Source organism: Pseudomonas danubii (assembly GCF_042980055.1).
In the GTDB taxonomy this organism is placed as follows: domain Bacteria; phylum Pseudomonadota; class Gammaproteobacteria; order Pseudomonadales; family Pseudomonadaceae; genus Aquipseudomonas; species Aquipseudomonas danubii.
In genome coordinates this window covers 826,771-937,337 of record NZ_CP116502.1, presented here as the reverse complement: position 1 = coordinate 937,337, position 110,567 = coordinate 826,771, and the positions used below count along the sequence as shown (strand labels likewise).

The following is a 110,567-nucleotide window of genomic DNA, read 5'->3' as shown; positions in this document are numbered from 1 at the left end:
GCGGCTGTTCACCAGCTTGGTGTCCTGGCCTTCGCCCATGGCGGTGAACGCCGAGGTGATCTCGAAGGTGCGGGTGTTGATCAGGCTGAAGTCCGCCACCAGGGTCAGGCCCAGTACCGCCGAGTAGCTGTTGGTATTGGCCAGCTCGTTGATGTCCTGGGTGAAGTCGATGTCCGACACCGTGCCGAACAGCACGTAGTCGGCACCCTTGAAGTTGCCCGCCTTGATGCGCTTGATGATGTCGTAGACGTTGGTCTTGGACGCGTCGGTGTGGGGCGAACCCTGCACCAGCTGGAACATCCCGGACTTGAGAATGCCGCCCTTGATATCACCGGTGAACTTGCGCAGTTCGCCTTCTTCGATGTAGCTGGTGCTGGCTTCCAGTTCGTTGTAGCTGGCCGAACCGCTGGAGCTGTAGTAGCCCTCGCGGTAGTTCTGCTGGGCCGAAACCACGTGAATGTATTCCTGCACACGTTCCTGGTAGGCCAGGTCCATGACTGCAACTTTCGGGGCCGCCTGGGCGCTGAACGCACAGGCCAGGGCCAGGATGCCAATCCATGCACGCATTGTTTAGCGCTCCGTGGTCTTGCGGATCTCTTTCTCGTCCATCCACTCGGCCAGACCGCTCTCGACGTCGATCAGTTGCAGGCTGAATTTGTAGAAGACGTCCTTGTAGTCGCTGCTGCGCTTGACGATGGAGCTAATGGAGCCTTCAAGACGGTATTTGGCGGCGACCATGTTGCCAGTCTTGGCCACGGTGGATTTCTTGTACAGGCCGCTCTGGTTCTGCAGCTTGAGCTGGTCGACCTGGCTCTGCATGGCGGTGTTGTCGCTGGCGAAGCGGGCGGTGCCGGACTTCATCAGCTGGGTCTTGATCGAGGTGGTGATCTCGCGGGTGTCGATGTACTCGCTGGTCTTGTTCTTCACATCGTAGACCTGCACCACCGGGCGACCCTGGAGGATGCCGGACTGGGCCAGGGAGCGGGTCATGGATTCGGCGATCATCTGCAGGTCGGTGGAACCGAACTCGTTGGTCACCAGTTCCACGGCCTTGCTGTCGCCGTAGCTGATGTTCTTGCCGCCCAGGACCGGGGAGTTATTGGCGCAGCCGCTGGCCAGCAGGGCGACCACGGCGAGGAAGGAAAAGCGTGCAAACATGGAAGTGCTCTCTTGATCGGGTTCAGGAACGGCTTATTGGGTTTTGACTTCCAGGCGGAAGTCAGTGGCCTTGGGCACCGGCGCGATGGCCGGCAAGAAGGTGGCCTGGGCCGCGTACAGGTTGAAGACTTTCCAGCTTTCTTCATCGGCAACCGGGAAACCGTCGTCACCCAGCCAGACAAAGCGGTAGTACATGGTCATGTTGGTGTGGCTGGTGTTGTTCAGTGCCACCTTGACCGTCAGGAAGCCGTTTTCACGGGCGACCCGCATCGCGCCGATGGCGATGTTGTTGAACTTGTTCATCACCACCACCTTGCTCGCGGCGCTGCCGGGAGCAGGAGGTGGCGGGGTGGCGCAACCGGCCAGAAGGGCCAGTGCGGCAACAGCGAGGAGTTTCAGGCGCATGGAGGGCTCCGCTTAAGGACGTTGGTTGCTGGCCATGTTCTGGCCGGCGTTGTTCGGGATGACATGAGCGGCCAGGCCGCTGCTGAACACCTGGTTGCCCACCACGCGCAGGGCGATCACCTGATAGCGCTGATCAACCTTGACCTGCACTTGAGTGCCGCCCTGGGCGTTAGGCAGGCTGAGGCTGTGCTCGCCCTGCTTGAGACGCAGGCGGGCGACCTGGGTGTTGTCCGGCAGGGTGCGCCAGGTGCGGGTATCGGCCCCTTCGGTCACCGCCGAAGCCAGGCCCACGGCCAGGCCGGCCAGGGGGTTGACCTCGTTGAGGTTCTTTTGCGCCACGCCACGGGTCACTGCACGCACGGTGGTGCGCAGGATGATCCCCGGCATGTCGTCACGCAGGGCGCGGCGGGACATGGCGGTGGTGCTGTTGAGCAAGGTCAGGTTCTGCTGCTGACCATCGATGCCGATCTGGGTGAAGGTCTGGGTCGAGGTATCGGCCTTGATCACCGGGAACGACAGTGGGGTGATGACCAGGTTGCCGTTGATCGGCAGCGGCAGGGGAATGCGCACCGAGTCCCGGGCCGGGGCCAGGCCGCTTTGCACCACGATCAGCACGTCGCTCTCATCGGCCGCCAGGGCCGCTACCACGGGAGCCTTGACCGGAGCCTTGGCTGCCGTCTTGCGTTTGGACTTGGCCGAGGATTTGCCCGTGGCTTCGACTTTCACCGGTTCCACGGGGGCGTCCAGGTTCAGCAGGGCCTGTTCCAGCAAGGGCGTGTTGGGACGCAGTTCCGCAGCCTTGCGGTAGCCGGGAGCCGCCAGGTCCTTCTCGCCCAGGGCTTCATAGACGAAGCCGGCCAGGTAGTGGCTGAACGCACTCTGGTAGCTGTTCTTCAGGTTGACCACATCGGGAGCATCGAGGGCTTCCACGGGATAGCCCTTGAGGTCCTTGTACTCGGTTTTAACCCCTTGCTTCTCGGCTTCGTCCTCGCGCTTGAGGTATTCCTTGTCCCGCAGTTCGGCGATCACCGCTTCGCGTTCGTGGGTCTTCTTGATCGCCATGCGGGCGCCGTCGAAGTCGTTGCTGGCCAGCAGGTTCATGGCCATCTGGGTCGTCAGCATGACCTTTTCGTAGTCATAGCCTTCGTAGCGACGGACTTTGTCGTTGACCAGGAAACTGCCGAACTGGGCCAGGTACTTGTCGGTGTCGAGCTTGACCGAGTCTTCCCAGTTGCCCACGACCTGATCGGCATGGCCCCAGGCGGCCTGGCTGCCATTGAGGTCGCCCTTGGCCCGCAGCAACTCGCCCTTTTCGAAGTAATAGAGCAGGTCCTTGTCTTCACCCTTGTTGTTTTTTTCCAGCAGGGTCAGGGCGGCATCGAGGTTGCCGGCGCGCAGTTGCTGGTTGGTTTCCTGAAGCTCGTTGTCGTAGCTGCGAAAGGCCGAACAGCCTGCGAGCAGGGTGACTGCGCCGAGCGCAATCGAGGTGAGGACGCGGGATGCCATGGGTACTTCTTCTTCCCTGAATGAGACAGCCTGGCGTGCGGGTCGGGCTGGACGAACCCATTGGCAGGAACTGCGGCTACGCTGCCAATTCCTCATAAAAAGAGGAGCTTAAATGCCGTCTCGCTATAAAGAGGGCGCGGCATTATAAACGTGGATTCTGGCGCTGTAATGGCTTTTTAACTTCAATTTGATTGGTGTTTGCCACTATGTGAGCGGCTGCTCATTGGTGGTCGAACCAGGCCGCCAGCGGGTTCTTTTCCAGGGTCGCGGGGGCGATGACGAACAGCTGATCGCCCACGCGCCGCAGGCTGATGACCTGGTAGCGCTGGTCCAGCTTGAAGCGCAGCTCGCCGGTCTTGCCCAGGGTCAGTCGGTGTTGGCCTTTTTTCAGGCGCAGGCGGGTCACCTGGGTGGTGTCGGACAGGCGCTGGTCGGCGCAAGTGTTGCAACAGGCGGATAAGCCTTGAGTGAAACTCATTGGGAGTGAACAATATGTTACTTCGTATTTCCATTTGAGATTCGTTCATGACTGGCCCTTCCCGTTTACTGGCATTGCTGGTGCTGCCGCTGCTCGCGCTCTGCAGCTTCAACCTGCTGGCCGATACCGTCGATGGCGCGCCCAAGGCCCTGCATCTGCTGGATTACATTGGCGCCGATTACCCGCCCACGGTTGAAGCCGGCAAGGTCATCGACGAGTCCGAATACCGCGAGCAGGTGGAGTTTCTCGGGGTCCTGCAGGGGCTGATCGCCGACCTGCCGGCCAAGCCGGAGAAAGCCGAGCTGGAGCAGGGTGTCGCCAGCCTGCGCAAAGCGGTGGACGATCGCGTCGAGGGCAGCCAAGTGGCACGGCTGGCGCGGCAGATGGGGGCCAAGCTGGCGGTGGCCTATGAGGTCAGCCAGGCGCCGGTCATCACCCCGGACCCTGCTCGCGGTGCGCCGCTGTATGCCCAGCATTGCTCGGTCTGCCATGGGGAGAAAGGCGCAGGCGATGGTCCGGCAGGTGTGGGCATGACCCCGCCGCCGGCCAATCTGCGGGATGCCGAGCGCCTTGATCGCCTGAGCTTGTACGCGGTCTACAACACCCTGGGGCTGGGGGTCGAAGGCACCGACATGCCGGCCTTCGCCGATCAGTTGGATGACCGGCAGCGCTGGGACCTGGCCACCTACATCGCCGGGTTCAGCGCCGATCCTGCGGCGGCCAAGGGCGAGCAGAGCTTCAATCTGGCCGACCTGGCCCGGCAGACGCCTGCTGAAGTGCTGGCTGCTCAGGGGCCGCAGGCAGCGGCCACTTTCCGTGCCCAGCGGGCCCAGCCGCCTCAGGTCAAGCGTGGCCCGGCGCAGTTGCTGGACTACACCGCTTCGACCCTGGACAAGAGTCTCGCGGCCTATCGCAACGGCGAGCATGAGCAAGCCTACGATCTTTCGGTAGCGGCTTACCTGGAAGGTTTCGAACTGGTGGAAAGCTCCCTGGACAACGTCGATGCCACGGTGCGCAAGGACACGGAGAAGGCCCTGATGGCCTACCGGCAGTCGTTGCAGGACGGATTGCCGGTGGCCCAGGCCGAACAGCGCCTGGACGCCGCCAAGGCCAAGCTCAAGGCGTCCGCCGAGTTGTTGGGTGGCGACAGCCTGAGCTGGTCCCTGAGTTTTATCTCCGGTTTGCTGATCCTCCTGCGCGAAGGCCTGGAAGCCATTCTGGTGCTGGCGGCGATCCTTGCGTTCCTGCGTAATACCGGCCAGCAATCGGCGGTGCGCAGTGTCAACGTCGGCTGGGGCCTGGCGCTGTTGGCCGGCCTGGCCACCTGGGCCCTGGCGGCTTATGTGATCGACGTCAGCGGTTCCCAGCGGGAGCTGCTGGAGGGTGCCACGGCGTTGTTCGCCAGTGTCATGGTGCTGTGGCTCGGGGTATGGATGCACGATCGTCGGCATGCGGCGGCCTGGCAGGATTACATCAAGAGCAGCCTGGTGGGCGGCGGCGGGCGTTTCGGTTTTGCCGTGCTGGCGTTCTTCTCGGTGTACCGCGAGCTGTTCGAGGTGATCCTGTTCTACGAGACCCTGTGGCTGCAGGCAGGCCCAGCCGGGCATAACGCGGTCATGGCTGGTGGTGCCACCGCTCTGGTGTTGCTGGTGGGCCTGGCGTGGGTGATCCTGCGGGGCTCGGCCAAGCTGCCTCTGGCGCTGTTCTTCGGCATCAACGCGGCGCTGCTGTGTGCCTTGTCGGTGGTATTTGCCGGGCACGGGGTCAAGGCCTTGCAGGAAGCGGGCATCTTCGGCACCCGGCCAGTAGCCTTCTTCGATTTCGACTGGCTGGGCATTCATGCCGATGCCTACTCGCTGGGGGCTCAGGCTGTGGCGATCCTGGCGATCGTGGTGCTGTACAGTCGCAGCCGCATGAGTGAGAAGCAGCGACTGCGCGCGTCTTGAGTCGACAGCGTCGCTGATCGCGGGCGAGCCCGCTCCTGCGGGGGCTGGCTTGCCCGTTTTGCATTTTGTGAGGAGAACATCAATGCGTGTCTGGATCGATGCCGACGCTTGCCCCAAGGCGGCCAAGGATCAGGTGGTGCGCTTTGCCTTGAAGCGCCAGTTCGAGGTGGTGCTGGTGGCCGGGCAAGCGCAGATCAAGCCGGCTTTCGCCTGCGTCAAACTGATTGTGGTGCCCAGTGGCCCGGATGCTGCCGACGATTATCTGGTGGAGCATGCCGTGCCCGGTGAGCTGGTGATCTGCAGTGATGTGCCCTTGGCCGACCGCTTGGTGAAAAAGGGTGTGTCGGCCCTGGACCCGCGTGGCAAGGAGTTCGATGCGCAGAACATGGGGGAGCGCCTGGCGGTGCGTAATCTGTTCACCGATCTGCGGGAGCAGGGGCAGGTCAGTGGCGGACAGGCGCCTTATGGCGAGCGGGAGAAGCAGGCCTTCGCCAATGCTCTGGACCGGATTCTGACCCGGCTGGCGCGTCAGGCCTGAAGGAGGAACCAGCGGCTCCTCCCGAAACGAGGTGTCAGGGAGTCACTGCTCGCCTTCGTGGGTCAGTTCCAGCACCCGGTCTACCAGCTTGTTGATCCCGGAGGCGGCTTCGCTGATGGATTGCGCCAGCATATAGGCCGGGGTGCTCACCAGTTTGCGCGCTTTGTCTTCGACGATGTCGCCTACTGCGCATTCGGTGTGGCTGGCGCCCATTTTGCCCAGGGCCGCTGCGGTATCGGCATCGTTGCCGATGGTGCAGGTCACGCCAGGACCATAGATCTTCGCCGCCAGGGCCGGAGCGATGCACATCAGGCCCACCGGTTTGCCCGCTTCGGCAAAGGCTTCGGCCAGAGCCAGGACGTCCGCCTGGACTGTGCAGGCCGCGCCTTCGGTGGCAAAGCTGGAGAGGTTCTTGGCTGCCCCGAAACCGCCGGGCACGATCAGCGCGTCGAAGTCTTCGACATTGGCCTCGCGCAAGTCCTTGACCTGGCCACGAGCAATGCGCGCCGATTCCACCAGCACGTTGCGGGTCTCGGGCATGGCTTCGCCGGTCAGATGGTTGAGCACATGCATCTGCGGGATGTTCGGGGCAAAGCACTGCACCTGGGCGCCGCGCTGGTCGAGGCGCAGCAGGGTCATCACGCTTTCGTGGATCTCGGCACCGTCGAACACGCCGCAACCGGAAAGGATCACTGCAACTTTTTTGCTCATGGTTTTTCTCCTGGTTCAGGGTGCTGACAGCATGCCAATGACCGGCGAGTTACTCCACTGATGTCGTCGAAGCCTTGGCCTTGGCCTGTTCGGCGGCTTGTTCGGCATCATAGATCTGCTTGGCCAGACGGGCGTTCTTGAAGCGTCGGCGCAGCCACAGGCCGAAACCCAGTACCAGCAACGCGCCCAGCACCCACAGCTCGTACTTCTTGATGCTGCCGAGCATGCCTTCCATGACCGCGCCGAAATGGTAGGCGGCCTGGGCCAGGGCCACGGCCCAGACGGCCGCGCCGATGCCGTTGAGCAGCAGGTAGCGGCCCGGCGGATAGCCTGACAGACCAATGGCCACTGGCATCACGGTGCGCAGGCCATAGACGAAGCGGAAGCTCAGCACCCAGATATCCGGATGCTTGCGGATATGCTCCAGCGCCCGATCGCCCATCATTTGCCAGCGCGGTTTGCGCGCCAGCAACTTGCGGCCATGCTTGCGCCCCAGGAAGTACCACAGCTGGTCACCGGCGTAGCTGCCGAAGAAGGCAACCACCATCACCAGGTTGATATCCATGTATCCGCGGAACGCTAGAAACCCGGCTAGAACCAGAATGGTTTCGCCTTCGAAAAACGTACCGAGAAAGAGGGCGAAATAGCCGAAATCCTGAAGAAATTGTTGGAGCATTGTCTGGATGCTGGCGAAATGAACGCGCAGCCTACCCCTTCGACGACGTTGGGGAAAGTATCGAAATGTGTCTCGACGTGAACAATTGGGCCAATGACAATGAGTGTTGCTGTCGGTCAACAGCTTGAGCACAACTGTCATCTGTTCGTCATAATGCCCGCTTATAACTGTCACGCTCGCCCGCCAGCGCGGGCCCTGGAGTCCGCCGTGAGCTTTACCCCTGCCAGCCGCCTGTTCCCTGCCACTCGTCTGCGGCGTAACCGCCGTGATGATTTCTCGCGCCGTCTGGTGCGCGAAAACCGGCTGAGCGTGGACGACCTGATCCTGCCGGTGTTTGTGCTCGACGGTGAGAATCGCCGTGAGGCGGTGGCTTCGATGCCGGGCGTGGAGCGCTTGACCATCGACCTGTTGCTGGAAGAGGCGGCGCATTGGGTCGAGCTGGGGATTCCGGCCCTGGCGCTGTTCCCGGTGACGCCGGCCGGGCTCAAGTCCCTGGATGCGGCCGAGGCCTGGAACCCTGAAGGGATTGCCCAGCGTGCCACCCGCGCCTTGCGCGAGCGCTTCCCGGCGCTGGGCGTCATCACCGATGTGGCCCTGGACCCGTTCACCACCCATGGCCAGGACGGCATCCTCGACGAACAAGGTTATGTACAGAACGACATCACCGTCGATGCCCTGGTGCGTCAGGCCCTGTCCCACGCCGAGGCCGGCGCCCAGGTGGTGGCGCCGTCGGACATGATGGACGGGCGGGTCCAGGCGATCCGCGAAGCCCTGGAGCTGGCGGGGCACGTCAACGTGCGGATCATGGCCTACTCGGCCAAGTACGCCAGCGCCTATTACGGCCCCTTCCGCGATGCGGTGGGTTCGGCGCTGAACCTGGGCAAGGCCGACAAGGCCTCGTACCAGATGGACCCGGCCAATGGTGACGAAGCCCTGCATGAAGTGGCGGCGGACCTGGCGGAAGGGGCGGACATGGTCATGGTCAAGCCGGGCATGCCGTACCTGGATATCCTTTTTCGGGTCAAGGATGAATTCAAGGTGCCGACCTTTGTCTATCAGGTCAGCGGCGAATACGCCATGCACATGGCGGCGATCCAGAATGGCTGGTTGGGTGAAGGGGTTATTCTTGAATCCCTGACCGCTTTTAAACGTGCAGGTGCTGATGGCATCCTGACTTACTTTGCCGTTCGTGCTGCTCAATTGTTACGAGAGCAAAAATAGCCCTCCCAGGAACACGCGATGAATACTGAAGGACTCTCAGAAGTTGCCGTAAAAGACGCTCAGCCGGTGGTCGAGCCAGTGGTTGAAACCTCGCCGGAGCTCGAGCCCGTGCCCGTAGTGGCCGAGGTGCAACCGACGCCGGCCATTGTCATCCCCAACCTGGATGACAGCAGCCTGTACATTCACCGCGAACTCTCGCAACTGCAGTTCAATATCCGCGTGCTGGAACAGGCGCTGGACGAATCCTACCCGCTGCTGGAACGCCTGAAGTTCCTGCTGATCTTCTCCAGCAACCTGGACGAGTTCTTCGAGATCCGTGTCGCGGGCCTGAAGAAGCAGATCACCTTTGCCCGGGAACAGGCCGGTGCCGACGGCCTGCAACCGCACCAGGCCCTGGCCCGCATCAGCGAGCTGGTGCATGGTCATGTCGATCGCCAGTACGCGATCCTCAACGACATTCTGCTGCCGGAACTGGAGAAGCATCAGATTCGCTTCATCCGTCGCCGTCACTGGACCACCAAGCTCAAGACCTGGGTCCGGCGCTTCTTCCGCGACGAGATCGCGCCAATCATCACCCCCATCGGCCTCGACCCGACGCACCCGTTCCCGCTGCTGGTGAACAAGAGTCTGAACTTCATCGTCGAGCTGGAAGGCATCGATGCCTTCGGCCGCGATTCGGGCCTTGCGATCATTCCGGCGCCGCGTCTGTTGCCGCGCATCATCAAGGTTCCGGAAGAAGTCGGCGGCCCTGGCGACAACTATGTGTTCCTTTCGTCGATGATCCACGCCCACGCCGATGACCTGTTCCAGGGCATGAAGGTCAAAGGCTGCTATCAATTCCGCCTGACCCGTAACGCCGACCTGGCGGTGGACACCGAGGACGTCGAAGACCTGGCCCGCGCTCTGCGCGGCGAGTTGTTCTCCCGTCGCTACGGTGACGCGGTGCGTCTGGAAGTGGCCGACACTTGCCCGAAACATCTGTCGGACTACCTGCTCAAGCAGTTCAACCTGCACGAGACCGAGCTCTATCAGGTCAACGGTCCGGTGAACCTGACGCGGCTGTTCAGCATCACCGGCCTGGACAGTCATCCGGAGCTGCAATACACCCCGTTCACCCCGCAGATCCCCAAGCTGCTGCAGAACAGCGAGAACATCTTCAGCGTCATCAGCAAACAGGACATCCTGCTGCTGCACCCGTTTGAGTCCTTCACCCCGGTGGTCGACCTGCTGCGCCAGGCCGCCAAGGACCCGCATGTGCTGGCGGTGCGCCAGACCCTGTACCGCAGTGGCGCCAACTCGGAGATCGTCGACGCCCTGGTGGACGCGGCGCGCAACGGCAAGGAAGTCACCGCGGTGATCGAACTTCGCGCGCGGTTTGACGAAGAGTCCAACCTGCAGATGGCCAGCCGCCTGCAAGCGGCCGGCGCGGTGGTGATCTACGGCGTGGTGGGCTTCAAGACCCACGCCAAGATGATGCTGATCCTGCGTCGCGAGGCCGGCGAGATCGTGCGCTATGCGCATTTGGGCACCGGTAACTACCACGCGGCCAACGCCCGCCTGTACACCGACTACAGCCTGCTGACCTCCGACGATGCCTTGTGCGAAGACGTCGGCAAACTGTTCAGTCAGCTGATCGGCATGGGCAAGACCCTGCGTATGAAGAAACTGCTGCATGCACCGTTCACCCTGAAAAAGGGCATGCTCGACATGATCGCCCGGGAGACCCAGTTCGCCCTGGACGGCAAGCCGGCGCACATCATCGCCAAGTTCAACTCGCTGACCGATCCGAAAATCATCCGCGCGCTGTACAAGGCCAGTCAGTCCGGCGTGCGCATCGATCTGGTGGTGCGCGGCATGTGCTGCCTGCGTCCGGGGATTGCCGGGGTGTCGCACAACATCCATGTGCGCTCCATCATCGGCCGCTTCCTGGAGCACACTCGGGTGTTCTACTTCCTCAACGGCGGCGAGGAGCAGATGTTCCTTTCCAGTGCCGACTGGATGGAGCGCAACCTCGACAAGCGGGTCGAGACTTGCTTCCCGGTGGAAGGCAAGAAGCTGATCCTGCGGGTCAAGAAAGAGCTGGAGAGTTATCTCACCGACAACACCCACAGCTGGAGCCTGCAGTCTGACGGTCGTTACATCCGCAACACGCCGACCGGCAACCAGAACCCGCGCAGTGCCCAGGCGACCTTGCTGGAGCGTCTTGGCAGCCCGGTGTTGCCGGTGCGCTAAGCGCCTCAAGCGTCATAGCTAATAAAAAGGCCAGCCCGATCATCGGGCTGGCCTTTTTATTGTGGTTTGCAAGAGGCTGTAGGAGCTGGCTTGCCAGCGAAGGCGTCCCCGAGAGCGATGCAAGGTTTCGCGGCCTCTTCGCCGGCAAGCCGGCTCCTACAGGTCCGTGGCAGGTCAGCGAACGTTGAGTACGATGCCGACCCGGGTCAGCCATTCGGCTTCCAGGGCGAAGTCGGCCTGGGTCAGCTGGTTTTCATCCAGCCAGTTTTCCGGGAACTCCACATCCAGATGGTCGCCTTCGGCGCTCAGGCTCACCTGAGGCATCTGCTGGGTGCCACGGATGTGGTGGAACAGGATGGCAAAGCGCAGCAGTACGCACAGGCGGATCAGCTTGATGCCGTCATCGCCGAACTCGGCGAATTTCTCCTTGGGAATGTTGCGGCGGTGGCCGCGCACCAGCAGCGCCAGCATCTGCTGGTCTTCTCGGGAGAAGCCGGCCAGGTCCGAGTGCTCGATCAGGTAGGCGCCATGCTTGTGGTAGTGGTAGTGAGCGATATCCAGCCCCACTTCGTGGACCTTGGCGGCCCAGCCCAGCAGCTCGCGCCAGACACCGTCCTCCAGGTCCCAGTCCGCCGCCACCTGGTCGAAGGCGCGCAGGGCCTTGCCTTCGACTCGCGAGGCTTGCTCCAGATCCACGTGGTAGCGCTCCATCAGCGAGCTGAGGGTACGTTCACGGACGTCTTCGTGATGATGGCGGCCCAGCAGGTCGTAGAGCACGCCTTCACGCAGGGCGCCTTCGCAGTGGTCCATGCGCTGCAGTTCCAGGGCGTCGAAGATGGCTTCGAGAATCGCCAGGCCCGCCGGGAAGATCGCCCGCCGATCGGGCTTGATGCCTTCGAAGTCGATCTTTTCGGCATCCCCCAGCTTGAACAGCTTGCGCTTGAGCCAGGCCAGGCCTTCGGCGTTGACCTCGCCACTGCCCTGGCCGCCGGCCTTGAGGGCCAGGCCAATGGCGCGGATGGTTCCGGAAGAGCCGATGGCTTCGTCCCAGGTCAGGCGATGCAGGGCATGTTCGATGCTCATGATCTCCAGCCGCGCGGCGGTGTAGGCCTGGGCGTAGCGGGCCGGGGTGATCTTGCCATCGCGGAAATAGCGCTGGGTGAAGCTGACACAGCCCATCTGCAGGCTTTCCCGCAGCAGGGGCTCGAAGCGCTGACCGATGATGAACTCGGTACTGCCGCCACCGATGTCGGCCACCAGGCGCTTGCCCGGGGTATCGGCGAGGGTGTGGGACACCCCAAGGTAGATCAGTCGGGCCTCTTCACGGCCGGAGATGACCTCCACCGGGTGGCCGAGGATCTCCTCGGCGCGGCGAATGAACTCGCCACGGTTGCGGGCTTCACGCAGGGCGTTGGTGCCGACGATGCGTACGGTGCCCGGCGGCATGCCGTTGATCAGTTGGGCGAAGCGCTTGAGGCAGTCGAGCCCGCGCTGCATGGATTCTTCGTTGAGCTGGCGTTCTTCGTTGATTCCGGCGGCCAGTTGAACCTTTTCACCGAGCCGCTCGAGAATGCGGATTTCACCGTTCCGGGCCTTGGCCACGACCATGTGAAAGCTGTTGGAGCCCAGATCGATCGCGGCGATCAGGGACAGATTCTTGGCTTGGGATTGGGGCATGGTTGGGGGTCTCGGTCGATAACCTCGCCATCCTGCCACGATCAACGGCTCGCGCCAACGCGCAGTGTCCAATGCGTTGATTCAACGCATAAAACCCTTGGCAGGCTGTGCTGTCGCAGTGCGCCGGCCAGCCGGCTCCTACGACACTGGAGCCTCAAGCCTGCTCGGTGCTGCCAATGAAGTTCGCCAGCTCGGCGGTCTGCGGATGAGCGAACAGCTGCTTGGGATCTCCCACTTCATGCACCTTGCCCTGGTGCATGAACACCAGCTTGTCGCCCACTTCCCGGGCAAAGCGCATCTCATGGGTGACCATGATCAGGGTCATGCCGTCCCGGGCCAGCTGGCGCACCACGCTGAGCACTTCATTGACCAGTTCCGGGTCCAGGGCCGAGGTGATCTCATCGCACAACAGCACCTTGGGCGACATCGCCAGGGCTCTGGCAATGGCGACCCGTTGCTGCTGGCCGCCGGACAGTCGATCCGGAAACGCATCGAACTTCTCCGCCAGGCCAACCCGGGCCAGCATCTGCCGCGCCAGTTCGGCAGCCCGGGCCTTGGGCACCTTCTGCACCACTTGCGGGGCCAGCATCACGTTCTCGCCCACGGTCAGGTGAGGGAACAGGTTGAACTGCTGGAACACCATGCCGACCTTCTGTCGCAGGCTGCGCAGATCGGCGCGGGCGGCGTCCAGGTACTCGCCGTCGACCTCGATCACCCCGTCGTTGATCGACTCCAGGCCGTTGAGGGTGCGCAGCAGGGTGCTCTTGCCCGAGCCACTGCGACCGATGATTGCCACTACCTGGCCCTCCTCGATGCTCAGGTCGATGCCTTTGAGCACATGGTGCTCGCCGTAATATTTATGCAGGGCGGAGATTCTAAGCAGAGGCATGCAGTTTCCTTTCCAGGTAGCGCGCGCTGAGGGACAGGGGGTAGCAGAGCAGGAAGTAACCGAGGGCCACCAGGCCGTAGACCATGAAGGGTTCGAAGGTGGCATTGGCCAACATGCCGCCGGTCTTGGTCAGCTCGGTGAAACCGATGATCGAGGTCACCGCGGTGCCTTTGACCACTTGCACCGAAAAACCCACGGTGGGCGCCACGGCGATACGCAGCGCTTGCGGCAGGATCACGTAGCGCAGCTGTTCATAGGGATTGAGCGCCAGGCTCGACGAGGCTTCCCACTGCCCGTGGGGGATCGACTCGACGCAACCGCGCCAGATCTCCGCCAGGTAGGCGCTGGTGAACAGGGTCAGGGCGATAGCGGCCGCCAGCCAGGGCGAGATATCCACACCCAGCAAGGCAATACCGAAGAACACCAGGAACAACTGCATCAACAGCGGTGTGCCCTGGAACAGTTCTATATAGGTGCGGGCGAAGGCGCGGGCAAAGGTCTTGTCGGAGATCCTCAGGGTCATGACCAGCAGGCCGATCAGGCCGCCACCGACAAAGGCCACCAGGGACAGCAACAGGGTCCACTGCAGGCCGCTGAGCAGGTTGCGCAGGATGTCCCAGAAGGTGAAGTCGCTCATCGGCCGTTCCTCAGGATGTAGCGTTGGCCGAACCAGTTCAGTAATTGGCGGATCAGCAGGGCCATACACAGGTAGATCAGGGTGGTCAGGGCGTAGGTTTCAAAAGCGCGGAAGTTGCGCGACTGGATGAAGTTGGCGGCGAAGCTCAGCTCCTCGGTGGCGATCTGCGAGCACACCGCCGAGCCCAGCATGACGATGATGATCTGGCTGCACAGGGCCGGCCAGACCTTGCCCAGGGCCGGCAGCAGCACCACGTGCCGAAAGGCTTCGAAGCGGCTCATGGCCAGGGCTGCGGCGGCTTCCAGCTGGCCCTTGGGAATGGCCTGGATACCGGCGCGGATGATTTCCGTGGAGTAGGCGCCGAGGTTGATCACCATCGCCAGCACCGCCGCCTGCCACTCGGAGATCTGCAGGCCCAGGGATGGCAGGCCGAAGAAGATGAAAAACAACTGCACCAGGAACGGCGTGTTGCGGATCAGCTCGACGTAGACGCCGAAGATCGCCGCCAGGGGCTGGATCTTCCAGGCCCGTACCAGGGCTCCGGCTATCCCCAGGCTGACCCCCAGCAGGGTGCCTATGGCGGTCAACTCCAGGGTGAACAGGGCGCCGCGTAGCAGCAGGCCGGTATTGTCCAGCACCGGCAGGAAGTCGAACTGATAAGCCATGCTCAAGCTCCGGGGCGCCGATCAGAGGTCAGCCGACAGCGGCTCTTTGAGCCACAACTGGGAATTCTTCTCCAGGGCGCCGTCAGCCTTGGCGGCACTGAGGATCTGGTTGACCTTGTCCAGCAACTCCGGCTGGTTTTTGTTGACGCCGACGTAGACTGGGGAGTCCTTGAGCTTGATCTTCATCGCCGGGATGCGTTTCGGGTTGCGCTGGCTGATGGCGACCATCACCACGTTACCGCTGGCGATCAGGTCGACCTGGCCGGCGAGGTAGGCGGCGATGGTGGAGTTGTTGTCCTCGAAACGCTTGATGGTCGCGCCTTGTGGGGCCACGGCGCTCAGCTCGATGTCCTCGATGGCGCCTCGGGTGACGCTGATGGTCTTGCCCTTGAGGTCGTCAAGGCCGGCGATGGCCGCCTCGGGCGGGCCGAAGACTGCGAGGTAGAAGGGTGCGTATGCCTTGGAGAAGTCGATGACCTTTTCCCGTTCCGGGTTCTTGCCGAGGCTGGAGATCACCAGATCCACCTTGCCGGTGGTGAGGAACGGAATGCGGTTGGTGCTGTTGACTGGGGTCAGCTCCAGCTTGACCTTGAGCTGCTCGGCCAGCAGGCGCGCGGTGTCGATGTCCAGGCCACGGGGCTGCATGTCCGGGCCTACCGAGCCGAAGGGCGGGAAGTCCTGAGGCACGGCGACCTTGAGGGTGCCGCGGGCCACCACGTCGTCCAGGGCATTGGCCTGGGCTGGGGCCTGGGCCAGCAGCAGGCTGGCAAACAGGGCAGAGAGCAGGGCGCTACAGCGTTTGGTCATGGCGAATCTCCGCAAATCGTGGGAAGTGGTTTCTGTGTGGCGACAGAGCACAGGCCATGCCAACACGCGGAAAAGGCCCTGGAAATAGGGGTTTTACTGGCTTTGGTCGGTCTTACTGGTCTGAACAGTTGTGTGTTTTTTCGCACTCGGATCGGGCATGGGGTCGTACCCTCGAACCCCCTTGGGGCACGACTTGCCGGGCTCGGCGAATAGCTTTACAAGGGAGCTTTTCCTGCACCGGCCAGCCTCAAGCCCATGAATTCGATTACCCGTGCCGTACCCGAAGTGGCGCTGCAAGCCATTCGCCAGTTGATCAGCGAGCAGGGCTTCGGCCCCGGTGATGCGCTGCCTTCGCAGCGGGATCTGGCGCTGCAGTTGGGGGTCAGTCGGGCGTCGCTGCGTGAGGCGCTGTCATCCTTGAGCGCGCTGGGGGTGATCAGTGTGCAGCCGGGCAAGGGGGTGTTCGTCCAGGCTCCCGAGGCAGCGGCAGCCGGTGCCGGCTTGAGTTGGCCGTTCGCCGCTCAGGCTTCGCCTGTGGATATCTTTCAGTTGCGCTATGCCCTGGAGGGGTTTGCCGCGGGGTTGGCGGCGGTGACCCTGACCGCCGATGAGCTGGATGCCCTGGAAGACAATGTCGAGGCCATGCGTCGCCAATTGCGGGTCGGGGATTTCGAGGCAGCGGCGCGGCTGGATTTCGAGTTCCACCAGAAGATCCTCCTGGCCAGTGGCAACCAGGCGATGTTGAGCATCCTCAGCACCAGCGCCGAGATCTTCCTGGAAAGTCAGAAACTACCGTTCATCCGACCCGAGCGGGCCATGGAGACTTGGCAGGAGCACCGCAAGATCCTCCGCGCCCTGGCCCGGCACGCTTCGGGGGCGGCACAAAAGGCCATGCAGGAGCATGTGCGCAATGCCGCTCTGCGCACTGGAATCGCCTTTGTCACCCCCACATCTTCGTGAGCTGAGCTATACCCAAACTCATGGGGCACCATAGTTAGAGTTAATCATCTCCGGCTTCCTGAACGCGGGAAGGGCGGATATGATGGGCCACGTTTTTTTGCTTACAACCTGGAGAATTCCATGAGCAGCGATCTTATCAAACACGTCAGCGATGCCAGCTTCGAGGCCGACGTACTCAGAGCCGAAGGCGCTGTACTGGTCGACTACTGGGCTGAGTGGTGCGGCCCATGCAAAATGATCGCTCCGGTTCTGGACGAAATTGCTGAAACCTACAAGGGCAAACTGACCGTTGCCAAGCTGAACATCGACGAAAACTCGGAAACCCCGGCCAAGCATGGCGTGCGTGGTATCCCGACCCTGATGCTGTTCAAGAACGGCAACGTCGAAGCCACCAAGGTCGGCGCACTGTCCAAGTCGCAGTTGGCAGCGTTCCTCGACGCTAACATCTAAGCGTCGATTTTCAGTGCCCTGGAAAAGCCCCGCAAAACGCGGGGCTTTTTCGTAATTGAGGGCTAGACGCTCCGAAACTCAGGTGTTACATTCGGCCCCGCATTGGTTTCTCCAGTGCCCCCTGCAAGCCGTCGCCGACGCTCTCCTTTTCGAATAAGTACGCGATCCTGTCGCCTTCTCTGCGGCGCGGCCTCATTAAGCCAAAAGCTTAATTTCCCCCCTCTATAAATGATTACGTCATTCCTATATGAATCTGACTGAACTCAAGCAAAAGCCGATTACCGAACTGCTCGAATTGGCCGAACAGATGGGCATAGAAAATATGGCCCGTTCGCGCAAGCAGGACGTGATTTTCTCCCTGCTGAAAAAGCACGCGAAAAGCGGTGAGGAAATCTCCGGTGATGGCGTGCTGGAGATCCTCCAGGACGGCTTCGGCTTCCTCCGCTCCTCCGACGCCTCCTACCTGGCCGGCCCGGACGATATCTACGTCTCGCCAAGCCAGATCCGTCGCTTCAACTTGCGCACCGGTGACACCATCGTTGGCAAGATCCGCCCTCCGAAGGAAGGCGAGCGGTACTTCGCGCTGCTCAAGGTCGATACCATCAACTACGACCGTCCCGAGAACGCCAAGAACAAGATTCTGTTCGAGAACCTGACGCCGCTGTTCCCGACCGTGCGCATGAAGATGGAAGCCGGTAACGGTTCCACCGAAGACTTGACCGGTCGTGTCATCGACCTGTGCGCTCCGATCGGTAAAGGCCAGCGTGGTCTGATCGTTGCTCCGCCAAAGGCGGGCAAGACCATCATGCTGCAGAACATTGCTGCGAACATCACCCGCAACAACCCTGAAGTTCATCTGATCGTGTTGCTGATCGACGAGCGTCCGGAAGAAGTGACCGAGATGCAGCGCACTGTGCGCGGCGAAGTGGTTGCCTCCACCTTCGACGAGCCGCCAACCCGTCACGTGCAAGTGGCCGAGATGGTGATCGAGAAGGCCAAGCGCCTGGTCGAACACAAGAAGGATGTTGTGATCCTGCTGGACTCCATCACCCGTCTGGCCCGTGCCTACAACACCGTGATCCCGAGCTCCGGCAAGGTCCTGACCGGTGGTGTGGATGCCCACGCCCTGGAGAAACCGAAGCGTTTCTTCGGCGCCGCGCGGAACATCGAAGAAGGCGGCTCGTTGACCATCATCGCCACCGCGCTGGTTGAAACCGGCTCGAAGATGGACGAAGTGATCTACGAAGAGTTCAAGGGTACCGGCAACATGGAACTGCCCCTGGATCGCAAGATCGCTGAAAAGCGCGTCTTCCCGGCGATCAACATCAACCGCTCCGGCACCCGCCGTGAAGAGTTGCTGACGGCCGACGACGAGCTGCAGCGCATGTGGATCCTGCGCAAGCTTCTGCATCCTATGGATGAAGTCGCTGCCATCGAGTTCCTGGTCGACAAGCTGAAACAGACCAAGACCAACGATGAGTTCTTCCTGTCGATGAAGCGCAAGTAAATCGATCAGGCCAGCAAGAGCCGGGGAAACCCGGCTTTTTGCTATCTGACATTCTCTATTCTGAACCTGTGGGTTCGGCGCTAAACTGCCTGCCCCGAATGCCACGGCGAAAACGAGGCTCACGCATGCAGTATCGCGACTTGCGCGACTTTATCAGCGGCCTGGAACAGCGCTCCGAACTCAAGCGCATCCAGGTTCCGGTGTCCCCAGTGCTGGAAATGACCGAGGTCTGCGATCGCACCTTGCGTGCCAAAGGCCCGGCCCTGTTGTTTGAAAACCCCACCGGTTATGACATCCCCGTGCTCGGCAACCTGTTCGGCACGCCCGAGCGCGTGGCCCTGGGCATGGGCGCCGAAGCCGTTAGCGAGCTGCGCGAGATCGGCAAGCTGCTGGCCTTCCTCAAGGAGCCGGAGCCGCCCAAGGGCTTGAAGGATGCCTGGTCCAAGCTGCCGATCTTCCGCAAGATCATTTCCATGGCGCCCAAGGTGGTCAAGGATGCGGTCTGCCAGGAAGTGGTGATCGAAGGCGACGACGTCGACCTCGGCATGCTGCCGGTGCAGACCTGCTGGCCAGGCGACGTCGGTCCGCTCATCACTTGGGGCCTGACGGTGACCAAGGGGCCGAACAAGGACCGGCAGAACCTGGGCATCTATCGTCAGCAGGTAATCGGCCGCAACAAGGTGATCATGCGCTGGTTGAGCCATCGTGGCGGCGCCCTGGATTACCGCGAGTGGTGCGAGAAGCACCCGGGCCAGCCGTTCCCGGTGTCCGTGGCCCTGGGCGCGGACCCGGCAACTATCTTGGGCGCCGTGACCCCGGTGCCGGACAGCCTCTCCGAATATGCCTTCGCCGGCCTGCTGCGGGGCAACCGCACCGAACTGGTGAAGTGCCGTGGCAACGACCTGCAAGTCCCGGCCACCGCCGAAATCATCCTTGAAGGGGTGATCCATCCCGGCGAGATGGCCGACGAAGGCCCGTACGGCGACCACACTGGCTACTACAACGAAGTCGACAGCTTCCCGGTGTTCACCGTGGAGCGCATCACCCATCGCATCAAGCCGATCTATCACAGCACCTACACCGGCCGGCCGCCGGATGAGCCAGCGATTCTCGGCGTGGCGCTGAACGAAGTCTTCGTGCCGATCCTGCAGAAGCAGTTCCCGGAAATCACCGACTTCTACCTGCCGCCAGAAGGCTGCTCGTACCGCATGGCGGTGGTGACCATGAAGAAGCAGTACCCGGGCCACGCCAAGCGGGTAATGCTGGGTGTCTGGTCGTTTTTGCGACAGTTCATGTACACCAAGTTCGTTATCGTCACCGACGACGATATCAATGCCCGGGACTGGAACGACGTGATCTGGGCCATCACCACGCGCATGGACCCCAAGCGCGACACGGTGATGATCGACAACACCCCGATCGACTACCTCGACTTCGCCTCGCCGGTGTCCGGCCTGGGCTCGAAGATGGGGCTCGATGCCACCCACAAGTGGCCCGGAGAAACCACCCGAGAGTGGGGCCGGGTCATCGTCAAGGATGAGGCGGTCACCCGCCGGATCGATGCCATCTGGAATCAGTTAGGAATAGATTGATGCGTGTAACCTTGCAGCCCTCCGGAGCGGTGCTTGAGACGCTGCCCGGCGAGCGGATTCTCGATGCGGCGCGGCGCTTGGGCTATGAATGCCCGCAGAGCTGCCGCAATGGCAACTGTCACGTGTGCGCGGCCCTGCTGGTGGAGGGCAGTGTGCAGCAAGCCGGCGATGTGCGTGATCATGGTGAGTTCTACACTTGCATTGCAGAGCCGCTGGAAGACTGCATTGTGCTGTGGGATGGCGTCCTTGCGCTGGGAGAGTTGCCGGTGCGCAGCTTGTCGTGTCAGCTCACTGAGTGCCTTGAGGTCGGCGGCGATGTCTGGCGGGTCAGGCTGCGGGCGCCGGCCGGCAAGCCACCCCGCTATCATGCGGGCCAGTACCTGATGCTGGAGCGGGATAACGGCGAGAAGTCGGCCTTCTCCCTGGCTTCAGCGCCCCATTGCGGACGTGATCTGGAGCTGCATGTGCTGGTGCGCGAAAACAGTGCGCAGAGCTTGATGGAGCAGTTGCAGCGCAACCGCATGGCTCGGGTCGAATTGCCTTTTGGCGACACTCACCTGGCCGAGTTGCCGCAGGGCCCGCTGGTGCTGATCGCTGCCGGTACCGGTATGGCGCAGATGCACAGCCTGATCGAGCACTGCCGGGCCAAAGGCTTCAAGTATCCGGTGCACCTGTATTGGGGCGTACGCCGGCCGGAAGATTTCTATCAGTTGGAACACTGGGATGAGTGGCAGCAACTGCCCAATCTCTATCTGCACAAGGTGGTCAGCGACCTGTGCGGTTGGGAGGGGCGCTGCGGCATGCTGCATGAGGCGGTTTGCGAGGACATCACCGACCTGTCGTCGGTGCATGTCTACGCCAGTGGCTCGCCAGCCATGATCTACGCCACCCTGGACGCTCTGGTGAATGCCGGGATGGATGCCCATCAGATGCGTGCGGACGTATTCGCCTACGCCCCGCGGCCCTGACTGCATCGGGTCCGTGCCCTTCGTTATAACTCTGTATATAGCCCATCGGTATTTATCTAATTAAATAAATGCCGGTAGGTTATATATAAGCCTTCAACTTGAGTGCTGCTCTAGTGGCACTTAACTTGCCTTGAAACTTATGTGTCTTGTAGTTACTGCCAAGCGTTCTATTAAGTAACTTCTTTTACGCGGGGAGCCGAACGCTATTCGCCATGACAGCCCTTGAATCCAGTTATCTGAATCTGGCTTACCCTCCGCGGCTCGATCTGGGGCCGCAGCTGACCCACGAACAACTTCTCAGCTCCATGCAGTCCACCATGGCCCGGCACAAGGGCGGCCCGGTCTGGCTGTTCGCCTACGGTTCATTGATCTGGCGCCCGGAGTGTTCGGCGGTCGAGCGCATGCGTGGCCGGGTGCATGGTTATCATCGCGGTCTGTACCTGTGGTCCCACGAGCATCGCGGCACGCCTGAACTGCCGGGGCTGGTGTTTGGCCTGGATCGTGGCGGTTCCTGCAGCGGCTTCGCCTACCGGCTGCCGGAGGAGCATCTGGATGCCTCGTTGTATGCCCTGTGGCAGCGTGAAATGCCTTATCCCTCTTACCGTCCGCACTGGCTCAACTGCCGTCTCGAGGATGGCAGTCAGGTTCAGGCCTTGGGTTTTGTGCTGGAGCGGCACCTGCCCAGCTATGCCGGCAATCTGCCGGATCATGTACTGAGCCAGGTGTTCGAAAGCGCTTGCGGGCGTTATGGCACCACCCGCGATTATGTTGAACAGACCATTCAAGCCCTGCGCAGCCACGCGATGCCGGATCGCAACCTGGAGGCACGGCTCAAGCGCTGCAAGGGTGTTGTGGCCTATTGACGGAAGCTGGCCTCAGCGGACCTGCACCACGACTTTGCCCACCGCTTTGCGCTGACCCAGATCATCGATGGCCCGGGCGGCTGCCGTCAGAGGATAAACCTGGGACACCAGCGGCTTGAGCTTGCCCGCGGCGAACCATTCGAACAACTGCTGGAAATTGGCCGCGTTGTCCTGAGGCTGGCGCTGAGCGAAGGAACCCCAGAACACCCCCACCACCGCCGCGCCCTTGAGCAGCGCCAGGTTCACCGGCAATTCGGGAATGCGTCCGCTGGCAAAGCCCACCACCAGTAAGCGGCCATTCCAGGCAATGGAGCGGATGGCCTGGTCGAACAGATCACCGCCCACCGGATCGTAGATCACGTCGGCACCGTTGCCATCGGTCAGGCGCTTGATCTCGTCCTTCAGGTTGCTTTCGCTGTAGTTGATCAGCTCATCGGCACCGGCGGCCTTGGCCACGGCGAGCTTTTCTGCGCTGCTGGCGGCGGCGATCACCCGGGCGCCCATGGCCTTGCCGATCTCCACCGCCGCCAGCCCGACCCCGCCCGAGGCACCGAGCACCAGCAGGGTCTCACCGGGCTGCAGGTTGCCCCGTTGCCTGAGGGCGTGCATCGAGGTGCCGTAGGTCATGCTGAAGGCGGCAGCGGTGTTGAAGTCCATGGCGGCGGGAATCGGCAATACGTTGTAGCCCGGCACCGCCACCTGTTCGGCAAAACTGCCCCAGCCGGTCAGGGCCATGACCCGGTCGCCGGCTTTGAGATGGCTGACTTTCTCGCCCACTGCGCTGACCACGCCGGCCGCTTCGCCGCCTGGAGAGAAGGGGAAGGGTGGCTTGAACTGGTATTTGCCCTCGATGATCAGGGTGTCCGGAAAATTCACCCCTGCGGCATGCACGTCCAGCAGGACCTCGTTCTTCTTCGGCACGGGACTTGCGACCTCTTCCAGCACCAGCGTTTCGGCGGGGCCGAAGGCTTTGCACAGCACGGCTTTCATCAGGGCTATTCCTTTGGGAGTGGTGGCCGATAAGTGTAGGAGTGTGAATCAGGCGGTCAACGAGCATGCCCGGCCCTGATGGGCAGCCATAAGCTTGTGCTTGGGCTCAGGCGGGCGGGCCTTTATGCTAGGCCGCAAACCGGATTAAGGAGCGAATTGTGAAAGCGTGGATCATGTTGCTGCTGGCCCTCTCCCTGCCGATGGCAGCCGGGGCTGAAGAGGCTAAAGAAGGCGAAGCACCGAAAGTCAGTTACATCAGTCTGAGCCCGCCCTTTGTCGGTAACTACGGCCTGGATGGCGGCCCCAAGCTCAAGGTCTACAAGGCTGACGTGGCCCTGCGGGTGACCGGCGACGCTTCGGCCCAGGCGGTCAAGGCCAATGAGCCGCTGATCCGCAATCAGTTGGTGGCGCTGTTTGCCCAGCAGACCGTCGACACCATGAACAACGTCGAGGCCAAGGAAAAGCTGCGCCAGGAAGCCCTCAAGCAGGTGCAGCAAGTCATGAATGACGAAACCGGCAAGCCGGTGGTGGAAGACCTGTTGTTCAACAACCTGATCATCCAGTAACGCTCAGCTGTTGGAGCTGGCTGGCCAGCGAAGGCTTCCGAGAGGGCGACGTGGGGCTTGAGGGCCCTTTCGCCGGCCAGTCGGCTCCTACAGCGTGTGGTTCATGAGGCGAGGCTTTTGCGAAAGCGCGCCAGGGCAATGGCGAAGAACAGCAGACCGATCGTCGCCAGGGCCAGCAGGTCGGGCCAGACCACACTGACGCCCGCATCACGAAACAGGATCGCTGCGCTGAGGCTGACGAAGTGCGTTGATGGCGAGCCCTGCATCACCCATTGCAGCCATTGCGGCATGCTGTCCAGCGGTGTGCTGCCACCGGACAGTAGCAGCATCGGAATGATCACCGGGATCGCCAGCAGGCCAAACTGCGGGGTGGAGCGGGCCAGGGTGGCAAGGAAGATCCCCAGTGCGGTGCTGGCGAACAGATACAACGCGGTGACCATCAGGAACAGCCCCATCGAGCCCGCCAGCGGCACGCCCAGCACGCCTTTGACTATCACCTCCAGCGATATCCAGGTGCACAGCACCACCACCAGCATATTGCTCCAGATTTTCGCCAGCATGATCTCCAGGGCCGTCAGCGGCAGTACCAGCAAGTGGTCGAGGGTACCGTGCTCGCGCTCGCGCAGCAGCGCGGTTCCGGTGAGCACGATGGCCAGGATGGTGATGTTGTTGACGATCTGGATCACCGCCAGAAACCAGCCTCCCTCCAGGTTGGTATTGAACAGCGCGCGGGTGGTCAGCAGGGCCGGGGCCTTGCTCGCGGCATCCGCTTGGTTGGCATAGTTGAGCAACTCGCGCTGGAAGATTCGGCCAATGTAGCCGGCGCCCATGAACGCCTGGCTCATGGCGGTGGCGTCGACGTTGACCTGCACCGCCGGCTGACGGCCGGCCAGCAGGTCGCTCTGGAAGTTGGCAGGGATGTTGATCACGAAGGTGTACTGGCCGCTGTCCATCACCTTGTCCAGTTGGTCGTAGGGCAGGGCGACCGGGTTCTGGAACTCCGGCGGTTGCAGGGCCTCTGCCAATTGTCGTGACAGTGCGCTGTGGTCTTCATCCACCAGGGCCACGCTGGCGTTGTGTACGCCAATGACCGAGCCGGCTGCCGGCAGGTAGATGGCCACGGTGAAGGCGTAGAACAGGAACAACAGCAAGACACTGTCGTGACGCAGGCTGGTGAGCTCCTTCAGACCCAGGCGCAGGATATGGGCGAGCCTGTTCATCAGACCTCCTGCTTTTTCAACATGACCAGGCTAAGCCCGGTGAAACCGAGGAAGAACCCGATCAGTGCCAGGCACTGAGGCCACAGCTCCCGCAGGTCCAGGGCCTTGGTGAAGGTGCCGACGGCGATGTCGAGGAAGTGACCGGCGGGGAACAATTGCCCCATGATCGCCGCCGAGCCTTCCAGGGACGAGCGCGGCACGATCAACCCGGAGAACTGGATGGTCGGCAGGCTGGTGATGATCATGGTGCCGAGGATCGCCGCGATCTGGGTGCGGGTGAAGGCCGAGATCAGCAGGCCCATGCTGGTGGTGGCCAGCACGTAGAGGACGCCGCCCAGGGCCAGGGTCAGTCCGCTGCCCTTGAAGGGCACGCCGAACAGCCAGCGGTTCATGGCCACCAGCAATCCCAGGTTGATCAGGCTCACGGCCAGGTAGGGCGCCTGCTTGCCCAGGAGGAACTCCAGGCGGGTCAGGGGCGTGGCATAGAAGTTGGTGATCGAGCCCAGTTCCTTCTCGCGAACGATGCCCAGGGCGGTGAGCATGGCCGGAATGAACGCCAGGATCAGCGCCATGACCCCGGGCCCGATGGCGTTGACGCTGACCACGTCCTGGTTGTAGCGAAAGCGTGTTTCCAGCTTGGCGGCGGATCTTGTGTTCAGTGCCGGGCTGCTGTGTTCGGCCAGGAGTTCGAGGTTGGCCTGGTGTACCGCCTCGACATAGTTGCGGCTGGTTTCCGCGCGAAACGGCATGCCGCCGTCCAGCCAGGCGGCCACCGTCGGTTGGCGCCCGGCATACAGGTCGCGGCCGAAGCCGGGCGGGATTTCCAGGGCCAGCTTGATCTCCGAGCGCTGCAGGCGCCGATGCAGTTCGGCGGAGCTGCGGATGGTGGGTTTTTCCTCGAAGTAGCGTGAGCTGCGAAAAGCCTCCAGATAGGCGCGGCTTTGCGGCGTCTGATCCTGGTCGTAGACGGCGAAGGCGAGCTTTTCCACATCCAGGGAAATGCCGTAGCCAAAGATCACCATCATGAAGATCGCCCCCAGCAGGGCAAAGCCCAAGCGCACCTTGTCCCGCAATAGCTCCTTGCCTTCCCGGGTGGCCACCGCCAGCAGCCGGGCCAGGCTCAGGCCCGAGCGCGGAGGCGCGATGGCGTGGCTGGAGGCAGCCGCCGGAGGAGGTGGCGCTGCATCCGCGGCTCCTTGGGCTTCTTCCAGGCAGCGGACGAAGGCGGCTTCCAGGGTGTCGCCGGAAAACTGCTGTTGCAGCGCCGCTGGTGTGTCACAGGCCAGTACCTTGCCGGCGTGCATCAACGAAATGCGGTCGCAGCGCTGGGCTTCGTTCATGAAATGAGTGGACAGGAAGATGGTCACGCCCTGTTCCCGGGATAGTTCGATCAGCAGTCGCCAGAAGTCGTCACGGGCTGCCGGATCCACCCCTGACGTGGGTTCGTCGAGGATCAGCACTTCCGGGCGGTGCAGCACCGCCACGGCCAGGGACAGGCGCTGGCGCAGACCCAGGGGCAGGGCGCCGGATTGCTGCTCGGCGATTGCGCCCAGATCGAAGCGCTGGATCAGCTCCTCGATGCGTGGGCCGCTCTCGGCTTTCGGCAGGTCGAACAGGCGGGCATGCAGCTCCAGGTTCTGGCGCACGCTGAGTTCGCCGTACAGGGAAAAACTCTGGGACATGAAGCCGACCCGCTTGCGGGTGGCCAGGTCCTTGGCGTCCACCGGATTGCCCAGCAACTTGGCGCTGCCTTCAGTGGCGGGCATCAGCCCGGTGAGGACCTTCATGGTGGTGGTCTTGCCGCAGCCGTTGGAGCCTAGGAAGCCGAAGATCTCCCCGCGACCGATGGCGAAGCTGACTTTGTTGACGGCGGTGAAGTCGCCGAAGCGCAGGGTCAGCTCGTGGGCCTCGATGGCGATGTCCTGGTTATCGCCAGAACGTGGCGGGATCACCAGTGGCTGATTGTCATGGCCGCTGTCGCCCTGGTAGTGAGTGAAGGCATCGTCCAGCTTGCCGCTGCCCGTTACCTGCGCCAGCTCCCGGCTCAGGCCTTGGGCGATCAACTTGCCCTGGTCGAGCATCAGGCAATGCTCGAACTGTTCGGCTTCTTCCATGTAGGCGGTGGCCACCAACAGGGTCAGTTGTGGTCGTTGCTGGCGTACATCCTCCACCAGTTCCCAGAAGCGTCGGCGGGAAAGCGGGTCGACCCCGGTGGTGGGTTCGTCGAGGATCAACAGATCCGGTTCGTGGATCAGCGCGCAGCACAGGCCGAGTTTCTGCTTCATCCCACCGGACAGCTTGCCCGCCGGGCGTTCGGCAAAGCGCAGCAGGTCGGTGGCCAGCAACAGGCTGTGCATGCGCTGGTCGCATTCGTCACGTGGCAGGCCGAACAGGGTGGCGAAGAAGCGGATGTTCTCGCTGATGGACAGGTCGGGATACAGGTTGCCCCCCAGCCCCTGGGGCATGAAGGCGATGCGCGGGTATAGGCTTCTGCGGTGGCGGCGCTGGGAGATGGCTCCGCCGAGTACCTCGAGCTCGCCTTGCTGAAGCTTCTTGACCCCGGCAATCAGCCCGAGAAGGCTCGACTTGCCGGCACCGTCAGGACCGATCAGGCCGCAGCGTGTGCCTGCCGGCAGGCTGAAACTGATGTCGATCAGAGCCTGCTGGGCACCGTAGCGATGGCTGATGCCGGTGGCGTGCAGCGCCAGGGCATTCATTGCAGGTTAGCCGGCCAGTCCACGGTGGCTGTGCGCACATAACCGGCACCGGGCATCCCCGGTTTGGCCTGGGGCACGGCGGCGGGTTGAGTCAGGCGCACCTTGACCCGGAATACCAGTTTCTGGCGTTCGTCACGGGTTTCCACTTCTTTGGGGGTGAACTGCGACTTGGCCGCGACGAAGCTGATCTTTGCCGGCAGTGGCTGGTTGGGCAGGGCGTCGAGAACAATCCGCGATTCATCGCCCACCGTCAGGCGCCCGGTGACCGAGGCTGGCAAGTAGAGGTTCATGTATTGGTCATTGGGATCGATCAACAGCAGTACTCGGCCGCCGGCACCCAGGACTTCGCCAGGCTCGGCCAGACGCAGTTGGATGATGCCGTCGATGGGGGCTCGCAGGCTGCTGTCGTCGATCTCGCTGGTGAGCTGAGCAACCTGGGCCAGGGCGGCGCCGATAGCGGCCTTGACCGCCGCTACCTGGGCCTGGGCCGCCAGCACGGCGGCATTGCCGGTGTTCAGCCGTGCCTGTTGCTGATCGATGATCTGCTGGCTGGCGAAGCCGCGCCTGAACAGTTCCTGGGAGCGCTTGAGTTCCTGATTGGCCAGGAGCAATTCGCTCTGGCGCAGTTGCACGTTGGCTTCTGCGGCGGAGAGGTTTTCCCGGGCGCGCAGCACTTCGGCTTCGGCCTGGCTGCGCTGGGCTTCCAGGGTGCGGGTATCCATCCGGGCCAGAAGTTGGCCCTGGAGCACTTTGTCGCCTTCATTGACCCGCACTTCCGCCAGGCGTCCGGGAATCTTGCTGGCGATCTGCACCTCAGTGGCTTCGAGACGGCCATTGCCCATGCTCAGCCCTTCCGGCAGACGATCCTGGAGGGATTTCCAGTAACCGAAGCCACCAGCGGCGAGCAACAGAATCAAGAGGGAGACAGCGAAAAGGCGGGAAGAACGGTGGTTCGTCGACATGTGTTCTGCGTCCTGCGGCTATAGCGTCCTAGTCTGACGTATCAAGGCTTTTACCCGCTTGATGCTCGTCAAATGAAAGGGCCAAGCCTAAACCTATTGTTCGCAGGCTGCATGGCGATCGGGGCAAAAAACTGGCGCCAGTGCCGTTGCGCTTGCCAGGCCACGGCACACCGGGGCGGGTTGCTCAACGTAGAGAGAGCGCAGCCGCCCATTGCTCTGCGGTCACTGGCATGACTGACAGGCGACTGCCTTTTTGCACCAGGGGCATTTCAGCGAGGGCAGTCTGCTGCTTGAGATAGTCCAGGCGCAGGACCTTGCTGAAGGTTTCCACGTGGGCTACGTCGATTGCGCTCCAGGCATTTTTCTCGGCGCTGGACTTGGGGTCGAAGTAGACGCTGTCCGGTTCCAGGGCGGTGGGGTCCGGGTAGGCCGCCTTGATGATTTGGCCGATGCCGGCGATGCCAGGCTCCGGACAACTGGAGTGGTAGAAGAAGAATTCATCGCCGACGGCCATGGCGCGCAGGAAGTTGCGTGCCTGGTAGTTGCGCACACCGTCCCAACGGGCCTTTCCAAGCTTGTTCAGGTCCTGGATCGAGAGTTCGTCTGGCTCGGATTTCATCAGCCAATAGGCCATGTTTCTTACCCTCCAAAGGGTGGTTGGGCAGGTTGTCGGAGGATTTTATGACAAACCGACAGTCGGTTGACGCCAGCATTTGCGTGTCGGTTCACGTTATCGCAGAATGCCGGGATTTTAAGCTTGACGCTGCTGCACGGCCTGTTATGGAAACCGTTGCTGTCATCGTGTGTGACTTGCCCGAGGGGGGGCAATCGATGAAACGCCAACCGGATTTACTATGGATTTTGGTTATTTTGTTCGGTTTGGGCGTTGTGACCACCGGTTATGCGCAGAGCTTATGGGCCAACAAGACCGATGCCCCGATCGAGATTGCCCAACAGCCGCAACCCTTCAAGCGTTGAATCCGTCCCGGCGTCGCTGAGCCAGCGCGACGTCTATCGGGCGCAGTACCATCCCTGATCAGTCACGGTGCCCTGTAGCGGCACATCCCAGCTGGCCTGATCCAGTCTCGCGACCTTCTGACATTCATGGGCCAGCCCCAGCAGCTTCGGCTTGCGCCAGCTCTTGCGCCGCGCCAGGTAAGCCAGGCTGCGGTCGTAGAAGCCGCCGCCCATTCCCAGGCGTCCACCGTCTTCGTCAAATCCCACCAAGGGCAGGAGCACCAGATCCAGCGCCCAGACCTTGCGTTGGCGTGCGACGTTGATCCTGGGTTCGAGGATGCGAAAGCGGTTGGGGCGCAGTTTTTCTCCGGGCCGTACACGCTGGAAGACCATCTTGGTCCGTGGCCAGGCACTGAGCACAGGCAGGTAGGTGGCCTTGCCCCGGCGTTGCGCGGCACGTAGCAGCAGGCGCGGATCGATCTCTCCGTCAGTGGGCAGGTACAGGGACAGGTGTCGGGCTCGGCGAAACACTGGATTGTGCGCCAGCTGGCGGTACAGCCCGCTGGCGGCCTGGCGTTGCTGGGCAGGTGTCAGGGAGCGACGGGCTTTACGCAGCATGCGTCGAAGTTGCGGGCGGGAAAGCGGCGCAGGTTCGGTCATGGAGGAGGCTATGGAGAGTCGGACATGGCAGAACAGCCTACCCGGAAAAACCAATGCCAGCATGGATAACTGGCATTGGCTGAGAATTCAGGCTCCCCAGGCGAACCGCTGTCGACTTAGCCCTTGAACCCGAAAGTTCAAGGCGGAAGATGCAGCAGGCTTTAAGGCTTTCCGTCTAGCGGACATGCACACCAGCCCAACGTGCAACTTCCAGGGTAGTGCGAATCGGCTCAGGGACATCGCCAACTGGCAAGCACCCCAGGGAGTGGCGGGAGTATACCGCAACCGCTGTCAGGAATCAGCCTTGCTTGCGTCCGAATCGGTGGCCAGGACCAGGTCGACGCGCTCCAGAAGATCGCGCACTTGTTCGCGAGTGGTGGCGCTGGCCTGCACATCCGGACGCTCCTGGCGGTGCAGCAGATCGTGGGTGATGTTCAGCGCGGCCATGACCGCGATGCGATCGGCACCGATGACTTTCCCGCTGCTACGGATCTCGCGCATCTTGCCGTCCAGGTAACGGGCTGCGCTCACCAGATTGCTGCGCTCTTCCTGGGGGCAGATGATCGAATACTCTTTGTCGAGGATCTGCACGGTAACGCTATTGCTTGAACTCATGAGTCTTGCTCCAGGGCCTTGAGGCGCGAAATCATCGATTCGACCTTACGCCGGGCGATTTCGTTTTTTTCAATGAGGTGCGCGCGTTCCTCGCGCCAGGTCTTTTCCTGAGCTAATAAGAGTGCGTTTTGACTCTTTAGTTGCTCGACCCGGGTAATAAGCAGTTCGAGTCTGGCCATCAGTGCGTGCAGGTCGGTGTCTTCCATTGTGTCCCACTGAAGTTGGTCTGATGAGTGGCAACTGGCTGGGCAGCGCCTGGACGGCCCGATCAGTCCTGGCGCATCGGGTGCTGTCGGTCGGCAATCTGTCCGTCGCCCCAGGCCCCGCGGACCGCTGTAACGGGGCGCAAGGCGCAACGCGGCGCTGGCAATGAATGATGACACGCCCTACGATACAAGGCCTTCATTCTAGACATTGCGCCGCTTGGCGCCTAGCTGCCCATGCCCATTCAGAATTCCCCGTACAACGCCTTCGCCACCCTGCTCAGCAGCAGCGGTCATCCTGTTTCTCCTGCCGAATTGCACGGCCTGTTGCTGGGCCGTAGCTGCGCTGGCGCCGGCTTCGAGGTCGACGGCTGGCTGGTGGACGCTTCCGAGCTGCTCGAAGGCGAGCCACAAGAAAATGTGCGCAACGCCCTGATCGGCCTGCAGGAAATGGTCAAGGGCGAGCTCACCAGCGACGACATGACCGTGGTCCTGCTGCTGCCCAGCGACGACGCGCCATTGACCGAACGTGCCGCGGCCCTGGGCCAGTGGTGCCAGGGTTTCCTCGCCGGTTTCGGCCTCAACTCCCGTGACAGCAGCGCCCTGAGCGTCGAGGCCACGGAAGTGTTGCAGGACCTTGCAGCCATCGCTCAGGTACAGGATGCGCTGGAAGAGTCCGACGACGGTGAAAGCGACTACATGGAAGTGATGGAGTACCTGCGGGTCGCGCCATTGCTGCTGTTCACCGAAACCAACAAGACCGTTGCACCGGCTGCCAAGCCTTCTCTGCACTGACTGACAGGGAACTGCATCTGCCCATGATTCATATCCCTAGAGCGGAATACAGCCGTCGCCGCAAGGCGCTCATGGCGCAGATGGAGCCCAACAGCATCGCGATCCTGCCGGCGGCGGCCGTGGCCATTCGCAACCGCGATGTGGAGCACGTCTACCGCCAGGACAGCGATTTCCAATACCTCAGCGGTTTTCCCGAGCCCCAGGCCGTGATCGTGCTGATGCCCGGTCGCGAGCATGGCGAGTACGTGCTGTTCTGCCGTGAGCGCAATGCCGAGCGGGAGCTGTGGGATGGCCTGCGGGCTGGCCAGGAAGGCGCGATCCGTGACTACGGTGCGGACGATGCGTTTCCCATCACTGATATCGACGACATTCTCCCGGGGCTGATCGAAGGTCGTGACCGGGTCTATTCGGCTATGGGCAGCAACCCCGAGTTCGATCGCCACCTGATGGACTGGATCAACGTGATCCGCTCTAAAGCGCACCTTGGCGCCCAGCCGCCGAACGAATTCGTTGCCCTGGATCATTTGCTGCACGACATGCGCCTGTATAAATCGGCGGCGGAAGTGAAGGTGATGCGCGAAGCCGCACGGATTTCCGTCCAGGCCCATATTCGTGCGATGCAGGCCAGTCGCCCCGGATTGCACGAGTTCAGTCTGGAAGCCGAGCTGGACTACGAGTTCCGCAAGGGCGGGGCGAAGATGCCGGCTTATGGTTCCATCGTCGCGTCCGGGCGCAACAGCTGCATCCTGCACTACCAACAGAATGACGCCCTGCTCAAGGACGGTGATCTGGTGTTGATCGACGCCGGTTGTGAAATCGACTGCTATGCCAGTGATATCACCCGGACCTGGCCGGTCAACGGTAAGTTCTCGCCCGAGCAGAAGGCGATCTACGAACTGGTGCTGGCGGCCCAGGAAGCGGCGTTTGCCGAGATCGCCCCGAACAAGCACTGGAACCAGGCCCATGAGGCAACGGTCCGGGTGATCACCGCCGGTCTGGTGAAGTTGGGTCTGTTGGAAGGCGCAGTCGACGAGCTGATTGCCAGTGAGGCTTACAAGACGTTTTACATGCACCGCGCCGGGCACTGGCTGGGCATGGATGTACACGATGTCGGCGAGTACAAGGTCGGCGGCGAGTGGCGGGTGTTGGAGGTCGGCATGGCGCTGACCGTGGAGCCGGGCGTCTACATCTCCCCGGACAACCAGCAAGTGGCGAAGAAGTGGCGCGGCATTGGCGTGCGCATCGAGGACGACGTGGTAGTGACCAAGCAGGGCTGTGAAATTCTGACAAGCGGCGTGCCGAAAAGCGTCGCCGAGATCGAGGCGCTGATGGCAGCAGCCCGAGTTCAGGCCTCATGAGCCGGGTCAATCTGGCCATCATCGGTGGCGGCCTGGTCGGCGCAAGCCTGGCCCTGGCCCTGCAGGCCGGAGCCAAGGCCCGGGGCTGGAAGATCGTGCTGATCGAACCCTTCGCCCCCGGCGACAGCTTCCAGCCCAGCTACGATGCGCGTTCTTCGGCACTGTCCTTTGGCGCCCGACAGATCTACCAGCGCCTGGGCTTGTGGCAAGCGATCTCCCGGCGCGCCGAGCCGATCAAGCAGATTCATGTGTCCGACCGTGGGCGGTTTTCCACTGCGCGCCTGTCGGCCATGGAAGAAGGGGTTCCGGCCCTGGGTTATGTGGTGGAAAACGCCTGGCTCGGTCAATGCCTGTGGCAAGGACTGGACAAGGACGTGATCAGCTGGCGCTGTCCGGCGGAGGTCACTCGCCTGGAGCCTCTGGAAGGCGGTTATCGCCTGACCCTGAATGACGAAACCACACTGGAATGCGACCTCGCGGTGCTCGCCGACGGTGGCCGCTCCGGCCTGCGCGAACAATTGGGTATCGGGGTCAAGAATCGCCCCTATAACCAGAGCGCGCTGATTGCCAACATCACCCCCAGCGAAGCCCACAACGGCATGGCCTTCGAGCGCTTCACCGATGACGGGCCGATGGCGTTGCTGCCATTGCCGGAAAATCGCTGCGCGCTGATCTGGACCCGCCAGGGCATGGACGCTCAGCGTCTGGCCGACCTGGATGACCGGAGTTTCCTCAGTGAGTTGCAGGGCGTGTTCGGTTACCGCCTGGGCACCTTGAAACAAGTGGGGGCGCGGCATTTGTATCCGCTGTCCCTGGTAGAAGCCGAAGAACAGGTGCGCTCCCATCTGGTGGTGCTGGGCAATGCCGCCCACAGCCTGCATCCGATTGCCGGACAGGGCTTCAACCTGTCGCTGCGTGATGCCCAGGCCCTGGCGGATGCCTTGCTGGCCAGCGAGCAGCTGCCGGGCGATTTTGCCGTGCTGCAGGCTTATCGCGAGCGCCAGCGCCTGGACCAGAGCCTGACCGTGGGTTTCTCCGATCAGGTCACGCGGCTGTTCGGCAGCAAGCTGCCGCTGCTGTCGGTGGGGCGCAATCTTGGCTTGCTCGGACTGGACCTGCTGCCCCCGGCCAAGCGCTGGTTCGCGCGCCAGGCCATGGGCCTGGGCACTCGTCCGGATGCGTGAGTGGTTGACTCGACGTGTCGGCAAGGCACGCTTGCTGCGCTGGGTGATGAACCTGTATCCGCCCTATCTGGGGGCAGGTGTGCGGATTCGCCAGATCAGCGCGGATTTCCGCGAAGTCCAGGTCTCCATGGGGCTGGGCTGGTACAACCGCAACTATGTCGGCACCCAGTTCGGTGGCAGCCTGTATTCGATGGTGGACCCGTTTTTCATGCTGATGCTGATGGAGAACCTGGGACGCGACTACATCGTCTGGGACAAGGCCGCGGCCATCGACTTCATCGCTCCGGGCAAGGGACCGGTGTTTGCTCGGTTCAGCATTGACCAGGCGCTGCTCGACGAAGTGTGCCAGCAGACCGCAACGGGCGAGAAGTACCTGCCGCAGTTGCAGGTAGAGATTCATGACGGCTCCGGCACCCTGGTGGCGCGGGTCGATAAAACCCTTTATGTGCGGCTCAAGCCGCAAGCGAGACAGGCCTAAAGCATGGAAATGCGCGCAGATGTGCTGATTGTCGGAGCCGGAATGGTCGGCAGTGCCTTGGCGTTGGCGTTGCAGGGCAGTGGCCTGGAAGTGCTGCTGCTCGATGGCGGCTCCCTGAGTGTCAAACCCTTCGACGCCGAGTCGCCATTCGAACCCCGGGTCAGTGCCTTGTCGGCCGCCAGCCAGCGGATTCTGCAGCGCCTTGGCGCCTGGGACGGTATTGCCGCACGGCGCAGCAGCCCCTACTGCGACATGCAGGTCTGGGACGGCAGCGGCACCGGGCAGATTCACTTCTCGGCCTCCAGCGTGCATGCCGAGGTGTTGGGGCATATCGTCGAGAACCGCGTGGTTCAGGATGCCTTGCTTGAGCGTTTGCACGAGTGCGACATCGGTTTGTTGGCCAATGCCCGCCTGGAGCAGATGCGCCGCTCCGGCGATGACTGGTTGCTGACCCTGGCGGACGGCCGGGTCCTGCGGGCGCCTTTGGTCATCGCCGCCGATGGCGCCAACTCGGCCGTGCGTCGCCTGGCCGGCTGTGCCACCCGGGAATGGGATTACCTGCATCACGCCATCGTCACCAGTGTGCGCAGCAGCCAGCCCCATCAATTGACCGCCTGGCAGCGATTCACCGACACCGGCCCGCTGGCGTTTCTGCCACTGGTACGGGACGGGCAGCACGACTGGTGCTCCATCGTCTGGTCCACCACGCCCACCGAGGCCGAGCGCTTGATGGCCCTGGATGACGCCGCGTTTTGCGCTGAGCTGGAGCGCGCCTTCGAAGGTCGCCTGGGCACAGTGCTCAGCGCCGACCCTCGGCTTTGCGTGCCGCTCCGCCAGCGCCACGCCAAGCGCTACGTGGCCGAAGGCCTGGCCCTGATCGGCGACGCCGCCCATACCATTCATCCGCTGGCGGGACAGGGGGTCAACCTGGGTTTCCTCGATGCCGCGGTGCTGGCCGAAGTGCTGCTGCAAGCGGCCAGCCGTGGCGAGCGCTTGGCCGAGGTCAAGGTACTGAGCCGTTTCGAGCGTCGGCGCATGCCCCACAACCTGGCGCTGATGGCGGCCATGGAAGGCTTCGAGCGGCTGTTCCAGGCCGATCCGTTGCCGCTGCGCTGGCTGCGCAACACTGGCCTGAAGATGGTCGACCAGATGCCCGAGGCCAAGGCGCTGTTCGTGCGTCAGGCACTGGGCCTGAGCGGCGATCTACCGGAGCTGGCCCAAGCGTAGGCGCCGGCTGGCCGGCGAAGCTTCCTGGCGGACGACCCTACGCAACATCTGGTAACGCCTCGACGCCAGGTTCGGTTGAGAAGGCAAATGGGAGTCCTTATCATTTCGCCTCATTTTATAATCGAGAGACTGCTCCCATGTTGGCACCGAAGCGTCTACTGACCGCCCTGGCACTCACTTTCATCGGCACCGCCGCCCATGCTGCCGATGAAGTCGTGGTCTACTCCTCGCGTATCGATGAGCTGATCAAGCCGGTGTTCGATGCCTACACCCAGAAGACCGGGGTGAAGATCAAGTTCATCACCGACAAGGAAGCGCCGCTGATGCAGCGGATCAAGGCCGAGGGCGAAAACGCCACCGCCGACCTGCTGCTCACCGTGGACGCCGGCAACCTCTGGCAGGCCGAGCAGATGGGCATCCTGCAACCGTTCACCTCCAAGGTCATCGACAGCAACATCCCTCTGCAATACCGCTCTTCCAACCACGCCTGGACCGGCCTGAGCCTGCGGGCGCGGACCCTGGCCTACTCCACCGAGCGGGTCAAACCTTCCGAACTGACCACCTATGAAGCCCTGGCCGACAAGCAGTGGGAAGGCCGTCTGTGCCTGCGTAGCGCGAAGAAGGTCTACAACCAGTCGCTGACTGCCACCCTGATCGAGACCCACGGCGCGGCGAAGACCGAAGAGATCATCAAGGGCTGGGTCAACAACCTGTCCACCGATGTGTTCTCCGATGACATCGCGGTGCTGGATGCGATCAACGCCGGCCAATGCGACGTTGGCATCGTCAACACCTACTATTACGGCCGCCTGCACAAGCAGAAGCCCGACCTGGCGGTAAAACTGTTCTGGCCGAACCAGGGCGATCGCGGGGTGCACGTCAACCTGTCGGGTATTGGCCTGACCAAGTACGCGCCGCATCCGGAGGCGGCCAAGGCGCTGGTGGAGTGGATGACCACGCCTGAAGCGCAGAAGATCTTTGCCGACGTCAACCAGGAGTTCCCGGCCAACCCGGCGGTGGCGCCTTCTGCGGAAGTGGCCAGTTGGGGCAAGTTCGTGGCCGATACCCTGCCGGTTGAGATCGCCGGCAAGCGCCAGGCCGAGGCCATTCGCTTGATGGACCGCGCTGGCTGGAACTGAGACTGCCGTTATACTGCGCCCCGCTTCTGCGGGGCGTTTTGTTTAACGGCCTGCCATAGGAGCGGGCTTGCCCGCGATGGCGCCGCCGCTTCCCCTTGTACGTTCCACCTGCCCGAGAGTTCTTTGTGGCCCATCCTGCCCAACGTCGCTGGTATCCCCTGGTCTTCGCCGTAGCGGCCCTGGTCCTGTTGCCGCTGAGTGTGCTGCTGCTGTCCTGGCAGGCCGTCGACCAGCAGATCTGGTCCCACCTGTGGGACACGCAGATGCCGCGTCTGTTGAGCAACACCCTGACCCTGGTGTTCGGGGTCGGCGTTGGCGTCACGCTGCTGGGGGTGAGCCTGGCCTGGCTCACCAGCCTCTGCGAGTTTCCCGGGCGGCGCTGGCTGGATTGGGCGCTGATGCTGCCCTTCGCGATCCCGGCCTATGTACTGGCCTTTGTCTTCGTCGGCCTGCTGGATTTTTCCGGACCGGTGCAAAGTCTGCTGCGGGAATGGTTCGGCACAGGCTTGCGGCTACCGAGAGTGCGCTCCACCGGCGGCGTGATCCTGGTGCTGGTGCTGGTGTTCTATCCCTACGTCTACCTGTTGGCACGCAACGCCTTCCTGGCCCAGGGCAAAGGGTTGATGGAGGCCGCTCGGGTGCTTGGGCAGTCGCCCTGGCAGGCTTTTTGGCGCGTGGCGCTGCCTATGGCGCGGCCGGCCATAGGCGCTGGGGTCGCCCTGGCACTGATGGAGACCCTGGCGGATTTCGGCGCGGTGTCGGTGTTCAACTTCGACACCTTCACTACCGCTATCTACAAGACCTGGTACGGGTTTTTCAGTCTATCCAGTGCCGCGCAACTGGCCAGCCTGTTGCTACTGGCGGTGATGCTGGTGCTGTACGGCGAGCGGCGGGCCCGCGGCGCCAGTCGCACCGGCAACGAGCGGCCCCGGGGCAAGGCGCTGTACCACCTGTCTGGGCTCAAGGCCATGGCGGCTACGGGCTGGTGCCTGCTGGTATTTGCCTGTGCCTTCGTGATCCCGCTGCTGCAATTGCTGGTGTGGTTCTGGCAGCGCGGGCGCTTCGACCTGGATGAGCGCTATGCCGGGCTGATTGTCCACACCCTGTACCTGGGAGGCATGGCGGCGCTGATCACCGTCAGCGTGGCTTTGCTGTTGGCATTCGCCCGACGCTTGGCGCCGACCCGAGGCATCCGCGCCGGGGTTAGCCTGGCCAATCTCGGTTACGCCTTGCCCGGTTCGGTGCTGGCGGTATCGATCATGCTGGCCTTCAGCTATCTGGACCGGGAACTGGTGATTCCGTTGTCCGGCTGGTTGGGCGGGGCCGGCAAGCCACTGTTGCTGGGTAGCCTGTCCGCCTTGTTGCTGGCCTACCTGGTGCGTTTTATCGCGGTGGCCTACGGACCGCTGGAAAACAGCCTGGAGCGGATTCGCCCGTCGCTGCCCGAAGCCGCGCGCAGCCTGGGGGTGGGTGGGCCGCGACTGTTTTTCAAAGTGTATCTACCGCTGTTGCTGCCCGGGACCCTGAGCGCGGCCTTGCTGGTGTTCGTCGATGTGCTCAAGGAAATGCCCGCCACCTTGCTGATGCGCCCGTTCGGCTGGGACACGCTGGCGGTGCGGATCTTCGAGATGACCAGCGAAGGGGAGTGGGCGCGAGCTTCGTTGCCGGCGCTGACCCTGGTGCTGGTGGGGCTGCTGCCGGTGATTGGCCTGATTCGTCGCTCGGCCCATCGAATCGGTTAGGTGCCAGCCTTCCACCTTGCGGCTACAATGCGCGGCATTCGGTGCGGCCTGTTGTTTGGCCGGGACGCTGAAATCGGCTGCAAGCCATCTATTTCAAGGCTTTCACCCTAGCAGCGCCAGTCCGCACCCTCGCCACGCCCGGAAGGAGAAACCCATGGGACAGCGTACGCCTCTGTATGACCTGCATCTCGCCCTCGGCGCGAAAATGGTCGATTTTGGCGGTTGGGATATGCCTTTGCATTACGGCTCGCAGGTCGAGGAGCACCATCAGGTGCGACGTGATTGCGGTGTGTTCGATGTATCGCACATGACCGTGATCGATGTCAGCGGCGCCCAGGCCAAGGCCTGGCTCCAGCACTTGCTGGCCAATGATGTCGAACGTTTGCAGCACCCTGGCCAGGCCTTGTACAGCACCATGCTCAATGAGCGCGGCGGCATCGTCGACGACATGATCGTCTACCGCCTCGAGGACGCTTATCGCCTCGCGCTCAACGCCGCCACCCGGGACCAGGACCTGGCCTGGATGCAGGCGCAGTTGGGTGAGTTCCAGGTGCAACTGCGCGAGCGACCGGAGCTGGCCATGCTGGCGATCCAGGGACCTCAGGCCCGGCACAAGATCGCCGAGCTGGTGACCCAGTCCCGTGGCGCCCTGATTCAACAGCTCAAGCCTTTCGAAGCCGGCACCGACGGTGACTGGTTCATCGCCCGCACCGGTTACACCGGTGAGGATGGACTGGAAATCGTCCTGCCCGCCGATCAGGCGCCGGCCTTTTTCAACGATCTGGTGGGAGCGGGGATCTCGCCCATCGGCCTGGGCGCCCGGGATACCCTGCGCCTGGAAGCCGGCATGAACCTCTACGGCCAGGATATTCACCAGGATGTTTCGCCCTTGGCGGCGAACATGGCCTGGAGCATTGCCTGGGAGCCGTCGTCACGCAAATTCATCGGTCGTACCGCTCTGGAGGCCGAGCGAGCGTCCGGGGTGAAGCAGAAACTGGTGGGGTTGGTACTGGAAGAGCGTGGGGTTTTGCGCGCGCATCAAGTGGTTCGCATCGCCGATGTTGGCGAAGGTGAGATCACCAGTGGTAGTTTCTCCCCTACGCTGAGTAAATCGATCGCACTGGCGCGGGTGCCGATGGCCACCGCTGACCGTGCCGAAGTGGAAATCCGCGGCAAGTGGTACCCGGTCCGGGTGGTCAAACCGACCTTCGTGCGCCACGGCAAGACCTTGATCTAACTATTTCCAGCCGGCATTGCGCCGCTGACACTTCTTTTTGAGGACACAGAACATGAGCGATATCCCTGCCCACCTGCGTTTTGCCGATAGTCACGAATGGGCCCGTCTGGAAGCTGACGGCAGTGTGACCGTGGGTATTAGCGACCACGCCCAGGAAGCCCTGGGTGATGTGGTATTCGTCGAGCTGACGGAAGTTGGCAACGTGTTTGGCGCAGGGGACCAGGCGGGTGTGGTGGAATCGGTCAAGGCCGCTTCCGACATCTATGCCCCGGTGGCCGGTGAAGTGATCGCCGTCAACGAAGAGCTGAGCGCCAGCCCCGAGCTGCTCAACAGCGACCCCTACGGCGCCTGGATCTTCAAGCTCAAGCCAAGCAACCCGGCCGATCTGGAGAAACTGCTGGACGCCGCCGGCTACAAGGCCGCCATCGGCGAGTAAGTCGCTCCTGCAAGCAGGCCCGCTCCCGTTGTGCAGGAGCGAGCTTGCTCGCGAAGGCCCTTTAAGCCTGCAACACCTCTTTCACCGCCGCCACCGCACGTTCCACGTCGGCCTTGCTCATGGCAGTGAACATCGGCAACGAGACGATCAGACGACCGACCCGTTCCGCCACCGGGAACATTCCCTCCTTGAAGCCGCGCTCGCGGTACAGGCTCAGCAAGTGAATCGGCGGATAGTGATAGCCGATGCCGATGCCCTGTTCCTGCATCTGCTCCATGAAGACGGCGCGAGCCGGCTTGCCGTCCTTGCGCTCCGGCAGTACCAGCTGGAACAGGTGCCAGTTGCTGTTGTTGAAGTCCGCCGGCGGTAGTTGGGCGCCATAGCGAGTTTCGAAGTCGCTGCCAAAGCACTCGAAGTAATGTCGGGCCAGCTCGCGGCGGTGGGCGGTGATTGCCTCGATATGGGCAAACTGCCCCAGGCCGATGGCAGCGGCGACGTCGGTCATGTTGAACTTGCCCCCCAGTACATCCACATCCAGACCGTCGAAGCCGTTGCGGGTGACCCCTTGCAGGCGGTACTTCTCGGCCAGGCGCACTTCTTCAGGGGTATTGAGTACCAGGCAGCCGCCCTCGGAGGAGGTGACGTTCTTGTTGGCCTGGAAGCTGAAGGACACGAAGTCGCCACCGGCGCCGATGCGTTGGCCATTCCAGCTGGAACCCAGGGCCTGGGCCGCGTCTTCCACCACCCGCAGGCCGTGTTTCTTGGCCAGGGCGTACAGGCGAGTCATGTCCACCGGCAAGCCGGCCAGGAACACCGGGATGATGGCTTTGGTGCGTGGCGTAATAGCAGCTTCCACCTGGGCCAGGTCGATGTTGCGGGTGACCGGATCAATGTCGGCGAACACCGGCGTGGCACCCACTTCGAGAATCACGTTGGCGGTGGCCACCCAGGAAATCGGCGTGGTGATGACTTCATCTCCAGGGCCGATGCCGGCGATGCGCAAGGCGATCTCCATGGTGCAGGTGCCTGAGTTGAAGGTACGCACGGTGCGTCCGCCGAAGAACTCCGAGAGCTGGGCTTCGAACGCCTGGACCTTGGGGCCGCTGGTGATCCAGCCCGAACGCAGCACTTCGCCGACGGCGGCGATGGTGGATTCATCGATGGTGGGTTTGGAGAACGGCAGGAAAGGCGGTTGGCTCATGACGATGGGGCACCCGATAAGCGGACGATGAGAGCAGGGGTTGCGGCGCACCGGGGCTGGCGCGCGGACGCCCTGCATGATGGTACCGATTGCCTCGGGATGCCAGCGCGTCGACGCGCAGAATCGGCTGCTATGCTGCTTGGCACCCTGTTGCATCGACGCTGAGCGCCGCTTATCGGAGAGAGCCTGCCATGTCCCCGTCGCCATCCCTGAGCCAGTTACGCGAGCCCAACGCATTTCTCCACCGGCACCTGGGGCCTGATGCCGAGGAGCAGCAGGCGATGCTTGCCAGCCTCGGGCTGGGGAGTCGGATCGAGCTTATCGAGCAGACGGTACCGCCGGGCATCCGCCTCAATCGCGCCCTGGACCTGCCACCGGCGCTGGATGAGCAGGCGGCCCTGGCCAAGCTCAAGGGGTATGCCGCGCAGAATCAGGTCTGGACCAGCCTGATCGGCATGGGTTACCACGGCACCCTGACGCCGACGGTGATCCTGCGCAACGTGTTGGAAAACCCCGGTTGGTACACCGCCTACACGCCCTACCAACCGGAAATCGCCCAGGGCCGACTCGAAGCCCTGCTGAATTTCCAGCAGATGACCATCGACCTCACCGGCCTCGATCTGGCCAACGCCTCCTTGCTGGACGAGGCCACCGCAGCGGCCGAAGCCATGGCCCTGGCCAAGCGCGTGGCCAAGTCCAGGAGCAATCTGTTTTTTGTCGATGAACACTGCCATCCCCAGACCATCTCCGTGGTGCGCACCCGGGCCGAGGGGTTCGGTTTCGAGGTGATGGTCGATGCTGTGGATAACTTGCCCGCGCATCAGGTGTTTGGCGCGCTGTTGCAGTATCCGGATACCCACGGCGAGATCCGCGACCTGCGGCCGTTGATCGATCAGTTGCATGCCCAGCAGGCCCTGGCCTGTGTGGCCACCGATCTGCTCAGCCTGTTGGTACTGACCCCGCCCGGCGAGCTGGGGGCCGATGTGGTCCTGGGCTCCTCCCAGCGCTTCGGCGTGCCCATGGGCTACGGCGGTCCTCATGCAGCGTTTTTCGCTTGTCGCGACGAGTACAAGCGGGCGATGCCCGGGCGCATCATCGGCGTGTCCAAGGATGCCCGCGGGCAGGTGGCCTTGCGCATGGCCCTGCAAACCCGCGAGCAGCATATCCGCCGCGAGAAGGCCAACTCCAACATCTGCACCGCCCAGGTATTGTTGGCCAACATCGCCAGCTTCTATGCGGTCTATCACGGTCCGGCTGGCCTCAAGCGCATTGCCCAGCGGGTGCATCGATTGACCTGCATCCTCGCTGCGGGCCTTGAGCGCCACGGCATAACGCGGGTCAACCGGCACTTTTTCGACACCCTGACCCTGGAGGTGGGTGGCAGCCAGACCGCGATCATCGAGAGCGCCAAGGCGCTGCAGATCAACCTGCGAATTCTCGGCCGTGGCCAGTTGGGCCTGAGCCTCGATGAGACCTGTGACGAAACCACCGTGGCCCGGCTGCTGGACGTGTTTCTCGGCGCGGACCATGGATTGGACGTCGCCGAACTGGATGCCGAGGTGCTGGCCTCGGGTCTTCCTGACAGCCTGCTGCGCCGCAGCCCCTACCTGACCCATCCGGTGTTCAGCGCCCATCACAGCGAAACCCAGATGCTGCGCTACCTCAAACAACTGGAGAACAAGGACCTGGCGCTCAACCAGTCGATGATCCCCTTGGGCTCCTGCACCATGAAGCTCAATGCCAGCAGCGAAATGATCCCCATCACCTGGCCGGAATTCGCCAACCTGCACCCCTTTGCCCCTCGGGAGCAGGCCGTCGGCTACACCTTGATGATCGAGGAACTGGAGCGTTGGTTGTGCGCCATCACCGGCTTCGATGCCATCTGCATGCAGCCCAACTCCGGTGCCCAGGGCGAATACGCTGGGTTGCTGGCCATTCGTCGTTACCACGAGAGCCGCCAGCAAGGCGGGCGGCACATTTGCCTGATACCGGCCTCGGCCCATGGCACCAACCCGGCCTCGGCACAAATGGCCGGGATGCAGGTGGTGATCGTCGAATGCGATGAGGCCGGTAACGTCGACCTGGAGGATCTGACGGCCAAGGCCCAGGCCGCCGGTGATCGGCTGTCCTGCCTGATGGCCACTTACCCCTCGACCCATGGCGTCTATGAAGAGGGCATCAGCCAGATCTGTGAAGTTATCCACAGCCACGGCGGCCAGGTATACATGGACGGCGCCAACCTCAATGCCCAGGTGGGCCTGACTCGGCCTGCGGACATCGGCGCCGATGTCTCGCACATGAACCTGCACAAGACGTTCTGCATTCCCCATGGCGGCGGTGGGCCGGGGATGGGGCCGATCGGCGTGCGAGCCCATCTGGCGCCCTTTGTCGCCAATCACCCGGTGGTGCCCATCGACGGGCCGCTTGCAGAGAATGGCGCGGTCAGCGCGGCGCCCTGGGGCAGCGCCAGTATCCTGCCCATCAGCTGGATGTACATCGCTCTGATGGGGCCGCAACTGGCGGATGCCAGCGAGGTGGCGATCCTCGCCGCCAACTACCTGGCCGCCCAGCTCAGCGGCGCCTTCCCGGTGCTCTATAGCGGGCGTAATGGCCGAGTGGCCCATGAATGCATCCTCGACCTGCGGCCGCTCAAGGCGCTGACCGGGATTACCGAGGAGGATGTGGCCAAGCGTCTGATGGATTACGGCTTTCATGCCCCGACCATGTCCTTCCCGGTGCCGGGCACGCTGATGGTGGAACCCACCGAAAGCGAGTCCAAGGCTGAGCTGGACCGCTTTGTCGAGGCCATGCTGAGCATTCGTGCCGAGATCGCCCAGGTCCAGGAGGGCAATTGGCCGGCCGAGGACAATCCGCTCAAGGGCGCGCCCCATACCCTGGCGGACATCACCGGGATCTGGGAGCGGCCCTACAGCATCGAGCAGGCGGTGCTGCCCAGTGGTCATGCCCGGGCCCACAAGTACTGGCCTGCGGTGAACCGGGTGGACAACGTCTACGGCGATCGCAACCTGTTCTGCGCCTGCGTCCCGGTGCAGGCCTACCGCTGAACTCGCCTCAGTAGGGGTGGCGTAGCCGCGTCGGACGACTGCCTTGGGTGTTGCGCCGGGATGGGTGAGTGTCCAGGGGATAGAGGTGCAGCAGCTCTTCTTCGATGACCTGGTTGCTCAGGCCCAGTTCCAGTTCCGGGCAGTCCAGGTCCAGCCAGTCGCCGTGTTGCAACTGCAGTTCGCTCTCGCGCCGGCAGGCACTGTGGAACACGTAGTGGACCATGCCCGGTTGCAGGAACTGCTCATGCTGTTCGAGGAAGGCCTGGGAGTATTTGCGGATCGCCCACCAGTTCTGCAGATCGAGACGATAGCTGAGGTAGGACAACTGCACGCCCTGGCGTTCAACCCGTACATTGAGTGACAGGCTGCTCTGCAGCTCGCCGAGGATCAGCGCCGGAGTGATGGCGCACTGGCGCAGGCGTGATTGTGCGCAGGAACTGGCGTCCTGGCGGCTGAGCAGCGGGTCATGGATGTCATGACCCAGGCTGAAGCCGACAAAGCGCAGTTGCTTGAAGTGGTCCACCAGATACACGCAGAACACGCCTGGCTGACTGCAAATGCTCAGGGCGTGATACGGGATCATCAGCGCCTCGCCGTCGGTCTTGAGCAGGCTGCCGTTGCCCTTGTAGAACCAGCCCTGGCGGGTGTTCGGGGTGTTCAGGCTGACCTCGCTGACCTGGGCCAGGAGGCTGTCGCTGGGTTTGAGTGGCGGACGCAGCGGCCCTTGCGGGTGTCCCTCGGAAGGCTGTTGCGGATGGGCTGGCAGGCTGCGCAGGTACTCGCTCCAATCCAGGTGCCGGCGGGCGCAGAAATGCAGGGTTTCGTATAACCCGCCGTGTTCGGACAGGGCATGCATGCTGCGACCATTGTGAAAGTCGAACAGCCCGATGGCGCGCTGTTCCTTGTGGCAGACATCCAGCAACAGCAGGTAATCGTCCATGATTCTCTAGTCCTTCAGGGGCAAGGGGGCGGGGAGGATGGGCAGCGGCTCGGGGGCTCGCGTCCGGCGAGGTTCGAGGGCACTTTCCTTGAGCAGAAATGACATCAGCAAGCCGATCAGGCTGCCGCTCAGGGCCACGTATAGGATCGACGGCAGGCCGAAATGGCTGGCGGCAAACCCGGCCACGGCCGGGGACAGCCCGCCCCCGAGAATTTCGCCGAAACCCACGACAATCCCGGTCGCCGTCGGTAGCAGGGCCGGGGCCACGGATTCACTGGTCAGCGGGCCGACCGTCATGCAGATCAGGCTGAAATTGAAAAACGACAGCAGGAACAACAGCAGAAACAGCAGCCAGGGAATCGCCGGGCTGACGATCAGCAGGCCCACCAGGGTGCTGCTGGTCATGAAACAGGCCGATACCACCGGTTTGCGTCCGAGGCGGTCGGACATTCCGGGAATGATCAATTGGCCGATGAAACCGCCCAGGCCGATGGCCGAGATGACAAAGGCCATGGACAGGGTTTCCAGGTGCAGGTGGTCGGTCAGGTAACTGGGCAGCATGGCGCAGAGCACGAACTGACAGGTGAGGATGCAGAACATGATCAGGATGTTCAGGCTGACGTTGCCGCTCTTGAACGCCGCCAGCCAGTTGCGCCCGGCGCTGCCGGGCAGGCCCGCGGTGGAGGGCGCCGGCAACGGCCGGTAGACCTTCCACAGGTAGCCGGCCAGTAGCAGGCCCGGCAGGGAAATGATGGCGAACACCGCCCGCCACGAGCCGGAAAGCTGCAGCAGGTAGGCGGCGATCAGTGGCCCCAGGCACAGGCCGAGAATCGGGAACAGCGCCTGCTGGATGCCCAGGTTCAGCCCGCGTCGGTCAGGGCGCGAGACTTCGTTGGTGACAATGATGCTGGTCGGGGTGAAGGCGCCTTCGCAGATGCCCATCAACCCGCGCAGGATCACCAGCCCCAGCACGCCGGTGGCCAGCGCGGAGAAGCCGGACAGCAGCGACAGCACGGCAATCGAGGCCACCAGCACGCGGCGGGTGCCCAGGCGTTCGATCACGCCGCCCATGCCCAGGGCGGACAGCCCCCAGGTGAAGGCCAGCGCGGCGGACAGGTAGCCCAGGTCCTGATAGTCCAGTTGCAGGTCGTGCATGATCACCGGAAACAGCGGCAGGATGATGAAGCGATCCAGCCCCACCAGCCCGAAACTCAGTGACAGCAACAGCACCATGGATCTTTCGTAACGGCTGTCGGCAGCCGTGGTTGGTATTCCAGCGTTCATCGCTCTGCTTCCTTGAAAACCATGAACCCGGCGCGGCGCGCCGTGAGGGTGCGGCCTGACGTTGCCTTACAGCCCGGCAACGTCAGGTCGGACAGACGCAGGTTTTCCCGTCAGGCGGTCCACTCACCGACGGCCATTTCCGCAGTGAAGCCTGGGCCGAAGGCTGCTAGCAGGCCGATATCGCCTCGATTCAGGTTGGAATCGAACTGCCGCTTGAGCACGTCGAACACCACCACGCTGGCGATGTTGCCGGCTTCCGAGAGGCTGCTGCGCGATTGCGAGACCCGGTTCGAGGCCAGGTCCAGGTGCATCACCAACTCGTCGAGGATCTTGCGTCCCCCGGTGTGGAAGATGAAGAAGTCGTTGTGCGCGCAGTTCTGTTCGAACGTCTCGTAGTTGAGCTTCTCCATCACCGGCGCCACGTCCTTGATGGAATTCATCACCGCCTTGTCCAGGGTGAAGTGGAAGCCGGTGTCCTTCACGTCATATTTGATGTAGTGCTCGCTCTTGGGCAGGAAGAACGACTCGGTCTTCTTGATCTTGAAACCGCCAGCCTGGTCGTCGGCGCGCAGCACGCAGGCCGACACCGCATCGCCGAACAGGGCCGCGGAGATGAAGGCATGCAACTTGGTGTCGTCTGGCTGATAGCACAGCGAAGAGAACTCCAGGGATACGATCAGCACATGGTTGCGAGCATCGAGCCGGGCGAAATCGTTGGCCCGGTTGATGGCCGCGGCACCGGCCACGCAGCCCAGCTGGGCGATGGGCAGTTGCACGGTGGAATTGGGCAGGCCGAGGTCGTTGATCAGGTGCGCGGTCAGCGACGGCATCATGAAACCGGTGCAGGAGGTGACGATCACCATGCGGATGTCGCTGATCTGCAACCCGGCATTCTCGATGGCCTGGCGCGCCGCCGCCGACGACATCTGCCGGGCTTCACGCTCATAGACGATGCTGCGGTGGGTGAAGCCGGTGTGTACCGCCAGTTCGTCGATCGGCAGCACCAGATGGCGCTCGTTGACTTCTGTGTTGGCGATCATGCGCTTGGCCAAGGCCATGCGCGGATGGTCGGCATGCAGGTTTTCCAGGTGATCAACCATCTGTTGCTGGGTGATCTTGTGTTGCGGAAACATGACGTGTGGGAGGCAAAGAGTAGACATGATGGGTCCTTGGCTCTAAGTAAGCCAATAAGTTAAGGGGTGGGGAAAGTCCCCGTTCATAGGCACAGGAATCTGTAGGCCCTAAAGGAAATCAGGACCTTAAGGCAACTTCGAGGCGCGAAGCGGCCGTTGATGTAACTTTTAAGTTGGATTTTATTTTAATGGCTAACTTCAAGGTGCCTTATATAAAGGCACCTTGAATAACAACTTATATATCCAGTACGAACTTATAAGCGTATTGCCAGGCCAAGTTGCTTTCGCGCACATGCTTGCGAATCACCATGCGCACTGGCGCGCCGACTTTCAGCTGCTGTGGATCGCAGACATCGACAATCTCCGAGGCAATCACCAGGCCGTCGTCCAGGCGCACCATGGCCATGACGCGCGGCACGGTTTCGCCATAACCCATGGCGGCCAGGACCGGGTTTTCGGCGTGGGCCATGACTTCGATCTTGCCCGTGCGCTTGCAGCGGTAAGGCTTCACGCTCAGGGAATTGCAGGCACCGCAGACGGTGCGCCTTGGGAAGAAGATCTCGTTGCACTCTTCGCACTGGCTGCCTTCGAGGCGGTACTTGCCGCCATGCTCGCGCCATTCGCGGAGCATGCTGGCGGTGGTCATTCTGTGGATCTGTTCTGGGTACATGGACATGGTCCGGGCTCCTTAGTCGTTCGAGAGGACAATCACTGAGTTGTGCGCCGCATAACCGCCAAGGTTCTGCGACACGCCGATGCGTGCGCCCTTGACCTGGTTGTCGGATTCGCCCCTCAGTTGCCGGAACAGCTCGGTGATGTGCAGGATGCCGTCGCAGCCCGAGGCGTGGCCGCGGCCGATGTTGCCGCCGTCGGTGTTCAGTGGCAGTTGGCCGTCCAGGGCGATGCCGCCTTCGAGTACGAAGTCGCCGGCCTGGCCCTTGCCGCAGATGCCCATGGATTCCATCTGGATCAGCCCGGCGCCGAGCAGGTCGTAGACCTGTGCCACGTCGATGTCCTTGGCGGTGATCCCGGCTTTCTTGTAGGCAATTTCCGCGCAGGCGATGGAGTTGGCCGAGACGGCCATGCCCACGTCCTTGGGCAGGCCCGGGTGATGCAGGGTCGGATTGTGGAAGCGCGTGCCGAAGTAGTGTGAGACCCCGGTGTAGGCACAGCCGCGCACGAACACCGGCTTGTCGGTGTACTTGTGGGCCAGGTGTTCAGCCACCAGGATGGCGCAGCCACTGGCTTCGCCCCAGGCCAGCATCGAACCGCAGGCTTCGCTGTTCTTCAGCGCTTCCAGGGTGGGAATCGGCTGGCCATAGCGGGTGGCGGTCGGGGTGTTGTGGGCATAGACGCGCATCTGCCGGCCAAATGTGGCCAGTACATCAGCCTCGCGACCGGCGTAGCCGAACTTCTGGAAGTACTCGGCGGTGGCCAGGGCGAAGGCGTCAGTGTGGGAGATGCCGAGGAAGTAATCGTATTCACATTCAGTGCTGGAGCCGATGTACTCGGCGTAGTTGAAGTGATCGGTCATCTTCTCGAAACCGCCGCACAGGACGATGTCGTATTCACCGGACGCGACCATCTGGTGACCCATCTGGAACGACACCGAGCTGCTGGTGCAGTTGGCGGTGCTCATGAAGGTCGGCGCCGGGCTGATGCCCAGGGCGTCGGAAATGGTCGGCCCCAGGCCACCATATTCGGAAATGCCTTCACCGTGATAACCATAGGCGACCCCCTGGATTTCCCGGGGGTGCATCTTGGCGTCCTTGAGGGCTTTATAGGCGGACTCGACGATCATTTCCTTGAACGTCTGCCGAACTCGTGAACTTCCGGGCTTCGGCGTATAGGCGGCCGAAACGATTGCAACACGACGTGCGCACATGTACATGCTCCTTGCGTAGACAGGCGTAATCAGAGGTAGGCGGTCAGGGCGTAGTCAGCCCGCAGGTACTTGAACTCGTACTTGATGGAGGTGCCGTAATCGACATAGGTCTTGGCTTCGAGCAGTTCGCGCAGGGGCTTGTTGTGCTTCTGGTACTGCTCGATGGCGTCGGTGACGGTCAGGGCAATGGCGTCACTGCCGGCCCCGAAACCATAGGACACCATGAGGATCTTCTGCCCCGGACGGGCCTGGTCCAGTACGTTGATCAGGCCGAGCAGCGGGCTGGCGGCGCCAGTGTCACCCACATCGCCGGCGTAGATCCCCGGTTCGATCTGCTTGGTGTTGAAGCCCAGGTGCTTGCCCAGGGAATAGGGCGTGGACACCAGGTTCTGCTGGAACACCACGTAGTCATAGTCGGCGGCGCTGGTACGCAGCTTGGCCATCAGGCCCTCGGCAGCGCGGCGGGTCTGATCTTCCAGGCCGATGCTGTTCTTGTCCGAGCCCAGGCCCATCCCGGAACGAATGTAGCGATCGCCCTGGGGGCGGATGTTGTCGGCGATATCGGCGGCGCAGGAAAAACTGCCGTCAAACTCGGCGATGACGTTCTGATTGCCGATCAGCAGGGCGGCGGCGCCGGCTCCAGCATAGGACTCGGTCAGGTCGCCCGGCGCGGTGTTGCGGTTGATGGTGTCGGCGCCGATGGCCAGGGCACTGCCGGTCATGCCGGAGGCCACCAGGGCCTGGCAGATCTGCAGGGCGGAGGTGCCGGACTTGCCGGCAAACTGCACGTCGGCGCAATAGGCGTCGTAACCGCTGCCGAGCATTTCCAGGATGATCGAAGCCGAGGCTCGCGAGTCGTAGGGGTTGGTGCAGGTGCCCAGGTACAGGGCTTCGAGCTCATGGCCGGGGACTTTATCCAGGGCCCGTTGCGCCGCCAGCACACCGAGGGTGATGACATCTTCATCGGGCTGCAGCACGGCTCTTTCAGTGACGCCGAGGTTTTCCTCGACCAGCTTGAGCTCGGTGTTTTTCCAGACGTTGATCACGTCCTGGACTTTGAGGCGGCATACCGGAATACCCGCGCCATAGCTGACAATGCCTACTTTTTTCACGTTCATTTTCCTCTTGATTCCATTCTTTTTGAGAAAACTGGGTCGTGCCTGCTCAGAAGCACCCTTGAAACATACGGAAAACAATTTTGCTGCCTGTCTCGTGGCGACACCGCATAAACCGGCGGCCTAGAGGAGGGGGACAGCAGACTCCGAATAGGGGAAAACCCACTCGAAAGCTGTTTTTCTTAACCTCTCTATGCTATGATACGGAACGTTTCGTTTAGTAATAATTTCAAACGATCTAGTCTCTTTTTGGGAAGCGGGCCGCAGCCTCGAATCCGAGGAACTCGCAGTTGCAGGGCCTGATTTACTCAACCCTAATGAGATACTTTAAAAACTAGATAGATCGGTACAAGAAGTTCATGATTCTTTCAAGAATGAAACGAAACGGACCGTTTCATTTCGATTCGGAGGAATCCTATACCCTGCGTTGCGTTTGTCAAGCGCCCTGCCTGGAGATTTTTTATTGTGGCTCGTACCCCATCTCGCAGCTCCATCGGCTCGTTGCGAAGTCCCCATACCCATAAAGCCATCCTCAGTTCCACCATCGAAATCCTTAAGGAATGCGGTTATTCCGGGCTTAGTATCGAGTCCGTCGCACGCCGGGCGGGTGCCAGCAAGCCAACGATCTATCGGTGGTGGTCGAACAAGGCGGCATTGATCGCGGAAGTTTATGAAAACGAGAGTGAACAGGTCAGAAAATTTCCTGATCTCGGCTCGTTCAAGGCTGATCTCGACTTTTTGCTACACAATCTCTGGAAAGTCTGGCGAGAAACCATATGCGGAGAGGCTTTCCGCTGTGTCATCGCTGAAGCGCAGTTGGATCCAGCAACATTGACCCAGCTCAAGGATCAATTCATGGAGCGCAGAAGGGAGTTGCCGAAAAAGCTGGTGGAAAATGCCATCAGCAATGGCGAGCTCCCCAAGGACACCAACCGTGAATTGCTCCTGGATATGATTTTTGGTTTTTGCTGGTATCGGTTGCTGACCGAGCAGTTGACCGCGGAACAGGACATTGAGGAGTTCACTTCTCTGCTGATCAACGGTGTTTGTCCTGATACGCCACGTTGATCCATTGCCAGCCATTAAGCCCTTGAGTTGTGCGGGCTTAATGGCTGTTGTTTCAGGCTGAAGTCGCGCCGAACTCCCGATACAGGTCCGGCAGGAAGCTGGCCAGATGATTGAACTCGCACATATCGTGCACGGCAAATTCATAGGCCAGGGTTTCCAGCTCGGCTTCGCCAAAGCCACTTTCCTTGAGCAGCGCCGATGCTTTTTCAGCTCCGGGAAAGCGGGCCATCGATGGGTGCGATCCGACCCAGTAACGGCTGGTCAGGTACATGCCGCCCGGCACCTCCTTGAACAGATGCACCATCAATGACACCGGCACCTCTGGGTGATCGGCCAGGCTCATCAAGGCACTGACGCTGCCGTCGATTTTCGCTTCGCGATACAGATCAGGGTCAAGGCCCAGGCTGGCTGGTTCCTGAAAATCGATGTGCAAGTGCATCAGGCGATCGCCGACATACTCCGATGCGCAGAAAGTGTTGCCATACAGCCGCTCTTCGAAGCTCAAGGATTCGTCGCTCAGGCGCTGATGGTTCACGCAGGGGTTGCTGACATGGGCGTAGGGGAACCACAGGGTATAGCGCTCCGATTCCGCCGGGTGCCACATGAACCACCACTTGAACATCTGTGCGGTGCAGCCGGGGAAGAACTTGCGGCTTTGCACATAAGCCATCGGCCCCGGTAGCAGGGCGTAGCCGGACTCCTCACTGACGAAGTCCGGGTCGAGCAGACGATTGATGTCCTCGACGCTTGGGGTCAGGGTATCTTTCAGGTCCATCGGGCCTTGTTGGATCTTGCGTACAGCGGACAGCGGCACGCGCATTTCCGAACGGAAATACTTGGCGTAGGGCTTGTTCCGGATGGCCACCTGGTTACGCAGGAACAGCTTCTGCATGGGCAGTGAGAAGTAGGTGAAGGGAGTCATGATGCGCGCTTCCATGCTGATATCCTTTGGCGTGAATTGACGAGTAGCCGCCACGTTCGTGCAATCCGCTTGCGGAGTTGAACGAGAAACTGGCGCTTTGTAGCTAAGCAGTCCATAAACAAAAGTCAAATTTGAATTTAACTTAGTGAGAGCGTCTATGGTCGTTTCCGCTTCCCCGCCGCCTGCTGCGGCCCGTGCGCCGCGTCAGGATGGCCAGGCAACTCGCCAGCAGATCCTGGAAACGGCTGGCCAGCTCTTTGCCGAGCTGGGGTACGCCAACACCACCAGCAAGCAGATTTGCGAAAACTCCAAGGCCAACAACGCCTCGGTCAACTATCACTTCGAGAACAAGGACGGCCTGTACCGGGCGGTGCTGCGCGAAGCCCACGATCGCCTGGTGCGGATCGAGACCATGATCAGCCTGAGCGAGAGCCAGGACAGTGCCGAAGATAAGCTGCGGGCGATCATCACTGTGCTGATCGAGGGGCTGAACAATCAGCGCGAGGGCTGGGCACTGAAAGTGCTGACCCGCGAGCTGCTGTCGCCCTCGTCGGTGCTGCCGGCGGTCCTGGAGGAACAGGCGTTCCCCAAGGCGAAGATCGTGCGCACCATTCTCGGCCAAATCATGCACCTGTCGCCGGAAGACCCGGCCACGTTGCGCAGTGCCGTCAGTGTGTTCGCGCCCTGCCTGTTCCTGCTGATCGCCCATCAGCCGCTGGCGCGCAATGTACTGCCCGGCCTGGAGCTGGACCCGCCGGCCCTGATCGAACACATGATGAGCTATGCCCTGGCTGGCCTGGCGGCGGTGGCCCGGGCTTCTGGCAGAGCCTAGCGTGTCATTCGGGCGAAAAAAAACGCCGACCCTGAGGTCGGCGTTTTCTGTCAGCCATCCCTGGGACGATCCTTACTCCTGTGCGACGGCGTTCTTCGCCAGGATCGCGTTGGCCAGTTCCATGTCAGTGGCCTTGAGGCCGGGATTGTCGGCGCGGACTTTCTGCATGGCGGCTTCCAGGTACGGGCCGCGAATGCTGCCTTCGCTGGCGACGAAGCTGCCGGCGTCGTCCTGGGCGGCGACGATCAGCTTGTGATCCTTGAAGGTCAGGTAAGTGGAGCCGGTGGTGGCGCCGGAGGAAATGACGTTACGCCAGAAGGTGTCGGCCATTGCCGAACCAACGGGAAGAGAAAGCAGGGCAAGGGTGGCGACAGCTATTTTCAGACGCATGATGGGTGACTCCAACTGGGGGTTATCTGCACCGTTTGATTCTAGATACCCCAGCTGAGTTCCGTGACCCATCAGTCAAGGTTTTCGACCAGCAGAATGGCGCCTTCCTGGCCAATCACGCGCACCCGGGCACCCACAGGCGCGTCGGCGCCCTTGGCGATCCACACCCCATCGGCGACCTTGATCCGGCCACGGCCGTCAACGATCGCCTGATGCACCACGAAGGTCTTGCCGACCAGCTCCTGCCCGCGCAGGTTCAGGTTTGGCTGGTCGCTGGGGCGCACCACACTGCGTTGGCGACGCCACCAGTAGAGGGCGGTCAACACTGATAACAGGCCGAACAGGAGGAACTGCACCTCCCAGGTCAGGCCGGGAATCAGAAAGGTCAGGACCCCTACCGCGGCAGCCGCCAGGCCGATCCACAGTAGGTAGCCGCCGGCACCGAACACTTCGAGAATCAGCAATACGGTGCCCAGGGCCAGCCAGTCCCAGAACGATAGGGCGTGCAGGAATGCCAACATGGATCGGGCCTCAGACCTTCTTGCCGTCGAACGTGGCCTTGACGATTTCGCCAATGCCGCCCACGGCGCCTATCACCTGGCTGGCCTCCAGTGGCATCAGGATCACCTTGCTGTTGTTGGCCGACGCCAGCTTGCCCAGGGCATCGATGTACTTTTGCGCGACGAAGTAGTTGATCGCCTGGACGTTGCCGCTGGCGATCGCCTCGGATACCACCTGGGTCGCCCGGGCCTCGGCTTCGGCCTGGCGCTCCCTGGCTTCGGACTCAAGGAAGGCTGCCTGACGTTCACCCTCGGCTTCCAGAATCTGCGCCTGCTTCTTGCCTTCGGCGGTCAGAATGGCCGCTGCCCGCAGGCCTTCGGCTTCGAGGATCTGGGCGCGCTTGACCCGTTCGGCCTTCATCTGCCCAGACATGGCCGCCATCAGGTCGGCAGGCGGGCTGATGTCCTTGATCTCGATACGGGTGATCTTGATCCCCCAGGGTGCGGTGGCTTCGTCAACGGTTCGCAGCAGTTTCTCGTTGATGCCGTCACGTTGGCTAAGCATCGCGTCCAGTTCCATGGAACCGAGCACAGTACGGATATTGGTCTGCAGCAGGTTGCGGATGGCGTGCTCAAGGTTGTTGACCTCGTAGGCCGCCTGGGCGGTGTTGACCACCTGGAAGAAGCACACGGCATCGATCTGCACTGTGGCGTTGTCGGCGGTGATGACTTCCTGAGGGGGAATGTCCAGCACGCTTTCCATGACGTTGATCTTGCGACCGATGCGGTCCATCACCGGAATGATGATGTTCAGCCCCGGCTTGAGGGTGTTGGTGTAGCGACCAAAGCGCTCCACTGTCCACTGGTAGCCTTGGGGCACGACCTTGAAACCCATGAACACCAGGGCCACCGCAAGGCCGACAAAAAGTAACAGTACGCTTCCGATCTGCATAACATTCACCTGTTCAGTCATTGCTCAAGGGCTCGAGGAGCACGAGTGTACGGCGGTGCCCGGCCCGGCGCCGGTATACCTTGGTCCTTGCATCATCAGGACACACATCACCGGTGCGATTCGGGCACGCCGCAAGGTTCAAAGCTGGAAGCGGGTGACCGAGGTTTGCAGGGTCGCCACAGAGTTTTCCATCTGCTCCACCGTTTGGGTCAGTTCACGCATGGCCTGGCTGTTGCGCCGGGCTACCTGACTGATCATCTCCACCCGTTGCGCCACTTCGCTGCTGGCCTTGGACTGCTCGCCGATGGTGTGGGAAATCTCTTCCACCATCAGCGCCGAACGTTGGGCACCCTGGCGAATCTCGTTGATCGAAGTCCCCGCTTGCTGGGCCATGTGCACCCCGTCGCTGACCCGGCTGACCCCGGTTTGCATGCTGCTCACTGCTTGCTCGGTGGTTTCACGGATGCGCTCGATCATGCCGGTGATCTCCCGGGTGGATTGCGCGGTGCGCGCCGCCAGGTTGCGCACCTCGTCGGCGACTACGGCGAATCCGCGTCCGGCCTCGCCAGCCCGGGCCGCTTCGATGGCTGCATTCAGGGCCAGCAGGTTGGTCTGCTCGGCGATGCCATTGATCACCTGGATGATCGAATGGATCTCCTCCGAGGACTGGCCCAGGGCGGTAATGCTCTGGGACGACTGGTTCACCGCCTCGGCGATGTGGCTCATGCCGTCCACGACCCCGAGGATCACCTGGCCGCCGCTGCCGGCCAGGGACTCGGACTGGGCGGCAATGCCCTGGGCGTTGCGGGCGTGCTCGGCGACCTGGGCAATGTTGCTGATCATCTGCTCCATGGCTGCTGCCATGTCGGTGGCGCCGTCGGCCTGCTCGGTGGCGCCGTCGGCGATGCCCAGCGAGGTGTCGCTGAGGCTGTGGGAACGCCCCCGCAACTCCTCGCTCTCATGGCGGATGGTGGTGATCATCTGCCGCAGGTTGTCCTGCATTTCGCCAAGGGCCTGTTGCAACTGGCCGGCTTCGTCCCGGCTGTCGACACTGATGGGCATGGTCAGGTTGCCCTGGGCGATGGCCCGGGCGGTGGCGACGGATTTTTCCAGGGGCTTGAGGACCCGGATGAGCAACTGGCGGGTCAACAGGCACAGGGCCAGGGCGGCAATCAGACTGCCGCCGATCAGCCACCAGGCGGCTTGGCGTACGGCGGTTTCACTGTCTGCGCTGGTCTGTGCGGTAGCGGCTTCGATCTTGCTGCTCAGTGCCGAGTTGCGGGCCTCCACTTCACTGAAACGCTGAGAAAACTCCGGCATTTGCAGGCGCGCGGCCTGGGGGTCCTTGAGGGCCTGTTCGGCTATGCTTTCGGCCGCATGAATGTAGCTTTCCAGGACCGGCTGCAACTCGCTGATGGCATCGCGGATATCCGGCGCCAGGGGCAGCCGGGCGTTTTCCGCCAGGGCCTTGCGGAACCAATCGCCGTGTTCGCGCAGACTGTTGCGCACCTCCTCTGCGGCCGCGCTGTCGCCGGGTTCGCTGCTCAGAGCCTCCAGCACATCGGCCCGCAGGGCGTCGTGCATCATGTCGGCTTCCAGGTGATTGCGCAGGGCATTGGCATTGACTTCATTGTCATGCAGGGCCTTGGCCAGGCGTGACTGTCCCCAGAGGCCGAGGCCGGCTACCAGGGCAATGGCCAGCAGGCTGAGAACCCCGGAGGCGATCATGTTGTGACGAATATTCATGCCTGGCTTCCTGCTTGTCTTGGCGGTGGTTAAAGCGTAGCCCAGCACTTGGGGTTCGCCTCCGGGCGAGCGGGGCCTGGTTACTGGTTTTCGCTTTGAGGTGTCACCCGCAGCACTTCCTCCAGGCTGGTCAGGCCATCGGCAAGCTTTTGTGCGGCGGCCAGGCGCAGGCTGCGCATGCCGTCGTTGCAAGCCTGGCGACGCAGGCCGGCGAGGTCGAGGTCGTCTCGAACAAGGGCTTTGAGCGGGGTACTCAAGGGCATGATTTCGTAGACGCCGGTACGTCCGTGATAGCCGGTGCCACGGCACTCTGCGCAGCCCACGGCCTTTTTGCTCAGGGGCGGGAGCGGCAATTGTCGGGGGGAGGTCAGGCTCTGCCAGTCATCCGGGGCGAGGGCGGCGGGCGCCTTGCAGTGGGGGCACAGGGTACGCAGCAAGCGTTGGGCCATGACGCCGATCAGGGTGGCCTTGATCAGATAGTGAGGCACTCCCAGTTCCAGTAGGCGGCTGATGGCTCCGGGGGCATCGTTGGTGTGCAGGGTGGAGAGCACCAGGTGCCCGGTGAGTGCAGCCTGGATAGCCATTTCGGCGGTCTCCAGGTCGCGGATCTCGCCGATCATGATGATGTCCGGGTCCTGGCGCATCAACGCACGCACGCCGCTGGAAAAGCTCAGGTCGATATTGTGCTGCACCTGCATCTGGTTGAACGCCGGCTCGATCATCTCGATCGGGTCTTCGATGGTGCACAGGTTGATCTCGGGGCTCGCGAGCTTTTTCAAGGTGGTGTAGAGGGTGCTGGTCTTGCCCGAGCCTGTGGGGCCGGTCACCAGGATGATGCCGTGGGCCTGTGCGGTCATGGCTTGCCAACGGTTCAGGTCGTCGGCGCCGAAGCCCAGCTGATCGAAATCCTTGAGCAGCACCTGCGGGTCGAAGATGCGCATCACCAACTTTTCGCCAAAGACCGTGGGCAGGGTCGAGAGCCGCAACTCGATCTCGCTGCCTTCGGGAGTACGGGTCTTGACCCGGCCATCCTGGGGTTTGCGTTTTTCCGCGACGTTCATCCGTCCCAGGCTCTTGAGGCGGCTGACGATGGCCAGGGTCACCTGGGGCGGGAACTGGTAGACGCCGTGCAGCACCCCGTCGATGCGAAAGCGCAGGGTGCCGTGCTCGCGGCGGGGCTCGATATGGATATCGCTGGCCCGTTGCTGGAAGGCGTACTGAAACAGCCAGTCGACGATGTTGATGATGTGGGCGTCGTCGGCATCCGGCTCTTGGTCGCTGGCCCCGAGCTTGAGCAGTTGCTCGAGGTTGCCCGGGCCGCTTGTCCTTTGCTCGCTGCTGGCCCCGCTGACCGATTTGGCCAGGCGATAGAACTCCAGGGTCAGGCGCTGGATATCCACCGGGCTGGCCACCACCCGGTGGATCGAGCGCTTGAGGACATGGGCCAGATCGGCCTCCCAGGCGCTGACATAGGGCTGGGCGCTGGCCACGGTGACGCTTTGGGCATCCACCGCCACGGCGAGGATCTTGTGCCGCTGGGCGAAGGCGCAGGACATCAGCGGGGTGATGCTGGCGACGTCGATCTGCAACGGGTCGATGCGCAGGTAGGGCTGGCCGGCGTGCCGGGCCAGCCACGCGGTGAGGCTGTCCAGGTCCAGATGCTGGCCGGGACGCTGCAAGTCCGGCAGATGCTGACTGGCAATCAGTTCCAGGGGATGCAAGGGGGTGCTGGTGCCATGACGTCGGGTGCTGAGGGCCTGTTCGGCGGCATCCTGGCTGATGCGGCCCTGGGCCAGCAGTTCACGCAGCAGCTCACTGAGGTCCAGCCAGTGATCCTGGGCAATGTGTGCGGCAGCCATGGGGGCTCCTTGGGGCTGTTGTCCAGACGCGGGTCTCTGACCACAAATGGCCAAGAATAGCCCCGCCAGTCTGGGCCGCCGCCTGCCAAGGGTTGCAGGGTTTTTCCGGCCTCAGCCAGCGGCCTGCAGTTGCGCCGGCTCTGCCCGTTCCAGTTCTACCGAGCAGACGCTGATCAGGTTGCGCAACTTGTCGCCGATCACCCGAGCCCGGTGCCAACTCAGGCCGTCGAGTTCCACGTCGATGTGCAGCGTGGCGTCTTGCTGGATCACCGTGACCCGCTGGGGCACCAGAAATTGCAGGGCGAAGTGGTTGAGCACCCGACACAGGACATCGGCTTCGGCCTCGGCCGTCATCTGGTAGTGCACGCGACAGTGGACATTGTTCTGGTTCCAGACATCGGCGCGGGATGATTGGCCAGGGGCGGGTTCGAGATGGGGCATGGCAGTCTCCAGATCAGTGGAGAAATTTTTACATTCGGTTTCGGGTATTTCTTATCTAAGATTGAGCAGAATTCATGAAAGTCGAATTGTTTGATTCAAGGTTTTATAGATAAGGGAATTTATTATGCATAGCGAGCTGGACGCCTACGACCGCCGGATACTCGCGTTGCTGCAAGAGGACGCGTCACTTTCCAGTGCGCAGATTGCCGAACAGGTGGGCTTGTCCCAGTCACCGTGCTGGCGGCGGATTCAACGCTTGAAGGAAGAGGGGGTGATCCGTGGCCAGGTGACCTTGCTTGATCGCAAGAAGATCGGCCTTAACACGCAGATCTTTGCCGAGATCAAGCTCAACGCCCACGGACGCTCCAACTTCACCGAGTTCACCGAGGCGATTCGCGGTTTTCCGGAGGTGCTGGAGTGCTATGTGCTGATGGGGGCGGTGGATTTCCTGCTGCGTATCGTGACCGCGGACATCGAAGCCTATGAGCGGTTTTTCTTCGAGAAACTGTCCATGGTGCCCGGCATTCAGGAGGTGAACTCGATCGTTGCCCTGTCGGAGATCAAGTCCACCACCAGTCTGCCGGTACTGCGCTAAGGGGGCGGCTTACATGCGCAGCAGGGTTTTCCAGGCGCGGTTCTGGAACACCGCGATGGCCTGTTGCTTGCGGGCATCGAGGGCTTCGTCGGTAATGGGCTCGTTGGCCAGTTGTGCCAGCTTGTTCAGTTCACCGTAGAGGCGGTCCAGCTCCGGAATGTCCAGCGCGGCGCGGGCGTGGTGCAGCCAGGCCTGGATACGTTCGATCCGCGGTAACTGCTCGGCCAGATCTTCCGGCTGCTGCTGGTAGCGCGGCAGTTGCAGGGAGGTCGCTTCCTCGGCCAGCAGGCGTGGCAGCCAGCTGCCCAGTTGCGCTGCACCCTGGCGGTTGCCACGGGTGTTGCGCTCGGCGGTCCAGGCTCGGGCCAGCAGCCAGCGCGAGGTGTTCAGGGAGAACAGGCCCCAGCGTACGTCCTGCAGTTCCTCGATGAACTGCTCCGGCGCGGCCTTGCGCACGTCTTCATCGTCGAGGCCGGCTTGTACCAGCGGACGCCAGTCTTCCAGCAGGGCATCCAGGGCGCTACGCAGCTCAGCGGTGGATTGGCGTGGCGCAGCCTGGCCCAGGCTGCTGGCCAGAGCGCGCAGCTCGGCGAGGTTATCCACCCAGTCCTGCAGCAGGCGCCAGTGACCGTTGAAGCGATACTGTTCGGCCAGGCGCTGGCTGCTGCCCAGCAGGTGCCAGGCCAGGGCGGCGAAGGCATCGTCCAGCGGGGTTTCGGCGCTCAGCTGTGGCGCCGGCAGGCTCAAGGAGTAGCTACCGGCATCGAACAGGCGATAGCCACGCTCGGCCTTGCTGATGTCGCAGGGCATCAGGGGCAGGGTGAGGGCCAGCTCCGCCGCCAGTTCCAGCAGAGCAGCGGGCTCGCCTTCACGCAGTTCCAGCTCCAGCTCGCAGATTTCTTCCTTGTGCTTGCCGGCGATCACCTGGCCCAGGTCCAGGGCCGCCTCGATCACCACTTTGGCCTTGCCACGGCCCCAGGCGATTTCCGCACGCTCACGGACAAAGTCGGTGGTGAACAGCGGCTTGAGGGTCTTTTTGTCCAGTTCGGCCAGGGCTTCGGGCCAGCATTCGCCGTCGAGTTTTTTCACGTCGAGCTTGGCTTTGGCCAACGACCAGTCGTACTCGTTGCGCTCGGACAGGCCAGCAACGCTCTGGCCGCTGGTCTTGAGGGTCTGGATCACTGCGTCACCGTCACGACGCAGGCGCAGGGCGACTTTGGCCCGGGCCAGATCGCGCTCTGGGGTGTCGAAGTACTGGTTCATCAGCTCACGGCGTTCCCAGCCACTTTTGTTGCGTTTTTTCAGTAGCGGGTGCTCGCGCAGGGCGGCGAGGGTTTCGCGGCTGACGCGGAGTTTGATTTCGGTTTCTTTCTGCATGGCCGGAAAATCCAGGATCGGGAGTGCAGCCGGGGGAAGAGTTGGCTGCCAAGGCCGTGCAGTGTACAGGACCAGGCGCCCGGAGGCGCCACGACGGTTCCTTCCTCTCACGAGATGCCTCTATGATGGTCCTTATCTTGGGATCTGCGGAGCCAGTTCATGCCATTGCCGTCCATGAAAGATCAGTTCGCTGCACTGATCGCCGCGCCGTCGGTGAGCTGCACTCAAGCGGCGCTGGATCAGTCCAACCGTCCGGTCATCGACTTGTTGGCCAGTTGGCTTGGCGACCTCGGTTTTGCCTGCGATATCCAGCAGGTCAGCCCCGGCAAGTTCAATCTGCTGGCCAGCTTCGGCAGCGGTCCCGGTGGCCTGGTACTGGCCGGGCACAGTGATACGGTGCCGTTCGATGCCGCTTTATGGCAGACCGATCCGCTGAAGTTGACCGAGGTCGACGGCCGCTGGGTCGGTCTGGGCAGTTGTGACATGAAGGGCTTTTTCGCCTTGATCATCGAAGCGGTGCGACCGTTGCTGGAGCAGCCATTCAAGCAGCCGCTGCTGATCCTCGCGACCTGTGATGAAGAAAGCTCCATGGCCGGTGCCCGGGCCCTGGCGCAAGCCGGGCGGCCCCTGGGGCGCGCGGCGGTGATCGGCGAGCCCACGGGCCTCAAGCCGATCCGCCTGCACAAGGGGGTGATGATGGAGCGCATCGATATCCTCGGGCGCAGCGGCCATTCCTCTGACCCGCGCCTGGGGCGTAGCGCTCTGGAGGCCATGCACGACGCCATCGGCGAGCTGCGGGGGTTGCGGCTGCTGTGGCAGCGCGAGTACCGCAATCCACAGTTCAGCGTGCCGCAACCGACCTTGAACTTCGGTTGCATCCACGGTGGCGACAACCCCAACCGCATCTGCGGCCAGTGCTCCCTGGAGTTCGACCTGCGTCCCTTGCCGGGCATGGACCCGCAAGTGCTGCGCGAGGCGATCCGGCAGAAACTTCAACCCATTGCCGAGCGGCATGAAGTGCAGATCGACTATGCGCCGCTGTTCCCTGCGGTGCCGCCGTTCGAGCAGCCCGAGGACGCTGAGCTGGTGCGGGTGGCGGAGCGGCTTACCGGGCATCGTGCCGAAGCAGTAGCGTTTGGCACTGAAGCGCCTTATCTTCAGCGCCTTGGCTGCGAGACGCTGGTGCTGGGCCCGGGTGATATTGCCTGCGCCCACCAGCCCGGGGAGTACCTCGAAATGTCACGCTTGCAGCCTACTGTGCAGTTGCTACGAGAGTTGATTGAACATTACTGCCTGACGCCGGCCCAATTTCAGTAAATTACCGGCGTCCTGATCCGTACCCATGAGGAGAGTAAGCGTGTTGCCAAGCCTGTTCCGACGATAACCATCAGCCCGCTGTGCGTTTTCCGTTTCGTCCTTTTATAGGCTGCTTTTTATTTACAGGCTCAGGTTCATGCCCGAATACGTCAATTGGCTCCGCCACGCGTCTCCCTATATCAACGCTCACCGTGACTGTACCTTCGTGGTCATGCTCCCGGGCGACGGCGTTGAACACCCCAACTTCGGCAATATCGTCCACGACCTGGTGCTGCTCCACAGCCTGGGGGTTCGCCTGGTGCTGGTGCACGGTTCACGGCCACAGATCGAAGCCCGTCTGGCAGCTCGCGGTCTGGCGCCCCATTACCATCACGGCCTGCGGATTACCGACGCGGCGACCCTGGAGTGCGTGATCGACGCCGTGGGCCAGTTGCGCATTGCCATCGAGGCGCGTCTGTCCATGGACATGGCCTCCTCGCCCATGCAGGGCTCGCGGTTGCGGGTCGCCAGCGGCAACCTGGTGACGGCCCGCCCGATCGGCGTGCTGGAAGGTGTCGACTACCACCACACCGGTGAAGTGCGTCGGGTCGATCGCAAGGGCATCAATCGCCTGCTGGACGAGCGCTCCATCGTGCTGCTGTCGCCTTTGGGGTATTCGCCCACTGGCGAGACCTTCAACCTGGCTTGCGAGGACGTGGCCACTCGCGCCGCCATCGATCTGGGGGCCGACAAGCTGCTGCTGTTCGGTGCCGACCCGGGGCTGCTGGATGAAAACGGCAAGCTGGTGCGCGAGTTGCGCCCGCAACAGGTTCCGGCGCACTTGCAGCGCCTGGGCAGCAATTACCAGGCCGAACTGCTGGATGCCGCTGCCGAGGCCTGTCGTGGGGGGGTGGGACGTAGCCACATCGTCAGTTATGCCGAAGATGGCGCCCTGCTGACGGAACTCTTTACCCGTGATGGCGGCGGCACCCTGGTGGCCCAGGAGCAATTCGAGCGGGTGCGCGAGGCGGCGATTGAAGATGTCGGTGGTTTGTTGGATCTGATCAGCCCACTGGAAGAACAGGGCATCCTGGTACGGCGCTCCCGGGAAGTGCTGGAGCGTGAGATCGAACAGTTCAGCGTGGTCGAGCGCGAGGGCATGATCATTGCCTGCGCTGCCTTGTACCAGATTGCCGACTCCGACGCCGGCGAGCTGGCCTGCCTTGCGGTGAACCCGGAGTATCGTCATGGCAAGCGCGGTGATGAACTGTTGGAAAGGATTGAAACCCGGGCCCGGGCTCAAGGGCTGAAGACCTTGTTCGTCCTCACTACCCGCACCGCCCACTGGTTTCGTGAGCGGGGTTTTGTGCCCAGCAGCGTCGAACGTCTGCCGTCGGCCAGGGCCTCGCTGTACAACTACCAGCGCAATTCGAAGATCTTCGAAAAGGTCCTCTGAGTCTATTTTTCGTTCTGCAATACACAACGCCTCGACCCCAGGATCGAGGCGTTGTCGTTTTCTGCACATGTCAGAAAAATTTCATTTCGACACAAAAACTGTAACAAATTGACGGGAGGATAGGCTCTTAGCCATGATGCGTCGCTTTTTTGATCCTCCATGACGTTTTACGCCTCTGGCGCGGGGGGACCTTGAAGGGCTGAATCGGGGAACAATTTTCAGAAATAAGCTTGCGAGTGCCTAGGCCGGGACTCTCGGCTTTACAGTGGCTAGCGTTATTCCTGAAAAGTATGAAAAAGGACTAAACAATTCTTTTTGGGTTTATGAGTAATTCATTACCCTGCATGGACCAAATCACTGCGATTAGACCATGGTCGTAGACATAGATAGTTACGATTGACTTGTCGGTCACGGTCTGGCGCTAATCGCGCATCTGTGGCACCCGGGCGTTCGATCTGGGGCCAGGAACCACAAGAATTAGAAACGAGAGGAGCGAAACATGAACAAGTCCACCTTGGCCCTGGCTGTGGCCGTAGGGGTTTTGGCGCAGCAGGCAGGCGCCGCCGGTTTCATCGAAGACAGCAAGGCTACCTTGGGGCTGCGCAACTTCTACATCAATACCGATAACCGCGATGGCGATGCCAAAGCTGCGGGCGCTCAGAGTAAGCAGGAAGAGTGGGGCCAAGGCTTCCAACTCAACTTCACTTCCGGTTACACCGAAGGCACCGTCGGTTTCGGTCTGGATGCAATCGGCTTGCTGGGCATCAAGCTGGACTCGGGCGGCGGTACTAACGGCGCCACCTCCACTTCCTATGGCGGCACCGTCTTCCCAAGCAAGTCTAATGGCGAAGCCGTTGATAACTATTCCAGCCTGGGCCTGACTGCCAAAGCCAAGATCTCGCAGACCGAACTGAAGCTGGGCACCCTGCAGCCAAAACTGCCGGTTATCGTGACCAACGATGGTCGCATGCTGCCGCAAACCTTCCAGGGCGGCCAGATCACTACCAACGAGATCAAGGATTTGACTCTGGTCGGTGGCCAGATCGAGCACGCCAAAGGTCGTAACTCCAGCAACAACGAAGAGTTGTCCATTGCTGGCGCCAATGCTCACACAGCAGCAGGCCGTGATAGCAACAAGTTCATCTACGGTGGCGGTGACTACAAAATCACCAAAGACCTGACGGCTCAGTACTACTACGGCAACCTGCAAGACTTCTACAAACAGCACTTCGTGGGCCTGCTGCACAACTGGGCTATCGGCCCGGGCGTATTGAAGTCTGACCTGCGCTACTTCAACAGCCGTAACGACGGTGCCAATGGCCACGACTCGGCTTACTACACCACCGGTGACTACGGCACTGGCATCACCAAGGGCAAGGTTGATAACCGTCTGCTCAGTGGCTTGTTCCTGTACTCGGTTTCCGGCCACACCTTCGGCGGCGGCTATCAGGTCAGCAACGGTGACAGCGATTTCCCTTGGCTGAACCAGGGTGACGGCTCGTCGGCTTACCTGACCACCGACATGCAGATCCAGAAATTCGCCCGTGCCGGCGAACGCACCTGGCAAGCTCGCTACTCCTACGATTTCGCCAAAGTGGGTCTGCCAGGTCTGACCGCAGGTGTGGTTTACCTGCGTGGCGACAACATCGATACATCCGGCAAGGTGGGGTCTACCACTCCTCAACGTACAGTTTCGGCCACTGGCCGCTCCGAGTGGGAACGCGACCTGACCGTTGCCTACGTGATTCCGGAAGGTCCGTTGAAAAACCTCGGCCTGACCTGGAAGAACGCCATGTGGCGTAACGACATCCCGGGCCAGCGCGATCAGGACGAAAACCGTCTGATCGTCAGCTACTCGATCCCGCTGTTGTAATAGCGTGATAAAGCCTCGCCCGGCGCAATGCCGGGCGAGGTATTGCTTCAAGTCAGGCCCACCCCCGTGAGCCCTTCCTGAATCCCCCTCTTTGTACAGCTACTCAAGGCCTTCTCGAACCTTGTTGAGAAGGGTGGTCTTCGCCTGCGCGCGCGTCCAGTGAAGAGATTTTTAATATTCAATTTGGTTATGAATAAATCGATATTTATTCTTTTTAAATAAGCTCCGGTGCAGGCAGAGTAGCTCCATCACGCACTCACAGGAGCAGCACCCCATGAGCCTCAGACTGGGCGACATCGCCCCCGACTTCGAACAGGATTCCAGTGCCGGCAAGATTCGTTTCCACGAGTGGCTGGGCGATAGCTGGGGCGTGCTGTTTTCCCACCCCGCAGACTTCACGCCGGTGTGCACCACCGAGCTGGGTTTCACCGCCAAGCTCAAGGACGAGTTCGCTCAGCGCGGAGTCAAAGCCATTGCCCTGTCGGTGGACCCGGTGGACTCCCATCACCGCTGGATCGAGGACATCAACGAAACCCAGCACACCATCGTCAATTTTCCGATCCTGGCGGACGCCGATCGCAAAGTGTCGGACCTCTATGACCTGATTCATCCCAATGCCAGCGACACGCTGACCGTGCGTTCGCTGTTCGTCATCGACCCGAACAAGAAGATTCGCCTGACCATCACCTATCCCGCCAGCACTGGGCGCAACTTCCACGAAATTCTCCGGGTGATTGACTCGTTGCAACTCACCGACAACTACAAAGTGGCCACTCCGGCCAACTGGCAGGACGGTGACGAGGTGGTGATAGTGCCCTCGCTCAAGGACGAGGAAGAGATCAAACGCCGCTTTCCCAGAGGTTATCGCGCAGTGAAGCCTTACCTGCGCCTGACGCCGCAGCCCAATCGCTGACCCACTCACCGCTGTAGGAGCCGGCTTGCCAGCGAAGGCGGTGGTGAGGCCGGTGCAAGTCTTGCGGACCCTTTCGCGGGCAAGCCCGTTCCTACGCAGAACGCCGAGGTAACAGAACCACAAAGCAGGGGTTTTAAGGCCGTTTCGACGGCCTATTTTTTTGCCTGGAAATCATCGCTCCTTATATTCATTTAAGGAATAAACAAATAAATAAATAAGATTTATGGATATAAAAATAGGCTGTTAAGGTCTGTTCAGTCCGGCGAGATCGCATCCCGCGAATCGCTTTATCTTGTTCAAGGAATCCCCTGCATGCTGGTGGTCTCTCTCGGTGGCAGTCCCAGCCAACGCTCCCGTTCCGGGGTGCTGCTGGAGTTGGCCAAGCGCTGGTTGCAGCAGCAAGGCGTGGAAGTGGTCAGTTACCAGGTGCGGGACTTCCCGGCCGAGGATCTGCTTCACGCTCGCTTTGACAGCGCCATGGTCATCAACCTGCTGCAACACATTGAACAGGCCGACGGCCTGCTGATCGCCACACCGGTGTACAAGGCGTCGTTTTCCGGGGCGCTGAAAACCCTGCTCGATCTGCTGCCGGAACGCGCACTGAGCCACAAGGTGGTGCTGCCCATGGCCACAGGCGGCAGCATCGCCCACATGCTGGCGGTGGATTACGCCCTCAAGCCTGTGCTCTCGGCACTCAAGGCCCAGGAAATGCTCCAGGGCATCTTTGCCGAGGACAGCCAGATCGCTTATGGCGAAGGCAGTGTGCAGCCGCAGCTGGCCGAGGCTCTGGAGCTGCGTTTGAAAGAGGCTCTGGAGCAGTTTCACAGCGCCATGGCCCGTCGCCCCAAACCGCTGGACCCCCATGTATTGAATGAACGCCTGTTGAGTGCTCGCTGGAGCATTTGAGCCACACCCCTGATTTGAAGTACTGGCCTTACTCGCCCGCCAACGGGCAAGCAGGTGCAGCCACAACCCCACAGCAAAAAGGAGAGCGCCATGCGCCCTGTCATTTTGCGTCGCGGTCTGGTCGCTCTGTTTGCTGCGGCTGTGTCCTTCGGCGCCATTGTTCAAGCTCAAGCCGAGACCTTGCGTATCGGTTATCAGAAATACGGCACCCTGGTGCTGCTCAAGGCCAAGGGCACCCTGGAAAAGCGCCTGGCGCAGCAGGGTGTGGACGTGAAGTGGACCGAGTTTCCTGGTGGTCCGCAGTTGCTGGAAGGGCTGAACGTCGGTTCCATCGACTTCGGCGTGACCGGCGAAACCCCGCCGGTGTTCGCCCAGGCCGCCGGTGCCGACCTGCTCTATGTGGCCTACGAACCACCGGCGCCCCATAGCGAAGCCATCCTGGTGCCCAAGGACTCGCCGATCAAGTCGGTGCAGGACCTCAAGGGCAAGAAAGTGGTGCTGAACAAGGGCTCCAACGTTCATTACCTGCTGGTCCGCGCCCTGGAAGACGCCGGCCTCAAGTACAGCGATATCCAGACCGTGTTCCTGCCTCCGGCCGATGCCCGAGCGGCGTTCGAGCGTGGCAGCGTCGACGCCTGGGTGATCTGGGACCCCTACCAGGCGGCAGCCGAGCAGCAACTGCAGGCACGCACGCTGCGTGACGGCAGTGGCATCGTCGACAACCACCAGTTCTACCTGGCGACCAAGCCCTACGCACAGCAGCACCCCGAGGTGATCAAGACCCTGGTGGAAGAAGTGCGGGCCGTGGGCGAGTGGTCCAAGGCCAACCCGCAGGAGGTCACCCAGCAAGTGGCGCCGTTGCTGGGCCTGTCTACCGATATCACCCTGACCTCGGTGAAACGTCAGGGCTACGGTGCGGCCTTCCTGACCCCGGAAGTGATCACCGCGCAGCAGAAAATCGCCGACAGCTTCTATCAGCTCAAGCTGATTCCCAAGCCGCTGAGCGTCAAAGACGTGATCTGGACGCCCCCTGCCGCCGTGGCCAAAGCGCCGTAAATCGACCCCTTAGGAGACAACTCCATGAGCCTCAACATCTTCTGGTTTCTGCCCACCCACGGCGACGGCCATTACCTTGGCACCGCCGAAGGCGCTCGCGCCGTGGATCATGCTTACCTGCAGCAGATCGCCCAGGCCGCCGACCGTCTGGGGTTTGGCGGGGTGCTGATCCCCACCGGGCGCTCCTGCGAGGATTCCTGGTTGGTGGCGGCTTCGCTGATTCCGGTGACCCAGCGTCTGAAGTTCCTGGTCGCCCTGCGCCCCGGGATCATTTCCCCGACGGTGGCGGCGCGTCAGGCGGCAACCCTGGATCGCTTGTCCGGTGGCCGGGCGCTGTTCAACCTGGTGACCGGGGGTGATCCGGACGAACTGGCCGGTGATGGCCTGTTCCTCGACCATGAAGAGCGTTACCAGGCCTCCGTGGAGTTCACCCGTATCTGGCGCCGGGTGCTGGAAGGCGAAACCGTGGACTATGACGGCCAGCACATCAGCGTGAAGGGCGCCAAGCTGCTCTATCCACCGCTGCAGCAACCGCGCCCGCCGCTGTATTTCGGTGGCTCTTCGGAAGCCGCCCAGGACCTGGCCGCCGAGCAGGTGGACATGGTCCTGACCTGGGGCGAGCCACCGGCCGCCGTGGCCGAGAAGATCCAGCAAGTGCGGGACAAGGCAGCCAAGCTCGGACGCTCCGTGCGCTTCGGCATCCGCCTGCACGTGATTGTGCGGGAAACCAATGCCGAGGCCTGGCAGGCCGCCGAGCGCCTGATTTCCCATCTGGACGACGACACTATCGCCCGGGCCCAGGCTTCCCTGGCGCGCTTCGATTCCGTGGGCCAGCAGCGCATGGCGGCCCTGCATGGGGGGCGTCGCGACAAGCTGGAAGTCAGCCCCAATCTCTGGGCCGGGGTGGGTCTGGTGCGTGGCGGCGCCGGCACCGCACTGGTGGGCGACGGCCCTACGGTGGCGGCGCGGATGAAAGAGTATGCGGACCTGGGCATCGATACCTTCATCTTCTCCGGTTATCCACACCTGGAAGAGTCCTATCGAGTGGCCGAGTTGCTGTTCCCGCACCTGGATATCGAGCGGCCCAAGCTGCCCGAAGCCGCCGGTTACGTCAGCCCGTTCGGGGAGATGGTCGCCAATGACATCCTTCCCAAAGCCGCGTCACAGAGCTGAGGTGCGGCCATGAATGGACAACGCATAGTGCATCGGCTGGCGCCCTGGGGGCTGCCGTTGCTGCTGCTCGCGGTGTGGCAACTGTCGGTGTCGGCGGGTTGGCTGTCGACCCGCATCCTGCCGGCTCCCAGTGCGGTGATCGAAGCCGGGATCAGCCTGGTCCGCAGCGGTGATATCTGGACTCACCTGGCCATCAGTGGCTGGCGTGCGGGGCTGGGCTTTGTCATCGGTGGCGGTATCGGCCTGGTGCTGGGCTTTATCACCGGCTTGTCGAAATGGGGTGAGCGCTTGCTGGACAGCTCGGTGCAGATGATCCGCAACGTACCGCACTTGGCGCTGATTCCCCTGGTGATTCTGTGGTTCGGCATCGACGAGTCGGCGAAGATTTTCCTGGTGGCGCTGGGCACTCTGTTCCCGATCTACCTCAACACGTACCACGGCATTCGCAACGTCGATCCGGCGCTGGTGGAAATGGCCCGTAGCTACGGCTTGTCGGGGTTTGCGCTGTTTCGCCAAGTGATCCTGCCGGGAGCCTTGCCCTCGATCCTGGTGGGCGTGCGTTTTGCCCTGGGCTTCATGTGGCTGACCCTGATCGTCGCGGAAACCATCTCCGCCAGCTCCGGCATCGGCTATCTGGCCATGAACGCCAGGGAGTTCCTGCAGACCGATGTGGTGGTGCTGGCCATCGTCATGTATGCGCTGCTCGGCAAGCTTGCAGACCTTGCGGCGCGGGGCCTGGAACGGGTCTGGCTGCGCTGGCATCCGGCCTATCAAGTGGTCAGGGGAGATGCCCAATGACGGCTCAACAACCTCCACGGCTGCTGCGGGGCATTCCCCTGGCCGTGCGCAAATTGCAAAAGATCTTTGGGGCGCGGCAGGTGCTGCGGGAAATCGATCTGCACATTCCTGCCGGTCAGTTCGTGGCTGTGGTGGGCCGCAGCGGTTGCGGCAAAAGCACCTTGCTGCGCCTGCTGGCCGGTCTCGACCAGCCTTCGGGCGGTGAGTTGCTGGCCGGTTCCGCGCCCTTGAGCGCAGCCATCGAAGACACCCGGCTGATGTTCCAGGAGGCGCGTTTGCTGCCCTGGAAGAAAGTCATCGACAACGTTGGGCTCGGCCTCAAGGGCAACTGGCGGCCCCAGGCCCTGGAAGCCCTTGAGGCGGTGGGCCTGGCGGATCGCGCCCATGAATGGCCGGCGGCGCTGTCAGGTGGCCAGAAGCAGCGGGTGGCCTTGGCGCGAGCCCTGATTCACCAGCCGCGACTGTTGCTGCTGGACGAGCCGCTGGGAGCACTGGATGCCCTGACCCGGATCGAGATGCAGCAGTTGATCGAACGTTTATGGCAGCAACATGGCTTCACCGTATTGCTGGTGACCCACGATGTCAGCGAAGCCGTGGCAATTGCCGATCGGGTGATCCTGATCGAGGACGGCGAGGTGGGCCTTGACCTGCACGTCGAGCTGCCACGCCCGCGGGTGCGCGGTTCCCATCGCCTGGCGGCCCTGGAAACCGAAGTCCTCAATCGCGTGCTGTCACTGCCAGGCTCACCGCCGGAGCCGGAACCCGTTTCACCCTTGCCCACGCAGTTGCGCTGGGCTCTTTAAAACAGCGACTCATATTCGACCCCAGGAGAAATACCATGACCATTAAAGCCATCAACGTACGCAATCAGTTCAAAGGCACCATCAAGGAAATCGTCGAAGGTGATGTGCTGTCGGAAATCGACGTGCAGACCGCTTCCGGGATTGTCACTTCGGTGATCACCACCCGCTCGGTCAAGGAGCTGGAACTGTCCATCGGCAGCGAGGTGATTGCCTTCGTGAAATCCACCGAGGTGTCGATTGCCAAGTTGTGAGCGATGCAGTGCAACAGCCCCGAAGGGTGCGAGTCCTTCGGGGCTTTTTTCATGGACGCTGTAAATAACGGTCAGATTTGATACTTTCCCTGCTTTCGGCAAGGCCTGAACAGTACAAACATGACAACAGAGCAGGGTCCAAACGTAGGGTATCTGGAGTTTGATCGCGATCGCTGGTCAGCTCTGCGGGCCGCAGAACCCATGAGTCTGTCACCGTCCGAGATGGAGACGCTGACCAGTCCGACCCAGCCCATGGCGCCCGAGGAGGTGAGGCAGATCCTGCTCCCGCTGTCGCGCCTGCTGCATTTGCATGCGGCCCAGGTACAGTCACTCAAGGCCCCCCAGGCAGGTTTCAAGGCGCCTTATGTCATAGGTGTTTCCGGCAGTGTCGCGGTGGGCAAAAGCAGTTTTGCCAGGGTCCTGGCGGCCCTTCTGGCCTATTGGCCGGACAAGCCCAATGTGCATCTGGTGACTACGGACTCCTTTCTTTTCCCCCTGGCGACCCTTCAGGAAAAAAATATCCTGCACCGCAAGGGATTTCCCGAGTCCTACGATGAGCCGTTGTTCGTGGATTTTCTGCAGTCGGTGTGCAGGAAGGGCGAGCCGGTGAAGATCCCCATCTACTCCCACGTCCGCTACGACATCCTGGCCGATGAGGCGCAGTCGGTGGAGGCTCCGGACATCATCATCCTCGAAGGCCTCAATGTGTTGCAGGGGGAGCAGGGGCAAGGCCTGAGCTCCCTGGATTTCATCGACTTCTCCATTTACGTCGATGCGTCCGAGGAGGCGATCAAAGCCTGGTACCTGGAGCGCTTTGTCTACTTGAAGAACACCGCTTTCCAGGCGGCAGATTCCTATTTCAACAAGTACAAGGGGCTTTCGGACCTTGATGCCTTGTCGGTGGCGTCCGATACCTGGGACCGGGTCAATCTGAAGAATCTCGTCGAAAACATCCTGCCGACCCGGGAACGGGCGAACCTGATCATTCACAAATCAGCGGATCACAGCATCGACAGGTTGCTGCTGCGGCAGGTGTGAGCGCTCAGAGCGGCGTTGGGCGCTTGGGCAGGTAGGGCGGCAAGTAAAGGCTCAGGTAGGCATCGAAGACCCGCATGCCTTCCTCCGCCATGCGCGGGGTGATCTGCCCGTGCTGCTGCACCGATCGCGCGTACACCCGGTCTCCCAGCTCCATGGCCAGGGCGAATACATCCACATCCTGGGGCAGTGTCGGCAGCTCGAAGTGGTGATTGAAGAGCTTGTGCATCAGGTCACCCAGCTCAATGTCGTGCTGGCGATCGGCCTGGGTGACTTCCGTCAAACCGTGCTGGGCAAGGATCAACTGGCGGGCCGCCGCATCCTCGCCGTAGATGTCGAGCATGCGTTGTTCGACCAGGCGTGACAGGTCCCGCCAGTTGTCGAGCCGGTCGTGGTCGATGGGCGCTTGCAGGCAGGCGCGAAACGCCGCATGAACATCGGCGGTCAGGGCTTCCAGCAGGGCCGGCACACTGGCAAAGAAGTGATAGACCGATGACGGTGGAATCTGCGCCCGTTCGGCCACGCTGTAGATCGACAGGCTGGCCACACCCTCGCTGGCTAGCAGGGTCCGGGCGGCGTCGAGTATCGAGTCGATCCGGGCCTGGCTGCGTGCACGGGGTTTGCGAAGAGGGGCGGTGCGCGTCATCGGTGTCTCCTACTGGGCAGCGGGCATTGTACGCGAGAGCGTCAGAATTCCTGTATCCGCCGGCCATGGATCAGTGGCACAAAAAAACGCCGCGGGGCTGTCAGCTCCGCGGCGTTGTTTTTTTGCAACAACCGCTTAAACGGTGTGCAGGTACCAGTTGTACTCGAGGTCGGAGATGGAGTGTTCGAACTCTTCCAGCTCGCTCTCTTTGCAGGCCACGAAGATATCGATGTACTTCGGATCGATGTACTTGGCCATTACCTCACTGTCGTCCAGCTCGCGCAGGGCATCGCGCAAGTTGTTCGGCAGGCTCTGCTCGTTCTGCTCGTAGCTGTTGCCTTCGGTCGGCGCCGGTGGCTCGATCTTGTTGGTCAGGCCGTGGTGCACGCCCGCCAGGACCGAGGCCATCAACAAGTACGGGTTGGCGTCGGCGCCAGCGACCCGGTGTTCCAGGCGCACGGCATCGGCCGAACCGGTCGGCACCCGCAGGGCTACGGTACGGTTGTCCAGGCCCCAGCTCGGCGAGTTCGGCACATAGAACTGTGCGCCGAAACGACGGTAGGAGTTGACGTTCGGGCAGAGGAAGGCCATCTGCGCCGGCAGGGTCTCGAGCACACCGCCGATCGCGTGACGCAGTGCGGCGTTCTGCTCGGGATCCTCGCTGGCAAAGATGTTCTTGCCATCTTTATCCAGAACCGAAATGTGGACGTGCAGACCGTTGCCCGCCTGGCCTGGGTAAGGCTTGGCCATGAAGGTGGTATCCATCTCATGGTCGTAGGCGATGTTCTTGATCAGGCGCTTGAGCAGTACCGCGTAGTCGCATGCCTTGATCGGGTCGGCCACGTGGTGCAGGTTGACTTCGAATTGTGCCGGGGCACTTTCCTTGACGATGGCGTCGGCCGGGATGCCTTGTTCCTTGGCACCTTCCAGAATGTCCTGGAGGCAGTCGACGTATTCGTCGAGATCGTCGATCAGGTAGACCTGGGTGGAATGCGGGCGTTTGCCGGAGATCGGCGAACGTGGCGGTTGTGGACGGCCGTTCACGTTCTCCTGGTCGATCAGGTAGAACTCCAGTTCGAAGGCGGCGCAGATGGTCAGTCCCAGTTCGTCGAACTTGGCCACGACCTGGCGCAGTACTTCTCGTGGATCGGCGAAGAACGGATCGCCTTCAAGCTCGTGCATGGTCATCAGCAGTTGCGCGGTAGGACGCTTCTGCCAGGGCTCGTTGCACAGGGTATCGGGGATTGGATAGCAGATTCGGTCAGCATCGCCGATGTCCAGGCCCAGGCCGGTGCTTTCCACCGTAGAGCCATTGATATCCAGGGCAAACAGGGAGGCCGGCAGGTTGATGCCTTTCTCGTAAACCTTGTGGAGGCTGGTGCGTTCGATGCGCTTGCCGCGCACCACACCATTCATATCCGCAATCAGAAGGTCAACGTACAGAACCTCAGGATGTTCCTTAAGGAACGCGTTCGCTTCGTTGAGCTGAACGGCACGCGGGGGTACCGACATGATGCAACACCTTTGTTGTTAAAAATATCAATCATTGATCTTTTCTGGTTTCAGTCAACCCGAACGGCATGCCGAAGTCAAGTAAGGCTCTTTACGCCCTAATAAAGGGCTGGCGAGGCTCTTTTGGGGCAAAACAGGGCGTTTTTTGGGACTCGACTGCCTCGGGTAGCGCAGACTTGAGCGGGCCGTGTTGTATTTTTTACGGGGGTGTTGTGTAAAAAAATGAACAAGGCTAAGCTCGAATCAAACCCATAACAGCAATAATACCGGGGTGTTTCATGTCTCGCCTGCCGTTAATCGGCATCACCGCCTGCTCCAGGCAGATCGGTCTGCATGCCTATCACATCAGTGGCGACGAGTATGTACAGGCAGTAGCCAGCGCAGCCCAGGGCGTGCCGGTGATTCTTCCGTCCATGGCGCAGTTGCTTTCCCCGTCCGATATTCTGGACGGTCTGGACGGCATCCTCTTTACCGGTTCTCCCTCCAATATCGAACCTTTCCATTACCAGGGGCCTGCCAGCGCACCGGACACTGCTCATGATTCTGCACGGGACGCGGCTACTCTGCCGCTGTTGAATGCCGCCGTCGAAGCCGGTGTTCCGGTGCTGGGCATCTGTCGCGGATTCCAGGAAATGAATGTAGCCCTGGGCGGCAGCCTTCATCAGAACGTGCATGACGTGCAGCCGTTCATGGACCACCGCCATGATGACGAGCCTGGTCAGCCCCTGGATGCCTGGTACGCGCCTGCCCATGATCTGCACGTCCAGGCGGGTGGGGTCCTGGCAAATCTGGGCCTGCCGCAGAAGATTCAAGTCAACTCGATTCATGCTCAAGGCGTTGAACGTCTGGCGCCGGGCCTGCGGGTCGAGGCGCTGGCGCCTGACGGTCTGGTGGAGGCCATCTCGGTCGAGGGAGGCAAGGCATTTGCTTTGGGGGTGCAATGGCACCCCGAATGGCAGGTAAGCTGCAATCCTCACTATCTGGCCATCTTCCAGGCTTTTGGTGATGCCTGCCGCAAACGGGCAAAACAACGCGACGCCGAAGCGTCACACAACGCCTGACTTAATAGAGAGTCAGGAAACTCAGCCTAGAGGCATTTATGAGTAACAACCTCGACCAGCTCACCGATTGGTTGAAAGACCATAAGATCACAGAAGTCGAATGCATGATCGGCGACTTGACCGGTATCACCCGGGGCAAGATCTCGCCGACCAACAAGTTCATTGCCGAAAAAGGCATGCGCCTGCCCGAGAGCGTGCTGTTGCAGACCGTGACCGGCGACTATGTCGAAGACGACATCTATTACGAGTTGCTGGACCCGGCGGACATCGACATGATTTGCCGCCCCGACCAGAACGCGGTGTACCTCGTGCCCTGGGCCATCGAACCTACTGCCCAGGTGATCCACGACACCTACGACAAGCAGGGCAACCCCATCGAGCTGTCGCCCCGCAACGTCTTGAAGAAGGTGCTCAAACTCTACGCCGACCACGGCTGGCAGCCCATCGTGGCGCCGGAGATGGAGTTCTACCTGACCAAGCGCAGCGACGACCCGGACTACCCGCTGCAGCCGCCGATCGGCCGTTCCGGCCGCCCTGAAACCGGTCGTCAGTCGTTCTCCATCGAAGCGGCCAACGAATTCGATCCGCTGTTCGAAGATGTCTACGACTGGTGCGAACTGCAGGAGCTGGATCTGGACACCCTGATCCATGAGGACGGCACGGCGCAGATGGAGATCAACTTCCGTCACGGCGACGCCCTGTCCCTGGCCGACCAGATCCTGGTGTTCAAGCGCACCATGCGCGAGGCGGCCCTCAAGCACGATGTGGCGGCCACCTTCATGGCCAAGCCCATGACCGGCGAGCCTGGTAGCGCCATGCATTTGCACCAGAGCATCATCGACATCAACACCGGCAAGAACGTCTTCTCCAACGAAGACGGAACCATGAGCCAGCTGTTCCTCAACCACATTGGCGGGCTGCAGAAGTTCATCCCCGAGTTGCTGCCGCTGTTCGCTCCCAACGTCAACTCGTTCCGCCGCTTCCTGCCCGATACCTCGGCGCCGGTAAACGTCGAGTGGGGCGAAGAGAACCGCACCGTGGGCCTGCGGGTGCCGGATGCCGGACCGCAGAACCGTCGGGTGGAAAACCGCCTGCCGGGCGCCGACGCCAACCCTTACCTGGCCATTGCTGCCAGCCTGCTGTGCGGCTTCATCGGCATGGTCGAAGGCCACAACCCGAGCGCGCCAGTGGTCGGTCGTGGTTATGAACGACGCAACCTGCGCCTGCCGTTGACCATCGAGGACGCCCTGGAGCGTATGGAAAACAGCAAGACCATCGAGAAGTACCTGGGCCAGAAGTTCATCACCGGCTATGTCGCGGTGAAGCGGGCCGAGCATGAAAACTTCAAGCGCGTGATCAGTTCGTGGGAGCGGGAATTCCTGCTGTTCGCCGTCTGATTCGCCGGGCGCCGCTGCCCCCCAGCGGCGCCTTCACTGACACTTAGGAGAGATTGATGACTCATAAAAACCCGCAAACCCGCGAGTGGCAAACCCTCAGCAGTGATCACCACCTGGCGCCTTTCAGTGACTTCAAGCAATTGAAGGAGAAGGGGCCGCGGATCATCACCCATGCCAAGGGTGTTTACCTCTGGGACAGTGAAGGCAATCAGATTCTCGACGGCATGGCCGGCCTGTGGTGCGTAGCCATCGGCTATGGCCGTGACGAACTGGCGGAAGCCGCCAGCAAGCAAATGCGCGAACTGCCCTATTACAACCTGTTCTTCCAGACCGCCCACCCGCCGGTGCTGGAGCTGTCCAAGGCGATCGCTGATATCGCGCCAGAAGGCATGAACCATGTGTTCTTCACCGGTTCTGGCTCCGAAGGCAACGACACCATGCTGCGCATGGTCCGCCATTACTGGGCAATCAAGGGCCAGCCGAACAAGAAGACCATCATCAGTCGGGTCAACGGCTACCACGGCTCCACCGTGGCCGGCGCCAGCCTCGGCGGCATGAAGTACATGCATGAACAGGGCGACCTGCCGATTCCGGGTATCGTTCATATCCCGCAACCGTACTGGTTCGGTGAAGGTGGCGACATGAGCCCCGAAGAGTTCGGTATCTGGGCGGCCAACCAGTTGGAGGAGAAGATCCTGGAACTGGGTGTGGATAACGTCGGGGCCTTTATTGCCGAGCCGATCCAGGGCGCTGGCGGCGTGATCGTGCCGCCGGACAGCTACTGGCCGCGGATCAAGGAAATCCTCGCCAAGTACGACATCCTCTTCGTCGCCGACGAAGTGATCTGTGGCTTCGGCCGCACCGGTGAGTGGTTCGGTAGCGATTTCTACGACCTCAAGCCCGACATGATGACCATCGCCAAGGGCCTGACCTCCGGCTACATCCCCATGGGCGGCCTGATTGTCCGTGACGAAGTGGTGGCGGTGCTCAACGAGGGCGGCGATTTCAACCACGGTTTCACCTACTCCGGCCATCCGGTGGCCGCAGCCGTGGCCCTGGAAAACATCCGCATCATGCGCGATGAAAAAATTATCCAGCGCGCCCATGAAAAAGCGGCACCCTATTTGCAGAAACGTCTGCGTGAGCTGAGTGATCACCCGTTGGTGGGTGAGGTTCGCGGGGTAGGCCTGCTGGGGGCGATCGAGCTGGTCAAGGACAAGGCCACCCGTGCGCGCTATGAAGGCCGCGGCGTGGGCATGATCTGCCGACAGTTCTGCTTCGATAACGGTCTGATCATGCGTGCCGTGGGCGACACCATGATCATTGCGCCACCGCTGGTGATCAGCGAGGCGGAGATCGACGAACTGGTGGCCAAGGCGCGCAAGTGCCTGGATCTGACCTTGAGTGTGCTGCAGAACTGAGTGCTAGGCTTTGAGCGTGGTGCTTGCGGGCACGGCGCTCGAAGCAGATATAAAGGATGGGTCTTTCCTTGAAAGCCGGCCTTGGATCTTGCCAGACTACCCGCCGTTTTGGTTGCCCCGAGATTGGCCGCTGAGCGAGTGGTTAAAAAAGAATAATTGGAGCATTACGCATGAAGGCATTAGGTATGAAGTTAGCTGGCAAGACCCTCCTCGCCATGTCCCTGATGGGCGTGATGGCGGCGGCAGCGCAGGCGGACGATAAAGTACTGCACGTTTACAACTGGTCCGATTACATCGCCCCGGACACCATCAAGAAATTTGAAACCGAGTCGGGCATCAAAGTGGTCTATGACGTGTTCGACAGCAACGAAACCCTGGAAGCCAAGTTGCTCGCCGGCAAATCCGGTTACGACGTGGTCGTGCCTTCCAACAACTTCCTGGCCAAGCAGATCAAGGCCGGTGTCTATCAGGAACTGGACCAGTCCAAGTTGCCGAACTGGAAGAACCTCAACGAATCGCTGCTCAAGGCGGTATCGGTGAGCGACCCGGGCAACAAGCACGCCTTCCCTTACATGTGGGGCTCGATCGGCATCGGTTTCAACGCCGAGAAGGTCAAGGCGGTATTGGGTGCCGACGCACCGACCAACTCCTGGGACCTGCTGTTCAAGCCGGAAAACGCCGAGAAGTTGAAGGCTTGTGGCGTCAGTTTCCTCGATTCGCCAACCGAGATGATTCCGGTGGCGCTGCACTACCTGGGCTACCCGACCGACAGTCAGGACAAGAAGCAACTGGCAGAAGCCGAAGCCCTGTTCCTCAAGATCCGTCCTTCGATCGCCTATTTCCACTCGTCCAAGTACATCTCCGACCTGGCTAACGGCAATATCTGCGTCGCCGTGGGTTACTCGGGCGATATCTATCAGGCCAAGGCTCGTGCCGCCGAAGCCGGTGACAAGGTCAAGGTCAGCTACAACATTCCGAAAGAGGGTGCTGGCAGCTTCTACGACATGGTCGCCATCCCTAAAGACGCGGAAAACGTCGACGGCGCCTACAAGTTCATGACCTTCCTGCAAAAGCCTGAAGTCATGGCCGAAATCACCAACGCCGTGCGTTTCCCCAACGGTAACGCGGCTGCAACCCCGTTGGTCGATAAAGACATCACCAGCGACCCGGGCGTTTACCCGCCAGCTGACGTACAGGCCAAGCTGTACGCGATTGCCGACCTGCCGGCCGCGACCCAGCGCATCCTGACCCGCAGCTGGACCAAGATCAAATCCGGCAAATAAGCCAATTTGCAGCACCACCTGTTGCCGTCATCGTGGCGAGGGCGGCAACAGGTAACAATTAAATGACAGAAAGTTTTGCTGGATTGGTTTATCGAGGGTAAGTTGCGCGCCGGTTTTGTTGCTGGGCAGCTCGGAGGCTGTCAGGTAGCGCGGGGCAACTTGGGCCCAACTATTTAAGAGGACCTCCACTTGCCTATTTCTTTATTTCGCAAAGCCATGCTGGTTGCCGCCAGCCTGACGCTGGTGGCTGGCGCGCAGGCTGCACCGACCGTGCATATTTATAACTGGTCCGACTACATCGGTCAGAACACCCTGGCCGAATTTGAAAAAGCCACGGGCATCAAGCCGGTGTATGACGTTTTCGATTCCAACGAAACCCTGGAAGGCAAGTTGCTGGCCGGTCGCACCGGTTATGACGTGGTGGTGCCGTCCAACCACTTCCTGGGCAAACAGATCAAGGCCGGGGCTTTCCAGAAACTCGACAAGAGCCTGCTGCCTAACTACTCCAATCTCGATACGGCGCTGCTCAAGCGTCTGGAGATGAACGACCCGGGCAACCAGTACGCGGTGCCGTACCTGTGGGGCACCAATGGCATTGGCTACAACGTCGACAAGGTCAAGGCCGTACTGGGCGTGGACAAGATCGACTCCTGGGGCGTGCTGTTCGAGCCGGAGAACATCAAGAAGCTCAACAGCTGCGGCGTGGCCTTCCTCGATTCTGCCGATGAAATGATGCCCACGGTCCTCAATTACCTGGGCCTGGATGCCAACAGCACCAACCCCCAGGACTACAAGAAGGCCGAAGCCAAGTTGCTGGCGGTGCGTCCCTACGTGACCTACTTCCACTCGTCCAAGTACATCTCGGACCTGGCCAACGGCAATATCTGCGTGGCCATCGGCTTTTCCGGCGACGTGTTCCAGGCCAAGGCCCGGGCCGCCGACGCTGGCAAGGGCGTGAACATCGCCTACGCGATTCCGAAGGAAGGCGGTGCCCTGTGGTTCGACATGCTGGCGATCCCCAAGGACTCGACCAACGTCAAGGAGGCTCACGCCTTCATCAACTATTTGCTGCAACCTGAGGTGATTGCCCAGGTCAGTGACTACGTCGGTTACGCCAACCCCAATCCCGGGTCGGACAAGCTGATGGAGCAGTCCATTCGCACCGACGAAGCGGTTTATCCACCGCAAGCTGTACTCGACAAGACCTACGTGTCCATCGAGTTGCCACCCAATATCCAACGCTTGATGACCCGTAGCTGGACCAAGGTCAAGACGGGTAAGTAGTTCCACAGGCTCAAACTATCCAAGGTCCGCCCACGTGGGGCGGGCTGCAAATTTTGTTGGGAGTTTCGCAAATGGCAGTTGCCTCCGGCGCCTATAAGAAAGCCCTCGAGGGCGACCAGACACCTAAGCAGGTGCTGGTCAAGATCGACCGGGTCACGAAGAAGTTCGACGAGACGGTTGCCGTGGACGATGTGTCCCTGGAAATCAAGAAGGGCGAGATCTTCGCCCTGCTCGGCGGCTCGGGTTCGGGCAAGTCCACCTTGTTGCGGATGCTGGCCGGTTTCGAACGGCCAACGGAGGGGCGAATCTTCCTCGATGGTGTGGACATCACCGACATGCCGCCCTATGAGCGGCCGATCAACATGATGTTCCAGTCCTATGCGCTGTTCCCGCACATGACCGTGGCCCAGAACATCGCCTTCGGCCTCAAGCAGGACAAGATCCCAGCGGCCGAAATCGACGCCCGGGTGGCGGAGATGCTCAAGCTGGTACAGATGAGCCAGTATGCCAAGCGCAAGCCGCACCAGCTGTCCGGTGGCCAGCGCCAGCGCGTGGCCCTGGCTCGCTCCCTGGCCAAGCGTCCCAAGCTGTTGCTGCTGGACGAACCCATGGGCGCCCTGGACAAGAAGCTGCGCTCGCAGATGCAGCTGGAACTGGTTGAGATCATCGAGCGCGTAGGCGTGACCTGCGTGATGGTGACCCACGACCAGGAAGAGGCCATGACCATGGCCGAACGCATCGCCATCATGCACCTGGGCTGGATCGCCCAGATCGGCAGCCCGATCGATATCTACGAGACTCCGGTCAGCCGCCTGGTCTGCGAATTCATCGGCAACGTCAATATCTTCGAAGGTGAAGTGGTGGACGATGCCGAAGGTCACGCCCTGATCACCTGCAAGGACCTGGACCGCAGCATCTATGTCGGCCACGGCATCAGTACTTCGGTGCAGGACAAGTCGGTGACCTACGCGATCCGCCCGGAAAAGCTCCTGGTGACCGCCGAGATGCCGACCTGCGAGTACAACTGGTCCAGCGGCAAGGTGCACGACATTGCCTACCTGGGCGGCCACTCGGTGTTCTACGTCGAGCTGCCGAGCGGCAAGCTGGTGCAGTCCTTCGTGGCCAACGCCGAGCGTCGCGGCGCGCGGCCGACCTGGGGTGACCAGGTTTACGTCTGGTGGGAAGACGACAGCGGCGTGGTACTGCGCTCATGAACATGCGAAAGCTCAAGCGCCGACTCAATCGAATAATTCCCGGTGGCCGTCAGCTGGTCATCGGGGTTCCGTTCATCTGGCTGTTCCTGTTCTTCATGCTGCCGTTCTTCATCGTGCTGAAGATCAGCTTCGCCGAAGCGGACGTGGCCATTCCGCCGTATACCGAGATCTACAGCTACGTCGACCAGAAGCTGCAGGTGCTGCTCAACCTGGGCAACTACGCGATGCTCGGCGACGACGAGCTGTACATCGCGGCTTACCTCGGCTCGCTGAAGATGGCGTTCTTCAGCACCATCCTCTGCCTGCTGATCGGCTACCCGATGGCCTATGCCATCGCCAGTGCCCGTAAAGAGCTGCAGACCGTACTGGTGCTGCTGATCATGATGCCGACCTGGACCGCGATCCTGATCCGCGTCTATGCCTGGATGGGCATCCTCAGCAACAACGGCCTGCTCAACGGCTTCTTGATGTCCATGGGCTGGATCAACGAGCCGCTGCAGATCCTCAACACCAATATCGCGGTGTACATCGGCGTGGTCTATTCCTACCTGCCGTTCATGATCCTGCCGCTGTACGCCAACTTGGTGAAGCACGACACCAGCCTGCTGGAGGCCGCGGCCGACCTGGGTTCGAGCACCTTCAACAGCTTCTGGAAGATCACCGTACCGCTGTCCAAGAACGGCATCATCGCCGGTTGCATGCTGGTGTTCATCCCGGTGGTGGGCGAGTTCGTGATTCCGGAACTCTTGGGCGGCCCGGAAACCCTGATGATTGGTAAGGTGCTCTGGCAAGAGTTCTTCAACAACCGTGACTGGCCGGTGGCATCCGCCCTGGCGGTGGTGATGCTGGCGATCCTGATTGTGCCGATCATCCTGTTCAACCGCAGTCAGGCCAAAGAAATGGAGGGCAAGGAATGAAGCGCTTCAGTTTCTCAAGCATGATGCTGGTGCTGGGCCTGTTGTTCATCTACCTGCCGATGCTGATCCTGGTGATCTACTCGTTCAACGCCTCGAAACTGGTGACGGTGTGGGGCGGCTGGTCGATCAACTGGTACATCGGCCTGCTGGATAACACTCAGCTCATGGGCTCGGTCCTGCGCTCCCTGGAAATCGCCTGCTACACCGCCGTTGCCGCGGTGGCCCTGGGCACCCTGGCGGCGTTCGTCCTGACCCGGATTACTCACTTCAAGGGCCGCACCCTGTTCGGTGGCCTGGTGACGGCGCCGCTGGTGATGCCTGAAGTGATCACCGGTCTGTCGCTGTTGCTGCTGTTCGTGGCCATGGCCCAGGCGGTCGGCTGGCCTCAGGAGCGTGGCATCGTCACCATCTGGATTGCCCACACCACGTTCTGCGCGGCCTATGTGGCGGTGGTGGTGTCGGCTCGCCTGCGCGAGCTTGACCTGTCCATCGAAGAGGCGGCCATGGACCTGGGCGCGCGGCCGTGGAAGGTGTTCTTCCTGATCACTATCCCGATGATCGCGCCGTCCCTGGCAGCGGGGGGCATGATGTCCTTCGCCCTGTCCCTGGATGACCTGGTCCTGGCCAGCTTCGTCTCTGGCCCTGGCTCCACCACCTTGCCGATGGAAGTGTTCTCGGCGGTGCGCCTGGGGGTCAAACCGGAGATCAACGCCGTGGCCAGCCTGATCCTGCTGGCGGTGTCCCTGGTGACCTTCCTGGTCTGGTTCTTCAGCCGCCGCGCCGAAGAAGCTCGCAAGCGCGCGATCCAGCAAGCCATCGAAGAGAGTGCTGCCGACTCCTGGAAGCAGCCGGACGTACGTCGGGCCCAGGCGCCGGAAGCGGTCTGACCTCAGGTTCGCAATACCTCAGGTTCGCAATAAAAAACCTCGCCCCGTAACCGGGAGCGAGGTTTTTTATTGCCCCATGCTGCCTGTTTCGCCGTAGGAGCGCTCAGGGGCGGCGCGCCGGCAGCAGCTTCAGGGTGCTGCGGGTGTTGGCGGTGACTTCCTCTTCGCTGAAGTGCGCCTGTTGGTAGACCCCTTCGATGTAGGCCTCGGCCTGGTCGTCGTAGTGCTTGTCGAACAGCACGCCGCTCTGACCCACGGGGTTGATGGTCAGGCTGTGGGCCGGGTCGGCGAAGTCGATGATGCGCCGGGTCGAGGGGCCATACACCACGGACCAGGGCGCAGGGCCGATTTTGGCGGTGAGGTTGTTCGGCACTTCATGGCTGCCTGGGGCGTCCAGGGGGCCGACGTTGAATACCCGGTCCAGAGGCTTCTGCATCCCCAGCGGGTGGCCGTGGGTCAGGGTATGGGCGTTGCCCCAGCGCCATTGTGCGGGGTTGGCGCCCAGGGTGCGCTTGAGGTGGTCGATACTGGCGCGCCAGGCCACCTTGACCGTGTCGGCGCGGCTTTCACGCTGGGGCGTGGTGCGGTTGTCCCACCAGGGGGAATCGGGATCGGCCGCCAGCCGGGGCAGGGCAGCATCCACCACTCGGGCCTGGATCAGGGCATCGAAGTAGGCGTCACCGAGTTTTTCATGGAAGGTGGCGTTGGCCAGCTCGAACAGGAATTGGTTGAACAGGGTGGCGCTGGTGGAGTCCAGCGGGTAGTCGCCCTGCCACTTGGCCAGTTGCTCCACCAGCTTCAGTTCCTCGGGCGCGCCGACCACTTCCCGCAGCACGGGCAACAGCGGTGCCAGCAGGCGCGGCCCGTAGGCGGTTGTCGTGCCCAGCTGCAGCTTCTGGGTGTTTTCCAGGTCCCATTTCACGCTTTTGTCACTGAGCTGACGGTCCAGTTGCTGGCCCCGGTCGGCGAGGTTGTAGTAGCCGGGGATCTCCATGCCGGTCGGGGAGACGGGCTGGAAGTTGGCGGAGACGATATAGCCCCGGGCCGGGTTCTCTTCCTGGGGGTTGGCGCTAAAAGGGTAGAAGCCCTCCTTGTCAGCCATGGCGGTGCTGCCGTCGAGCAGGAACGCCGGTTTCGCCCCGGTCGGGCGCTTGGGCAGCAGCGCCGCTGCCCACCAGCCGATATCGCCCTTGGCGTTGGCCCAGACAATGTTCAGGCCGGGGGCGTGGACCTTGGCGGAGGCCGCTCGGACCTTGGCGAGGGTATCGGCGCGGTTGAGCTGGTAGAAACCATCGAGGATCGGGTTGGGGGTTTCCAAAAAGCCCCACCACATGGCCACCGGGGCCTTGCCCACGGTGGTGCCGAGCATGTCGTTGATGATCGGGCCGTGGGGCGACTGGCGCAGGGTCAGGGTCACCGGCGCCTGGCCCTTGACTGCAATCTGCTGCTCGCTGCTGATCAGATCGACCCATTTGTCATGGAACCAGACCTGATTGGGGTTTTCCGGGTTGACCTTCTCGACGATCAGGTCGAGATCGTCGTTCTGGAACATGGTCAGGCTCCAGCCGAAGTCCAGGTTGTGGCCCAGGAAGGCGAAGGGCACCAGGGCTTGATGATGGCCGTAGAGTTCGAAGCCCGGCGCCGAAAGCTGCGCCTCGTACCACACCGACGGCAGGGAGTAGCGGATGTGCGGATCGCCGGCCAGCAGCGGGCGTCCGCTCTTGGTCCGAGCGCCGGCCACGGCCCAGGCGTTGCTGCCTTCGAATTGCGGCAGTCCGGCCTCGCTCAGGGCTTGCTGGCTCAGGAGGGCGATCTGCCCCAGGTCCTGCCAGTCGACAGCGGCCAGGGGCAAGGACGGTTGCGGCTTGCCTTTGGCCAGCACGCCCTTGGGCTGCCAGTCGAGGTCGAAGACCTTCAGGTAATCGTTACCCAACTGGTCGCGGATGTAGGTCAAGAGCGGTTCGGTGCGAAAGGCCATGGCGAAGCTGTAGGCCATGAAGCCGGCGACGCTGACGGTGTCTTCTGCGGTGAATGGCCGCTTGTGGATGCCCAGGACATCGAACTCCATGGGGCTGGCGTGGCTGTCCTGATACTGGTTGATGCCATCCAGATAGGCTTCCAGGGCCTTCCAGGCGGGAGACTGACGGTCGAGCCCGGCCACATAGCGGTCAGCGCGCTCGCGGATACGCAGGCTGCGGAACAGTTTGTCGGTATCCAGTAGCTTGGGCCCCAGGACCTCTGCCAGTTCGCCCCGGGACAGGCGCCGCAAGACTTCCATCTGGAACAGTCGGTCCTGGGCGTGGACGTAACCCAGGGCGCGATACAGGTCGGTTTCGTTCTCCGCGCGGATATGGGGCACGCCACGCTCGTCGTAACGCACAGTGACCGAGCCTTGCAGGCCACGGACTTCCACCTGGCCCTGACGCGTCGGCTGCTTGCTGTAGAGATAACCGACGACACCCGCCAGCACGGCGAGGATCAGGACAGCGACGACGGTCAGGCTGCGTTTCATGCGGGCTCCTTGCTGTTGTTTTCAGTGCCGCCCTGGAAGAGCAGCAGAGATTTAGCACAAGTCATGGGCCTCGCGCAGGAGGCAGTCCTTGAATAGTCGCGAATGCCTTTAATTGGCAGTGACTGGCCAGGGACAGTAGCAGCCTACCGCCAGGGTGTGGGTGGCATTGATCTGGCGATGGTTCTCCAGCGCCTGGAGGATAGGCTCGATGAAGCTGTTGCTGGAGTTGCAGGTCAGGCCTTCGCTGTAGGGCCCGAAGTAGGCCAGCTTGCCGTTGCGGTCCCAGATCGCCACCGCCGGACTGGCGGGAATCTGTTCGGCGCCGGGCAGGCTGTCGAGGGGCTTCAGGAGGCCCAGGGTGGCGGGCAGTTGGCCGTGACTGCCGGGCTTCTGCACGGAATAGAACTCCACGCCCCGCGGACCATAGGTTTCGATCAGTTCAGCCAGGTGCTGCTGGTTGCCGACGTTGCAGGGGCAGGCCGGGTCCCAGAAGTGCACCAGGCGGACGGCGCCGGGGCCGGCCAGCTCGGCGGGCAGTTGCAGCGGGTCGCCGGAGAACACCGCGGTGTGTTCACTGAAGGCCCGCAGATAGCGTCCCTGGAACCAGTCGTAGGCGCACCAGAGCACCACGGCGCAGATCAGGACGAGCAGGCTGGCAAGCAGGGAGGTGCGGTAAGGCTGGCGCATTAAGATCGTTCCTCGAAGGTCGCGTAGCTTGCCATGCTTGCCACGACAGATGAATATCGCAGGCCTAGAAAGCCTGTTTTATCCCCGGTGCCCCCCGCTTTGGAAAATCCCATGTCCGTGACCTTCGACCCCGACCACCTGCGTGCCAGTCTGCAACCTCTGGTGGCTGGGCAGCCCTTGTCGGTGGAGGCCCAGGCCTATCAGCGCTTCTATGGGCTGGACTTCGCCGGACGGGCGCTCGTGCCACGCAGTCGCCTGGGGCGCTTTCAAGTGGAAGGCTACGAGGTGGTCACGCAGGTGTGGTGGCCGGAGCAGCCACAGGCAACGCTGTTTCTGTTCCACGGTTTCTACGATCACATGGGCTTGTACCGGCATGTGATCGAGTGGGCTCTGCAGCGCCGCTTCGTGGTGATTTCCTGTGACCTGCCGGGGCATGGCCTGTCCAGTGGCGAGCGCGCCAGCATCGATGATTTCGCGGTGTATCAACAGGTACTGCAAGGCCTGTTCGCCGAGGCGCGGTCTCTGGAGTTGCCCCAGCCCTGGCACTTGTTCGGGCAAAGCACCGGTGGCGCGATCATCATGGATCACTTGCTCAACCAGGGCGCCGAGAGCCCGGCCCAGGGGCAAGTGGTGCTGCTCTCGCCCTTGGTACGGCCGCGGGCCTGGGGCTGGTCGATGCTCAGCTATTACCTGTTGCGGCCATTTGTCAGCGGCATTGCCCGGCGCTTCAGCGAGAACTCCAACGATCCGGATTTTCTTGCCTTCCTTCAGGCCGATCCGTTGCAGCCACAACGTTTGCCCACTGCCTGGGTCGGCGCGTTGGCGCGTTGGATCAAGCGGCTGGAAGCCGCCCCGCGCAGTTCAAGGCAGCCGCTGATCGTGCAGGGGCAGGCGGACATGACGGTGGACTGGGAGCACAACCTGCAAGTGATTCGCGGTAAGTTCACGGCCCCCGAGGTCTTGATGCTGCCGGAGGCGCGGCATCACCTGGCCAATGAAATTCCCTTGTACCGCGATCAGTACTTCGCCTTTCTGACCCAGCACGTTTGAGCCGCAGGAGATGGGTGTAGCCGCAGCCGTAGGCTGCGAACGGCCCGAAGAGTCGCTGGAGGTTCGGCGCTAGATTGCCAGGCAAGGTCCTGCGCAGCTTTGCGCAGCCTCGCGGGCTCGGCAGCGGCTACAGGTGAGTTTGCTGGATCAGGGGGCGAGGCTGGAGGTACTCTGGCCGACCGCCAGGCCGGCGCGAATCGCTGCCAGGGCTGCCTGGTAATAGGCCTTGCCCTCAGTGGATTCGGCGAAGGTTGCGAACTCTTCCAGCTCGGTGTCGGACAGGTCCCGGTAAACGTACAGCAGGGTGTTGTTCAGGTCGTTGCCGATCTGCTGCATCAATCGCTGGCGCTGACCGTTGAGCATGCCCTGGGCCTGCCCCCCTCCCAGCAGGCCGGGAATCATCTGGCTCAGGCTGTCTGCGGCGACTCCGGCGATCGCCAGGCTGACTTCCGCGCCGGCCTCCTTGGCCGGTAGTGCCTGGGCCAGGTGGCCGATGATCAATTGGCGGTTATCGCTGACCTGCATCTTCGGCAGGCCCTGAGCATTCTTGGCCAACTGGTCGCGACGGGTGGCCAGCAGTTCGGCGGCGACGATCTTGCGGCCCAGGGGCGACTGGAAGAAAGCCAGGGCGGGGGCGGGATTGGCGAGATGCCGGCGCAGTTGCTCTTCGGCGCGACGGTCCACGGCCTGGGGCGCAAAGCGCTGGTTACTGTTGTCCACCAGGGCCTGGTAGACCGCCGGCGGCAAGCTGTTCTGGTAGCGCTGTTGGGCGGCGCTGAGGGCATCGTTGAAATGCGCGCGCTGTTCCGGCCAACCGGCGACCTTGTACAACTGGTCGTGGCTGTCTGCCCAGGTAGGCAAGGCGCAGAACATCAACAGTGAGAAAAGCAAACGGCGCATAAGGACTCCTGTCAGCAGGCTACTATTCTCCGGGGCAAGGCGATGGTTGTCGAGAATTCGTATCAGGATCGCCCGCTAAAGTAATGAGTGGAAAGTGGATTGGAAAAAAATGCGTGATCCTCCGCTCTGTGGCTCTGTCAGATTTATCTGATGCTGGATACTATGCGCGCCATGCAAATACCCTCTGATCATCCGCTGTTGTTGCGTATCGTCGACGACCTGGCCGCCTGTGGCTGGTCGCAGCAGAATATTTTCCTGCCCGAGGGTCTGACCCTCGAACTGGCGGCTGAGTGCCGTAAACGTGCAATAGAAGGTGAACTGGCGCCTGCGGCGGTAGGGCGAGGCCCGGCTCAGGAGATACGCGAGGGTATTCGCGGCGACCATATCCAGTGGCTCGAGCCCGGCCAGGCCGAGGCCGTCGATACCTATCTGGGGTTGATGGACAGCCTGCGCGAGGCCCTCAATCGAGGCCTGTTTCTCGGGCTTGAGGATTTCGAGTGTCACTTCGCGATGTACCCGCCGGGCGCCTTCTACAAGCGTCACGTGGATCGCTTTCGCGATGACGACCGGCGCATGGTGTCGGCCGTGATCTACCTCAACTCGCAATGGTTGCCCGAACACGGCGGGCAACTGCGCATGTACCTGAACGATCAGGAACCATACGATGTAGCCCCCGTCGGGGGCCGGCTAGTGGTGTTTCTCTCTGGCGAGGTGCCCCATGAAGTCCTCCCAGCGACCCGGGAACGCCTGTCCTTGACTGGCTGGTTCCGGCGTCGTGGTAACGAGCCGTTCTGATGATGCACAAGATTCTGGTCAGTCGCTGTCTGTTGGGCCACCGAGTACGCTACGACGGCGGTGCCAGCGGCCCCTTCGATCAATTGTCCAGCTGGTTGCAAGAGGGCCGGGTGGTTGCCTTGTGCCCGGAGGTGGCCGGCGGCTTGCCGACGCCACGGGCGGCCGCGGAGATTCCGGGCGGGCAAGGCGTCGAGGTGCTGGATGGCAAGGCTTCAGTGCTGACCTCTGAGGGGGAGGATGTCAGCGCCGAGTTTCTCTCCGGCGCCCGGCAAGCCCTGGAACTGGTGCGCAAGCACGGAATCCGTATCGCCGTACTCAAGGCCAACAGTCCGTCCTGCGGCAATGTGCTCACCTATGACGGCACCTTCAGCGGCATCAAGGTTCAGGGCGAGGGCGTGACTGCGGCGCTATTGCAGCGCCATGGCGTGCAAGTCTTCAGTGAGTTGCAGCTGCCCGAGGCCGCTGCTGCCCTGGCCGCCCTGTAGCCGCAGCGTGCGGCGGCTATCGGGCAAGGATTACTGCCCGGCTTCAGCCTTGGGCGGTTTGCTCGCATCCATGCCGAACCATTTCTCCGACAGGGCCATCAGTCGCCCATCGGCCTTGATCCGCTGCAGGGCGCTGTCCAGGCTCGCCTGGAACGCCGGGTTTCCTTTCTGGAAGGGAATCGCCAGGCTCAGGGTCGGGCCCACCTTGGCGCCTTCCTTTACGGGCAGGCGACTGTCGCGAATGGCGTAGGGAATCAGCAGGCGGTCGCTGATGGCCGCGTCGATCTGTTTGTCCGCCACATCCTTGATCGGTTGCTGGGCATCGGTATAGCTGCGCAGGTTGATGCCTTCCACGGTCCGTGCCTGATCAACGAACTGGCTGCCCTGAGCCACGCCCAGCGCCTGGCCACGCAGGGCCTGGAGAGAAAGCAGCGGGCGTTGTTCTTCCTTGCGCACGATCAACTGGGCGCTGGAATAGCTATAGGGCTCGCTGAAATCGAAACGATCCTTGAGTTCCGGGGTCACTGCTATGTGGTTGATGGCCACGTCGAACTTGCCGCTCTCCACACCTGGCAGCAACTCGGCCGCCGCGGTCACCACGAAGTCCGCGCGCACGTCCAGCTCACTGGCCAGCAACTGCCCCAACTCCACCTCGAAGCCGGTGAGTTTGCCGTCGTCCTTGAAGTTGAAGGGTGGCGTATTGGCTTCCAGGGCGATGCGCAGTTCCCCGCGGTCATTGATGTCGTCCATCAGTTCGGCTTGAGCGCCAGTGCTCACAAGGGGTAGCAAAAGTATCAGGCCAGGCAGGAAACGCATGGTCACTCCTTGAATTTATATGAGCGATGCGCCGTTCAGGCTCGCTTTGCTAAGGTGTTGAGTGCCTTCGACAACGAATCGCCACGAAGTTGTCATAACCGTAAAAGATTTGCGGAAAAACTGGAGAAGATAATGAAAAATTTTATGTCCCGTGCGGCCTTGGCCAGTCTGTTGCTTGGAGCCTCGATGCTGGCGGGCGCGGCGGATATTCCTCGTACTCAGGCACCAGCGGGCGCCAAGGTGTTCATCGTTTCACCTGCTGATGGAGCCACCGTGGACAAGACCTTCAAGGTCAAGTTCGGCGTTGAAGGCATTGCCCTGGCACCGGCGGGCGATCAGACCGCCAATACCGGCCACCATCACCTGCTGATCGATGTCGATCAACTGCCGGCCGAGAACCTGCCGATCCCGATGGACGCCAACCACCTGCATTTCGGCAAGGCCCAGACCGAAACCGAAGTGACCTTGACCCCGGGCAAGCACACCCTGCAGCTGGAGCTGGGCGACAAGAACCACGTGCCGTTCAGCCCGGTCATCGTCTCCAAGAAAATCACAGTAATAGTGAAATAATCGTAAACGCTGCGCAAAAAAAGGGAGCCTTGATGGGCTCCCTTTTTTGCGCAGCTAGCTGCAAGGTTTCAGCTACAAGCTGCAAGCCAGTTATGGCTTGCAGCTTGAAACTTGCCGCTGCTCTTAGAACAGCACACGGCAACGGATGGTGCCGTTGATGTGCTGCAGCTTCTCTTGCGCCAGGTCCGAGTACTCGGCGTCGACGTCGATTACCACGTAGCCGACCTTTTCGTTGGTCTGCAGGAACTGACCGGAGATGTTGATGCCGTTTTCGGCGAAGACCTTGTTGATCTCGCTCATCACACCCGGGATGTTCTCGTGGATGTGCAGCAGGCGGTGCTTGCCTGGGTGGGCCGGCAGCGCCACTTCCGGGAAGTTGACCGAAGAGACCGAAGTACCGTTGTCGCTGTACTTGACCAGCTTCTCTGCCACTTCCAGGCCGATGTTGGCTTGGGCTTCAGCGGTGGAACCGCCGATGTGCGGAGTCAGGATCACGTTGTCCAGGCCGCGCAGCGGGCTTTCGAACTCTTCGTCGTTGGAGCGCGGTTCAACCGGGAACACGTCGATGGCCGCGCCGATCAGGTGCTTGTCCTTGATCGCGTCTGCCAGGGCGTCCAGCTCAACCACGGTGCCGCGAGCGGCGTTGATCAGGATGCCGCCTTTCTTGATGGCACGGATTTCCTTTTCGCCGATCATCCACTGAGTGGCCGCGGTTTCCGGCACGTGCAGGGTGACGATGTCGGACATGCCCAGCAGCTCGTGCAGGTTGCCCACCTGGGTGGCGTTGCCCAGTGGCAGCTTGGTCACGGTGTCATAGAAGAACACCTGCATCCCTAAGCCTTCGGCCAGGACCGACAGCTGAGTACCAATGGAGCCATAACCGACGATACCCAGCTTCTTGCCGCGGATTTCGAAGGAGTTGGCCGCGCTCTTGATCCAGCCGCCACGGTGGCAGGAAGCGTTTTTCTCAGGGATGCCGCGCAGCAGCAGGATGGCCTCGGCCAGTACCAGTTCGGCGACCGAACGGGTGTTGGAGTAAGGCGCGTTGAACACCGCGATGCCGCGCTCGCGAGCGGCGGACAGGTCAACCTGGTTGGTGCCGATGCAGAAGCAACCCACTGCGACCAGTTTCTTCGCGTGGTCGAAGATCTCTTCAGTCAGTTGAGTGCGGGAGCGAATACCGATGAAGTGTGCATCGGCGATCTTTTCCTTGAGCTGGGCTTCCGGCAGAGAACCGGTGAGGTACTCGATGCTGGTGTAGCCGGCGGCCTTGAGGACGTCGACAGCGGATTGGTGGACGCCTTCGAGGAGAAGGAACTTGATCTTGCTCTTATCGAGAGAAGTCTTGCTCATCTGCGTAAACCTGTGTCCCGGAGAAAAATGGCAGGGAAATGGACAGCTTGAGCTGACCTGGACGGCATGCAACCGCCACCGCAGAAAGGCCCTTGGGCACTCTCTAGCGGGGGCGGTATGCTAGCATACGCGCCCCGCTAAACACTCATTCCTGCGACGTGAAGCGTTCTCAGGATGACCATGAATTGTTCGAGAGTTCTGTCGATGACCAATCCTGCCCTGATTGATGAGCTGAAGACCCTGGTTGAGCCTGGCAAGGTGCTGACCGACGCTGACTCCCTGAATGCTTACGGCAAGGATTGGACCAAGCACTTCGCCCCGGCCCCCACGGCCATCGTGTTCCCCAAGACCATCGAGCAGGTTCAGGCCATCGTGCGCTGGGCCAATCAGCACAAGGTCGCGCTGGTGCCTTCCGGCGGGCGGACCGGGCTCTCGGCCGCTGCCGTGGCAGCCAACGGCGAAGTGGTGGTGTCCTTCGACTATATGAACCAGATACTCGACCTGAACCTGACTGACCGCACCGCGGTGTGCCAGCCGGGGGTGGTCACCGAACAACTGCAGAACCTGGCGGAAGAAAACGGCCTCTACTACCCGGTGGACTTCGCTTCTGCCGGCTCCAGTCAGATTGGCGGCAATATCGGCACCAATGCCGGTGGTATCAAGGTGATTCGCTACGGCATGACCCGCAACTGGGTGGCCGGCATGAAAGTGGTCACCGGCAAGGGCGACGTGCTGGAGTTGAACAAGGACCTGATCAAGAACGCCACCGGCTATGACCTGCGCCAGTTGTTCATCGGCGCCGAAGGCACCCTGGGCTTTGTGGTCGAGGCCACCATGCGTCTGGATCGGGCGCCAAAGAACCTCACCGCCATGGTGCTCGGCACCGCCGATTTCGACTCGATCATGCCGGTGCTGCACGCTTTCCAGAGCAAGCTCGACCTGACCGCCTTCGAATTCTTCTCCGACAAGGCCCTGGCCAAGGTCCTGGCCCGTGGTGACGTGCCGGCTCCCTTCGAGTCCGACTGCCCGTTCTACGCCTTGCTGGAGTTTGAAGCGACCACTGAAGAAGTGGCCAACCACGCCCTGGAAACCTTCGAGCATTGTGTCGAACAGGGTTGGGTGTTGGACGGGGTGATGAGCCAGAGTGAAACCCAGTTGCAGAACCTGTGGAAGTTGCGGGAATACATCTCCGAGACCATTTCCCACTGGACCCCTTACAAGAACGATATTTCGGTCACTGTTTCGAAAGTGCCAGCTTTCCTCAAGGAAATCGACGCCATCGTCGGCAAACACTATCCGGACTTCGAAATCGTCTGGTTCGGTCACATTGGCGACGGCAACCTGCACCTGAACATCCTCAAGCCGGACAACCTGAGCAAGGACGAGTTCTTCGCCAAGTGCGCCACGGTCAACAAGTGGGTATTCGAAACCGTCGAGAAGTACAACGGTTCGATTTCCGCCGAACATGGCGTGGGCATGACCAAGCGTGATTACCTGACCTACAGCCGCTCGCCGGTTGAGATCGAGTACATGAAGGCAGTCAAGGCAGTGTTCGATCCGAACGGCATCATGAACCCGGGCAAGATCTTCGCTGTTTGAGTGCAAGCAGCGCCCTGATGAAGCACACGAGCAGGAGTCGGTAATGAGCTATCAGCACCAGTATGTCGACGGTACCCGGATTCATTTCCCTCTGGGCAAGGTGGTTTGCATCGGTCGTAACTACGCCGAGCACGCCAAGGAGCTGGACAACCCGGTTCCCACCGAGCCCCTGCTGTTTATCAAGCCCGGCAGTTGCGTGGTGCCGCTGGAAGGTGGTTTTGCCATTCCCACCGAGCGCGGCTCGGTGCACTACGAGGCGGAAATCGCCGTGCTGATCGGCAAGCCATTGTCCACCAAGCCCAGCCGCGAAGAAGTGCTGGACGCCATCTCCGGTTTCGCCCCGGCCCTGGACTTGACCCTGCGCGACAAGCAGGCCGAGCTCAAGGCCAAGGGCCTGCCTTGGGAAATCGCCAAGTCGTTCGATGGCGCGGCGGTTATCGCGCCATTCGTGGTGGGCAGCAGTTTTGCCGACCTGACGGATATCGGCATTCGCCTGACCATCAACGGTGAGGTACGCCAGGACGGCAACAGCAGTGACATGCTCAATCCCATAGTGCCGATGATCCAGTACATGGCCGGCTGCTTTTCCCTGCAGGCCGGCGATGTGATTCTCACCGGCACCCCGGTTGGCGTCGGGCCGCTGAATGTCGGTGATGAACTGGTATTGGAGCTGCCGGGCGTCAGTCGCTTCACCAGCAGCGTCCGTTGATCGGGAACTTTCTACGAGGACCCGGGAATCCGGCACACCTCGTAGAAAGATCATGGCCTTTTACTGTTTTTTCACATTCGTTCCGGATAATTCCTAGGTCTATGGTTCGCCGATCTGAACACTGCGTGCTATTAACCATGGCCGACTTCTGGAAATCTTGTGATGGACGCTCCTCCTCTGACTAAGCCTCTCGGCAGTCGTATGTCGCGTATTCGCCTGCGCATGCGCTGGTACTCCTGGCTGCTGCTGGCGGGGGTGATCTGCTATGGCGTTGCCAGTCTCCTGCATTGGGACGACCGGGGCGCGCTCTGGGTGCAGGAGCGGTTTGTCAGTCCTTCCGAGCGCAGCGCCAGCATCTGGCTACCCGGTTACCGCGTGGTCATCGATGCCAAGGCGCTGCCTGGCATGGAGAGCGATGAAGCGTCGGATCTCTCCTACAACCCGCAGACCAAAACCCTGTTTTCGGTGATGGGCAAGCATCCGTTCCTGGCGGAGCTGACCCTGCAAGGCGACGTCCTGCGCAAGATCCCTCTGGTGGGCTGGAGCAACCCGGAAGGGGTGGCAGTCTTGGAGAATGGCTTACTGGCGATAGTCGATGAGCGTCAGCATTCGCTGGTGATCGTCAAAGTTGATGCCAGTACCAAAGAGCTGAACATCGCCGATTTTCCGACCTACGACCTGGGCCCTTCGGAAGATCAGAACAAGGCTTTTGAAGCCATTGCCTGGAATCCGCGCAAGCAGCAACTGCTGTTGGGCGAGGAGCGTCCGGCGGCACTCTTCACCTGGAGCAGCGATGGCAGCCAGGTGCTCAAGGGCAGCAAGCAGAAACTCGCCAGCGAGGAGCTCGACTTGCGCAACCTCTCGGCCCTGGGCATTGACCCGCGCACCGGTCATACCCTGGTGCTGTCCGCCGACTCTCATCTGTTGCTGGAGCTGGACGAGCAGGGTGAGCAAGTCAGCTTCATGGCCTTGCTCGGCGGCTTCAACGGCCTGCAGAACACCATTCCCCGGGCCGAAGGCGTGGCCATGGATGAGGCCGGCAACCTGTACATGGTCAGCGAGCCCAATCTGTTCTATCGCTTCGAGAAGCAATGATCTCCTGGTCCGGCGCCTTTGCCGGATCGTCGATTAAGCTTGAATTCAGACGGCTGTGATATTTCATCAGCCTGTCCTGATTTCGAGTTCGCCCGCCATGTATCGTCTGACCCGCTTGCAACCTCTCTATCTGATCCTCTGCCTGATGGCGGTGCTGCTTGCCGCGTTTGCCCACAACCATCGGTTGTGGCAGCGCGCCTGGTTCGACTGGCAATCCTACTGGCAAGTGACGGCCCCGCAATCTCTGGGCCTGGGTGATTATCGAGTGGTACTGGAGGCGCAGCCTATTGAGGGGCTGGATGAGGTTTCGGCACTGACCTACGATCCGCTGCGCAACAGCCTGTTCACCGTGACCAACAAGAATTCCGAGCTGGTAGAGCTGTCCCTGGACGGGCAGGTCCTGCGGCGTATTGCTCTGCTGGGCTTTGGTGATCCGGAGGCAGTGGAGTTCATCAGCGCCAATACCTATGTGATCAGCGATGAACGGCAGCACCGGCTGATCAAGATTCAGCTGGACGACGAAACCACCGTGGTGGATGCGGCAGAGGCCGAGCAGATCACGCTCGGCGTGCACCTGTCGGGGAACAAGGGCTTTGAAGGCCTGGCTTACGATTCACAGGGCCAGCGCTTGTTCGTCGCCAAGGAACGCGACCCGATGCTGATCTATGAGGTTCAGGGCTTTCCCCATCACGATCCGGAAAAATCCTACGGGGTGCATGTGCTCAACAACCCCAAGCGGGATGCCGGGCTTTTTGTACGCGACCTCTCCAGCCTGCAATACGACGAGCGCAGTGGCCATCTGCTGGCCTTGTCGGACGAGTCGCGCCTGGTGGTTGAACTGGACGTCGACGGGCGCCCGCTGAGCACCCTGGCATTGGGCAAGGGCCGCCAGGGCCTGAGCAAGGCCGTGCCCCAGGCCGAAGGAATAGCCATGGATGACGACGGCACCCTGTATCTGGTGAGCGAGCCGAACCTGTTCTACGTCTTCAAGAAACCTGAACTGTAGAGGCGGTCGGGCGGCATTCTGCTTGCCGGCGAAGAGGCCCTTGGGAGCGCCTTCGTCGGCAAGCCAGTTCAGGCTCAGGCCTTGAGGGGTTTCACCCCTTCGGCCGTACCCAGCAGCAGTACATCCGCAGGGCGCGCGGCGAACAGACCGTTGGTGACCACGCCAACGATGGCATTGATCTGGCGTTCCAGCTCCACCGGGTTGGTGATCTGCATGTTGTGCACGTCGAGGATGATATTGCCGTTGTCGGTGATCACCCCTTCGCGGTACACCGGGTCGCCGCCCAGTTTTACCAACTCGCGGGCTACGTGACTGCGGGCCATCGGGATCACTTCAACTGGCAGTGGGAAGTTGCCCAGCACCGGTACCAGCTTGCTGGCGTCGGCGATGCAGATAAAGGTCTTGGCCACGGCGGCCACGATCTTTTCCCGGGTCAGGGCTGCGCCGCCGCCCTTGATCAGGTTCAGGTGCTCGTCGCTCTCGTCGGCACCGTCGACGTAGAACTCCAGGTCGCTGACGGTGTTGAGCTCGTACACCGGAATGCCGTGGCCCTTGAGGCGCGCGGCGGTGGCTTCAGAGCTGGCTACGGCGCCATCGAAGGCGCCCTTGTGCAGGGCCAGGGCATCGATGAAGCAGTTGGCGGTGGAGCCGGTGCCGACCCCGACGATGCTCTTGTCATCGAGTTTCGGAAGGATAAGGTCGACGGCGGCCTGGGCGACTGCCTGTTTGAGTTGATCCTGGGTCATGCGGGCTCCGAAGCGGGCAATGGGGGGGGCACAAAGGCCGGCATTATAGGCGCCGCGACAGATCCGGTCATTGCCCGTTTGGCTAATCGGCCAGGCCGGGCGGGAGAGTTGGCAATACGGGGTAGGGCGGCGAGGGCGCCGGCTAAAACCTCTGTATTCGTGTGGTCGCCCGGGCAAACGCTGGGTTAGACTCCTTGGCCCTGCCCAACCCGCTCAGTGATGCTTTCCGATGCTCGAACAGTACGTCAAGAAGATCCTCACCTCGCGCGTTTATGACGTTGCCGTAGAAACCCCATTGCAGACTGCCCGCCAGCTCTCCGAGCGGCTGGGCAATCAGGTCTGGCTCAAGCGTGAAGACTTGCAGCCGGTGTTCTCGTTCAAGATTCGCGGCGCCTACAACAAGCTGACCCAACTCAGCGACGCCGAACGCGCCCGTGGCGTGGTCACCGCATCGGCGGGCAACCATGCTCAAGGCCTGGCCCTGGCGGCCAAGGTGCTGGGGGTCAAGGCCACCATCGTGATGCCCAAGACCACGCCGGAGATCAAGGTTGAAGGCGTGCGCTCCCGCGGCGGCAAGGTGGTGCTGCATGGCGACTCTTTCCCCGAAGCGCTGGCCTATTCGCTGAAGCTGGTGGATGAAAAAGGCTACGTCTATATCCATCCTTACGACGATCCCCACACCATTGCCGGGCAGGGCACGGTGGCCATGGAGATCCTGCGTCAGCACCCGGGGCCACTGGACGCGATTTTCGTGCCGGTGGGCGGCGGCGGGCTGATCGCCGGTATTGCCGCTTATGTGAAGTACCTGCGTCCTGAGATCAAGGTGATCGGTGTCGAGCCGGACGACTCCAACTGCCTGCAAGCGGCCATGGCAGCGGGTGAGCGGGTCGTGCTGCCGACGGTGGGCATTTTCGCCGACGGCGTGGCGGTGGCGCAGATCGGTCAGCACACCTTCGATATCTGCAAGGACTATGTGGATGAAGTGATCACCGTCAGCACCGATGAAATCTGTGCGGCAATCAAGGACATCTACGACGATACCCGCTCGATCACCGAACCTGCCGGCGCGTTGGGCGTGGCGGGGATCAAGAAGTACGTCGAGCAGCGCGGTATTACCGGGCAGACCCTGGTGGCCATCGATTCCGGGGCCAACGTCAATTTCGACCGCCTGCGCCACGTCGCCGAGCGCGCCGAGCTGGGCGAGGGCCGCGAAGCCATCATCGCCGTGACCATTCCCGAGAAACCGGGCAGTTTCAAGGCGTTCTGCGAGGCGGTGGGCAAGCGTCAGATCACCGAATTCAACTACCGCTACAACACCGGCAGCGAAGCCCACATCTTTGTCGGCGTTCAGACCCACCCGGAAAACGATCCGCGCAGTGCCCTGGTCGCCAGTCTGACCGAGCAGGGTTTTCCGGTGATCGACCTGACCGACAACGAACTGGCCAAGCTGCATATCCGTTACATGGTCGGTGGCCATGCCGAGAAGGTCAGCGACGAAGTGGTGCTGCGCTTCGAGTTCCCGGAGCGTCCGGGGGCATTGTTCAACTTCCTCAACAAACTGGGCGGGCGCTGGAACATCTCCATGTTCCATTACCGTAACCATGGTGCGGCCGATGGCCGAGTGGTCGCCGGCCTGCAAGTACCGGCCGATGAACGTCATCTGGTACCGGCGGCTCTGGAGCAGATCGGCTATCCGTACTGGGATGAAAGCGATAACCCGGCTTATCAGCTGTTCCTCGGCTGAGCGACTACGCTGAGGATCGGAGCCTTAAGGAAGCGAGAACATGGAAACACTGACCACGCTGAAGACGCTTCATGTGCTGGCTACCGTGCTGCTCTTGGGCAGTGCGCTTGGTTTGGCGATCTGGGTCTGGCGCTTGCGCCGCCAAGGTGATGCGACGGTCTACAGTCGCGTGCTGCACCGCCCGGGACTGTTCGGCTGGCTGCTGCTGGCGGTGGGTTTGCTGGCCCTGCCATTCAGCGGCTGGTGGCTGGTTCATCTGGTGGGTTGGCCGCTGGGGCAGACCTGGATTCTGGGCTCCAGTGTGCTCTACACCCTGGGCGCTCTGGCCTGGCTCTGGCTGATGGTGCGCCTCAACCGCCTGCGTCTGGCCAAGGCCGCCAGTGGCCTGACCTTCACCCTGGCGCTGGCGATCTTCAGTGCGGTGTGTTTCGTCACCATTGCTGGCCTCATGGGCGCCAAGCCGGTCTAAGCCTTAAGGATTGCCATGAAGGTTGTTCTGGTGGGGGCGACAGGGTTTGTCGGCCGTCATCTGCTGGCGGCGTTGCACGCCGCCGGCCATCAACTCATCGCCACCAGTCGCCATCGACAAACCCGGAGTCTGCCTGGCGTGGAATGGCGGCAACTGGACCTCGATCGCCTGGGCCTTGAGCCCCAGCCTTTTGACTTGCCCGCTGATACCGACCTGTTGATCAACGCTGCCGGGTTGTTGAGCAATGATGCCCAGGCGTTGACCCTGACTCAGGATCTGGGGACCCGTGCGCTGTTTGATCTGGCGGCGGCCCGGGGTGTGCGGGTGTTGCAGATTTCCGCCTTGGGCGCCGGCCAGCAGCCGCAAGTGCCGTTTCTGGCGAGCAAGGCGGCTGCGGATGATTACCTGCTGCGCCTGGGGATTCCGGCCGTGGTGTTGCGGCCATCCCTGGTGCTCGGCGCGGGTGGCGCCAGCAGTGGCTGGCTGGCCCGGCTGTCGCCCTGGCCGCTGATTCCGTTGTTGTCCGCCAAGGCTCGAATGCAGCCCCTGCATGTGGATGACCTGAGTGCTGCCGTGCTTGCGTTGATCGGACAATGGCCCGCGCAGTCCATGGTGCTGCCGCTGGTTGGCCCTGAACGGATGACCATGGCGCAGTTGCTGGATCGTCTGCGTGCGGCCCAGGGCTGGGCCCCGGCGCGCTACTTCCAGTTGCCCTCAGTGGTCCTGGCGCTGGTCGCAAGGGTGGGGGAGCGCCTGGGCTGGCGGGCCCTGAACCGGCAGAGCCTGAGCATGGCCCGTTGCGACAACCTGGGGGACCCTGAAGTACTGGCGTCGGTCTGCGGTTATCACGCCGCGCCCTTGGCAGCCCGGCTGCAAGACTGGCCGCAGGCCGCGCAGAGCACCCAGTTGGCCCTGCGACCGTTGCTGCTGGCGGTCATGGTGCTGATCTGGCTGGGTACGGCGGTGGTGTGCATCGGTCCCGGCTATGACTGGGGCTTGCGGATCATGGCCGAGGCCGGGGTGCAGGGCGCCTGGGCGGTACTGGCGGTGATCGCGGGATCGCTCTGCGACGCGGTGCTGGGTGTCGGTCTGCTGCTGCGGCGTTGGCGCCGGCGGGCCCTGCAGGCGCAGCTCGCACTGATGCTCGGCTACACCCTGATCATCAGTCTGATCCTGCCGCATTTCTGGTTTGACCCTTATGCCGCCGTGGCCAAGAACCTGGTGCTGATGGTGGCGACCCTATGGCTGTTGTGGACTGAACCCCGTCGATGAGTGCTTATCTGCTGTTGAAAACCCTGCATATCCTGTCCTCGACCGTTCTTTTTGGCCTCGGCGCGGGCTCGGCCTATTACGCACTGCGGGCCTGGCGCAGCGGCAAGCTGGAAGTGATTGCCGTGACATTCAAGCATTTGGTGTTCGCCGATTGGGCCTTTACTGCAACGACGGCCGTCTTCCAGCCGTTGAGTGGGCTGGGATTGGTGTATCTGGCGGGCTGGCCGATCCAGCAAGCCTGGCTGATGTGGAGCTTGGGGCTCTATGTCTTGGCGGGGCTGTGCTGGTTGCCGGTGGTCTGGTTGCAGATCCGGGTGCACAAGATGGCTGAGCAGGCGCTGCGGGACGGCGTGCCGATGCCACTGCGGGCCAATCTTTACATGCGCTGGTGGTTCGCCTTGGGCTGGCCGGCGTTTCTGGCCTTCATGGCGATTTTCTATCTGATGGTGGCCAAGCCGGTTTAGCAGCCTTCGCCGGCAAGCCGGCTCCTACGGCTTGTAGGAGCCGGCGCAGCGCTCAATCCCGCAGGCTGATCACCTGCCAGCCGCGCTTCAGAGCCTCGGCCCGCAGGTTTGGATCAGGGTCGACGGCCACTGGGGTGGCCACTTGCTCCAGCAACGGCAGATCGTTCATCGAGTCGCTGTAGAAGTAGCTGCCTTCCAGGTCATGACCGGTTTCTTCCAGCCAGCGCTGCAGGCGGATGACCTTGCCTTCACGGAAGCACGGTACGTCGGTGCTGCGTCCGGTGTAGCGGCCGTCCTGCATTTCGCATTCGGTGGCGATCAGGTGTTCCACTCCCAGGCGCTCGGCGATCGGCGCGGTGATGAAACGATTGGTGGCGGTGATGATCACCAGCTTGTCGCCGGCCTCGCGGTGCTGGGCCAGCAGGGCCTGGGCCTTGGGCAGCAGGATGGGCTCGATGCAGTCGCGCATGTAGTCGCGATGCCATTGCTCAAGCACGGCCATCTCGGTGCGGCCGAGGATTTCCAGGCAGAAGTTCAGGTAGGCGGCGTTGTCGAGTTTGCCGGCCAGGTAGTCCTGGTAGAACTCGTCGTTGCGGGTCTTGTAGGCGACGGCGTCGAGGAAGCCCCGCTCGCACAGGTAGTCGCCCCAGGCGTGGTCGCTGTCGCCGCCCAGAAGCGTGTTGTCCAAGTCGAATAAAGCCAGGCGCATTGCAGTTACTCGCTGAAAAGTCGCGGAAAAAGGTGCCCAGAATACGGTCTTTTCACAAGAGTGCACATAAGGTAAGCAGCCTCGTTGCTGCATTCCCAAGCTTTGTGGAACAATGCGGCGACATGCGTTTGCGAGGTTGTAGCCGTGATCGACCCCGATGGTTTCCGCCCCAATGTCGGGATCATTCTGACCAATGATGCCGGACAGGTGCTATGGGCTCGCCGTATCAATCAAGATGCCTGGCAGTTTCCTCAAGGGGGCATCAACCCCGACGAGACGCCGGAAGACGCCTTGTATCGCGAGTTGAACGAAGAAGTAGGGCTGGAGCGCGAAGATGTGCAAATTCTCGCCTGCACCCGGGGCTGGTTGCGCTATCGTTTGCCGCAGCGCCTGGTCCGGACCCACAGCCAGCCGCTGTGCATCGGCCAGAAACAGAAATGGTTTCTCCTGCGCCTGATCTCCAACGAGCAGCGGGTGCGGATGGATTTGACCGGTAAACCGGAATTCGATGGCTGGCGCTGGGTCAGTTATTGGTATCCGTTGGGCCAGGTGGTGACATTCAAGCGCGAAGTGTATCGCCGCGCTCTCAAAGAGCTTGCCCCGCGCCTTTTAGTGCGCGACTGACGACGGAGTTCGACCCCGAGCCATGCTCAATACGCTGCGCAAGATCGTCCAGGAAGTTAACTCCGCCAAGGATCTCAAGGCGGCGTTAGGGATTATTGTATTGCGCGTCAAAGAGGCCATGGGCAGCCAGGTCTGCTCGGTCTACCTGCTGGACCCGGAAACCAACCGTTTTGTGCTGATGGCCACCGAAGGCTTGAACAAGCGTTCCATCGGCAAGGTCAGCATGGCCCCCAACGAAGGCCTGGTGGGCCTGGTGGGCACGCGGGAAGAGCCCCTCAACCTGGAAAACGCCGCCGATCACCCGCGTTATCGCTACTTCGCCGAAACCGGTGAGGAGCGTTATGCCTCGTTCCTCGGCGCCCCGATCATTCACCATCGCCGCGTAGTCGGTGTTCTGGTCATCCAGCAGAAAGAGCGCCGCCAGTTCGATGAGGGCGAAGAAGCCTTCCTGGTGACCATGAGCGCGCAACTGGCCGGGGTGATCGCCCACGCCGAGGCCACCGGTTCGATCCGCGGCCTGGGGCGTCAGGGCAAGGGTATTCAGGAAGCCAAGTTTGTCGGCGTGCCAGGTTCCCCCGGCGCCGCGGTAGGTAGCGCGGTGGTGATGTTGCCACCGGCTGATCTGGATGTGGTCCCGGACAAATACATCACCGACATCGACGCTGAACTGGCGCTGTTCAAGACCGCCCTGGAAGGGGTGCGCGCCGATATGCGGGCGTTGTCGGAAAAACTCGCGACCCAACTGCGTCCGGAAGAGCGCGCGCTGTTCGACGTCTATCTGATGATGCTCGACGACGCCTCCCTGGGCAGCGAAGTGAAGACCGTGATCAAGACCGGGCAATGGGCCCAGGGTGCGTTGCGCCAAGTGGTCACCGATCACGTCAACCGTTTCGAACTGATGGACGACGCCTACCTGCGCGAGCGCGCCTCGGACGTCAAGGACCTGGGGCGGCGGCTCCTGGCCTATCTGCAGGAAGAGCGCCAGCAGACCCTGGTCTACCCCGACAACACCATCCTGGTCAGTGAAGAACTGACCCCGGCCATGCTCGGCGAAGTGCCGGAAGGCAAGCTGGTGGGGCTGGTCTCGGTGCTGGGTTCGGGCAACTCCCACGTGGCCATCCTGGCCCGGGCCATGGGCATTCCCACGGTGATGGGCCTTGTCGACCTGCCGTATTCCAAGGTCGATGGCATCCAGATGATCGTCGACGGCTATCACGGCGAGGTCTATACCAACCCCAGTGACGTGCTGCGCAAGCAGTTCGCCGATGTGGTGGAAGAAGAGCGGCAACTGGCCCAGGGCCTGGACGCATTGCGCGACCTGCCTTGCATCACCCCTGATGGCCACCGCATGCCGCTGTGGGTCAACACCGGCCTGCTGGCCGATGTGGCCCGGGCGCAGAAGCGCGGTGCCGAGGGCGTAGGCCTGTATCGCACCGAAGTGCCGTTCATGATCAACCAGCGCTTTCCCAGCGAGAAAGAACAGCTGGCGATCTATCGCGAGCAGTTGGCGGCCTTCCATCCGCAACCGGTGACCATGCGCAGCCTGGACATCGGTGGCGACAAGTCGCTGTCGTACTTCCCGATCAAGGAAGACAACCCCTTCCTCGGCTGGCGCGGCATCCGCGTGACCCTCGACCACCCGGAAATTTTTCTGGTGCAGGCCCGGGCCATGCTCAAGGCCAGCGAGGGCCTGAACAACCTGCGCATCCTGCTGCCGATGATTTCCGGTATCCATGAGCTGGAAGAAGCCCTGCACCTGATCCACCGTGCCTGGGGTGAAGTCCGCGATGAAGGCACTGACGTGCCCATGCCGCCAGTGGGGGTGATGATCGAGATTCCGGCGGCGGTGTATCAGACCCGGGAATTGGCGCGCCAGGTGGACTTCCTCTCGGTGGGCTCCAACGACCTGACCCAGTACCTGCTGGCGGTAGACCGCAACAACCCGCGGGTCGCCGACCTCTACGACTACCTGCATCCGGCCGTGCTGCAAGCGCTGCAGAACGTGGTGCGTGACGCCCACGCCGAAGGCAAGCCGGTGAGCATCTGTGGCGAAATGGCCGGTGATCCGGCGGCGGCGGTGCTGTTGATGGCCATGGGTTTCGACAGCCTGTCGATGAACGCCACCAACTTGCCGAAAGTGAAGTGGATGCTGCGTCAGATCAACATGAGCAAAGCCAAGGAACTGCTGGACGAGATGATGACCATCGACAACCCGCAAGTTATCCACAGCTCGCTGCAATTGGCGCTGAAGAAACTCGGCTTGGCACGGATGATCAATCCGGCTTCGAGCAAGACCCTGTAATCGAAGTATTTGCTTCGCCAGCCAGCCGACTCCTACAACGGCCTGTGTAGGAGCCGGCTGGCTGGCGAACGTTTCACACTTTCAGCTCGACCTCTCCCAGATGCCCGCCATAAGGGCCAAAACTGCGCTCCAGCAGATGCCGCGAGCCGTCCGCGTTGACGATCAGCGCGGTGCTGGCGCGGGTGCCGTAGCTGGGGCTGGCGATGAATACGCTGGACAGCAGGCTTTCCGTAGCCAAACCCACTCCGGTGTCCGGCAGTTCGGCGAAGGGCGCGGTGTGCGGATCGCTGAGTAACGCCAGCAGGGCCTGGGGTTGTGGATTGGACAGCACTTCCTGCAGCGCGGCCTTGGCCTTGAGCAGCTTGGGCCACGGCGTATCGAGCCCGGCATTGGACAGGCCGTAGACGCCGGGCTTGAGCAATTGCGGTTGCACATCCTGGGCGTTGTAGTGCCACAGTTGCTCTGCTGTGCCCAGCAACAGGTTGAACCCGGCGTACTCCACCGAGCGGCCCACCACATCGTGCAGATAATCTTCCAGGGCTACGTCGCCAGCGAGAAAGCGCGCCACCAGTTCGCCCCGGGAGCGTCGTGCCGGGGGCTGATGCGGGTTGCGGATATTGGTCAGGGCGGCAAAGCGGCCATTGGCACCGACACCAAGCCAGGTGCCTCCCGCCTCCAGGTCGCGTCCGGCGTGGATCTGCGGCGACTCCGGCCATTGCCCCAGGGGCAGGCTGGGCCGGGCGTAAAACTCGTCACGGTTGGCCGCGACGATCAGTGGCTGAGCATGACCTGGCCGCCAGGCGAATACGATCAAGCACATTAAGGTGGCCCCCTGTGTGTTTTTGCCCACTTTACGCACAGATCCAATGGGTATCCATCGCCATCCAGTGGAGTCCGGGGCGGCGCATCCGTTACCATGCCGGTCTTATTTTCGGATGCTCCCATGGAATTTCTGCTCTATCTGCTGCTGGGCGCCTGTGCAGGTGTGCTGGCCGGGCTGTTCGGCGTGGGCGGCGGGATCATCATTGTCCCGGTGCTGGTGTTCAGTTTCACCCTGCAAGGCTTCGATGCCTCGGTGCTGACCCATCTGGCGGTCGGCACTTCTCTGGCCAGCATCATCTTTACCTCGGTCAATGCCGTTCGCGAACACCATCGCCGTGGCGCGGTGCGCTGGCCGATCTTCGCCTGGATGGCCCTGGGCATCCTGCTGGGGGCCGGTTTCGGCGCGCTGACCGCCGAAGCGATTTCCGGCCCGCACCTGCAAAAAATCATCGGTGTCTTCGCCCTGGTGGTGGCCTTGCAGATGACCCTGGAGCTCAAGCCCAAGGCCAGTCGCCAGGTGCCCGGCAAGCTGGGGCTGGCGGCGGCCGGCGGTGTGATCGGCTGGGCTTCGGCGATCTTCGGCATTGGCGGCGGTTCGCTGACCGTGCCGTTTCTCACCTGGCGCAGCGTACCGATGCAGCAGGCGGTGGCTACATCCTCGGCGTGCGGCTTGCCCATCGCCCTGGCCAGCGCCTTAAGTTTCATGATTCTGGGCTGGCATGATCCGCAGCTTCCGGCTCATAGTCTCGGCTTCGTTTATTTGCCGGCGCTGCTGGGCATTGCCCTGACCAGCATGGTGTTCGCCCGTATCGGTGCGCGCATGGCCCACACACTGTCGCCACGCCTGTTGAAACGCTTGTTCGCCGCGCTACTGTTCTGCGTGGGGATCAGCTTCCTGTTCTGAGTGGTGACGCAATCCTGGCTTAATCCTGGGCTGGCAGTTTGCCCCGGGACATTTGAGTTCTAACCCTTACGAGGAGTCGCAATGCTGCCTTACCCGCAGATTGATCCGGTAGCGCTGGCCATCGGCCCGCTGAAAATCCACTGGTACGGCCTGATGTACCTGATCGGCATTGGCGGCGCCTGGTTGCTGGCGTCGCGCCGGCTGAACCGTTTCGATCCGACCTGGAGCAAGGAGAAGCTCTCGGACATGGTGTTCTGGATGTCCATGGGGGTGATCGTCGGTGGGCGACTGGGTTACGTGCTGTTCTACGACCTCAGCGCCTATCTGGCCAACCCGACCCTGATCTTCGAGGTATGGAAGGGCGGCATGTCGTTCCACGGCGGTTTCATCGGAGTAATGCTGGCGGCCTGGTGGTTTGGCAAGCGCAACAACAAGACTTTCTTCGAACTGATGGACTTCGTCGCGCCCATGGTGCCAATCGGCCTGGGTGCCGGGCGAATCGGCAATTTCATCAACGCCGAGCTGTGGGGCAAACCCACCGACGTGCCATGGGCGATGATCTTCCCGCCGTTCAGCGATCCGGCGCAGTTGCCGCGTCATCCGTCGCAGTTGTATCAGTTCGCCCTGGAAGGCGTGGCGTTGTTCCTGATCCTGTGGCTGTTCTCGCGCAAACCCCGGCCGACCATGGCGGTTTCCGGTATGTTCGCCCTGTTCTACGGGATCTTCCGTTTCATCGTCGAGTTCGTCCGGGTGCCGGACGCACAGCTGGGCTACCTGGCGTGGAACTGGCTGACCATGGGTCAGGTTCTGTGCGTGCCGATGATCCTCGGCGGCCTGGGACTGATCTGGCTGGCTTATCATCGCGCTCCGGCCCAGAGCGCGGCGCAATAAATTCGAATCCCGGGGCGTGCCCCGGGTTCAAGGATGCAGGTAATTCATGAAGCAATATCTTGATCTGGTGGCCCACGTCATCAACAACGGCACCAAGCAGGCCAACCGCACCGGTGTGAACACCATCAGCTTTCCCGGGGCCATGCTGCGCTACGACCTCAAGGAAGGTTTCCCGGCCATCACCACCCGCAAGATGGCCTTCAAGTCGGCCATCGGCGAAATGGTCGGCTTCCTGCGCGGGGTGAACAACGCCGCCGAGTTCCGTGCCCTGGGCTGCAAGGTCTGGGACCAGAACGCCAACGAAAACGCTCAGTGGCTGGCCAACCCGTTCCGCCAGGGCGATGACGATCTGGGCGAGATCTACGGCGTGCAGTGGCGCAAGTGGCCGGCCTACAAGCAGATCAAGACCAGCAACCAGGCCGCCATTGACCTGGCATTGAGCCAGGGCTACCGGCAGATCGCCGCCGGCGAGGAGGACGGCCAGGGTTACGTGGTGCTGTACAAGGCCATCGATCAGGTACGCCAGTGCGTTGACACCATCATCAACGACCCGGGCAGCCGGCGAATCCTGTTCCACGGCTGGAACTGCGCGCAGCTGGATGAAATGGCCCTGCCGCCGTGTCATCTGCTGTACCAGTTCCACCCCAATGTCGAGACCCGGGAAATCTCCCTGACCCTCTACATCCGCTCCAACGACCTGGGGCTGGGGACGCCGTTCAACCTCACCGAAGGCGCCGCGCTGCTGAGCCTGATCGGCCGCCTGACCGGCTACACGCCGCGCTGGTTCACCTATTTCATCGGTGATGCCCACGTCTACGAAAACCACCTGGACATGCTCAACGAACAGCTCAAGCGCGAGCCGTTCCCGATGCCCAAGCTGGTGATTTCCGAGCGCGTGCCGGAGTTCGCCAAGACTGGCGTCTACCAGCCTGAATGGCTGGAACTGATCGAGCCGAGCGATTTCTCCCTGGAAGGCTACGAACACCACGCGCCGATGACCGCGCCGATGGCGGTTTAAGTCTTTTAGCGACTGCACCCAGGGGCCGCGCGGCCCCTGTCGATTTCCCCCGATATCTTTATCGACCTTTGCCCGGGAGCTCTTCCGGGCATTGCCCTGCCTGCCGGGCGTCAAGGCTCTCAGGAGTGGTCCGGGAAAGCCTGGACGTCGTCCTTTTGACGTTGAT

General features: G+C 61.8%; 106 protein-coding genes, 1 other RNA gene and 1 pseudogene (1 of these 108 running past the window's edge). 61 read left to right on the top strand and 47 right to left on the bottom strand.

Features of this window, described 5'->3' with window-relative positions; translation table 11 throughout:
• The 5 genes from PFZ56_RS04455 to PFZ56_RS04435 form a co-directional block, all read right to left on the bottom strand.
• On the bottom strand, window positions 1–567 hold the 5' portion of the coding sequence (locus PFZ56_RS04455; RefSeq protein WP_102881252.1) for a penicillin-binding protein activator LpoB. 177 nt of this gene lie to the left of the window's left edge; only the first 567 of its 744 coding nucleotides appear in the window; its start codon is at window positions 565–567; the stop codon falls past the left edge of the window.
• Between the two features lie 3 nt (window positions 568–570).
• Complete coding sequence (lpoB, locus tag PFZ56_RS04450; RefSeq protein ID WP_060841666.1) at window positions 571–1,158, bottom strand: penicillin-binding protein activator LpoB; 588 nt, start codon at window positions 1,156–1,158, stop codon at window positions 571–573.
• A gap of 33 nt (window positions 1,159–1,191) precedes the next feature.
• Window positions 1,192–1,563, bottom strand: coding sequence for a YcfL family protein (locus tag PFZ56_RS04445; protein WP_060841665.1), 372 nt, complete (start codon window positions 1,561–1,563; stop codon window positions 1,192–1,194).
• A 12-nt stretch (window positions 1,564–1,575) separates the two neighbouring features.
• Entirely contained in the window at window positions 1,576–3,069 is a 1,494-nt protein-coding gene (locus PFZ56_RS04440) for a COG3014 family protein (protein WP_170002958.1), read from the bottom strand.
• Between the two features lie 220 nt (window positions 3,070–3,289).
• Window positions 3,290–3,547: a hypothetical protein gene (locus PFZ56_RS04435; RefSeq protein WP_170002960.1), complete on the bottom strand. Its 258-nt coding sequence runs from the start codon at window positions 3,545–3,547 to the stop codon at window positions 3,290–3,292.
• Between the two features lie 47 nt (window positions 3,548–3,594).
• On the opposite strand from PFZ56_RS04435, the gene PFZ56_RS04430 reads away from it, so the two are divergent.
• Window positions 3,595–5,493, top strand: a complete 1,899-nt coding sequence (locus tag PFZ56_RS04430; protein WP_170002962.1) for a cytochrome c/FTR1 family iron permease — start codon at window positions 3,595–3,597, stop codon at window positions 5,491–5,493.
• Between the two features lie 82 nt (window positions 5,494–5,575).
• Window positions 5,576–6,031, top strand: a complete 456-nt coding sequence (locus PFZ56_RS04425; RefSeq protein WP_102881247.1) for a YaiI/YqxD family protein — start codon at window positions 5,576–5,578, stop codon at window positions 6,029–6,031.
• 42 nt (window positions 6,032–6,073) lie between these two features.
• Here the strand turns inward: PFZ56_RS04425 and elbB are convergent, their stop codons facing one another.
• Entirely contained in the window at window positions 6,074–6,742 is a 669-nt protein-coding gene (gene elbB, locus PFZ56_RS04420; protein WP_102862205.1) for an isoprenoid biosynthesis glyoxalase ElbB, read from the bottom strand.
• A gap of 49 nt (window positions 6,743–6,791) precedes the next feature.
• Complete coding sequence (locus PFZ56_RS04415) at window positions 6,792–7,418, bottom strand: DedA family protein (RefSeq protein ID WP_102862204.1); 627 nt, start codon at window positions 7,416–7,418, stop codon at window positions 6,792–6,794.
• Window positions 7,419–7,625: 207 nt separating this feature from the next.
• Between PFZ56_RS04415 and hemB the strand changes: the two genes are divergently transcribed.
• Both hemB and ppk1 read left to right on the top strand, forming a co-directional pair.
• Window positions 7,626–8,639 carry a porphobilinogen synthase gene (gene hemB / locus PFZ56_RS04410; protein WP_060841658.1) on the top strand — a complete coding sequence of 338 codons (1,014 nt, stop codon included), beginning with the start codon at window positions 7,626–7,628 and terminating at the stop codon, window positions 8,637–8,639.
• 18 nt (window positions 8,640–8,657) lie between these two features.
• On the top strand, window positions 8,658–10,871 hold the full coding sequence (ppk1, locus tag PFZ56_RS04405) for a polyphosphate kinase 1 (protein ID WP_102862203.1): 2,214 nt from the start codon (window positions 8,658–8,660) through the stop codon (window positions 10,869–10,871).
• A 174-nt stretch (window positions 10,872–11,045) separates the two neighbouring features.
• Here ppk1 and ppx read toward each other — a convergent pair whose 3' ends face one another.
• The 5 genes from ppx to PFZ56_RS04380 all read right to left on the bottom strand — a co-directional run bounded on the left by ppx (window position 11,046) and on the right by PFZ56_RS04380 (window position 15,546).
• A complete protein-coding gene (gene ppx, locus PFZ56_RS04400; protein ID WP_102881245.1) occupies window positions 11,046–12,548 on the bottom strand; it encodes an exopolyphosphatase in 1,503 nt (500 codons plus the stop codon).
• A gap of 154 nt (window positions 12,549–12,702) precedes the next feature.
• Window positions 12,703–13,437, bottom strand: coding sequence for an amino acid ABC transporter ATP-binding protein (locus PFZ56_RS04395; protein WP_102862201.1), 735 nt, complete (start codon window positions 13,435–13,437; stop codon window positions 12,703–12,705).
• A complete protein-coding gene (locus tag PFZ56_RS04390) occupies window positions 13,424–14,074 on the bottom strand; it encodes an amino acid ABC transporter permease (protein WP_102881244.1) in 651 nt (216 codons plus the stop codon). The genes PFZ56_RS04395 and PFZ56_RS04390 overlap by 14 nt, the downstream gene beginning before the upstream one ends.
• Entirely contained in the window at window positions 14,071–14,739 is a 669-nt protein-coding gene (locus PFZ56_RS04385; protein ID WP_102881243.1) for an amino acid ABC transporter permease, read from the bottom strand. Before PFZ56_RS04385 ends, PFZ56_RS04390 begins: the two co-directional genes overlap by 4 nt.
• 21 nt (window positions 14,740–14,760) lie before the next feature.
• The gene (locus tag PFZ56_RS04380; protein WP_170002964.1) at window positions 14,761–15,546 is read right to left on the bottom strand and encodes a transporter substrate-binding domain-containing protein; all 786 of its coding nucleotides are present in this window, start codon (window positions 15,544–15,546) and stop codon (window positions 14,761–14,763) included.
• A gap of 255 nt (window positions 15,547–15,801) precedes the next feature.
• On the opposite strand from PFZ56_RS04380, the gene PFZ56_RS04375 reads away from it, so the two are divergent.
• The 6 genes from PFZ56_RS04375 (at window position 15,802) to PFZ56_RS04350 (ending at window position 21,886) form a co-directional block, all read left to right on the top strand.
• Window positions 15,802–16,506 carry a FadR/GntR family transcriptional regulator gene (locus PFZ56_RS04375; RefSeq protein ID WP_110652930.1) on the top strand — a complete coding sequence of 235 codons (705 nt, stop codon included), beginning with the start codon at window positions 15,802–15,804 and terminating at the stop codon, window positions 16,504–16,506.
• Window positions 16,507–16,626: 120 nt separating this feature from the next.
• Complete coding sequence (gene trxA / locus PFZ56_RS04370) at window positions 16,627–16,956, top strand: thioredoxin TrxA (RefSeq protein ID WP_102881241.1); 330 nt, start codon at window positions 16,627–16,629, stop codon at window positions 16,954–16,956.
• A gap of 247 nt (window positions 16,957–17,203) precedes the next feature.
• Window positions 17,204–18,463, top strand: a complete 1,260-nt coding sequence (rho, locus tag PFZ56_RS04365) for a transcription termination factor Rho (protein WP_017125454.1) — start codon at window positions 17,204–17,206, stop codon at window positions 18,461–18,463.
• 125 nt (window positions 18,464–18,588) lie between these two features.
• Window positions 18,589–20,055: a 4-hydroxy-3-polyprenylbenzoate decarboxylase gene (ubiD, locus tag PFZ56_RS04360; protein WP_011064155.1), complete on the top strand. Its 1,467-nt coding sequence runs from the start codon at window positions 18,589–18,591 to the stop codon at window positions 20,053–20,055.
• Window positions 20,055–21,023, top strand: a complete 969-nt coding sequence (locus tag PFZ56_RS04355) for a CDP-6-deoxy-delta-3,4-glucoseen reductase (protein ID WP_102862196.1) — start codon at window positions 20,055–20,057, stop codon at window positions 21,021–21,023. Before ubiD ends, PFZ56_RS04355 begins: the two co-directional genes overlap by 1 nt.
• 212 nt (window positions 21,024–21,235) lie before the next feature.
• Complete coding sequence (locus tag PFZ56_RS04350; protein WP_102881240.1) at window positions 21,236–21,886, top strand: gamma-glutamylcyclotransferase; 651 nt, start codon at window positions 21,236–21,238, stop codon at window positions 21,884–21,886.
• 12 nt (window positions 21,887–21,898) lie between these two features.
• On the opposite strand, the gene PFZ56_RS04345 is transcribed toward PFZ56_RS04350, so the two are convergent.
• Window positions 21,899–22,876, bottom strand: coding sequence for an NADPH:quinone oxidoreductase family protein (locus tag PFZ56_RS04345; protein ID WP_170002966.1), 978 nt, complete (start codon window positions 22,874–22,876; stop codon window positions 21,899–21,901).
• 158 nt (window positions 22,877–23,034) lie between these two features.
• Here PFZ56_RS04345 and PFZ56_RS04340 point away from each other — a divergent pair, with 158 nt between their 5' ends.
• Window positions 23,035–23,442 carry a flagellar basal body-associated protein FliL gene (locus PFZ56_RS04340; protein WP_102862193.1) on the top strand — a complete coding sequence of 136 codons (408 nt, stop codon included), beginning with the start codon at window positions 23,035–23,037 and terminating at the stop codon, window positions 23,440–23,442.
• Between the two features lie 101 nt (window positions 23,443–23,543).
• On the opposite strand, the gene PFZ56_RS04335 is transcribed toward PFZ56_RS04340, so the two are convergent.
• From PFZ56_RS04335 to PFZ56_RS04320, 4 genes are all read right to left on the bottom strand, one after another.
• The gene (locus PFZ56_RS04335) at window positions 23,544–24,662 is read right to left on the bottom strand and encodes an ABC transporter permease (RefSeq protein ID WP_115581180.1); all 1,119 of its coding nucleotides are present in this window, start codon (window positions 24,660–24,662) and stop codon (window positions 23,544–23,546) included.
• Window positions 24,662–27,379 carry a ribosome-associated ATPase/putative transporter RbbA gene (rbbA, locus tag PFZ56_RS04330; protein ID WP_296415732.1) on the bottom strand — a complete coding sequence of 906 codons (2,718 nt, stop codon included), beginning with the start codon at window positions 27,377–27,379 and terminating at the stop codon, window positions 24,662–24,664. The genes PFZ56_RS04335 and rbbA overlap by 1 nt, the downstream gene beginning before the upstream one ends.
• Window positions 27,376–28,341: an HlyD family secretion protein gene (locus tag PFZ56_RS04325; RefSeq protein WP_102862190.1), complete on the bottom strand. Its 966-nt coding sequence runs from the start codon at window positions 28,339–28,341 to the stop codon at window positions 27,376–27,378. Before PFZ56_RS04325 ends, rbbA begins: the two co-directional genes overlap by 4 nt.
• Window positions 28,342–28,525: 184 nt before the next feature.
• Window positions 28,526–28,975, bottom strand: a complete 450-nt coding sequence (locus tag PFZ56_RS04320) for an EVE domain-containing protein (protein WP_170001741.1) — start codon at window positions 28,973–28,975, stop codon at window positions 28,526–28,528.
• A gap of 47 nt (window positions 28,976–29,022) precedes the next feature.
• Here PFZ56_RS04320 and PFZ56_RS04315 point away from each other — a divergent pair, with 47 nt between their 5' ends.
• Window positions 29,023–29,319, top strand: a complete 297-nt coding sequence (locus tag PFZ56_RS04315) for a hypothetical protein (protein ID WP_102862188.1) — start codon at window positions 29,023–29,025, stop codon at window positions 29,317–29,319.
• 33 nt (window positions 29,320–29,352) lie between these two features.
• On the opposite strand, the gene PFZ56_RS04310 is transcribed toward PFZ56_RS04315, so the two are convergent.
• The 4 genes from PFZ56_RS04310 to PFZ56_RS04295 all read right to left on the bottom strand — a co-directional run bounded on the left by PFZ56_RS04310 (window position 29,353) and on the right by PFZ56_RS04295 (window position 30,779).
• On the bottom strand, window positions 29,353–29,958 hold the full coding sequence (locus PFZ56_RS04310) for a 5-formyltetrahydrofolate cyclo-ligase (RefSeq protein WP_110652934.1): 606 nt from the start codon (window positions 29,956–29,958) through the stop codon (window positions 29,353–29,355).
• An 89-nt stretch (window positions 29,959–30,047) separates the two neighbouring features.
• A non-coding RNA gene (ssrS, locus tag PFZ56_RS04305) (6S RNA) lies at window positions 30,048–30,226 on the bottom strand.
• Window positions 30,227–30,249: 23 nt separating this feature from the next.
• Window positions 30,250–30,573: a cell division protein ZapA gene (locus PFZ56_RS04300; protein WP_016962902.1), complete on the bottom strand. Its 324-nt coding sequence runs from the start codon at window positions 30,571–30,573 to the stop codon at window positions 30,250–30,252.
• Window positions 30,570–30,779, bottom strand: coding sequence for a TIGR02449 family protein (locus PFZ56_RS04295; RefSeq protein WP_011064144.1), 210 nt, complete (start codon window positions 30,777–30,779; stop codon window positions 30,570–30,572). The genes PFZ56_RS04300 and PFZ56_RS04295 overlap by 4 nt, the downstream gene beginning before the upstream one ends.
• Window positions 30,780–31,013: 234 nt before the next feature.
• Between PFZ56_RS04295 and PFZ56_RS04290 the strand changes: the two genes are divergently transcribed.
• The 9 genes from PFZ56_RS04290 to gcvH all read left to right on the top strand — a co-directional run bounded on the left by PFZ56_RS04290 (window position 31,014) and on the right by gcvH (window position 40,372).
• The gene (locus PFZ56_RS04290) at window positions 31,014–31,571 is read left to right on the top strand and encodes a YecA family protein (protein WP_102862186.1); all 558 of its coding nucleotides are present in this window, start codon (window positions 31,014–31,016) and stop codon (window positions 31,569–31,571) included.
• Window positions 31,572–31,594: 23 nt separating this feature from the next.
• Window positions 31,595–32,929 (top strand): Xaa-Pro aminopeptidase, encoded by a 1,335-nt coding sequence (gene pepP, locus PFZ56_RS04285; protein ID WP_170001743.1) that lies wholly within the window; start codon window positions 31,595–31,597, stop codon window positions 32,927–32,929.
• Window positions 32,926–34,113, top strand: coding sequence for a 2-octaprenyl-6-methoxyphenyl hydroxylase (ubiH, locus tag PFZ56_RS04280; RefSeq protein WP_102862184.1), 1,188 nt, complete (start codon window positions 32,926–32,928; stop codon window positions 34,111–34,113). The genes pepP and ubiH overlap by 4 nt, the downstream gene beginning before the upstream one ends.
• Window positions 34,106–34,591 carry a DUF4442 domain-containing protein gene (locus PFZ56_RS04275; RefSeq protein WP_170001745.1) on the top strand — a complete coding sequence of 162 codons (486 nt, stop codon included), beginning with the start codon at window positions 34,106–34,108 and terminating at the stop codon, window positions 34,589–34,591. The genes ubiH and PFZ56_RS04275 overlap by 8 nt, the downstream gene beginning before the upstream one ends.
• Window positions 34,592–34,600: 9 nt before the next feature.
• Window positions 34,601–35,818, top strand: a complete 1,218-nt coding sequence (locus PFZ56_RS04270; protein WP_170001849.1) for a 2-octaprenyl-3-methyl-6-methoxy-1,4-benzoquinol hydroxylase — start codon at window positions 34,601–34,603, stop codon at window positions 35,816–35,818.
• Between the two features lie 137 nt (window positions 35,819–35,955).
• A complete protein-coding gene (locus tag PFZ56_RS04265; protein WP_102862181.1) occupies window positions 35,956–36,957 on the top strand; it encodes an extracellular solute-binding protein in 1,002 nt (333 codons plus the stop codon).
• 125 nt (window positions 36,958–37,082) lie between these two features.
• On the top strand, window positions 37,083–38,699 hold the full coding sequence (locus tag PFZ56_RS04260) for an iron ABC transporter permease (protein WP_102881231.1): 1,617 nt from the start codon (window positions 37,083–37,085) through the stop codon (window positions 38,697–38,699).
• 154 nt (window positions 38,700–38,853) lie between these two features.
• Window positions 38,854–39,936, top strand: coding sequence for a glycine cleavage system aminomethyltransferase GcvT (gcvT, locus tag PFZ56_RS04255; protein WP_102862179.1), 1,083 nt, complete (start codon window positions 38,854–38,856; stop codon window positions 39,934–39,936).
• A gap of 52 nt (window positions 39,937–39,988) precedes the next feature.
• Window positions 39,989–40,372, top strand: a complete 384-nt coding sequence (gene gcvH, locus PFZ56_RS04250) for a glycine cleavage system protein GcvH (RefSeq protein ID WP_102881230.1) — start codon at window positions 39,989–39,991, stop codon at window positions 40,370–40,372.
• A 61-nt stretch (window positions 40,373–40,433) separates the two neighbouring features.
• Here the strand turns inward: gcvH and PFZ56_RS04245 are convergent, their stop codons facing one another.
• Entirely contained in the window at window positions 40,434–41,573 is a 1,140-nt protein-coding gene (locus PFZ56_RS04245; protein WP_170001747.1) for a DegT/DnrJ/EryC1/StrS aminotransferase family protein, read from the bottom strand.
• Between the two features lie 191 nt (window positions 41,574–41,764).
• Between PFZ56_RS04245 and gcvP the strand changes: the two genes are divergently transcribed.
• A complete protein-coding gene (gene gcvP / locus PFZ56_RS04240) occupies window positions 41,765–44,638 on the top strand; it encodes an aminomethyl-transferring glycine dehydrogenase (protein ID WP_170001749.1) in 2,874 nt (957 codons plus the stop codon).
• Between the two features lie 7 nt (window positions 44,639–44,645).
• On the opposite strand, the gene PFZ56_RS04235 is transcribed toward gcvP, so the two are convergent.
• The 6 genes from PFZ56_RS04235 to PFZ56_RS04210 all read right to left on the bottom strand — a co-directional run bounded on the left by PFZ56_RS04235 (window position 44,646) and on the right by PFZ56_RS04210 (window position 50,998).
• Window positions 44,646–45,578, bottom strand: coding sequence for a fumarylacetoacetate hydrolase (locus PFZ56_RS04235; protein WP_170001751.1), 933 nt, complete (start codon window positions 45,576–45,578; stop codon window positions 44,646–44,648).
• A gap of 6 nt (window positions 45,579–45,584) precedes the next feature.
• Window positions 45,585–46,862: an MFS transporter gene (locus PFZ56_RS04230; RefSeq protein WP_102881226.1), complete on the bottom strand. Its 1,278-nt coding sequence runs from the start codon at window positions 46,860–46,862 to the stop codon at window positions 45,585–45,587.
• A gap of 110 nt (window positions 46,863–46,972) precedes the next feature.
• Complete coding sequence (locus PFZ56_RS04225) at window positions 46,973–48,022, bottom strand: type III polyketide synthase (protein WP_102862173.1); 1,050 nt, start codon at window positions 48,020–48,022, stop codon at window positions 46,973–46,975.
• A 208-nt stretch (window positions 48,023–48,230) separates the two neighbouring features.
• On the bottom strand, window positions 48,231–48,671 hold the full coding sequence (locus PFZ56_RS04220) for a Zn-ribbon domain-containing OB-fold protein (RefSeq protein ID WP_102862172.1): 441 nt from the start codon (window positions 48,669–48,671) through the stop codon (window positions 48,231–48,233).
• Between the two features lie 12 nt (window positions 48,672–48,683).
• Window positions 48,684–49,880 carry a thiolase family protein gene (locus PFZ56_RS04215; protein WP_016966051.1) on the bottom strand — a complete coding sequence of 399 codons (1,197 nt, stop codon included), beginning with the start codon at window positions 49,878–49,880 and terminating at the stop codon, window positions 48,684–48,686.
• A 29-nt stretch (window positions 49,881–49,909) separates the two neighbouring features.
• On the bottom strand, window positions 49,910–50,998 hold the full coding sequence (locus PFZ56_RS04210; RefSeq protein ID WP_222933639.1) for a hydroxymethylglutaryl-CoA synthase: 1,089 nt from the start codon (window positions 50,996–50,998) through the stop codon (window positions 49,910–49,912).
• A gap of 462 nt (window positions 50,999–51,460) precedes the next feature.
• Between PFZ56_RS04210 and PFZ56_RS04205 the strand changes: the two genes are divergently transcribed.
• Entirely contained in the window at window positions 51,461–52,063 is a 603-nt protein-coding gene (locus PFZ56_RS04205) for a TetR/AcrR family transcriptional regulator (protein ID WP_102881225.1), read from the top strand.
• 52 nt (window positions 52,064–52,115) lie between these two features.
• Here the strand turns inward: PFZ56_RS04205 and PFZ56_RS04200 are convergent, their stop codons facing one another.
• Window positions 52,116–53,000 carry a DAPG hydrolase family protein gene (locus PFZ56_RS04200; RefSeq protein ID WP_102862168.1) on the bottom strand — a complete coding sequence of 295 codons (885 nt, stop codon included), beginning with the start codon at window positions 52,998–53,000 and terminating at the stop codon, window positions 52,116–52,118.
• A gap of 142 nt (window positions 53,001–53,142) precedes the next feature.
• Between PFZ56_RS04200 and PFZ56_RS04195 the strand changes: the two genes are divergently transcribed.
• Entirely contained in the window at window positions 53,143–53,817 is a 675-nt protein-coding gene (locus PFZ56_RS04195) for a TetR/AcrR family transcriptional regulator (protein WP_102862167.1), read from the top strand.
• A 72-nt stretch (window positions 53,818–53,889) separates the two neighbouring features.
• Here PFZ56_RS04195 and PFZ56_RS04190 read toward each other — a convergent pair whose 3' ends face one another.
• From PFZ56_RS04190 to PFZ56_RS04160, 7 genes and pseudogenes are all read right to left on the bottom strand, one after another.
• Window positions 53,890–54,207, bottom strand: coding sequence for a DUF2388 domain-containing protein (locus tag PFZ56_RS04190; protein WP_016966055.1), 318 nt, complete (start codon window positions 54,205–54,207; stop codon window positions 53,890–53,892).
• 71 nt (window positions 54,208–54,278) lie between these two features.
• Window positions 54,279–54,728: an NfeD family protein gene (locus tag PFZ56_RS04185; protein ID WP_102862165.1), complete on the bottom strand. Its 450-nt coding sequence runs from the start codon at window positions 54,726–54,728 to the stop codon at window positions 54,279–54,281.
• Window positions 54,729–54,738: 10 nt separating this feature from the next.
• Entirely contained in the window at window positions 54,739–55,659 is a 921-nt protein-coding gene (locus PFZ56_RS04180) for an SPFH domain-containing protein (protein ID WP_102862164.1), read from the bottom strand.
• 138 nt (window positions 55,660–55,797) lie between these two features.
• Window positions 55,798–56,502, bottom strand: coding sequence for a methyl-accepting chemotaxis protein (locus PFZ56_RS04175; protein ID WP_394304644.1), 705 nt, complete (start codon window positions 56,500–56,502; stop codon window positions 55,798–55,800).
• A 198-nt stretch (window positions 56,503–56,700) separates the two neighbouring features.
• Window positions 56,701–56,979, bottom strand: a pseudogene (locus tag PFZ56_RS04170) (methyl-accepting chemotaxis protein); the annotation flags it as partial.
• Between the two features lie 506 nt (window positions 56,980–57,485).
• Window positions 57,486–59,264, bottom strand: a complete 1,779-nt coding sequence (locus PFZ56_RS04165; protein WP_170001755.1) for a GspE/PulE family protein — start codon at window positions 59,262–59,264, stop codon at window positions 57,486–57,488.
• A 111-nt stretch (window positions 59,265–59,375) separates the two neighbouring features.
• Window positions 59,376–59,705 (bottom strand): hypothetical protein, encoded by a 330-nt coding sequence (locus PFZ56_RS04160; RefSeq protein WP_102881221.1) that lies wholly within the window; start codon window positions 59,703–59,705, stop codon window positions 59,376–59,378.
• 124 nt (window positions 59,706–59,829) lie between these two features.
• Between PFZ56_RS04160 and PFZ56_RS04155 the strand changes: the two genes are divergently transcribed.
• The gene (locus PFZ56_RS04155; protein WP_065902318.1) at window positions 59,830–60,300 is read left to right on the top strand and encodes an Lrp/AsnC family transcriptional regulator; all 471 of its coding nucleotides are present in this window, start codon (window positions 59,830–59,832) and stop codon (window positions 60,298–60,300) included.
• Window positions 60,301–60,309: 9 nt separating this feature from the next.
• Here PFZ56_RS04155 and PFZ56_RS04150 read toward each other — a convergent pair whose 3' ends face one another.
• On the bottom strand, window positions 60,310–61,677 hold the full coding sequence (locus PFZ56_RS04150) for an inorganic triphosphatase (RefSeq protein WP_102862160.1): 1,368 nt from the start codon (window positions 61,675–61,677) through the stop codon (window positions 60,310–60,312).
• Between the two features lie 159 nt (window positions 61,678–61,836).
• On the opposite strand from PFZ56_RS04150, the gene argE reads away from it, so the two are divergent.
• The 11 genes from argE (at window position 61,837) to coaA (ending at window position 73,240) form a co-directional block, all read left to right on the top strand.
• Window positions 61,837–62,994, top strand: a complete 1,158-nt coding sequence (argE, locus tag PFZ56_RS04145; protein WP_170001757.1) for an acetylornithine deacetylase — start codon at window positions 61,837–61,839, stop codon at window positions 62,992–62,994.
• A 136-nt stretch (window positions 62,995–63,130) separates the two neighbouring features.
• Window positions 63,131–64,429: an amino-acid N-acetyltransferase gene (gene argA / locus PFZ56_RS04140; RefSeq protein WP_170001759.1), complete on the top strand. Its 1,299-nt coding sequence runs from the start codon at window positions 63,131–63,133 to the stop codon at window positions 64,427–64,429.
• A gap of 499 nt (window positions 64,430–64,928) precedes the next feature.
• Window positions 64,929–66,302 carry an OprD family porin gene (locus tag PFZ56_RS04135; protein ID WP_170001761.1) on the top strand — a complete coding sequence of 458 codons (1,374 nt, stop codon included), beginning with the start codon at window positions 64,929–64,931 and terminating at the stop codon, window positions 66,300–66,302.
• Window positions 66,303–66,576: 274 nt separating this feature from the next.
• Window positions 66,577–67,215 carry a peroxiredoxin gene (locus PFZ56_RS04130; RefSeq protein WP_102862156.1) on the top strand — a complete coding sequence of 213 codons (639 nt, stop codon included), beginning with the start codon at window positions 66,577–66,579 and terminating at the stop codon, window positions 67,213–67,215.
• A 312-nt stretch (window positions 67,216–67,527) separates the two neighbouring features.
• Window positions 67,528–68,121: an NADPH-dependent FMN reductase gene (gene ssuE, locus PFZ56_RS04125; RefSeq protein WP_102862155.1), complete on the top strand. Its 594-nt coding sequence runs from the start codon at window positions 67,528–67,530 to the stop codon at window positions 68,119–68,121.
• Between the two features lie 90 nt (window positions 68,122–68,211).
• Entirely contained in the window at window positions 68,212–69,177 is a 966-nt protein-coding gene (locus PFZ56_RS04120; RefSeq protein WP_170001763.1) for a sulfonate ABC transporter substrate-binding protein, read from the top strand.
• A 24-nt stretch (window positions 69,178–69,201) separates the two neighbouring features.
• The gene (gene ssuD / locus PFZ56_RS04115) at window positions 69,202–70,350 is read left to right on the top strand and encodes an FMNH2-dependent alkanesulfonate monooxygenase (RefSeq protein ID WP_102862153.1); all 1,149 of its coding nucleotides are present in this window, start codon (window positions 69,202–69,204) and stop codon (window positions 70,348–70,350) included.
• Between the two features lie 9 nt (window positions 70,351–70,359).
• Window positions 70,360–71,148 (top strand): aliphatic sulfonate ABC transporter permease SsuC, encoded by a 789-nt coding sequence (ssuC, locus tag PFZ56_RS04110; protein ID WP_170001765.1) that lies wholly within the window; start codon window positions 70,360–70,362, stop codon window positions 71,146–71,148.
• Window positions 71,145–71,951 carry an aliphatic sulfonates ABC transporter ATP-binding protein gene (gene ssuB / locus PFZ56_RS04105; protein WP_170001767.1) on the top strand — a complete coding sequence of 269 codons (807 nt, stop codon included), beginning with the start codon at window positions 71,145–71,147 and terminating at the stop codon, window positions 71,949–71,951. Before ssuC ends, ssuB begins: the two co-directional genes overlap by 4 nt.
• A 35-nt stretch (window positions 71,952–71,986) precedes the next feature.
• The gene (locus PFZ56_RS04100) at window positions 71,987–72,202 is read left to right on the top strand and encodes a molybdopterin-binding protein (protein WP_011064106.1); all 216 of its coding nucleotides are present in this window, start codon (window positions 71,987–71,989) and stop codon (window positions 72,200–72,202) included.
• A gap of 201 nt (window positions 72,203–72,403) precedes the next feature.
• The gene (gene coaA / locus PFZ56_RS04095) at window positions 72,404–73,240 is read left to right on the top strand and encodes a type I pantothenate kinase (protein ID WP_242553890.1); all 837 of its coding nucleotides are present in this window, start codon (window positions 72,404–72,406) and stop codon (window positions 73,238–73,240) included.
• Between the two features lie 4 nt (window positions 73,241–73,244).
• Here coaA and PFZ56_RS04090 read toward each other — a convergent pair whose 3' ends face one another.
• Window positions 73,245–73,883 carry a TetR/AcrR family transcriptional regulator gene (locus tag PFZ56_RS04090; RefSeq protein ID WP_102881216.1) on the bottom strand — a complete coding sequence of 213 codons (639 nt, stop codon included), beginning with the start codon at window positions 73,881–73,883 and terminating at the stop codon, window positions 73,245–73,247.
• Between the two features lie 135 nt (window positions 73,884–74,018).
• Window positions 74,019–75,395, bottom strand: coding sequence for a glutamine synthetase family protein (locus PFZ56_RS04085; protein WP_085581012.1), 1,377 nt, complete (start codon window positions 75,393–75,395; stop codon window positions 74,019–74,021).
• A 278-nt stretch (window positions 75,396–75,673) separates the two neighbouring features.
• On the opposite strand from PFZ56_RS04085, the gene PFZ56_RS04080 reads away from it, so the two are divergent.
• The 8 genes from PFZ56_RS04080 to PFZ56_RS04045 all read left to right on the top strand — a co-directional run bounded on the left by PFZ56_RS04080 (window position 75,674) and on the right by PFZ56_RS04045 (window position 84,859).
• Window positions 75,674–76,456 carry a gamma-glutamyl-gamma-aminobutyrate hydrolase family protein gene (locus PFZ56_RS04080; protein WP_102881215.1) on the top strand — a complete coding sequence of 261 codons (783 nt, stop codon included), beginning with the start codon at window positions 75,674–75,676 and terminating at the stop codon, window positions 76,454–76,456.
• A gap of 38 nt (window positions 76,457–76,494) precedes the next feature.
• Window positions 76,495–77,853, top strand: a complete 1,359-nt coding sequence (locus PFZ56_RS04075) for a glutamine synthetase family protein (RefSeq protein ID WP_102862147.1) — start codon at window positions 76,495–76,497, stop codon at window positions 77,851–77,853.
• A 56-nt stretch (window positions 77,854–77,909) separates the two neighbouring features.
• Entirely contained in the window at window positions 77,910–79,274 is a 1,365-nt protein-coding gene (locus PFZ56_RS04070) for an aspartate aminotransferase family protein (protein WP_102881214.1), read from the top strand.
• 185 nt (window positions 79,275–79,459) lie between these two features.
• Complete coding sequence (locus tag PFZ56_RS04065) at window positions 79,460–80,557, top strand: polyamine ABC transporter substrate-binding protein (RefSeq protein WP_170001851.1); 1,098 nt, start codon at window positions 79,460–79,462, stop codon at window positions 80,555–80,557.
• A 189-nt stretch (window positions 80,558–80,746) separates the two neighbouring features.
• Window positions 80,747–81,841, top strand: a complete 1,095-nt coding sequence (locus PFZ56_RS04060) for a polyamine ABC transporter substrate-binding protein (protein ID WP_102862144.1) — start codon at window positions 80,747–80,749, stop codon at window positions 81,839–81,841.
• 71 nt (window positions 81,842–81,912) lie between these two features.
• Window positions 81,913–83,055, top strand: coding sequence for an ABC transporter ATP-binding protein (locus PFZ56_RS04055; protein ID WP_041120308.1), 1,143 nt, complete (start codon window positions 81,913–81,915; stop codon window positions 83,053–83,055).
• 35 nt (window positions 83,056–83,090) lie between these two features.
• Window positions 83,091–83,972, top strand: a complete 882-nt coding sequence (locus tag PFZ56_RS04050; RefSeq protein WP_170001853.1) for an ABC transporter permease subunit — start codon at window positions 83,091–83,093, stop codon at window positions 83,970–83,972.
• A complete protein-coding gene (locus PFZ56_RS04045; protein WP_102862142.1) occupies window positions 83,969–84,859 on the top strand; it encodes an ABC transporter permease subunit in 891 nt (296 codons plus the stop codon). Before PFZ56_RS04050 ends, PFZ56_RS04045 begins: the two co-directional genes overlap by 4 nt.
• A 103-nt stretch (window positions 84,860–84,962) precedes the next feature.
• Here the strand turns inward: PFZ56_RS04045 and PFZ56_RS04040 are convergent, their stop codons facing one another.
• Together PFZ56_RS04040 and PFZ56_RS04035 are read right to left on the bottom strand one after the other, a co-directional pair.
• A complete protein-coding gene (locus PFZ56_RS04040; RefSeq protein WP_170001769.1) occupies window positions 84,963–87,371 on the bottom strand; it encodes a penicillin acylase family protein in 2,409 nt (802 codons plus the stop codon).
• 108 nt (window positions 87,372–87,479) lie between these two features.
• Window positions 87,480–88,058, bottom strand: coding sequence for a DUF6436 domain-containing protein (locus PFZ56_RS04035; protein WP_110594283.1), 579 nt, complete (start codon window positions 88,056–88,058; stop codon window positions 87,480–87,482).
• Between the two features lie 111 nt (window positions 88,059–88,169).
• Between PFZ56_RS04035 and PFZ56_RS04030 the strand changes: the two genes are divergently transcribed.
• Complete coding sequence (locus PFZ56_RS04030; RefSeq protein WP_102862139.1) at window positions 88,170–89,108, top strand: alpha/beta hydrolase; 939 nt, start codon at window positions 88,170–88,172, stop codon at window positions 89,106–89,108.
• Window positions 89,109–89,255: 147 nt separating this feature from the next.
• On the opposite strand, the gene PFZ56_RS04025 is transcribed toward PFZ56_RS04030, so the two are convergent.
• Window positions 89,256–90,008: a DUF2059 domain-containing protein gene (locus tag PFZ56_RS04025; protein ID WP_110652452.1), complete on the bottom strand. Its 753-nt coding sequence runs from the start codon at window positions 90,006–90,008 to the stop codon at window positions 89,256–89,258.
• A gap of 162 nt (window positions 90,009–90,170) precedes the next feature.
• Between PFZ56_RS04025 and PFZ56_RS04020 the strand changes: the two genes are divergently transcribed.
• On the top strand, window positions 90,171–90,803 hold the full coding sequence (locus PFZ56_RS04020; RefSeq protein ID WP_162884161.1) for a 2OG-Fe(II) oxygenase: 633 nt from the start codon (window positions 90,171–90,173) through the stop codon (window positions 90,801–90,803).
• Window positions 90,804–90,805: 2 nt separating this feature from the next.
• Window positions 90,806–91,288 carry a DUF523 domain-containing protein gene (locus PFZ56_RS04015; RefSeq protein WP_102881473.1) on the top strand — a complete coding sequence of 161 codons (483 nt, stop codon included), beginning with the start codon at window positions 90,806–90,808 and terminating at the stop codon, window positions 91,286–91,288.
• Between the two features lie 30 nt (window positions 91,289–91,318).
• Here PFZ56_RS04015 and PFZ56_RS04010 read toward each other — a convergent pair whose 3' ends face one another.
• A complete protein-coding gene (locus PFZ56_RS04010; RefSeq protein ID WP_170001771.1) occupies window positions 91,319–92,104 on the bottom strand; it encodes a transporter substrate-binding domain-containing protein in 786 nt (261 codons plus the stop codon).
• Between the two features lie 132 nt (window positions 92,105–92,236).
• On the opposite strand from PFZ56_RS04010, the gene PFZ56_RS04005 reads away from it, so the two are divergent.
• Window positions 92,237–92,674 (top strand): DUF4399 domain-containing protein, encoded by a 438-nt coding sequence (locus tag PFZ56_RS04005; protein WP_102862135.1) that lies wholly within the window; start codon window positions 92,237–92,239, stop codon window positions 92,672–92,674.
• 123 nt (window positions 92,675–92,797) lie between these two features.
• Here the strand turns inward: PFZ56_RS04005 and serA are convergent, their stop codons facing one another.
• Entirely contained in the window at window positions 92,798–94,027 is a 1,230-nt protein-coding gene (serA, locus tag PFZ56_RS04000) for a phosphoglycerate dehydrogenase (protein ID WP_011064084.1), read from the bottom strand.
• A gap of 204 nt (window positions 94,028–94,231) precedes the next feature.
• Between serA and PFZ56_RS03995 the strand changes: the two genes are divergently transcribed.
• The 4 genes from PFZ56_RS03995 to PFZ56_RS03980 all read left to right on the top strand — a co-directional run bounded on the left by PFZ56_RS03995 (window position 94,232) and on the right by PFZ56_RS03980 (window position 98,436).
• Complete coding sequence (locus PFZ56_RS03995; protein WP_170001773.1) at window positions 94,232–95,626, top strand: FAD-binding oxidoreductase; 1,395 nt, start codon at window positions 94,232–94,234, stop codon at window positions 95,624–95,626.
• Window positions 95,627–95,669: 43 nt separating this feature from the next.
• Entirely contained in the window at window positions 95,670–96,335 is a 666-nt protein-coding gene (locus tag PFZ56_RS03990; protein ID WP_102862133.1) for a fumarylacetoacetate hydrolase family protein, read from the top strand.
• A 162-nt stretch (window positions 96,336–96,497) separates the two neighbouring features.
• Window positions 96,498–97,430 (top strand): SdiA-regulated domain-containing protein, encoded by a 933-nt coding sequence (locus PFZ56_RS03985; protein ID WP_170001775.1) that lies wholly within the window; start codon window positions 96,498–96,500, stop codon window positions 97,428–97,430.
• 97 nt (window positions 97,431–97,527) lie between these two features.
• Window positions 97,528–98,436, top strand: a complete 909-nt coding sequence (locus PFZ56_RS03980) for an SdiA-regulated domain-containing protein (protein ID WP_102862131.1) — start codon at window positions 97,528–97,530, stop codon at window positions 98,434–98,436.
• 74 nt (window positions 98,437–98,510) lie between these two features.
• On the opposite strand, the gene rpiA is transcribed toward PFZ56_RS03980, so the two are convergent.
• On the bottom strand, window positions 98,511–99,182 hold the full coding sequence (gene rpiA / locus PFZ56_RS03975) for a ribose-5-phosphate isomerase RpiA (RefSeq protein WP_170001777.1): 672 nt from the start codon (window positions 99,180–99,182) through the stop codon (window positions 98,511–98,513).
• A gap of 229 nt (window positions 99,183–99,411) precedes the next feature.
• Between rpiA and ilvA the strand changes: the two genes are divergently transcribed.
• The 4 genes from ilvA to PFZ56_RS03955 are packed head-to-tail and all read left to right on the top strand — an operon-like array spanning window position 99,412 to window position 103,131.
• Window positions 99,412–100,926 carry a threonine ammonia-lyase, biosynthetic gene (gene ilvA, locus PFZ56_RS03970; protein ID WP_110594292.1) on the top strand — a complete coding sequence of 505 codons (1,515 nt, stop codon included), beginning with the start codon at window positions 99,412–99,414 and terminating at the stop codon, window positions 100,924–100,926.
• A gap of 40 nt (window positions 100,927–100,966) precedes the next feature.
• Window positions 100,967–101,395, top strand: coding sequence for a DUF2269 family protein (locus tag PFZ56_RS03965; RefSeq protein WP_102881203.1), 429 nt, complete (start codon window positions 100,967–100,969; stop codon window positions 101,393–101,395).
• Between the two features lie 15 nt (window positions 101,396–101,410).
• Window positions 101,411–102,667, top strand: a complete 1,257-nt coding sequence (locus PFZ56_RS03960) for an SDR family oxidoreductase (RefSeq protein ID WP_102862128.1) — start codon at window positions 101,411–101,413, stop codon at window positions 102,665–102,667.
• Window positions 102,664–103,131 (top strand): DUF2269 domain-containing protein, encoded by a 468-nt coding sequence (locus tag PFZ56_RS03955; RefSeq protein ID WP_170001779.1) that lies wholly within the window; start codon window positions 102,664–102,666, stop codon window positions 103,129–103,131. The genes PFZ56_RS03960 and PFZ56_RS03955 overlap by 4 nt, the downstream gene beginning before the upstream one ends.
• A gap of 52 nt (window positions 103,132–103,183) precedes the next feature.
• On the opposite strand, the gene PFZ56_RS03950 is transcribed toward PFZ56_RS03955, so the two are convergent.
• The gene (locus PFZ56_RS03950; protein WP_102862126.1) at window positions 103,184–103,840 is read right to left on the bottom strand and encodes an HAD family phosphatase; all 657 of its coding nucleotides are present in this window, start codon (window positions 103,838–103,840) and stop codon (window positions 103,184–103,186) included.
• A 144-nt stretch (window positions 103,841–103,984) separates the two neighbouring features.
• On the opposite strand from PFZ56_RS03950, the gene PFZ56_RS03945 reads away from it, so the two are divergent.
• Together PFZ56_RS03945 and ptsP are read left to right on the top strand one after the other, a co-directional pair.
• Window positions 103,985–104,464, top strand: coding sequence for an RNA pyrophosphohydrolase (locus PFZ56_RS03945; protein ID WP_011064073.1), 480 nt, complete (start codon window positions 103,985–103,987; stop codon window positions 104,462–104,464).
• A 22-nt stretch (window positions 104,465–104,486) separates the two neighbouring features.
• Window positions 104,487–106,766, top strand: a complete 2,280-nt coding sequence (ptsP, locus tag PFZ56_RS03940; protein WP_102862125.1) for a phosphoenolpyruvate--protein phosphotransferase — start codon at window positions 104,487–104,489, stop codon at window positions 106,764–106,766.
• 73 nt (window positions 106,767–106,839) lie between these two features.
• Here ptsP and PFZ56_RS03935 read toward each other — a convergent pair whose 3' ends face one another.
• Entirely contained in the window at window positions 106,840–107,586 is a 747-nt protein-coding gene (locus tag PFZ56_RS03935) for an NRDE family protein (protein WP_110594297.1), read from the bottom strand.
• Window positions 107,587–107,709: 123 nt separating this feature from the next.
• On the opposite strand from PFZ56_RS03935, the gene PFZ56_RS03930 reads away from it, so the two are divergent.
• The 3 genes from PFZ56_RS03930 (at window position 107,710) to PFZ56_RS03920 (ending at window position 110,401) form a co-directional block, all read left to right on the top strand.
• The gene (locus PFZ56_RS03930; protein WP_123389969.1) at window positions 107,710–108,492 is read left to right on the top strand and encodes a sulfite exporter TauE/SafE family protein; all 783 of its coding nucleotides are present in this window, start codon (window positions 107,710–107,712) and stop codon (window positions 108,490–108,492) included.
• Window positions 108,493–108,573: 81 nt separating this feature from the next.
• The gene (gene lgt / locus PFZ56_RS03925) at window positions 108,574–109,383 is read left to right on the top strand and encodes a prolipoprotein diacylglyceryl transferase (protein ID WP_102862122.1); all 810 of its coding nucleotides are present in this window, start codon (window positions 108,574–108,576) and stop codon (window positions 109,381–109,383) included.
• 46 nt (window positions 109,384–109,429) lie between these two features.
• The gene (locus PFZ56_RS03920; protein WP_015637397.1) at window positions 109,430–110,401 is read left to right on the top strand and encodes a thymidylate synthase; all 972 of its coding nucleotides are present in this window, start codon (window positions 109,430–109,432) and stop codon (window positions 110,399–110,401) included.
• The last annotated feature ends 166 nt before the right edge of the window (window positions 110,402–110,567 follow it).

What these genes read in the sequence shown, in the direction of transcription:
- PFZ56_RS04175 (WP_394304644.1), bottom strand. Translation starts at nt 56,502, where the DNA reads ATGATCAGCAACATTGCCCAGGTCGCCGAGCACGCCCGCAACGCCCAG.
- ssuB (WP_170001767.1), top strand. Translation starts at nt 71,145, where the DNA reads ATGACGGCTCAACAACCTCCACGGCTGCTGCGGGGCATTCCCCTGGCC.
- PFZ56_RS04220 (WP_102862172.1), bottom strand. Translation starts at nt 48,671, where the DNA reads ATGTCCATGTACCCAGAACAGATCCACAGAATGACCACCGCCAGCATG.
- PFZ56_RS03980 (WP_102862131.1), top strand. Translation starts at nt 97,528, where the DNA reads ATGTATCGTCTGACCCGCTTGCAACCTCTCTATCTGATCCTCTGCCTG.
- PFZ56_RS04315 (WP_102862188.1), top strand. Translation starts at nt 29,023, where the DNA reads ATGACAAACCGACAGTCGGTTGACGCCAGCATTTGCGTGTCGGTTCAC.
- PFZ56_RS03965 (WP_102881203.1), top strand. Translation starts at nt 100,967, where the DNA reads ATGGAAACACTGACCACGCTGAAGACGCTTCATGTGCTGGCTACCGTG.
- PFZ56_RS04245 (WP_170001747.1), bottom strand. Translation starts at nt 41,573, where the DNA reads ATGAGCCAACCGCCTTTCCTGCCGTTCTCCAAACCCACCATCGATGAA.
- PFZ56_RS04235 (WP_170001751.1), bottom strand. Translation starts at nt 45,578, where the DNA reads ATGGACGATTACCTGCTGTTGCTGGATGTCTGCCACAAGGAACAGCGC.
- PFZ56_RS04130 (WP_102862156.1), top strand. Translation starts at nt 66,577, where the DNA reads ATGAGCCTCAGACTGGGCGACATCGCCCCCGACTTCGAACAGGATTCC.
- PFZ56_RS04435 (WP_170002960.1), bottom strand. Translation starts at nt 3,547, where the DNA reads ATGAGTTTCACTCAAGGCTTATCCGCCTGTTGCAACACTTGCGCCGAC.
- PFZ56_RS03935 (WP_110594297.1), bottom strand. Translation starts at nt 107,586, where the DNA reads ATGTGCTTGATCGTATTCGCCTGGCGGCCAGGTCATGCTCAGCCACTG.
- PFZ56_RS04395 (WP_102862201.1), bottom strand. Translation starts at nt 13,437, where the DNA reads ATGCCTCTGCTTAGAATCTCCGCCCTGCATAAATATTACGGCGAGCAC.
- PFZ56_RS04155 (WP_065902318.1), top strand. Translation starts at nt 59,830, where the DNA reads ATGCATAGCGAGCTGGACGCCTACGACCGCCGGATACTCGCGTTGCTG.
- PFZ56_RS04385 (WP_102881243.1), bottom strand. Translation starts at nt 14,739, where the DNA reads ATGGCTTATCAGTTCGACTTCCTGCCGGTGCTGGACAATACCGGCCTG.
- PFZ56_RS04165 (WP_170001755.1), bottom strand. Translation starts at nt 59,264, where the DNA reads ATGGCTGCCGCACACATTGCCCAGGATCACTGGCTGGACCTCAGTGAG.
- PFZ56_RS04085 (WP_085581012.1), bottom strand. Translation starts at nt 75,395, where the DNA reads ATGTCGGTACCCCCGCGTGCCGTTCAGCTCAACGAAGCGAACGCGTTC.
- PFZ56_RS04350 (WP_102881240.1), top strand. Translation starts at nt 21,236, where the DNA reads ATGACAGCCCTTGAATCCAGTTATCTGAATCTGGCTTACCCTCCGCGG.
- PFZ56_RS04120 (WP_170001763.1), top strand. Translation starts at nt 68,212, where the DNA reads ATGCGCCCTGTCATTTTGCGTCGCGGTCTGGTCGCTCTGTTTGCTGCG.
- PFZ56_RS04375 (WP_110652930.1), top strand. Translation starts at nt 15,802, where the DNA reads ATGAATTCGATTACCCGTGCCGTACCCGAAGTGGCGCTGCAAGCCATT.
- PFZ56_RS03950 (WP_102862126.1), bottom strand. Translation starts at nt 103,840, where the DNA reads ATGCGCCTGGCTTTATTCGACTTGGACAACACGCTTCTGGGCGGCGAC.
- gcvH (WP_102881230.1), top strand. Translation starts at nt 39,989, where the DNA reads ATGAGCGATATCCCTGCCCACCTGCGTTTTGCCGATAGTCACGAATGG.
- PFZ56_RS03930 (WP_123389969.1), top strand. Translation starts at nt 107,710, where the DNA reads ATGGAATTTCTGCTCTATCTGCTGCTGGGCGCCTGTGCAGGTGTGCTG.
- PFZ56_RS04215 (WP_016966051.1), bottom strand. Translation starts at nt 49,880, where the DNA reads ATGTGCGCACGTCGTGTTGCAATCGTTTCGGCCGCCTATACGCCGAAG.
- PFZ56_RS04320 (WP_170001741.1), bottom strand. Translation starts at nt 28,975, where the DNA reads ATGGCCTATTGGCTGATGAAATCCGAGCCAGACGAACTCTCGATCCAG.
- PFZ56_RS04265 (WP_102862181.1), top strand. Translation starts at nt 35,956, where the DNA reads ATGTTGGCACCGAAGCGTCTACTGACCGCCCTGGCACTCACTTTCATC.
- rbbA (WP_296415732.1), bottom strand. Translation starts at nt 27,379, where the DNA reads ATGAATGCCCTGGCGCTGCACGCCACCGGCATCAGCCATCGCTACGGT.
- lgt (WP_102862122.1), top strand. Translation starts at nt 108,574, where the DNA reads ATGCTGCCTTACCCGCAGATTGATCCGGTAGCGCTGGCCATCGGCCCG.
- PFZ56_RS04290 (WP_102862186.1), top strand. Translation starts at nt 31,014, where the DNA reads ATGCCCATTCAGAATTCCCCGTACAACGCCTTCGCCACCCTGCTCAGC.
- PFZ56_RS03990 (WP_102862133.1), top strand. Translation starts at nt 95,670, where the DNA reads ATGAGCTATCAGCACCAGTATGTCGACGGTACCCGGATTCATTTCCCT.
- ssuE (WP_102862155.1), top strand. Translation starts at nt 67,528, where the DNA reads ATGCTGGTGGTCTCTCTCGGTGGCAGTCCCAGCCAACGCTCCCGTTCC.
- PFZ56_RS04090 (WP_102881216.1), bottom strand. Translation starts at nt 73,883, where the DNA reads ATGACGCGCACCGCCCCTCTTCGCAAACCCCGTGCACGCAGCCAGGCC.
- ilvA (WP_110594292.1), top strand. Translation starts at nt 99,412, where the DNA reads ATGCTCGAACAGTACGTCAAGAAGATCCTCACCTCGCGCGTTTATGAC.
- PFZ56_RS04150 (WP_102862160.1), bottom strand. Translation starts at nt 61,677, where the DNA reads ATGCAGAAAGAAACCGAAATCAAACTCCGCGTCAGCCGCGAAACCCTC.
- PFZ56_RS04210 (WP_222933639.1), bottom strand. Translation starts at nt 50,998, where the DNA reads ATGAACGTGAAAAAAGTAGGCATTGTCAGCTATGGCGCGGGTATTCCG.
- PFZ56_RS03920 (WP_015637397.1), top strand. Translation starts at nt 109,430, where the DNA reads ATGAAGCAATATCTTGATCTGGTGGCCCACGTCATCAACAACGGCACC.
- PFZ56_RS04185 (WP_102862165.1), bottom strand. Translation starts at nt 54,728, where the DNA reads ATGTTGGCATTCCTGCACGCCCTATCGTTCTGGGACTGGCTGGCCCTG.
- PFZ56_RS04325 (WP_102862190.1), bottom strand. Translation starts at nt 28,341, where the DNA reads ATGTCGACGAACCACCGTTCTTCCCGCCTTTTCGCTGTCTCCCTCTTG.
- PFZ56_RS04010 (WP_170001771.1), bottom strand. Translation starts at nt 92,104, where the DNA reads ATGCGTTTCCTGCCTGGCCTGATACTTTTGCTACCCCTTGTGAGCACT.
- PFZ56_RS04200 (WP_102862168.1), bottom strand. Translation starts at nt 53,000, where the DNA reads ATGGAAGCGCGCATCATGACTCCCTTCACCTACTTCTCACTGCCCATG.
- PFZ56_RS04275 (WP_170001745.1), top strand. Translation starts at nt 34,106, where the DNA reads ATGCGTGAGTGGTTGACTCGACGTGTCGGCAAGGCACGCTTGCTGCGC.
- coaA (WP_242553890.1), top strand. Translation starts at nt 72,404, where the DNA reads ATGAGTCTGTCACCGTCCGAGATGGAGACGCTGACCAGTCCGACCCAG.
- PFZ56_RS04005 (WP_102862135.1), top strand. Translation starts at nt 92,237, where the DNA reads ATGAAAAATTTTATGTCCCGTGCGGCCTTGGCCAGTCTGTTGCTTGGA.
- rho (WP_017125454.1), top strand. Translation starts at nt 17,204, where the DNA reads ATGAATCTGACTGAACTCAAGCAAAAGCCGATTACCGAACTGCTCGAA.
- PFZ56_RS04015 (WP_102881473.1), top strand. Translation starts at nt 90,806, where the DNA reads ATGCACAAGATTCTGGTCAGTCGCTGTCTGTTGGGCCACCGAGTACGC.
- PFZ56_RS04430 (WP_170002962.1), top strand. Translation starts at nt 3,595, where the DNA reads ATGACTGGCCCTTCCCGTTTACTGGCATTGCTGGTGCTGCCGCTGCTC.
- PFZ56_RS03995 (WP_170001773.1), top strand. Translation starts at nt 94,232, where the DNA reads ATGACCAATCCTGCCCTGATTGATGAGCTGAAGACCCTGGTTGAGCCT.
- PFZ56_RS04080 (WP_102881215.1), top strand. Translation starts at nt 75,674, where the DNA reads ATGTCTCGCCTGCCGTTAATCGGCATCACCGCCTGCTCCAGGCAGATC.
- ptsP (WP_102862125.1), top strand. Translation starts at nt 104,487, where the DNA reads ATGCTCAATACGCTGCGCAAGATCGTCCAGGAAGTTAACTCCGCCAAG.
- PFZ56_RS04310 (WP_110652934.1), bottom strand. Translation starts at nt 29,958, where the DNA reads ATGACCGAACCTGCGCCGCTTTCCCGCCCGCAACTTCGACGCATGCTG.
- PFZ56_RS04355 (WP_102862196.1), top strand. Translation starts at nt 20,055, where the DNA reads ATGCGTGTAACCTTGCAGCCCTCCGGAGCGGTGCTTGAGACGCTGCCC.
- ubiD (WP_011064155.1), top strand. Translation starts at nt 18,589, where the DNA reads ATGCAGTATCGCGACTTGCGCGACTTTATCAGCGGCCTGGAACAGCGC.
- serA (WP_011064084.1), bottom strand. Translation starts at nt 94,027, where the DNA reads ATGAGCAAGACTTCTCTCGATAAGAGCAAGATCAAGTTCCTTCTCCTC.
- PFZ56_RS04440 (WP_170002958.1), bottom strand. Translation starts at nt 3,069, where the DNA reads ATGGCATCCCGCGTCCTCACCTCGATTGCGCTCGGCGCAGTCACCCTG.
- ssuD (WP_102862153.1), top strand. Translation starts at nt 69,202, where the DNA reads ATGAGCCTCAACATCTTCTGGTTTCTGCCCACCCACGGCGACGGCCAT.
- argE (WP_170001757.1), top strand. Translation starts at nt 61,837, where the DNA reads ATGCCATTGCCGTCCATGAAAGATCAGTTCGCTGCACTGATCGCCGCG.
- PFZ56_RS04075 (WP_102862147.1), top strand. Translation starts at nt 76,495, where the DNA reads ATGAGTAACAACCTCGACCAGCTCACCGATTGGTTGAAAGACCATAAG.
- PFZ56_RS04030 (WP_102862139.1), top strand. Translation starts at nt 88,170, where the DNA reads ATGTCCGTGACCTTCGACCCCGACCACCTGCGTGCCAGTCTGCAACCT.
- PFZ56_RS04445 (WP_060841665.1), bottom strand. Translation starts at nt 1,563, where the DNA reads ATGCGCCTGAAACTCCTCGCTGTTGCCGCACTGGCCCTTCTGGCCGGT.
- PFZ56_RS04335 (WP_115581180.1), bottom strand. Translation starts at nt 24,662, where the DNA reads ATGAACAGGCTCGCCCATATCCTGCGCCTGGGTCTGAAGGAGCTCACC.
- trxA (WP_102881241.1), top strand. Translation starts at nt 16,627, where the DNA reads ATGAGCAGCGATCTTATCAAACACGTCAGCGATGCCAGCTTCGAGGCC.
- PFZ56_RS04300 (WP_016962902.1), bottom strand. Translation starts at nt 30,573, where the DNA reads ATGAGTTCAAGCAATAGCGTTACCGTGCAGATCCTCGACAAAGAGTAT.
- PFZ56_RS04070 (WP_102881214.1), top strand. Translation starts at nt 77,910, where the DNA reads ATGACTCATAAAAACCCGCAAACCCGCGAGTGGCAAACCCTCAGCAGT.
- PFZ56_RS04345 (WP_170002966.1), bottom strand. Translation starts at nt 22,876, where the DNA reads ATGAAAGCCGTGCTGTGCAAAGCCTTCGGCCCCGCCGAAACGCTGGTG.
- PFZ56_RS04160 (WP_102881221.1), bottom strand. Translation starts at nt 59,705, where the DNA reads ATGCCCCATCTCGAACCCGCCCCTGGCCAATCATCCCGCGCCGATGTC.
- PFZ56_RS04390 (WP_102881244.1), bottom strand. Translation starts at nt 14,074, where the DNA reads ATGAGCGACTTCACCTTCTGGGACATCCTGCGCAACCTGCTCAGCGGC.
- PFZ56_RS04135 (WP_170001761.1), top strand. Translation starts at nt 64,929, where the DNA reads ATGAACAAGTCCACCTTGGCCCTGGCTGTGGCCGTAGGGGTTTTGGCG.
- PFZ56_RS04065 (WP_170001851.1), top strand. Translation starts at nt 79,460, where the DNA reads ATGAAGTTAGCTGGCAAGACCCTCCTCGCCATGTCCCTGATGGGCGTG.
- PFZ56_RS04295 (WP_011064144.1), bottom strand. Translation starts at nt 30,779, where the DNA reads ATGGAAGACACCGACCTGCACGCACTGATGGCCAGACTCGAACTGCTT.
- PFZ56_RS04035 (WP_110594283.1), bottom strand. Translation starts at nt 88,058, where the DNA reads ATGCGCCAGCCTTACCGCACCTCCCTGCTTGCCAGCCTGCTCGTCCTG.
- PFZ56_RS04270 (WP_170001849.1), top strand. Translation starts at nt 34,601, where the DNA reads ATGCGCGCAGATGTGCTGATTGTCGGAGCCGGAATGGTCGGCAGTGCC.
- ubiH (WP_102862184.1), top strand. Translation starts at nt 32,926, where the DNA reads ATGAGCCGGGTCAATCTGGCCATCATCGGTGGCGGCCTGGTCGGCGCA.
- PFZ56_RS03985 (WP_170001775.1), top strand. Translation starts at nt 96,498, where the DNA reads ATGGACGCTCCTCCTCTGACTAAGCCTCTCGGCAGTCGTATGTCGCGT.
- PFZ56_RS04040 (WP_170001769.1), bottom strand. Translation starts at nt 87,371, where the DNA reads ATGAAACGCAGCCTGACCGTCGTCGCTGTCCTGATCCTCGCCGTGCTG.
- PFZ56_RS04195 (WP_102862167.1), top strand. Translation starts at nt 53,143, where the DNA reads ATGGTCGTTTCCGCTTCCCCGCCGCCTGCTGCGGCCCGTGCGCCGCGT.
- ppx (WP_102881245.1), bottom strand. Translation starts at nt 12,548, where the DNA reads ATGCCCCAATCCCAAGCCAAGAATCTGTCCCTGATCGCCGCGATCGAT.
- rpiA (WP_170001777.1), bottom strand. Translation starts at nt 99,182, where the DNA reads ATGACCCAGGATCAACTCAAACAGGCAGTCGCCCAGGCCGCCGTCGAC.
- PFZ56_RS03955 (WP_170001779.1), top strand. Translation starts at nt 102,664, where the DNA reads ATGAGTGCTTATCTGCTGTTGAAAACCCTGCATATCCTGTCCTCGACC.
- ppk1 (WP_102862203.1), top strand. Translation starts at nt 8,658, where the DNA reads ATGAATACTGAAGGACTCTCAGAAGTTGCCGTAAAAGACGCTCAGCCG.
- PFZ56_RS04100 (WP_011064106.1), top strand. Translation starts at nt 71,987, where the DNA reads ATGACCATTAAAGCCATCAACGTACGCAATCAGTTCAAAGGCACCATC.
- lpoB (WP_060841666.1), bottom strand. Translation starts at nt 1,158, where the DNA reads ATGTTTGCACGCTTTTCCTTCCTCGCCGTGGTCGCCCTGCTGGCCAGC.
- PFZ56_RS04230 (WP_102881226.1), bottom strand. Translation starts at nt 46,862, where the DNA reads ATGAACGCTGGAATACCAACCACGGCTGCCGACAGCCGTTACGAAAGA.
- PFZ56_RS04190 (WP_016966055.1), bottom strand. Translation starts at nt 54,207, where the DNA reads ATGCGTCTGAAAATAGCTGTCGCCACCCTTGCCCTGCTTTCTCTTCCC.
- PFZ56_RS04180 (WP_102862164.1), bottom strand. Translation starts at nt 55,659, where the DNA reads ATGCAGATCGGAAGCGTACTGTTACTTTTTGTCGGCCTTGCGGTGGCC.
- pepP (WP_170001743.1), top strand. Translation starts at nt 31,595, where the DNA reads ATGATTCATATCCCTAGAGCGGAATACAGCCGTCGCCGCAAGGCGCTC.
- PFZ56_RS04415 (WP_102862204.1), bottom strand. Translation starts at nt 7,418, where the DNA reads ATGCTCCAACAATTTCTTCAGGATTTCGGCTATTTCGCCCTCTTTCTC.
- PFZ56_RS04225 (WP_102862173.1), bottom strand. Translation starts at nt 48,022, where the DNA reads ATGTCTACTCTTTGCCTCCCACACGTCATGTTTCCGCAACACAAGATC.
- gcvT (WP_102862179.1), top strand. Translation starts at nt 38,854, where the DNA reads ATGGGACAGCGTACGCCTCTGTATGACCTGCATCTCGCCCTCGGCGCG.
- elbB (WP_102862205.1), bottom strand. Translation starts at nt 6,742, where the DNA reads ATGAGCAAAAAAGTTGCAGTGATCCTTTCCGGTTGCGGCGTGTTCGAC.
- PFZ56_RS04380 (WP_170002964.1), bottom strand. Translation starts at nt 15,546, where the DNA reads ATGACCAAACGCTGTAGCGCCCTGCTCTCTGCCCTGTTTGCCAGCCTG.
- PFZ56_RS03960 (WP_102862128.1), top strand. Translation starts at nt 101,411, where the DNA reads ATGAAGGTTGTTCTGGTGGGGGCGACAGGGTTTGTCGGCCGTCATCTG.
- gcvP (WP_170001749.1), top strand. Translation starts at nt 41,765, where the DNA reads ATGTCCCCGTCGCCATCCCTGAGCCAGTTACGCGAGCCCAACGCATTT.
- ssuC (WP_170001765.1), top strand. Translation starts at nt 70,360, where the DNA reads ATGAATGGACAACGCATAGTGCATCGGCTGGCGCCCTGGGGGCTGCCG.
- PFZ56_RS04020 (WP_162884161.1), top strand. Translation starts at nt 90,171, where the DNA reads ATGCGCGCCATGCAAATACCCTCTGATCATCCGCTGTTGTTGCGTATC.
- PFZ56_RS04025 (WP_110652452.1), bottom strand. Translation starts at nt 90,008, where the DNA reads ATGCGCCGTTTGCTTTTCTCACTGTTGATGTTCTGCGCCTTGCCTACC.
- PFZ56_RS04045 (WP_102862142.1), top strand. Translation starts at nt 83,969, where the DNA reads ATGAAGCGCTTCAGTTTCTCAAGCATGATGCTGGTGCTGGGCCTGTTG.
- PFZ56_RS04055 (WP_041120308.1), top strand. Translation starts at nt 81,913, where the DNA reads ATGGCAGTTGCCTCCGGCGCCTATAAGAAAGCCCTCGAGGGCGACCAG.
- argA (WP_170001759.1), top strand. Translation starts at nt 63,131, where the DNA reads ATGCCCGAATACGTCAATTGGCTCCGCCACGCGTCTCCCTATATCAAC.
- PFZ56_RS04425 (WP_102881247.1), top strand. Translation starts at nt 5,576, where the DNA reads ATGCGTGTCTGGATCGATGCCGACGCTTGCCCCAAGGCGGCCAAGGAT.